This is a genomic window from Planctomycetota bacterium, from assembly GCA_016872555.1.
Lineage (GTDB): Bacteria > Planctomycetota > Planctomycetia > Pirellulales > UBA1268 > F1-20-MAGs016.
Window position 1 is genome coordinate 1 of record VGZO01000010.1, and the last position, 112,106, is coordinate 112,106.

The window sequence follows — 112,106 nt, forward strand, 5'->3', positions numbered from 1 at the left end:
TGCTCCCGGAGCCACCCGGCGACGCGGAGGCTGCGCATCCCGTGATGGCAGTGCACGATCAGCAGCCGATCGCGGTGCGATTCGAGCTCGCCAAGGCGCTGCGGAATCTCCTGCGTCGGGATCAGCACCGCCCCGTCGATCCGAGCCAGGGCGAATTCCTCGGCTGTCCGGCAATCGAGCAGGAGGGGACGCGGCGAACTGCCAGTCGCGGCAATCGCCGCCGCGGCCGTGTGGACGTCGATCTCGAGCGGCACGGGAGCATCGTCAGCCATCGAGTCGATCCCCTGCGAATCACCCGATCACATCAAACAAAAAGCGGCGGCCGGGAAGCTTCGCTCCCCGGCCGCCGTTGAACTGGCATCGAATCGAAACCGCCTCCCGACACGGAAAGCGAGGATCGATCACGGCTCGGTGACGTTCTCGCCCGAGTCGCGGCTGATCAGGGCATAGTAGATCGTCGGATCGATGTCCGACGACAGCGTTTTGACAGAACCGTCGCAGTACGTGTGCATCACCAAGCCACCCGAGTGCTCGCTCGACGGGCCCCATGCGGAGTTACCAAGCGGGAACCGGGCGTACGCAGTGTTTGCCTGACCGACACGGGTCGTCGCCGCGGCGGACGGACCATACTGCAAGGCACAGTTGGCACCCGCTACGTTGGTCCAGACGCCGTTGACGAGCGTGGGCATGGCGGTCGAGTCGCCGGACAGACCCGTCACATACGCACACGCCCCATCCATCCACGACGAGTTGCCACCTTCCTTCGACTCGGCGATGCAGATCGTCTTCGAGGTGCCGTCCCGCATTGCGGCAAGGTTCAGGCCGAAGTAGGGGAGATTGTCGTTGGCTTCGTTGATCACCTTCGGGCTGCGGAACGGGATCGCTCCATTGTCGCCGATGGTGCCATTCTCTTCCCGCTCACAAACACCGGCCATCCCCTTGTAGTTGGTGATGGCGACATTGGTGAGCCCACCGAGATTGGCCAGAAGCGACCGGTAGTTGCTCGACGTCGAGATCTGCGCGGTCGGCTGACCGGCAAAGCTGGGGCAGATCAAACCGGGGAGCTGGGTTTGATAGGCCGGGGTGGTCCCGACCGGACCGACGACGGTGTACACGTTGTTCGCCACGCCAGCCGAATTCAGCCGGGCGAAGCGATTGGAGTTGCTGGACAGCACGTTATAGAGATTCGCTTCCTCCATGTAGGGGAGGATGTGGACCAGCCAGCTGAATCCGGTGACGCCGGTGTTCGACATCGCAATTGCCGTCGAGGGCAACCGGTCGATCGCCGCCGGAAACGCCTTGCGGGCATCGTGGTGATTTTGCAGCGCCAAGCCGAGCTGCTTGTTCTTGTTGCTGCAATTGCTGCGGTTGGCAGCTTCACGAGCCGCCTGAACGGCCGGAAGGAGCAGACCGACGAGCGTGCCGATGATCGCGATCACGACGAGCAGCTCGACGAGCGTGAACCCACGCTTCGTACGGGCGGCCACCATTCCATGAGCCATTCAACACCTCCGTTGGAGACGGGCGAAAAAACGAAACGTGATGAAAGGACGCCCGACGAGGTCAAGGGTTGTGGCGATGGCACCGATCGATCGATCGGCCACCATCAAAACCCGGCGAACCTCGGCAGAAGAGTTCACAATAGGCCTGTCCTACGAAGGTGTCAACCAAATGGGTCGTTCTGACGCGAGGAATCTCGACCCGGAGGCCTCGCGGCGGTTCGCCGTCGCCGTCGTCCTCCGGCTCCGCGAAGCCGGGCATGAAGCCTTTTGGGCCGGGGGGTGTGTCCGCGACGAATTGCTCGGCCGGACCCCGGCTGACTACGACGTCGCCACCGCGGCTCTTCCCGATGTCGTGCGGGGTGTTTTCGGAACCGGGAAGACCCTCGCCGTGGGGGCGTCGTTCGGTGTCATCACGGTTCTCGGCCCTCGTGGCACTGCCCCCGTCGAAGTGGCGACGTACCGGGCTGACGCCCCCTCCAGCGATGGCAGGCATCCCGACGGAGTGAGGTTCACCGTTGCGCGCGAAGACGCGCTGCGGCGCGACTTCACCATCAACGGCATGTTCCTCGATCCGCTCACGGGCGCGGTTCACGATCACGTCGGCGGCCGGGCCGACCTCGCGGCCGGTGTGATCCGGGCGATCGGCACGCCGGCGCTGCGCTTCGCGGAGGACCACTTGAGGATCCTCCGCGCGGTGCGGTTCGCCGCCGCGTTCGGCTTCGTGATCGAACGCGAGACATGGCAGGCGATCGAGCGGATGGCACGGACGGTCACCACCGTCAGCCCGGAACGCGTGGCCGACGAATTGACGAGGATGGCGACGCGCCCCGGTCGACGGCAGGCGTTGGGACTGCTTGCCGAGACCGGCCTGGCGGCGCATGTCCTCGGCGAATTCGCCGCGCACGCCCTGCCGCGCGCCGGGGAGGTGATCGGGGCGCTCGACGAGCCGCTGTTGGCCTCGGCGTTGGCGGTGCTCGCCTGGGAGACGCACGGCGCACACGCGGCCGCGAAGGCCGCGATCGCCACAGCCGCGCGCCGCCTCCGGCTCGCCAACGCGACCGGGAAGTTGGCGGCGTGGCTCGTCGACGGGCTGGCGGTGCTCGGCGCGCTCGCGGTGCCGCCGACCGGGCCCTGGTCGAGACTGCAGCCGTGGGTGGCCGCGGCCGACGCGCCGCGGCTCGCCGACCTGCTCCGGGCACGGGCCGCGACCGGCTGCGGCAGCACCGACGAAGCGCGGTGGTTCACCGCGCAGCTCGAGCGACCACGCGACGAAATCGATCCGGCGCCGCTGCTGTCCGGGGCCGACCTCCTCGCCGCGGGGATCGTGGCCGGCCCCGCTCTCGGCCGGATCCTCACCGAAGCCCGCCGGTTGCAACTCGACGGCGCCCTGACGAGCCGCGCCGCGGCGCTCGCGTGGCTGGTGGGCCAGGGCTGAGCGGCCGGTCACCGCCGCCCGGTCAGGCCGGCGGCTCGAGGGCCCGCGGCAGGTCGGCGAGGCTTTCGAGCCGGAACACCTCGAGGAACTTGGCGGTCGTCCGGTAGCTGGGTTCGCCCCCTGGCTGCGGCTCGATCGCGAGCAGCCCGCGACGCACGAGCGTGCGGAGCGTCGCCGGGGGGGCATCACAGCCCAGTGCCACCAGACGGTCGCGGGGGACCGGCTGGTTCCAGGCCACCACCGCGAGGACGTCGAGGGCCTCGGCATCGAGGCGCACGAGCCGGGCGCGGGCCTCGCTCACCCGGCCGACGCCGGCAAACTCGCCACGCAGGCGCATCACCCAGCCGTCGTCCCGGGGCACGACCTCGTAGGGGCAACCGTTGGCCCGGTAGCGACGCTCGAGCTCGGCGGCGAGCTCGTCGACCTCCTGGGCGCGGACGCCGCGCATCAGCGCCGCGACGCGCCTCCCCGACAAAGCCGCGCCGTCGGGCTGGCCGACGAACAGCAACGCCTCGAGGATCGTCGCCGGATCGACACGGCAGCCCTCCTCGGCGCCGGGAGCGAGGCCGTCGTCGTCGAGCGACGGTGAGGCATCCTCCTGGGCCACCGCCGGCTCGGCGCGCGGCGTCCACGGATCGGCCGAACCCATCATCGCCGCGAAGGCCTGGGCGAGTCGATCGATCGACAGCCCGCCATCGGCCGGGGGACCGACGAACCCCGTGCCGCCGCCGGGGGCCGCCGGCGGTCGACCGGCCGTCTGCTGGTCGGGTTTCGGCCGGGAGGGGGGGATGGGCATGGCAGGGGCGACCGGGGCGCGGTGGGTGCCAATACCCGGATTCAATCAGACCCGCCGCTTTGGAAACAAGAGACGTTGGCGCTCCTCTCGCGACGGTTTCCCCCTCGTCGCGCCCCCGCTGCCGCCGAGCCGACGGCCGGCGGCCGTGGTCGGCACGCTCTTGAGCGGCTCGGGAGCGCCGTCGAGGGGGGTTCCGGGGGCGCTCGCCGCGAGGCGCTTGCGGATCCGCGCCGCATACGCGGCCGACAGTTCGCAGCCGAGGAACGCCCGGCGCAGCTTCTTCGCCACCGCCAGCGTCGTGCCGCTCCCGGCGAACGGATCGAGTACGAGATCGCCGGGGTTGCTCGAGGCGCGGATGATCCGGCCGAGGAGCTGCTCGGGCATCTGGCAGCCGTGCCAGCCGCTGCGCTCCTTGAAGGTACCGCAGACCCGCGGGAAGTACCAGGTGTCGCCATCGGCCCCGAACCCGTCGGGGAGGTCCTGGGGCCGCAGGATCCAGGTGTCGTCGGGGAGGCGGCCGGTGGGGTCGGCACGGCGGTCGCCGTACACCAGCTCGCGCGCCGACGGCACGCGGATCGCGTCGGTGTTGAAGGTGAAGGCGCGCGGGTCGCGGACGAGATGAAACAGGTGCGCGTGCGAGCGGCTGAATTTCTGCCGGCAGTTGACGCCGAACGTGTAGTACCAGACCACCCAACTGCGGCAGGCCAGGCCGAGCTCACGGGTCGCCAGGACCTTCAATTCGGCGGCGTACTCGTCGCCGATCGCCAGCCAGAACGTGCCGTCGGAGCGGAGCACGCGGACGACCTCGGCCAGCCAGCGGCGCGACCAGGTGAGGTAGTCGTCGGTTGAGCGACGGTCGTCGTAGGTGTCGTAGTCGTAGCCAATGTTGAACGGCGGATCGGCGAACGCGAGATGGACGGTGCCGTCGGGCACGCGGGCGAGCAGCTCGAGGCAGTCGCCCCGGTGGACGCGGTCGACCGCCAAACCCCGCCGCGCCTTCCCTGGCATCTGTTCAACCTCCGGTGGCCAGCCGCAACGCCACCCGACAGGCGGTCTCGAAGGCTTCGAGGTCGAGCCGCTCCTTGGTGGTGTGGATCTCCATCTGCCCGCAGCCGAGCGTCACGGTCGGGACGCCGTTGACCGCCATCCAGTTGGCGTCGAGACCGCCGTTGGAAACCTCCGGCCGCGGGGTGAGGCCGACGCCGCGGACCGCCGCCGTCGCCTCGACGACGCACGGCTCGTCGGCCTCCAGCCGGAAGGCCTCGTAGTCGAGCCGGCCGTCGAAGGCGACGCGGCCGGTGGTGCCGTCGGCCGCCTTGATGCGTTTCGCCGCCGTCTGGAAGGCCGTCTCGATCGCCTTGACGATCTTCGCGCGAAACACCGGATCGTGGCTCCGCGCCTCGGCGCGGAGCGCGGCCGAATCGGCGACCACGTTGGTGGCGCTCCCGGCGTGGATCGTGCCGACGTTGCTCGTGCCGCGCTTTCCTTCCTTCTCGACCAGGCCGTGCCAGCCACCGGCGACGAGATCGGCGATCGCCAGGGCCGCGATCGCGATCGCCGACACCCCCTTTTCCGGAGCCACGCCGGCATGGCTCGGCAGGCCGGTGACGGCGATGTCCATCCGGTAGCCACCGGTCGCCCCGACGGTGATCTTCTCCACCGCGCCGCCGTCGAAGTTGAACGCCAGCCGCGGCCGGCCGAGGTCGGCCGCTTTGACATACCGCGCCCCGTACAGGCCGACTTCCTCCTGGATCGCGAACAGCAGCGTCAGCGGCGGATGATCGAGCCCCTGGCGGAGGATCGCCAGCGCCGTCGACAGCACCACGGCGCAGCCGGCGCGGTCGTCGGCCCCGAGGCCGGTGGCGGGGTCGGCGCTGGCGACGAACCGGCCACTGACCTTGGGCTTCGCCCCGAGGCACACCGGCACGGTGTCCATGTGGGCCATCAGCAGGCGGCGCGGTCCCGGCCGGGTGCCGGGGAGCTTGACGATCAGGTTGCCGACGTTGCCGGCCGTCGGGGTCTTGGTGTGGGCGTTGTCGAAGGAGATCGCCGCCCGCGGGCAGCCCGCCTCGACCAGCCAGTGGACGATCCGCTCCGCGACCCGCTTCTCGTCCCCCGACACACCTGGGATCGCCAGCAGGTCGAGGACCACGCGCCGCGCCGCGGCGAGGTCGGGCTGCGGTCCGGCCGTCGGCTTCGCGGGTGCGGCGCTCGGCCGTAGACTCCCGCCCGACGCCCGCGGACGGGGCGCCGGTTTTGCCGCCGCCCCCGAGGGTGCCTTCCGTTTCGAAGCCGTCGCCCTCGAAGGGGTCGTCATGCGCGTGTTCCTCGCCGGCATCATGCAGGGCTCCCACGTGGGGAACCTCGTCCACGACCAGGGCTACCGCGAAGCGCTGCGGAGTCTCCTCGTCGATCGCTGGCCGGAGGCCGAAGTCTACGACCCCTTCGCCCGGCACGCCATGTCCGTCGACTACGGGCTGGAGCAGGCGCGCGACGTGTTCGAGGCCCACGTCGGGATGTGCCGCCGGGCCGATCTCGTCGTGGCCTTCGTGCCCGAGGCCTCGATGGGGACGGCGATCGAGATCTGGGAGGCCTCGCGACACGGCGCCGTCGTGGTGGCGATCACGCCGCTGGTCCACAACTGGGTCGTGCTCCTCACCGCCCGGGCGATCTACCCCGATCGTGAGGCGTTCGCCGCAGCGCTCGCCGGCGGCGCGATCGATCGGCTGCTCGAGCGCCCCTGAGCCCCGCCCCGGCACGCGGCGGCAACTCGACACGCTGCCCTCGCGGCAGGAAGATGATCCCCGAGCGGTTTCGCCCAGCACCCGGTCGCAACCGCCCCCCCCGGAGTCTGCCATGGTCCCCGCCGACGCCCGCGCCGCCACCGCCACCCGCGCGACCGCACCCGAGGCCGTGGCCGGCGAGGCGGAGGGGGTGGCCGCCGCCCATCGCCGGATGGTGGCGGCACTGTCGCGGGTGATCGTCGGCCAGGAAGAGGTCCTCGACCTGCTGCTGATGGCCCTGTTCTGCAAAGGACACTGCATCCTCGAAGGGGTGCCGGGGCTGGCGAAGACGCTGATGATCTCGAGCCTCGCCCGGCTGTTGTCGATGCGCTTCAGCCGGATCCAATTCACCCCCGACCTGATGCCCTCCGACATCACCGGGACCGAGATCCTCCAGGAGGACAAGACCACCGGCGGCCGCGAGCTGCGGTTCGTGAAGGGACCGGTGTTCGCCAACCTCGTCCTCGCCGACGAGATCAACCGGACGCCGCCGAAGACGCAGGCGGCGCTCCTCCAGGCGATGCAGGAATACCACGTCACCGTCGCCGGGCGGTCGTTCGACCTCCCGCAGCCGTTCTTCGTGCTCGGTACGCAGAACCCGATCGAGAGCGAGGGCACCTACCCGCTCCCCGAAGCGCAGCTCGACCGGTTCATGTTCAAGGTGACGGTCGACTACCCGTCGCTGGAGGACGAGATCCGCGTCGCCACGGCGACGACCTCGGGCCACGCCGTGGAACTCGAGCCGGTGCTCACCGAGGCCGACATCCTCCGCATCCAGGCGGTCGTCTGCGAGGTGATCGTCGCCGAGCCGGTCGCGGCCTACGCCGTCCGCCTCGCGCGGGCCACGCGCCCCGGGGATCCGGCGGCCCGCCCCGACATCCGCCGCTGGCTGTCGTGGGGCGCGGGCCCGCGCGCCTGCCAGGCGCTGCTCCTCGGTGCCAAGGCCCGCGCGCTGCTCGACGGCCGGCCGAGCGCGGCGTTCGACGACGTCCGCGCCGTCGCCAAACCAGTGCTCCGCCACCGCCTCGTCGCCAGCTTCACCGCCGAGAGCGAGGGGATCACCACCGACGCGATCATCGACACGCTCCTCGACGCCGTTCCCGAGACGACCTGACCGCGGCCCGCCGCCTCGCAGGACCCTGCCATGGCCTCCCGTACCCCGCCGAGCGAGCCGCCGCGCCCCGCGCCGGCCCTCGGCGGCGTCGTCGACCCCCGGGCGCTGGCGCTGGTGGCGCGCCTGGAGATGGTGGCGAGGAGCGCCGTCGAGGGGTTGCTCTCCGGCATCCACCCCAGCCCGTTCTTCGGGTCGAGCGTCGAGTATGCCGACCACCGCCCCTACACCCCCAGCGACGAACTGCGCTCGCTCGACTGGAAGCTGCTGGCCAAGACCGACCGCTACTTCGTCAAGCTGTTCGAGGACCGGACCAACACGCGCCTCACCGTCGTCCTCGACACGAGCCGGTCGATGGGATTCGCCTCCGGGGGGACGACCAAGCTCGACTTCGGCCGGGGGCTGGCCGCTTCCCTGCTCCACCTCGCTCTCCGGCAGAACGACGCCGCCGGGCTGGTGACGTTCGCCGAGGGCATCGGCCAGTTCATCCCCCCGCGGAGCGTGGCCCATCACTTCCGCCACCTGCTCACGGCGCTGGCCAGCGCCACCCCCGGGGGCGACACGGGCATCCGGGGCGTGCTGGCGGAGGTCGCCGGGCGGCTGCCGCGGCGCGGGATCGTGATCCTCGTCAGCGACCTGCTCGACGACCCGGCCGCGATCGACGCCGGCCTGTCGCTGCTCCGCCACCGGCGCCACGATCTGGTGGTGTTCCACGTCGTCGATCCCGCCGAGCGCGACTTCCCCTGGGAGCGCTCGGCACGGTTCCGCGACATGGAGGGGGAGGGGCGCCTCGTCGCCAACCCGCGCCTCGTCCGGGCCGCCTACCGCGAACGCTTCGAGGCCTTCCTCGCCGCCGTCCGTTCCGCCTGTCTCGAACGCTCGATCGGCTACGAGATGGTGCTCACCGACCAGCCGTTCGAGGATCTGCTCGCCGCCTACCTCGCCCGTCGGGCCCGCGTCTCGGGCTGACGAGCCCGCTCCCCGCCATGCTCAATCCCGCCCTCCTCTGGTTCCTGCCGCTGGCGGCCGTACCGCTGATCCTCCATCTGCTCGAGCGCTTCCGGATCCGCGAGATCGAGCTGCCGACGTTCCGCTTCCTGCTCGACGGCTACGTCCAGCAGCGCCGGCGCCTGCGGCTCCTGGAGTGGCTGCTCCTCGCGCTGCGGACGGCGCTGGTCGTGCTCGTCGTCGCCGCCCTCGCCCGGCCGGTGATCCAGCGCCTCGCCGGGTTGTTCGGCGAGCGCGGTGGGCGCGAGGTGGTGTTCGTCGCCGACGTCGGCCTCTCCACCGGGCTGGTGAGCGAGGGGACCTCGGCCCTGCACCGGATCCGCGAGGCGATCCGGGCCGCCGCCGCCCGGCTCGGGCCGGGGGATTTCGTGACGCTCGTCCGCGCCGGCGTGCAGCCCACGGTGCTCCACCGGGCGGCGCTCGGCGACGGCCGCCGCCTCGGCGCCGCGCTCGATACGCTGGCCGCCGATCCCGGCCCGGCGGCCCTCGGCGCGGCGCTGGTGGAGGGGCTGTCGGGGCCGCCGCGCGGGGCACGGACGGCGTGGATCGTGACCGATGGCGAGGCCCGTGCCTGGCGGCGGCTCGGCGCCGACGGCACGGCGCGGACGCTGCCTCCGGATGCTCGCCTGGTCGTGCTCGACGTCGGCCACGTCGGCCGCGTCGCCAATGCGGCACTGCTCGGCGACCCACCGCGCGCGCAGCGGCCGGTGGTCGGCCTGCCGGTCGAGATCACCGCCCGGGTCGCCGTGGCCGGCACCGAGCCGGTCGAGAAGACCGTGTCGGTTCTCCTCGACGACGAGCTGGCGGCGCAGGAGACGGTGGTCGTCCAGCCGGGAACGACCGTGACCCGGACACTGGCGGTGGTGCCGCGCCGCGCCGGGGTGATCCGCGGCCGCCTCCAGATCCCGGCCGATGCCTTTCCCGAGGACGACGCGCTGGTGTTCGCGCTGGCCGTCGAACCGCGGGTCGACGTCCTCGTCGTCGCCCCGGCCGACGCGCGCGGGATCGACGACCCCGGTCTGTTCGTCGCCGCGGCGCTCGAGGCGCCGCTGGAGACGCTCGCCGGCGACGGTCCTCTCCCCGGCCCCGACGGCGCCGGCGACGGGCTCAACCGCGAGATCGCGCGCAGCCTCGACGTGACGCTCGTCCGCGGCGACAAGCTCGATGAGTCCCGCGTCAACGCCGCCGACGTGATCGTGCTTGCCGACGTCCGTCTCGACGGCGCCCGCTCGCTGTGGGTGCGGCGGCAGGTGCAGGGAGGGGCCGGGCTGGTGGTGGCGGCTGGACCACGGTGCGACGGCCGTGGCGACCTGCCGGTCCTCGGCGATGCCCGGGGCAAGAACGCCGCGGCGCTGACGCTGCGGCCGGCGGCCGGCGATCCCGACGAAACCGACGCCGGGACGACGCTCGGCGAGGTCGACACCTCGCACCCGGTGTTCGGGCCGTTCCGCGCGGGGCGCGACGGCGGCGCGGCGACGGGGACCGTCGGCCTGGAAACGCTCCGCGTCTTCCGGCGCGTAACGCTAGCCGCCGCCGAGGGGGAGGGCGCCTCCTCGCGGCCGCCGGTGATCGTGCTCGCCCGGCTCGCCGACGGCACGCCGGTGGTCGCCGAGACGCGGATCGGCCGCGGCCGCGTGCTCGTCTCCGGGCTCGCCTTCACCCCCGACTGGTCATCGCTCCCGGTCCACCCGGCGTTCGTGCCGATCCTCCTCCGCGCCGTCCAGCATGTCCGCCGGCCCGCGGCGGCCGTGGTCGCCGAGTCGGTCCGGCCCGGGGAGCCGGCGCCGGTCCGCGTCGACGAAGCCTGGCGCCGGGCGACGGTCGAGGTCACCGACCCGGCCGGGGGGCGCCGCGCCATCGAACTGGTGGCCGGCGACGGCCATGCCACCGGCGCCCTGACCGAGACGCTCGCCGTCGGCCACTACGACTTCACGATCGAACCGCCCGCAGGGAGCCGCGACGAACCGCTGCGCCTCGGGATGGCGGTCAACCGCGACGTCGACGGGGCGCTGCTCGAGCACCTCGGCGAAGCCGAATTGAGCCGGATCCTCGCTCCCCGCGCGGTGACCTACCTGGCCGGTAGCGGCGACGATCCGGTGCTCGCCGGCACGCTCGGCGGCCGGCGCGAGATCTGGCGCTGGCTGATCGGAACGGCGCTGGCGGTGTTCGCCGTCGAGTTCGTGTTGAGCACCCTGGCGCCGCCGGTCGCGGGGGAGGGGGTGGCGGGGCTGCGCGGCTGGCTCGGGCGGCTCGCGGGGCGGCTCGGGCAGGTGGTCGACGGCGTCGAACCGGGGAGCGTCTGACCGGGGCACAGGGTGCACGGCAGCGAGGAGGAGCGGATGGCCAGCGGATCGTCACCTCACGGCGCGGCGGAAACGGTCGAGGCGTTCGGCGCGTTGGTCGCCTCGGTGCGCCGGCGCGTGATCGCCGTGTCGATCGCCACCGGGCTGGTGCTCGTCGCCGCGGTCGCACTTGCCTGGGTCGTCGGCGGCGTGGTCGTCGATCTGGTGGTACCCCTCGGCGTGCCGGCGCGGGTGGCCGCATGGTGCGGTTGGTGGCTGGCGGTGTCCGCCGCGGCCGCGGCCTTCCTCGCCGTGCCCGCCTGGCGCCGGCCGGTGCTCGACGCGGTGGCACTGCGCATCGAACGGGCGGTGGGGGGGATGCAGAACCGGCTGCTCACGGTGCTCGACCTCGGCCGGCGCCCCGGACACCTCCACCGCACGCGCCCCGACCTGCTGGCGCGGCTCCTCGACCAGACCCGCGCCCGCCTCGAGCACTTCCGCCCCGGGAGCGTGATCCGCTGGGACACGCTGCGCCGCGGCACGGGCCTGGCGGCGGTGGCGCTGGCGACGGGGCTCGCGCTGTTCGGGGGGTTCGGCGAGCGGTTCACGACGACGCTGTCCCGGCTCCTGTCGCCGACCGCCGACATCCCGCCGGCGACACTGCTGCAGTTCGCCGTTCCCGGCGACCTCGAGGTGCTCGTCGACGAGCCGCTGGAGATCGCGGCGACGGTCGCGCGCGGCAGCGCCCCGGCGGCCGACCTGGTCCTCGACGACGGTTCCGGCCGCCAGCTGCGCTACCCGATGCGGCGCGACGGCGAGCGGTTCGTCGTCGCCCTCGAGGGGCTCTCCGCGGCGGCCCGCTACCGGGTCGAGGGGGGCGGCACCTGGACGCGGACGCACGCGATCACCGTTCTCGACCGCCCCGCCATCGAGGCCCTCGTCCCGGCGATCCGCCTGCCGGCCTACATGCGGATCGACGCCCCGCTCCCGGTGATCGGCTCGCCGGCGCGGATCGAGGCGCCGGAGGGGGCGACGGTCGAGTTCACCGCGCGGGTCAGGCCCGACGCCGCCGCGGGGGAGGCGAAGCTCGCCGAGCGGACCGTGGTCACCGACGAGGTCGAGGCGTTCGACGAGCGCGTCTGGTTCGAGGACGATCTGCCGCGCGACGCCGTCGTGCCGCAGCCGTGGCGCTGGACCACGGCCCATGCCTCGGGGGGCCTGAAGGCGTTCGTCTGCGAGGCGGGACGGGCGGCGACGCTGCGGACGCGGCTCGAGCCGCTGCTGCTGCCGCGCGACACACCGGCCGACAAGGCGTTCATGGTGATGGCGCGCACCGATCCCGCCGCCCCGCCGCGGCGGATCGCCGTGCGCCTCGAATCCGAGACGGTCCGCTTCGAGGTCGTGTGGGGCGACGGCAGCGGCGCTCCGGTCGAAGGGGTGCGGCGGTTTGTCGCCGGGCCGCTGCCCGAACCGGGCGCGTGGACAAGGCTGTGGGCGCCGCTGGCGTCGCTGCCGGCGCTCGCCGGCCGCAGCGTCGGCACGGCGACGTTCGAGGTCGACGGTGGCCGCGCGGTGCTCGACCGGCCGGGCTGGATGACGCGCGGCACGCGGGCTGTCGAGCGCCCGGTGGACCGCGAGACCGGCCGCGTCGCGGCGCGGCGCGAGGCCACGGAAGGGACCGACGGCGGCCGCTGGCTGGCGGCGGTGCCGGTGGCAGCACGGACTTGGGCGACGGTGTCGTTCGTCGACGCGCACGGGCACCGCAGCGTGCCGGTGCCGCCGGTCGAGATCGTTCCCACCGTCGACCGGCCCCCGGCGCTGGTGATCGCGAGCCCCGCCGAGATGCTCCCCCTCGAGGTGCCCGACGACGTCGTCATCGAGGCCGAGGCGTTCGACGACTGGGGGATCGACTCGATCGCGATCCGCATCGGACCCGATGGCGACCATCTCTCGGCGCCCGAGCCGCTCGCCGGCGTCTCGCCGGCCGACCGCCCCCCCGATGCGCGGATCGCCTTCACCACGAGCGTCACGGCGGAGCGGCTCGGCCTCGAGCCGGGGCGCGGGGTGGCGTGGAAGCTCGTCGTCCGCGACACCAAGGGGCAGGAGGTCGAGTCGTCCCTGCACCGGGTCACGGTCGTCCTGCCGCCGGACAACGCCCTCGCCGAATCGCAGGTCCCGGCGCTCGAGCAGGCGCGGCGGTTCGCCGAGGAGATGGCGGCCAACGCGGCCCGCGAGGGAGACGGTCTCGACAGCCAGCGCGAGCAGCTTCTCGAGGCGGTCGGAAGCGACACCCTGGCGGCGCTCGAACAAGCCGCCCGGGCGGCGAAGGCGGCCGCCGACGGCCAGCCGGACAGCGAACGCGACCGGGCGGCCGCCGAAGCGGTCGCCAGCGCACAGCAGAAAGGGGACGAAGCCGCCGCCGCCCTCGGCCCGCAGGACCGCGCGGCGCTCGAGCGGCTCGATCGGTTCCTCGCGGCCCGGCGCGCCGAAGCCCGGCGCGTCGAAGAGGCGCTGCGGAAGGCCGTGGCACAGGCGGCAGGCAGCCCCCTCGTGCCGCCGTCGATCGCGGCCGAGATCGGCGCGCTTGCCGACGAGGCTGGCAAGCTCGGCGAGTCGCTCGATCGCGAGGAAGCGCTCGAAGCGGCCGCCGCCCAGCTCGAGCGGATCGCCCGGGCCCCGGAGCCCTCGGCGATCGCCGAGGCCGCCGCGCGGCTCGCCCGCGCGGCGAAACAGACCGGCACCAAGCTCGATGCCGCCGGCGCGGCCCGGCGGATCGAAACCCTCGCCGACGACCTTGCCCGGCGTGCCACTGATCTCGCCGCGAGTGCCCAGCGCCGTGACGAGGCGGCGGCGGCTGCGGCCGCCGCCGCCGCGGATACCGCCCTGCCCGATACGGACCGGGCCGCGGCGCTGGCGCGGCAGCGCCAGGAAGAGCGCGTCGCCACCACGCAGGTCGGCGAGGTCGAGCAGATCCTCGGCCGGCCGGTCGCCCCAGCTTCCGCATCGGCCGCACCGAATCCCGATGGCCAGGCGGCGGCTCCCGCCGCGCCAGCCGACGCACCCGCCGCTGCCGTCCCAGCGCCTCCCGATGGAGCCGCGCCCCCGCAACCCGCCGCCGATCCACTCGCCGCGCGGATCGCCGCGGGGCGCGACCAAGCGGCGGAGGCGGGAGCGATGGCCGAGCGCCTCACAGGCCAACTCACGGGGCGGCTGCCGCTGTCGGGACCCCCCGCCGCCGACGATCGCTACGACGGGGACGCCGCGCCCGGGGAGACACCCGCGCCCGCGGCCGACGCCCCGGCTGCCCGGCCGCGCCCTGCCGCCGACAGCGCCGACGGGGCCGCGGTCGACGAACCGCTCCCGACGACGATCGACGAGCTGCTCGCCAGCCGCGAGGTCCGCGAGGCGCTGCGGATGGCCGACCGGGCGCGGCGGATCGCGGCGCGGAAGGCCCGGAACCAGAACGCCGACGGCAGCTCCGAGCAGGGAGAAGGGGCGAGCCAGCCCGGTGACGGCGACGAACCGGGGGATGGCCAGGGAGCGAAAGGGGACGGCGCGGGGGACAGCGAGGACCCTGGCGACTCGCCCACCGACGGCGGCGGGCGCAACGCGCGCCGCGACCTCGAATCGCCTCTCCGCGGCCTCGACGCCCGCCAGCGCGCGGCGCTCGAGCGCCTCCCGCCACGGGTCCGCGATCCGCTCCTCGAGGGGATGCGCGAGCAGGGCCCCGCGGCCTACCGCGAGGTGATCGACACCTACTTCCGCCGTCTCGGCAAAGACGTCGCGCCGGCGGGCGAGACTCCATGAGCCACCTCGCGGCGACGGTGATGCGCTGGTGCGGCATCGGTCACGGGATGACCGCCGCTGTCGAGCGCGTCGAGTGGCAGTGGGAGCGGCCCCAGGTGTTGTGGGTCGGCCTGCCGGCGCTCGTGCTGGCGGCATGGTGGATCTCGCGGCGGCACCGGCAGCGCTTCCCGTGGTTGCCGCGCGGCCTGCGCCGGGCGCTCGACGTCTGCCGGACCGCCGTGCTGGCACTGTTTCTGCTGATCCTTGCCGGCCCCGCGCTGCGGATCTTGTCGCGCGTCGAGGAGAAGCCGGTCGTCGCCCTGCTCGTCGACACCTCGGACAGCATGCACCTGCCGGTCGGGCGCCTCGCCGAGGACTCGATCGGCGACCTGACTCGCGTCGCCGGTCTCGACCGGCCGACCGGGGACGACGGCGGGCCGGCCGCGGCCGTGGCCCGGGTGGCGACGGTGACGAGGGCCGAGCTCGTCGCCGCCATCGAACGGACGCAGGAACGCGACGGCGGCGCCCTCGAGGAACTCGCCCGGCGCTTCGAGCTGCGCCGCTACGAGTTCGACCGCCGCCCGCGCCGCCAGGCGCGCGACCCGGACGCCGCCGCGCGCCCCTCTGCGGCCGGCGAGCAGAGCGGCGCCGACACCGCCCTCGGCGCGGCGCTGCAGCTGGCCCTCGACGATGCCTCCGACCGGGCCCTGGCCGGGGTGGTGATCGTCTCCGACGGCCGCTCGACGGTCGGCATCGACCCGCTCGAAGCGGCGCGGCGGGCGATCGACGCGCGCGGCGGCCAGGCGCCGGGGCCCGTCTTCGCGGTGCCGATCGGCTCGGCCGAGCCCCCCGTCGATCTCGCCGTGGCCGACGTCCTCGCGCCGCCGGTCGTGGCCCTCGACGACGTCGTGACGGTCGTCGCCACGATCGAGTCGGCCGGCCTGGCGGGGCGGAAGGTCGCCGTCGAGGCGCGCGACGGCACGGGCGCGGTCATCGAGTCGTTTCCCCTCGCGCTCCGCGACGGCCGGCAGCAGGCGGTGTTTTCCTGGCACGCGACGGTCGCCGGCACGGCGCGGCTGGAGGTCGCCGTCGCGGTCGAGCCGGAAGAGATCGTCCGCGAGAACAACGCCGTCGGCGTGGCCATCGAGGTCAGCGAGCGGAAGACGAAGGTCCTGCTGGTCGATTCGCTGCCGCGCTGGGACCTCCGCTTCATCGACCACTGCATCCGCCGCGACACCGGGTTCGACGCCACGGTGACGCTGGTCGCCGACGGGACGGCAGCCGCGCTCCCCGCGACGATCGACGACTGGGCGGCCTACGACCTGGTGGTCCTCGGCGACGTGCCCGCCGCCGCACTGCCCGGCGCGGCCCAGACGGCGCTGGCCGAGGCGGTGGCGCGGCGCGGCGTCGGGGTGGTGTTCCAGCCGGGGAGTGCCCACCTGCCGCGCGACTACCCCGACGGGCCGCTCGCCGAACTGTTTCCCGTCGAAGTCGACCGGGCCGCCGGCGGCGGCAGCGGGGCGCTCGAGGCGCCGGCCTTCAAGCCGTTCCGGATGCGGGTCACGGCGCGGGGGGCGATGCATCCGGCGTTCGCCCTCTCGGGCGACGCGGTGCGCAACCGGGCGGCGTGGGGGGCGATGCCGTCGTTCTTCCGCGTCGCCGCGGCGCGCCGGCCGCGGCCGGCGGCGACGGCGCTGGCGGAGGTCGACGGTCCCGACGGGCGCGGGGCGGTGGTGCTCGTCGCCGAGGCGCCGGCCGGGCGCGGCCGCGTTGCCTGGATCGGGATCGAGGAGACGTTCCGCTGGCGGCGCAACATCGGCGACCCGTTGTTCTGGCGGTTCTGGGGACAGCTCCTCCGCGACGTCGCGCGCCGCGACGATCGCCCCACCGACGCCTCGTGGCTGGTCGTCGCGCCGGCGCAGTGCGAGCCCGACGCCCCGGTGACGATCGAGATGAATCTCGTCGACGAGGGCAAGCAGCCGGTCACTGCCGGACCGCGCACGGTGACCGTCGACGGGCCCGGCGGGGAACGGACGGTGGCGCTCCAGCCCGGCGCCCGGCCGGGGCTGTGGCAGGGGGGATTCGTTCCCGCCGCCGCGGGCCGCTACGTGGTGGAGTACGGCGTGGCGGCGGCGCCGTTGGCGGGCGAGTGCATCGTCGCCGAGCCGACGCGCGAGCGGGCGCGCCCCGACGTCGATCGCGACACGCTGGCGGCGCTGGCGGACCTCAGCGGCGGCGCGATCGTCGAGCCGGCCGCGCTGGCGACGCTGCCGGGGCGGCTCCCCGACGCCACCGTGGCCTCGCGCCGCGTCGAGGAGGACGACGTCTGGGACACCTGGCCGGTGCTGGCATTGCTGGTGACGCTGTACTGCATCGACGTCGGCATCCGCCGGCTGTCGGGATTGAGTTGACCCCTGGGACGACGGCGGAGGCGGGCATGAGCACGGTGCGGATCGTCGGACGTGCGGTGATGGTCGTGGCCGCTTGCCTCGGCGCCAGCGTGCTCGAGGCGGCCGACGGCGACACGGCGGAGCTGGTTCGCGTCGAGGCCGCGGTCGACCGCGCGCTGGAGTACCTCGCCAGCCGTCAGGATGCGTCGGGGTCGTGGCCGCACGGCCTGTCGCAGCAGTCCAACACCGGTATCGATTCGCTCTGCCTGCTCGCCTTCCTCGGCCGCGGCCACGTGCCCGGACGGGGGCCGTACCGCGAGACGGTCGGCCGCGCCGTCGACGGCCTGCTCGCCGCCCGGCGCCCCGACGATCTCCTCGTCCGCGCCGGCGGCCACTCGCACGGCCCGATGTACGAGCACGGTCTGGCGACGCTCGCCCTGATCGAGGCGTCGGGCTGGGTGGCCGATGCGGAGATGCGCGAGGCCTGTCAGGCGGCCGTCGACGTGATCGTCAAGTCACAGAACCGGGAGGGGGGCTGGCGCTACCAGCCGAAACCCCAGGATGCCGACCTGAGCGTGACGGTGATGCAGGTGGTGGCGCTACGGGCGGCGCAGAACGCCCGCTTCGCGGTACCGGAGGAGACGATCGAGGGTGCGATCCGCTACGTGAAGAGCTGCGCGCGGCCCGAGGGGGGCTTCGCCTACCAGCCCGGCCAGGGGGTGAAGAACGCCCAGTCGGCGGCCGGCGCGCTGTCGCTGACGCTGCTGGGGCGCTACGACGACCCGGCCGTCGAGGCGGCGCTGGCGTCGCTCCAGAAGCGCGAGTACCGTCCACAGATGGACGACTACTTCCACTACATGAACTACTACGCGATGCAGGCCCACTTCCAGGCAGGGGAACGGCAGTGGGCGGCCTGGAACGGGCGCGTCCGGTCGTTCCTCCTCGATGCCCAGGCGACCGACGGCTCGTGGCCAGGCTGGGGGGAGGAGCGGCTCAACGGCCAAGCGAAGTGCTATTCGACGGCGTTGGCGACGATGGCGCTGGAGGTCTACATGCACTACCTCCCCGCCTACCAGCGCTAGCTTTCCGTGGACAAAGCCCTCCGTGGCCCCGACCGGCCGCGGGACGGCCGGCGCGTGCGGTGCGCTCAGGCGACGCGCTCGAGGATCTCGGCGAGGAGCCGCGCCATGTCGCGGGTGTGGAACGGCGTGGCGATCACCTTCCGCCGCGCGTCGACGGTCGCCCGCTCGGCCAACGCCTCCTGGCGCTGGCCCACGAGGAGCACGGCGGGGACCTGCGAGAAGAATGGATCGCTCGTCAGCTTGTTGAATGCCTCGACCGCCGGTTCGCCGAGCGACTGTGCCGACAGCACGAGGCCGTCGGCCGGGATCGGCGTCGTCGAGAACCGCGATAGCGCCCGCTGCGGGTTTTCCGTGATCAACACCTTGTAGCCGAGTTTGGTGAAGAAGTCGCGGAGCGTCTGCTGGGCACGCCCCGCGCGCTCGACGAGCATCAGCGAGCCGCGGCTGACGGCCTTGGGATGGTCGCCGTCGTCGGGCAGCGCCGCCGGTGCGGTGGCAGCAGCGCTCACCGGGGTTGCCGCCGCCACGGCCGCTTCGCCGGAGTACTTCTCGAACACCTGCTCGAGGGCCCGCTTGGCGTCGGTCACCGTCTGCCAGCGCTCGAGCGGGTCGAGGTGCATCATCCGCGACACGACCTCGATCACGTCGCGCGGGAGCGCAGGGTTGCGCGTCCCCAGCGGCACGATCGTGGTGAAGCGGCGCGGATCGGCGCGGACCGCACGATCGCGCGATTCGACCAGTGCCGGTGCCCCGCCGAGGGCCGAGTAGCCGAGAGTCCCGAGGAAGAAGACGTCGCTGCGGATCCCGTCGTCCTTCATCCCCGAGAGCTTCTCGAGCGTCGCGTAGTCGATCGTGCGCGGATGCTCGACCTTGCCGAGGGCCTTGTCGCCGGTGTCGGCGTCGATCCCGGCGAGACCGAAGTCGACGAGCTTCGTCTTGCCGAGCGACGAGATCAGGACGTTGGAGGCCTTGAGGTCGCGGTGGGTGACGCCGCGCCGGTGGGCGTATTCGAGGCCCGCCGCCATCTGGATCACGAGGTCGAGCCCGCGCACGAGGTCGACGGCACCGCGGATCTTGACCAGCTCGCGGAGCGTCTGTCCCTCGACGAACTCCATCGTGATGTAGCTCGAGGTGTGCTCCTGGCCGACGTCCTCGATGGCGACGATGTTGGGATGGCGGAGGAGCCGGCCCATCTCCCCTTCGCGGCGGAACGCCTTGCACTTCTCGGCGTCGGCGTTGTAGCGGGCCCGGAGGACCTTGACGGCGAGGATCCCGCCGTCGACGGTGCTGACGGCGCGGTACACGCGGGCGAATGCCCCGGCGCCGACCTGGTACAGGACCTTCGCCGTGCCGTAGTAGAAGCCGCGGCGGTCGCCACGGAGGAGCCGCTCGAGCTGGTAGGACGAGAGCAGTTCCCGGCGCAGCAGGAGAGCGCCGAGCTGATCGATCGGGACGTTGTGCCCACCGAGCTCGGACCATGCCTCGCTGAGCTTCGTCCCGGGAACCAGCTCGAGTTCCTGGGCGAGGTGAGCGAGCTCCTCGGCGGTGGTTGGCTGCATGGCGAAAACCCCCCACTACTTTACCCCATGCGCCGCGGGCCGCCGGGCCCGCCGGGACGATCGGGGGGGGAGGGCAAACCGCCTCGCTGCAGCCCGCGGACGAAGCGATCGGCCGCAGGATGCGGCCGACGGCAACGGTTGCGCCGCTGGCGGCGGTTGGGTGGTCTCCTCGGTGGGCCCGCGACCCGCCACTTGGGCTGGAGCCGGGACCGCAGCGGCTGGTACGACTCCCACCCCGCGTGGTCCGGAATCCCGCCGGCCGTCCGCCCGGGACCGGAGTCCGCCGTGCATCTCGACCGCCCGCCGCTGCCGCGCTCCCGCTCCGGCTCCTCGGCCCGGGCCGCGGCGTGGCCTCGCCGGGGCGGGGGCCGCCGGGCCGTGTTCGTGGCGCTGGTGCTGGTGGGGAGCAGCGTCGGGCCCGTGCCCCGTGGAGCGGCGACGACGTTCGAGGACGGCTGCGAGGATGCCGCCCCGGCCACCTGGCAGCTGGCGGAGAACGACTCGGGCGCCCGGCTCGTCGAACAGGCGCGCGGCGGTCCGCCGGCGCACCGCGGTCAGGGATCCGAACGGATCGTCGTCGAGGCGGGGAGCGGCACGACCCTGCGCGTTGCCCTGCCGCTCCAGGCGGCGGCGGTGATCGACGAATGGCGTGCCAACCTTTGGGTGCGCTCCAACCGCCCCGACGTGCGGCTCTGTGCACGTGTCGAGCTGCCGAACTTTCCGCGGACCGCCGCCGGCAAGGTGGTCGCGGTGCTCGTGCCGGGGAGCCAATCGACCGACGTCGAGCGGTGGGAATCGTTGGCGGTCGGCGGACTGCCGGCCGGCCTCCGCCGCCAATTGCTCGCCCTGCGGGCCGAGCATGGGCCGACCGGCGACCTGAGCGGAGCCGTGGTCACCCACCTCGTGCTCGACCTCGCCGCCGAACCGGGCCGCCACGAATTGGCGATCGACGACGTGCTCGTCGATGGGATCGTCGCCGCCGGCGCGCCTCCGGCACCCGCCCCCCTCGCCGCCGCGCCGGCACGGTCCGCGCTGCCGGCTGCGTCGGCACCGGCCACGGTCGTCGCCGCGGCCGCCGAGGTGCCTCCCGCCGCCGGGCCGCGCGATCCCGCCGCGGGGATCGTCCGCGGCGTCCTCGAGATCGCCGGGCAACCGTTCTTCCCGCGCGTCATCGACCATAGCGGCGAGCCGCTGGCCTGGCTGGCAGCGTTGGGATTCAACGCCGTCCGTGTGCCGGTGCCGGCCTCCGCGGACCTCCTCACCGAGGCCCGGGCCGCTGGGCTGTGGGTCGTCTGCCCCCCACCCGACCTCCCCGACGTCGACGTCCGCGATCCCGAGTCGCTGCCGACCTTCTCGGCGGCCTGGGACCGCGTCCTCCTCTGGGACCTGGGGGGCGGCCTCGCCGAGGAGGACGTCGCCGGCCTCGCCGAACGGGCGCGGCGCGTGCGGACGTGCGACACGCGCCCCGGCCGGCCGCTCGTCGCCGGTGCCGAGTCCGGGCTGCGGAGCGTGTCGCGGCACGTCGACATGCTCGTCGCGCGGCGCTCCGTCCTCGGGACGACGCTCGAGCTCGATGCCTTCCAGACCTGGCTCCGCGACCGCGGCCGGCTGACGCGCCCGGGCACTCCGCTGATGGCGACGCTGGCCACCGAGGTCGATCCGCAGGCCAGCCGCCAGGCGGCGGCGCTGGCGGGTGTCGGCGGCCGCGGCCTGGCGGTCGACCCCGAGAGCCTGTCGCTGGCGACGTTCGCCGCCGTCGCCGCCGGCGCGCGGGGTATCCTGTTCACCTCCTCGCGGCGCCTCGACGGCGACGACCCCCAGTCGCGCGCGCGGGCCAACGCCTGCCGGATGGCCAACCAACGGCTCGAACCGCTCGACGCCTGGGCTGCGGCCGGGCGGTTCGCGGCGGCGGCGCAATCGTCCGATCCGGAGGTCAAGGCGGCGATCGTCGAAGCGGCCCGCGCCCGGATGGTGCTCGTGTGGCGGGCCGTGCAGGGCGCCCAGATCGTCGCCCGTCGCTACGCCGGCGACATCCCCACGGCGGCTCCGCTGACACTCCTGCTGCCCGGTGTGCCGGAAGCGCACCGCGCCTGGGAGGTGGCGCCCGGCGGGCTCCGACCGCTGCGCCAGCGCCGCGTGGCGGGGGGCGTGTCGGTGGTCCTCGACTCGTTCCTGACTTCGACGGTGATTCTCGTCAGCGGTGATCCTGCCGTCGCGGCGCAGACCCAGGAACGCCTCCGGGCGCGGCAGCCCGCGATCCTCGATGCCACCCGGGCCGAGGCCGCGCTGGCGCTGGCCGGTGCCGGCGACCTGCTGGCCCGCCTGCCCCCCGCGGCGCTGGGCCGGCTGCCGGCCGGCGAGATGCTGCGCCAGGCGACCGGCCTGGCGGGCGACGGCGAGATCCGCGCGTCGTCCGACCCGGCGACGGCGATCGGCGCCTTCCAGACGGCGGCGGCGATCGCCGGGCAGGTCGAACGGCTCGCCTGGGAGCGGGGCATCGTCGCCGCCGGTTCGATGGTCGCCGATCCCCTCGCGGCCTCCGACGCGACAGTCGCCGAGCACTGGCGGTTCGTCGAGGCGCTGGCGACGGCCACGCCCGGCCCGGAACTGCTCGCCGGAGGCAAGCTGGAACGCGTCGACGAATTGGCCGCTGCCGGCTGGCGGCACTTCGTGCTCTCCCAGAAGACGCTCCGCAGCGGGGTCGAGATCGTGCGCACGCAACCGGCGGCCGGGACCGGGTGCCTCGTGCTCCGCGCCGAGGCGGTCGAGGCGGCGCTGGTGCCGGCCGTGATCGAAACGCCACCGGTGTGGATCACGACGCCGCCGCTGGCGGTTCCCAGCGGCAAGCTGGTGCAGATCGAGGCCCGGGTCTGGGTGCCCAAGCCGATCCGTGGCAGCGTCGACGGCCTGCTGGTGTTCGACTCGTTCGGCGGTCCGGCGCTCGCCGAACGGGTCGCCCCGGCTCCCGCCTGGCGGCGGCTGGTACTCCAGCGCATCGCCCCCGACGACGGGCTCGGCGAGCCGTTGGTGGTGACGTTCGCCCTGACCGGGCTGGGGGAGGCGCGGATCGACGAGGTCTCGGTCCGCGTTCTCGAACGTGGTCTGGCGGGGATGACGGCCGCGAGCACCGTTCCCGCACCCCCGACGACTTCGTTTCCCTCACCGTCGGCGCTCCTCGGTGGCGACCCGCCGGCCACGCTGCCGAAAGCCGCCGCCACGGCGCCCGCCGCCGCTGCCTGGCCCGGCATGGACGTCGCCTGGCCGCGGATCCTCCCCTTCGGCGCCAACGCCAACGAGCCCCCGGCCGGCTACGGAGGCGGCCGTGTCGATCCGTTCAAGCGGGCGGAGGCAGAGGGCGCTCCGTCGGCTGTGCCGTAGCCTGCCGCGCCGCCGAGTGGCGCAGCTGCCGGGCATCGCGCGCGAGGGCGCGGCGCGGGGAGAGCGCCCGCGGAGCCAGCGCCTCGCGCCCGCGGCGGTCGAGCTCGTCGAGGCGCGCCGCGCACAGCGCCAACAGGGCCCCGTCGTCGAGCGGGGCGATCTCGGCCGGCTCGATCAGCCGTCCGAACTCGAGCCGGACACGCCCCGGGACGGGAAACCATCGGGTCCGTGGCCAGCACTCCCAGGCGCCGACGATCGCGACCGGGAGGATCGGCACCCCGGAACGCCGGGCGAGGACGAGGAAGCCGTTCTTGAGCGGCTGCGGCCGGCCGTTCGGCGTCCGTGTGCCCTCGGGGAAGATCACCACCGCCGCCCCGGAGCGGAGCCGGTCGATGATCGCCCGCAGCGCCGCCACGCCCGGGGCATCGCGGTCGATCGGCACCGCATCCAGCGCGGTGATCAGCATCCCCAGTGGCCGGAACGTGTACAGCGAGTGCCGCGCCAGGCTCGACAGCCGGCGGTTCATCGAGACGCCGAGCAGCACCGGGTCGAGGTGGCTCTGGTGGGTGGAGAGGACGAGCAAGCCCCCCTCGGCCGGCACCGGGCCGGCGAACCGCGCCCGGATCCCGAACAGCACGAGCGTCAGCGCACGCGACAGCGTCCACAGGCTGTCGTAGACGATCCGGGCCGGGAGGCTGCGCGAGCCTTTGCGCGCGCTCATCGCCCCCCCCCGGCTGCCGCCCGGGCGGCTTCCACCAGGGCCACGAGCCGGTCGGTCACTTCTTCGGGGTTGAGATCGTCGGTGTAAAGCTGGACCGCATCGGCGGCGATCCGCAGGGCGCCGATCGCCCGCCCCTGATCGTCGGCGTCGCGCCTTGCCAGATCGTCCATCACCTCGTCGAGCGTCGCCCCGGGGCGGTCCCGGAGGACGTCGCCGAGGCGGCGTCGGGCCCGCGTCGCCAGGCTGGCGGTGAGGTAGATCTTGAGGGCGGCGGCGGGAAACACGATCGTCCCCTGGTCGCGCCCTTCGGTCACCAGATCCTCCCCGGCCATTGCCTGCTGCCGGGCCACGAGTACCCCGCGGACCGCCGGGCAATCGGCGACCAGCTTGATCGACTCGTCGACCGCCCGGGAGCGGAGGGCGGGCCCCGGGTCGCGGCCGAACACCCGGACCGAACCGGGAGTGAACTCGAGCTCCGGCGCTGCCGCCAGCGCCGCCAGCGCGACACCGTCGGTCAGGTCGACGCCACGCTCGAGCGCCGCCAGGGTCACCGCCCGGTACATCGCGCCGGTGTTGAGGTGCGGCCAGCCGAGCCGGTCGGCCAGCCGCCGGGCGGCGAGGCTCTTGCCGGAACTGGCCGGTCCGTCGAGGGTGACGATCATCGGGCCTCCGGTGCCGGGGCGGGGTCGGGGAACCGCAGTTCGAGGAGCGACCACCCGTAGCGCCGGAGGTGGAACGTGGTCCGCGTTCCGGCCACCTCGACCCGGTCGTCCACGGGGCGGCCGAGGGCGTCGCAGAGCCGCGCCGCCGCCGGCGGGTTCGCCCACTCGAGCGTGACGTCTCCGCCCCGCCCGGCCGTTTCCACGATTCCGACGACGATCCCCTCGCGCCGCCCCCCGTCGGCGACCGGCTCGATGACGGCCAGACGGACGTTGGCCGGGACGTTCCCCGCCGGTGCCCCCAATGCCGCCGCCGGATCGGCAGCGAAGGCCACGCCGAGGTCGCTGCCGTGGTCGAGCCCGAGGCCGACGGCGAGCGAAGCCTCGATCTGGCCGCCGGCGAGAAGGATGCAATCGAGCATGTGGGGGCTCGATCGCAGGTGCCAGGGCAACCCCCCGGTGAGGATCGTGGCGCCCGATCCTGCCGGTGCCGCCGCCTCGGTGATCTCGAGGAAGTGGGGCGCCGAGAGAAGCGTCCGCTCGGTGATCACCGACTGCGTTGCCTGACTGCGGCGGAGGTCGACGTCGTCGTTCTCGTTCCAGGCGAACCGGCAGCAGGCGTACGACGCGAACCGCTCCGTCTCGGCGCCGCTCGGCTCCGCCGCAAGCCCCTCGACGGTCACCGCAAGGCGGACCAGCGGCAGCTGCGGATCGAGTTCGAGACGCTGGACGAAGCGCCCCACCGTCCGCCGGTCGCGATCGAGACGGCCGCGGCTCTCGATCGCCCCCGGCGACAGCCGGGTGATCGACTCGGCGACCATCGTCGTGTAGCGGGCGCGCTCCAGCGGATCCTCCCACGCGGCGCCTGTCGGCGGGGGCGGCTTCGTCGTCCGCAGGGCCAGTTGCTGCGTGAGGCGGTTGCCGCGTACGCCGCTGCGGCGCAGGGAGAGCATCCCGCCGGTCTGCGGATGGACACGGACCCGGATGCCGTTGCCCTCGAGGATCGTCCGGTCCGACGACGACCGCCGCCGGAACCAGCCCGCCAAGCCTCCCGGCCCACGCGCCGTCCCGATCCGCTCTGCCGGCCTCCGTGGCGCGCTGGCCGGGGCCAGCAGCTCCCCGAGGGCGCGCCGCTCCGCGGCGAGCCGGCCGGCCTCGTCACGAGCGTTGGCGAGCCGGGCCGCCAGCGCCGCCGGGATCGACGCTGCCGGCGGCAGGACCGGCGGGTAGGAGTCGGGTTCGAGGCTCACCGCGCCCCCGGCGCCGGCGGTGCGGCGGAAGAACTCCTCGGGAAGCACGAACGTCCCCAGGGCGGTGGTCCAAGACCCGATCCGGCGGAGCAGCGAGAACCATTCACTCGCGGTGCCGGCGTGGTGGGCGAAGGTCAGCACGGCAGTGTGGTCGTGATCCATCGCGTCGCCGAGCCGTTCGGGTAGGCGGAGGATGGTGGCGGCGGCGCGGGCATCGAGCGGCGGCTTGGCGACCGCCTCGACGGTTCCTCCGCCCCCTTGCCAGCGGATCCGGCTGGCGCCCGGATCGGGCAGCGTCGTGCCGTCGAATTGCTGCCACACGGCCCCCGCGTAGCCGAGCTGCGCCAGCACCTGCGGGAGCAACGGATGCGTTCCTCCCCCGACGCGCGCGAAACACTGCGGCGCCGCGCCCACCACCTCCTGCCACGCCCGGCGGCCGCGGAGGAACGACGCCAGGATCGTCTCCGGCGCCCAACCGTCGAGCGGCTCGTCGTCGTCACGCCCGCCGGCAGGCGCGATGCGTCCGGCGGCGACGGCCGCGCGGAGCCGCGCCGCGAGCGGCGGGTCGCTGGCGGCGAGGTGACGGAGCAGGTCGCCGGTGGCGACCGCCGTCCAGGGCGTCGGGCTGTCGAGCTCGGCGGCCAGCCGCGGTCCGAGCGTGGTCTCGGCCAGCAGCACGAGGTCGAGCAGCCAGACGTCGACCGGGTAGTAGTGGCCGCGTGCCGCGGCCAGCGTGGCGAAACCCTCGCCGAGGCGCGCCCGCGCCTCCGTTTCGTCGCCCGCCACCGCCGCCCGGGCCGCCGCGAGGACCGCATCGTCGAGCCCGCTCCCCCCCAGCGCCGACCCGGAGCGCATCCGCCGCGAGAGCAACTCCATCAGCAGCCACGCCAGGCCGAGGGCGTGAAAGTCTTCCACGAGCGGCGCGGGGGGGGCGGAGTCGATCCCGAGCGCCGCCCGGGCGGCTGCGACGATCGCTTCGCGGCCGCGCGTGTGCCGCACCCAGACCGAGCCAGGGGTGACGTTCGCCGCGAGGCTGGCGGCGATCCGCTCGTCGCAGGCCGGCGGCACGATCCCGAGCAGCGCCGTCCCGTCGTGGGGCGGCACCTCGGCGCTGGCCCAGGTCGGACTCCTGCCGACCGCGGCGATCAGCCGGGGATCCCAGGCCGCTGTCCAGGCGGCGAGCAGGTCGGAGGCATCGGGCTCGTCGAGCCACGTCGGGAAGTCCTCGAGCGAGTGGCAGGGGAGGAAAACGGCGATGCGTTCGATGGCCATGGCCGCTTGAGTGTAATGACGATGGTGACGGTTTTCAGACGCCCCTGGGGGTGGAGCGGGGTGGCTCCAGGCACGCGGCCGGGCCGGTTTGACATCGCGCGAGGGGCGTTCGTAAAGTGATTTCGGTGGGGAGTCGATGACCTTCACGGGCCCGCGCCCCCCCCGCTCCTCTCGTGCTCTTCATCTCTCCGGTCATCTCTCGGCAGGCCCGTTCCGGACGCCCGCACGGATTTCGCACGGAACTCGCACGGAAATTGAGTCCCCATGGCTGCCAGTCCTTATGTCTGGGGCATCGACATCGGCAAGTGTGGCCTGAAGGCGCTGCGCTGCCGGGCCGGCGATGACCCGCGGACCCTCGTCGCCGACGCGTTCGACTACATCGAATATCCGATGATCCTCACCCAGCCGGAGGCCGATCCGGTCGAGCTGGTGCGGGCGGCACTCCAGGACTTCATCGGGCGCAACAAACTCCGCGGCGACAAGGTGGCGGTCTCGGTTCCTGGGCAGTCGGGGTTGGCCAAGTTCATCAAGTTGCCGCCGATCGAAGCCAAGAAGATCCCTGACATCGTCCGCTACGAAGCCCGTCAGCAGATCCCGTTCCCACTCGATCAGGTGATTTGGGATTGGCAGCGCCTCGCCGGCGGGATCGAGGAAAGTGGCTTCGTCATCGATGCCGAGGTCGCCGTCTTCGCCATGAAGAAGGAGCAGGTGGCCAAGGCGCTGGCACCGCTCCAGGCGGCCGACGTCGACGTCGACATCCTCCAGTTGTCGCCGATCGCCCTGGCCAACATGGTGATCTTCGACCAGCTGCCCGACCCGGCGACCATCGATCCCGACAGCCCACCGGAGTCGGTCGTGCTGGTGTCGATGGGAGTCGATTCGACCGATCTGGTGATCACCAATGGGCTGCGGATCTGGCAGCGCAGCATGCCGATCGGGGGCAGCAATTTCACCAAGGCGCTGGTCACGGGGATGAAACTGACCTTCGCCAAGGCCGAGCAGCTGAAGCGCAACGCCGTCCGTGCCGAGGACCCGAAGGCGGTGTTCAACGCGATGCGGCCGGTGTTCAACGAATTCGCGTCGGAATTGCAGCGCTCGCTCAATTACTTCACCGGCTCCGATCGCACCGCCAAGATCGGCAAGGTGCTCCTGCTGGGGAATGCCGCCCGCCTCCGCGGCCTCTCCGACTTCGTCGGCAAGCAACTCAACCTCGACGTCCAGCGTCTCGACACCTTTCGCGGCCTCGACGGCGCGGCGGTGACGTCGGCGGCCGCCTTCAAGGAGCACCGCCTGGCGTTCGGCACCGCCTACGGACTCGCCCTCCAGGGGGTCGGTCGCGGCACGCTGGGCACCAACCTGCTCCCCGGGGAAATCCTCCGGGAACGGCTCATCGAGTCGAAGAAGCCCTGGGCGGTGGCGGCGATGGTCGGCGTGATCGCCGCGTCGGCGCTGAGCTTCATCGGCAACTACTCGGCGTGGACGACCTGGTCGCCGTCGCTCTACGACTCCGCCTTCAAGGCTGCCGACGGGGTCAAATCGGAGTCGCAGGCGGCGCAGTCCTTTTACGCCGACATGCAGAAGAAGCAGGAGGACGCGGTCGTCCGGCAGCAGGATTTCGTCAAGTTGCAGGACCGGCGTTTCCAGGTGCTCGACATGCTGCGCAGCGTCGAGTCGATCCTCCCGCACGACGAACCGGGGGCGACCCCGGAAAGCCTCGCCGACCGGCGCGAGCTGCACATCGATTCGATGGACTGCCAGTACTACGCCGACCTCGATACCTGGTTTTCCACGGTCAAGGAAAAGTGGTCGGAGACGCACCCGTCGGAGGACGCCGAAGAGCTCGACGAAGGGCGCAGCGCGGCGCCCGCGGCCGAAGGCAGCGCGGCCCCCGGCGAGATCCAGGGGCCGAAGGGACCGGGCTGGGTGATCCAGCTTGTCGGCTACCACTACCACAACGAGGACCATCACAAGCCCGACCAAGGGGCGCAGTTCCTCCGCTCCACGATCATCAAGGGGCTGCTCGGCAAGGGGGACGAGGTCGCCGTCTCCGCCGGGCCGCTGGCCGGCCAGACCGTGTCGATCGGCGATCTCGGCGTCGGGTTCCCGGTGATCGTCTCCTCGTCGCCTCTCAAGCCGGTTCCCAATCCACTCGCACCAGCCGGAATGCCGGGTGTGCCGGGGATGGGGGGCATGACCGGGATGATGCCCCCCGGCATGAACGCGCCCCCGGGAATGATGGCTGGTGGTCGGCCGTTCGGCGCTGGCGGTCGCCAGGGGGGGCGCGGTGCGGGGGCGCCGAAGGCGGGGGGCGAGAATGGCGGTGGACCGGCCGATGCAGGTGATCCCGCGCCCGGCAAGGATGCCGCACCCGGCGACGGCGGGGAAACTCCCGGCGCCGTCGCCCAGGCCGGTGCCGACGGGCAGGGGCAACCGCCTGCCGTGTCGCCGATGGTGCGACGGTACGATTTCATCGTCCAGTTCGCATGGCAGCCGAAGGTGCCGGGGACCGAGAAACCGGCCGACGAGGCGGAGGGGGCTCCAGGCCAGTAACGGCCGCACGACCGGCCCGTTGAAAGTCGGGGGCCTGCGGTTCGACGACACGAACGACCGGGTGATGCCAGGCGACGGCGCGCGGCGAGCGATTCGCTGCCGCCAGTGGCCGGCGAGTGGATTGCAAACGGCAACGGGGCGTCGCCACACACGGCACCGTCGATGCGTCGCGGAGATGGGAGAGTCGAGACATGGTCCAGGTTCCGGAAGCCGTTCGCCCGTTCGTGGACTTTCTCGCGAAGTACCACTTCTGGCTCCTGGTGCCGCTTGTCCCCCTCATCGTGCTGCCGCTCCTGCTGCTGACCAACGGCCGTCTCGCAGCCGAGATGACCGCCGCCAAGGGGCAGATCGACAGCCGCTTGTCGGCTCTCAAGAGCGTCGAGGCGGTGCAGCCGCATCCCAACGAGCGGTGGAAAGGGGACATGACCCGCCGCGTGACGCGCGTCCAGCGCGAGACGCTCGCCGAATGGGAGAGCTTCTGGGCGAGCCAGGCGTTTCTCCGCCAGTGGCCCGCAGAGCTCGGCCCCGACTTCCTCCAGCGCGCCCAGGCCCTGAAGCCGGAAGGCAAGCTCCCCCGCCCGCTCCTCGAGCGCTACCAAAACGGCATCCGCGCGATCGTCCGCAAGCTACCGGCGCGGATGGGGGCCGACGAGATGATGCCCGACCCCGCCAGCGCGGGCGGTGGGTTCGGCCCAGGGATGGCGGGCGCGCCCGGCTTCGCCGGTGGTGGTGAATACAGCCCTTACTCCCCCGATGCCTCGCAGGGCATGGGATTGGGCATGGGGATGATGGCCGGCATGCCCGGCGCCGGCCCGGCGGCCGCCCGCGGTCGCAAGGCCGCGACTGTCCAGTGGAGCCCGGCCGACCAGCAGCGGTTGTTCACGTCGTTCTTCTGGGAAGAGCCGCCGAGCACCAAGAAGGTGGTCCTCGCCCAGGAGGAGATCAACGTCTACGGCCTCCTGTGCGACGTCATCGCCCGGATCAACAAGGGCGCGGGGGGATCATACGACGCGCCGATCTCGACCGTCGAGCGGCTTGCCGTGGGGTATCCGGCGGTCGATGGTTCGCCCGAGAAGACCACGGCGGGACGGATGCAATCGCCCCGCGGTCGCGGTGGTGCCGGCGGCGCCGGCGGCGACATGTATGGCGGCATGGGAGGCATGGGCAGCATGGGGGGCCCGATGGGATCGTCGGGCTCACCGATGGGGGGCGGCGAGGGAGCTGACGCGGGCGGGGGCGGCGAAGTGAAGCCGAGTCACCCGCGCTTCCAGGGGCAGGCCGGCGGATTCGGTCCCGGTGCCTACGGCATGGGTTCGATGGTCGGCATCTCCGACGACTCCGGAGGCGGCGCACCGGCGGCGCCGGCCAACACCGACGACTCGCTGCAGGAATGGATCTACGTCGACGGCGATGGCAAGCCGCTGACGGCCGAGCAGGTGAAATCGGCGTCCGGGCAGGTGGCCAGCCTGATGCCATTCCTGCTGCGCGGGATCGCCGATCAGCGGAAGCTCGACGCGATCCTCATCGAACTGGCACGGGCCGATGTCCCGATCACCGTGCGCGAAATCCGCATCAACCCTTCGGCTTCGCTGGCCGGGGCCGGCGGGATGTATGGCGGCGGGCCGGCGGGGGCGAGTTCCCCGTATTCACCGGATGCCGGTGGTGGGGCTGGATATGGCATGGCAGGGCCGATGATGGGGATGGGCGGTCCTGGCGCGGGTGGGATGGGGCGTCCCAACGACGTGACGTTCGAGATCGCCGGGACCGTCGCGATCGCGCGGCGCCCGGATCCGAAGGCGCTCGGTATCGAGGAGGAAGCTGCCGAGCCAGGTGCCGCCGAGCCGGCTGCCGCGGAGCCCGAGCCGGCGCCGCCGCCAGCTGATCCGGTCGCTCCCTCCGATCCGGCTGCCGTTCCAGCCGCCGCGCCGGCTGCGGCGGATCCCAATGCCGCGCCTGCTGATCCGAATGCCGCACCGGCACCCGCGGCCGCCGAACCGCCGCCACCGCCGCCGAACGCTGCGGCCGCTCCACGCCGTTCGATTCGCGATCCCGGTCCCAACTCAGTGGTCAAGCAGCAGATTCATGTGACGACCGGTGCATGGTCCGATTGCAGGAGGATGGCGACATGAAAAAGCCGAAGGTCAGCCTCAGCAAGCGGGGAATCAGTGATTTTTTCCTCAACCACGGCGAGAAACTCGTCGTCGGCCTGTTCGCGATGCTCTCGCTGGGCCTGGTGTGGGGCGGCGTCGACGCCCTGCGGACCAAGCCGGTGACGCGTGAGCTGCTCCCGCAGGTGATGACCGAACAGGCGAACCGTTCCCGTGAGCACATTTCCCGGGAAAAAACTCCGCCCCCCGACACCACCAAGCGTCCGACCCTGGCGACCGTCATGGAGCCATGGCGTCAGCCGAGCATCGCTGATCGGCCACCGGCGACGGTCTTCAACCGGCCGATCATCGAGCAGCGCAACAAGCGGTCCAAGCCGGAGGTCTACCCCATCGAGCGTCTCATCGCCGTGCCCGGTCAGGTGGTGGTCGCCCTCAAGCCCGACGAAGCGGCGGCGCTCGCGGCGGCGGCGGCCGAGCCTCGCGATGACGACGGCAAGGGAAAGCGCGGTACCGGCCGTGGACGTGACAACGCTCCCGGTCGTGGCACGGGCGGCCAAGCCGACGGGGGTGCCGCCGACGGCCTCGGTGGCGGCGCCGTGGCAGGTCGCGGCGGTGGCGGTGCAGCGGCCGGCGTCCCCGGCGCCGGATCGGGCTATCCCGGGATGCCGGGCGGCTATCCGGGGGGCGAAATGGGCGGCGGCATGATGGGGGCCGGGGCGCCGGCGAATCCCGTCGGCCGCGTCGTCCCGTACTGCGTCGTTCTCGGGCTCGTGCCGTGGCTCAAGCAGACGGAGGACTTCCAGGAACGGTTCATGGCCAGCTCCCTCCCCAATCCTCAGGGGGACCAGCCGGTCTGGGCCGACTACCTCGTGGAACGTGCGGAGGTCGGGCCCGACGGCTTGGGTCCGTGGAAAAAGATCGACCTCCGTGCCGCCTGGCGGCAGGCGGACAAGCTCTATGCCGGCATCGAACGCGATCAATTGCCCGCCGACTTCATCCTCACGCAGGAGATGGCGCCCGATCCCGACCCGTCGCGGACGACGTTCGGCTACCTGACGCCGCTCCCACAACTCGCCGGCGATGTCTGGGGCCTGACCGCTGTCCATCCATGGTGCATCGAGACGATCCTCGAGCGCCAGGCGCGTCAGCGCCAGTGGGAGAAGGAGATGGCGGAGGCCGCCAAGGCGTCGAGCACGGCGCTGCGCGGGCAGACGTCGGGAGGGATGCCCGGGATGCCCGGAGGGTATCCCGGCGGCGCGGCTGGAATGCCGGGCGGCTATCCGGGGGGAGCTGCCGGCGGTATTCCGGGAGGGATTCCCGGCGGCGTCGGCGGCAGCATGGTGTCGGCCGATGGGGGCGGCTATCCCGGAGGGGGATCGGGCTATCCCGCCGGCGGTGCCGGGTACCCCGGGGGAGGCTCGGGTTACCCAGGGGGAGGCTCGGGCTACCCGGGTGCAGCCTACCCGGGTCCTACCGCGTCCGCGGGTGGCGGTGGTGGCATGGGGGGCGGATCGCCCCCGCGTGGCCCGCGCAGCACGAGCGTCGGGACGATGTCGGCGGGTGGCGGGGGCTCGCGTGGCGGCGGCGGAGCGCTCGGCGGCGGAGAGGCTGCCGGAGGAGTGCCGCCGTCGATGGGTGGCATGATGGGCGGAATGATGGGGGCTGGCATGGGCATGCCAGGGGCGATGGGCCCCGGGGGAGACGGTCGCCCAGCCGAGCCCACCGAGTACCGGTTGTTCCGGTTCATCGACTACACCGTCGAGCCAGGCAAGTCGTACACCTACCGGGTGCGGGTTTCGGTCTTCAACCCCAACTACGACATGCCGGCGGCGCACCTCGCCGACGTCGGGCTGGCGAAGGATCTGAAAATCGCCTCCGAGACCAGCAACGAGTCGGCCCCGGTGGCGGTGCCGCGCGGGGGCGAACTCCTCGCCCGCACGCTTCCCTCCAAGGATGCCAAGCGGCTCAAGGGAGGCGTCGAGGTGATCCTCCTCGGCCTCGACCCCGCCGATGACGAGACGACGATCGGCAGCAGCGCGCTGCGGAGCGTCATCACCGACGTCGGTGGCTTCGCCAACGTCGACAAACGGCTCAACAAGGGGGGCGACCAGCGCGCCCGGGGCGAGGACCTCGCCACCGACGCACTGCTCGTCGACGTCCGTGGTCGCCAGGAGGAACGGAGCGACTCGAAGGTCAAGGAGCCGGCCGAGCCGTTCGATCTCCTGTTCCTCCGTTCCGATGGATCGCTGGAGTTGGTGGTCCCCGACGAGACGGTCATCCCGGTCAACCAGTTCATCGCCACGTTGTCGGGGGAAACCGGTGCCCAGTCCCCGGCGACACAGCCCGGACCGTTCGGCGGGGGATTCGGGAATCCCTACGGAGGCTCGCCGGGAAGCGGTCCGCCGGGGTCGTCACCGGGCGGTCCGCCGGGCGGGCCGTCACGCGGGCGCGGGGGGAAGTGACGCACCGTCGTCGGCGGGTGGTGAAGGGGTCGAGCGTTCGGTCAGCGGGTTCCGGAGGACCGCGTGATGTCGTGCTGCGAGTGGCAAACCGGTCGTTGGAATGGACGGTCGGCGCGGTGCCCGGCGCCGTGGATGCTCGCCGCCGTGACGCTCCTCGCCGGCGCGGTGGGTGCCGGCCCGGCGCCCGGCCAGGAACACGGCGCCGGCGCGGCGGCGGCGGGGATCACGCTCCCCGATCCGGCGAAGGCCCCGTGGCTGAAGCTCGAAGCGGCGATCGAGAAGTCGTACCGCGAGCCGCTCAAGCAGGGTGGGGCGTTCGAGCCGGCGGTGAAGGAATACCTCCAGAGCACCGTCGTACCGCAGCTGGCCCTCGAGGACAACCGGGCGATCATCGACCGGGTGCGCAAGCGGATGCGCGATCTGCTCCTCGGCGGGATCACCGACGACAAGGCGTTTGAAGCGGCTTCGGCGGCGGCCCTCGAGGCGATGGACGCCCTGGCCCGCGACGGCCAGGAGCCGCTCGCCGTGCGCGTCAACGCGATGCTGTTCATCGGGGAGATGCGCCAGAAAGACAATCGCGAGGGGAAGGTCTGGCCGAAGGCGGCCGATGCGCTGGCGAAGGCGGCCGCCGACCGCACGCTCCCCCCGGCCGTCCGCGTGGCCGCGATGGCGGGGCTGGCCCGGCAGGCCGACACGGCCAAGGCCGCCGGTGACGCCCGGGTGACCGAGTTCACCCGCGCGGCACGCGGCGCGCTGCAGGGGATCCTCGGCGAGAAGCCGGAGGGGTCCGACGCGGTCGCCGTCGACTGGCTGGCAGCCCGGGCGCTGGCGATGCTCCCTGGCCTGACGAAGAACACGAGCAAGGAATTGGCGGGCGCCGTGGCGGCGATCCTCGCTGACCAGTCGCGTCCGATCGACGTCCGGGTCCGGGCCGCGGCGGCCCTGGCCGCGATCGCCGGCCCGAAGTCGGAGGTCGACCCGATCGCGCAGGTGAAGACGATCCGGGCCCTGGCCGTCGAGTCGCTCGGGTACGAACTGGCGATCGCCGACCGGCAGCGGTTCGAGGATGACTACCGTGCGATGGCGGGCGGGCGGCGCCGGTTCGCCCCCAAGCCGGTCGCTCCCGCTGCCGGGGGCGCGGCCTTCGGAGGCTACGACCCATCGGGGGTCGGGCTCAGTGCTCCGACGCCGGGCTTTCCCAGTGGCGGCAGTTCCGGCGAGTCGGGAGCCACACTCGGAGGCGGTGGCTATCCCGGTCTGCCGGGGATGTCGGCCGGTCCCAACGACCCGGTGGCCGACTACGTCACCGAGCCCGCCTGCCGCCGGATCGCCTGGCGGCTGCACGCCTTGGGCGATGCGATCGTTTCCGAGAAGGGTGCCGGCCTCGGCAGCCTGCCCGGCGCCGAGGCGGACGCCGACAAGGAACTGGCAGAACTGCTCCGCGAGCACGCGGCGACGATCGCCGACGAGCTGACCGAGAAGTCGGTGCGCGACGCCCTGGCCGCCCTCGACGGGAAGGAGCCGGACGCCGCCGACAGTGACACACCCGATGCCAAGCCGGGTGCGAAGCCGGCCACGAAGCCGGGCGACAACGAGCCGGACGACTCGTCCCCCTTCGGCAAGTGACGCCGACCTTCCGCGACACGGTCCTCGGGCCGGGTCGCGGAGCCACAGCCTCGGTGGCGATCAGCGCTTGATCAGGTCGCGGACCGTCATCCCCGACGGGATCATCGGCAGAACGTGCTCCTGGTAGGGCACCTGGACGTCGAGGAGCGCCGGTCCCGGGGCGTCGATCAATCGCCGCAAGGCACCGTCGAGATCGGCCTTCGCGGCGATCGACTCCGACTGCCAGCCGAAACCGCGGGCGATGGCCACGAAGTCGGGATAGCGCGACTCCGGCGAGATACCGTCCCCCTGGCCGGCCGCCTCCGGATGGTCGACCGGGCCGAGGTAGGTATGGGCCCGGTTGCCCTTGAAAAACCGATCCTCCCACTGGACCACCATCCCGAGGTGCTGGTTGTTGAGCAGCAGCACCTTGACGGGGATGTTCTCGCACACGCAGGTCGCCAGTTCCTGGATGTTCATCAGGATGCTGCCGTCGCCGTCGATGTCGACGACCAGCGCCCCGGGGCGGGCCACCTTGGCCCCCATCGCCGCGGGCAGACCGAATCCCATCGTCCCCAGGCCGCTCGACGAGAGCCAGGTCCGGGGCTCGCGGAACGTGAAAAACTGGGCCGCCCACATCTGGTGCTGGCCGACGCCGACGGCGACGACCGTCTCCCGGTCGGCCGTCAGCCGCGACAGCGCGGCGATCGCCTCCTGGCCGAGGATTCCGGGATAGGAGGTGTCGAAGGCGAACGGATCAACGCGCTTCCACTCGGCGATCCGTTCGTACCACGGCTCGAGGCCCGCTGCCGGCGGCTCGACGATCTTGTTGAGGGCGTGGAGGGCGTCCTCGACGTCGGCCACGATCGGCACGTGGACGAGCTTGTTCTTGTTGATCTCCGACGGGTCGATGTCGATGTGGACGATGAACCCGTGCTGGGCGAACTCGGCGACCTTGCCGGTGACGCGGTCGTCGAAGCGGACGCCGATGGCGATCAGCAGGTCGGCCTCGTCGACGGCGTAGTTGGCATACACGCTGCCGTGCATCCCCAGCATGTCGAGCGACAGCGGATGGTCGCCGGGAAACGCCCCCAGGCCCATCAGCGTCATCGTCACCGGAATCCCCGTCTTGCGCACCAGTTCGCGCAGCTCGTCGGAGGCGTTCCCCGTGATCACGCCGCCACCGGCGTAGATCACCGGCCGCTTCGCGCGCTTGACCGCGGCGGCGACCTGGGCGATCTGTTCCGGGTGGGGAGGGCGCGGTGACGGCCGGTAGCCCGGCAGGTTCAGCGGCGCGTCGTAATCGGGCACGATCTGCGCGACCTGGATGTTCTTCGGCAGGTCGACCAGCACCGGGCCCGGACGACCCGTCGTGGCGACGTGGAACGCCTCGCGCATCACCCGGGCAATGTCGGCCGGATCGGTGACGAGGTAGTGGTGCTTGGTGATCCCGCGGCAGACCTCGACGATCGGCGTTTCCTGGAAGGCATCGGTGCCGATGACGCTGGTGCCGACCTGGCCGGTGAGGGCGACCAGCGGCACGCTGTCCATCCGGGCATCGGCGATCGCGGTGACGAGGTTGAGGGCGCCGGGGCCGCTGGTGGCCATGCACACCCCCGGCTTGCCCGTGGTCCGCGCGTAGCCCTGGGCGGCGAACGCCCCCCCCTGCTCGTGGCGAGGGAGAATCGTGCGCAGCCGGTCGGCCGCCCGCGTCAGCGCCTGGTGCAACGGCATGCTCGCGCCGCCGGGGTAGGCGAACACGACCTCGACGCCGTGGCGGATCAACGACTCGACCACCACATCGGCGCCGGTGACGAAGGCCTCGGACGATCGGGGGCGGGAAGCCGTGGACATGGCAGCAGATTCCGGTGGGAAACGGGGCGGGTGCGACCGACCCTTCAAAAATACACGATAACCACCCCCTCGCATCCGCTTTGCGGCCGCTGGCGGTTCCGCACCGGGCGTGTGGCGACCGCGGGGCGCCGACACCGCTGCCCGGCACCGGACCGGCGGCGCAACCGGTGCCGCTGCTACACTTTCGGCGTGCCCGCGCGGAAAGCCCCATCGTCAGCCGGTCGATTGCCCGGTCTGGCTGCCACGCTCGCTTCGCACAGCGGGTTCGCCGACGTGATCGCCAGCCTCCGCGAGGGGCACGGAGGAACCGTCGGCGGAACCTGGGGGTCGGCCTCCGCGCTGACCGCGGCAGCCCTGGCGGAGGCCCTCGCCGCCACGCCGGGGGCCGAGCCGGGTGTGCTCGTCGTCGTCACCCCCCATGCCGCCGACGCCGAAGCGCTCGTCGACGACTTGGCGCTGTTCACCGCCGCGGGCACCGCCTCGCTTCCGGCACTCGACGATCCGACCGGTGATGCTGGTGCCGATCCGGCGGCGGCGGCCCGGGTGGCGGTGGTCAGGCGGCTGGCCGGCCCGGCGGCGTCCAGGCCCCGGATCCTCGTCGTGCCCGTCCAGGCGCTGCTGACCCCGCTCCCCGATCCGCGCGCGATCGCGGCGAGCACCCGGAGCCTGGAGCCGGGGGGGCGGCTCGACCCGGCCGAGCTCGCCGACTGGCTCGTCGCCCGTGGCTGGGAAGCCGCCGATGCCGTCGATTCGCCGGGCTCGTTCGCACGCCGCGGTGGAATCGTGGACCTGTTCGCCCCCGACTGGGAGCGACCGGTGCGCGTCGAGTTGTTCGGCGACGAGATCGAGTCGCTGCGGACGTTCGACACCGTCTCGCAGCGGAGCGTCGCGGCGCTCGAGCGGATCGATCTGACGGCGCTCGCCGCCGGGGACGGCGGCGAGGCGGTGCGCCGCGCCGAATTAGCCGACATCGTCCCGGCGGCATCGTGGTGGGTGATCGTCGAGCCGGCCGACGTGACCGCCGAGGCGCGGCGGGCGGCGGAGCGATCGCCCGGCGTGCTGGCGGGCCCCGAGGAGGTGTTCCGGCGGATCTACCGGTTTCCCTCGGTGACGTTCGCCGCGATCGCACCGGCGAGCATGGAGGCGACCGCGACGCTCGCCGTCGAGAGCGTCGAGCGGTTCACCGGCGTCCTCGACCGGGTGCGCGACGAGTTGGAGACGGTCGGCCGCGACCAGGAGGTGTGGATCGTGGTCCCGGCGGCCGCGGAGGAGGAGCGGCTGCGCGAGCTGTTCGCGGCCACCGCCCCGGCCAGGGAAGGGCGTCTGCACTTCGCCCGCGGCCGGCTCCAGGCCGGCTTCCGCCTCGTGCCCGAGAAGCTGGTGCTGATCTCGGCGGCGGAGCTGTTTCGCCGCGAGGACGTCGCCGCGCGCCCGGTGCGCCAGCGATTGTCACGCGCGATCGACACCTTCCTCGACCTCCACGACGGCGATTTCATCGTCCACGTCGCCCACGGGATCGGCCGCTACCGCGGCCTCAAGCTGCTCGAGCAGCACGGCCGCACCGAGGAATTCCTCGACCTCGAGTTCGCCGAGGGCACGCGGATCTACGTGCCGGCGTCGTGCATCGAGCTGGTGCAGAAGTACGTCGGCGGCACGCGCCTGGCGCCGAAGCTGTCGCGCGTCGGCACGGCGGCCTGGGAGCGGCAGAAGCAGGCCGTGCGCGACGCCGTCGCCGACATGGCCGCCGACATGATCCAGCTCCAGGCGCGGCGGGCCAGCCGGCCGGGGATCGCCTTCCCCCCCGAGACCCCCTGGCAGCGCGCGTTCGTGGAGTCGTTTCCCTTCGACCCGACCCCCGACCAGACCACCGCGGCCGCGGCGATCGCCGCCGACATGGAGGCGACGCGGCCGATGGACCGCCTCCTCTGCGGCGACGTCGGCTTCGGCAAGACCGAGCTGGCGATGCGCGCCGCCTTCAAGGCGGTCGAGGCCGGCTACCAGGTCGCCGTGCTGGTTCCGACCACCGTCCTCGCCGAGCAGCACCGGCGCAGTTTCGTCGCCCGGTTCTCCGAATACCCGTTCACGATCCGCAGCCTGTCGCGATTCGCCACGCCGGCGGAGGAGCGCGAGATCCTCGAGGGGCTCGCCCGGGGTGGCGTCGACATCGTCGTCGGCACCCATCGTCTCGCCCAGGCCGACATCGCGTTCCACAACCTCGGGCTGCTGGTGGTCGACGAGGAGCAGCGTTTCGGGGTCGACGTCAAGGAGCGGCTCAAGGCGCTGCGTGCGAGCATCGACGTGCTGACGATGACCGCCACACCGATCCCGCGGACGCTCCATATGTCGATGCTGGGGATCCGCGACATCTCCAGCCTGGCGACGCCCCCGGCCAACCGGATCGCGGTCGAGACCCGCGTCAGCCGCTGGGACGAGGCCCTGATCCGCCACGCGATCCAGCGCGAACTGACGCGCGGGGGCCAGGTGTATTTCGTCCACAACCGGATCCACGACATTGACTCGGTCGCCCACCGGCTGGCGCGGATCGTGCCCGACGTCCGGATCGGAATCGGCCATGGGAGGCTTTCGGAAACCGAGCTCGAGGAGGTGATGGTCGAGTTCGTCGCCGGGCGCACCGAGATCCTCCTGGCGACGACGATCATCGAAAGCGGGCTCGACATCCCGGCCGCCAACACGATGTTCATCGACGAGGCCGATGGCTACGGGCTCGCCGATCTCCACCAGCTCCGCGGCCGGGTCGGCCGGTCGCACCACCGCGCCTACTGCTACCTGCTCGTCGACGAGACGGCCCGGCTGACCTCGGCCGCGACGCGGCGCCTGCGGGCGATCCAGGAGTTTTCCAGCATGGGCGCCGGCTTCTCGCTGGCAATGCGCGACCTCGAGATCCGCGGTGCCGGAAACCTCCTCGGCACCCAGCAGAGCGGCCACATCGCCACGGTCGGCTACGAGCTCTACTGCCGGCTCCTCGAGCAGGCCGTGCGCCGCCTCAAGGGGATGCCGACGGCGGAGCCCCCGGCGGTGGCCGTCGACCTGCCGGGGAGCGCGTGGCTGGCGCGCGAGTACATCCCCGACTATCGCTCCAAGCTCGACGTCTACCGCAGGCTGTCGCGGGCCACCGGCGCGGGAGAGGTCGACGACCTGGGCGCCGAGCTGGCCGACCGGTTCGGCCCCCTCCCGGAGCCGGCGCTGCGCCTGCTCGACTTCGCCCGGCTGCGGATCGCGGCCGCTGCCCAGGGGATCGACGGGGTCGGCATCGAGGCGGGAATGGTGGTTCTCCGGCACCACGACCGCCGCGCCTTGGAGCGGCTCCGCGCGACCGGCCGGGGGGCTGCCAAGCGCCTCCGTCTGGTGGACGAGCGAACTGCCTATCTTCCCCTCGATCCGGAGCTGATGCAGTCGCCCGATCTGCTCCTGGCGGCGATCCGTGCGGCCTTGCGGACCGATCCTCCCGCTTCCTATAGTCCGCCCCCTTCCGGTGAACCGGCTCCGCGCCAGCCCCGCGCGGCGCCGTTGTCAGGGCGGATGCGTCCACGCAAGGATCCGGCTCCATGAACCTCCCCGGCCAGCCAGCCCGGCGCACGCTCTCGCTCGCCCTGATGGCACTGGCCTCGACCGCGTCCCCCGTCGCGATCGTTTCCGGGGCGCTGGGGCAACCGGTGGCCGTGCCGGGGCGGATCGAACCGGGTGCCACGCCAGCCGACCGTCCCGTGCCTCTCGTGCCGACTGTCCCTGCCGCAGTCTCGCGCCCCGAAAGCTGGCCGGGAGCGCCGGCCGGCGACCGGCACGTCCTGTCGAGCATCCGCGAGCGCCCCGGCAGCCCGTTGGTCGCCGCTGCCTCCACCGCCACGGGGCAGGCCGATCCCAGCGCCGACGAGGGGGTCATCCCGGCCGGATACCGCTCGAGCGCCGCGATGGTCGAGGAATCGATCGACGTCGCCCAGGTCGTCGCCCGCGTCGGGACGGAGGTCGTGCTCGAAGCCGATCTGCTGACCCCCAGCGCGATGGCGTGGCTGGAGAAAGTCTCGCCCGGCCTCAAGCCGGAGCAGATCCGCCAACTCAAGCTCCAGATCTGCCGCCAGGTGCTCCCCCAGCACGTCGAGTCGTTGCTGATCTACGTCGATGCCCTCCGCACGATCCCCGAGGACCGCCTCCCGGAGATCGAGGCGAAGGTCAATGAAGCGTTCGACGAGCAGCAGCTGCCGAAGCTGGTCCGCGACGCCGGCGTGGCGACCGTTCAGGAATACGAGCAGCAGCTGCGCCGCCGCAGCCTGTCGCTCGACCGGATCCGCAAGACGTTCTTCGAACGCGCCTTGGCACAGCAGTGGATGCAGCAGCGCGTCCAGGCCGACGAGGACGTGCCCCATGCCGAGATGATCGCCTGGTACCACGATCATCTCGCCGAGTACGACTTTCCCGCCCGCGCCCGCTACGAGCAGTGCACTGTCCGCGTCGGCCGCGGGCGCTCGCGCGAGGAGGCCTGGAACCGGCTGGCAAAGATGGGCAACGACATCCTCGAGGGGCGTTCGTTCGCCGAGGTCGCCCGGGCCGGCTCGGAGGGGCCGCTGGCCCGCGACGGGGGGCGGAGCGACTGGACGACGCGCGGCAGCCTCGTGTCGAAGGCTCTCGACGAGGCGATCTTCACCCTCCCCGTCGGGCAACTGAGCACGATCATCGAGGATGACTCGGGCCTGCACATCGTGCGCGTCGTCGAGCGCGCCGAGGCGGGCCGGACGCCGTTCATCGACGCCCAGGTCGAGATCCGGGATCGCCTGATCTCCGAGCGCCGCGGCCGGGAAGTGGCCGACTACCTGGCGAAGGTCCGCGAGCGGACGCCGGTGTGGACGATCTTCGATACGGACGAGGGGGGCGAAGGCTCCGCCGCCCGGTCGCCGACGGCGTTGCAACGCTGACCGACAGAGCGCCGCGGGCACCGGCAGCGCAGACCGGGCTGCCGGCCGTCGTCGATTGCCCATGCCCCGGGCGCGGGCTAGACTCCGCCAGGCTGCTGCGGGGCCGTCGGCCGTCACCGTGGGGCCCCTCGGGAGTTTCCCCACGATGACCGTGTCCACGCCCAAATCCGCGCCCGGGCCCTCGACTCCCTGGCCGGGCACCCGGTCCGCGGGGGTGGCCCGTCTCGAGATGGGCGGCCGGGCGCTCGACCTTCCCGTCGTCGTCGGAACCGAGGGGGAGCAGGCGCTCGACATCGCCAAGCTCCGCGCCCAGACCGGGGCGATCACCCTCGACGAGGGCTACGTCAACACCGGCTCGACGGTCAGTGCGATCACGTTCCTCGACGGCGAGCGGGGGATCCTCCGCTACCGCGGGTACCCGATCGAGGCCCTCGCCGAGAAGTGCGACTTCGTCGAGGTCAGCTACCTGCTGATCTACGGCAAGCTGCCCACGGCGGACGAGCTCGAGCAGTTCCGCCGGTCGCTGTCGCACCACACGATGATCCACGAGGACATGCGGAGCTTCTACGGGGGCTTTCCCCGGGATGCCCACCCGATGGCCACGCTCGGCAGCGTCGTCGGAGCGCTGTCGACCTTCTACCAGGACTCGCTCGACGTCCATGACCCGCGGCAGGTCGAGATCAGCGTCCACCGGCTGCTCGCCAAGCTGCCGACGATCGCGGCCTACGCCCACAAGAAATCGATCGGCCAGCCCCTCATCTACCCGCGCAACGATCTCAGCTACTGCGAGAACTTCCTCCAGATGATGTTCGCGGTGCCGTGCGAGGAGTACCACGTCGACCCCGACTTCGCCGACGCCCTCGACACGCTCCTGATCGTGCACGCCGACCACGAGCAAAACTGCTCGACGTCGACGGTCCGGATGGTCGGGTCGAGCGACGCCAACCTGTTCGCGAGCATCTCGGCGGGGATCTGTGCGCTGTGGGGGCCGCTCCACGGCGGTGCCAACCAGGCGTGCGTCGAGATGCTCGAACGGATCGTGGCCGAGGGAGGCGACGTGAAGAAATGCGTCGATCTCGCCAAGAAGAAGGACTCCGGCTTCCGCCTCATGGGGTTCGGCCACCGCGTCTACAAGAACTACGATCCGCGTGCCCGCCTCATCAAGTCGATCTGCGACCGGTTGCTCGCCAAGATCGCCCGCCACGACCCGATCTTCGACATCGCCCAGCAGCTCGAGGAAGTGGCTCTCGCCGACGACTATTTCATCGAGCGGAAGCTCTATCCCAACGTCGACTTCTACTCCGGCGTGATCTACCGGGCGATGGGCATCCCCGTGCAGATGTTCACGGTGCTGTTCGCGATGGGGCGGCTGCCGGGGTGGATCGCCCACTGGATGGAGATGCATCGCTCGCCGACGAAGAAGATCTGCCGGCCGCGACAGGTGTACACCGGCGAGACGCTCCGCGATTTCGTGCCGATCGGCCAGCGGACCTGACCGGCTCCGCTCAGCCGCGTGGGCCACGCTTGCCGCGGAAGAACGCCGACAGGATCGCGCTGCAGGCGTCGGCCATCACCAGGCCGGTGTGGGTGACCCGGTGGTTGAGCCGGGGATCCTCGAACAGCCGGTACAGCGAGGCGACGGCCCCGGCCTTGGGGTCGGCCGCGCCCCAGACGACCTCGGGCACCCGCGCCTGGAGGATGGCGCCAGCGCACATCGGGCACGGTTCGAGTGTCACGTACAGCGTGCAGCCCTCGAGCCGCCACGTGCCCAGCGCCGCGGCGGCCTGCGTCAGCGCGATCATCTCCGCGTGGGCCGTCGGGTCGGCGAGCTGCTCGCGCTGGTTGTGCGCGCTTGCGATCACGCGCCCGCCGGCCACGACCACGGCGCCGACCGGAACTTCGTCCTCGTCGGCGGCACGGCGGGCCTCGTCGAGCGCCAGCGCCATGAAGCGGTCGTGGGGGGACTGCCCGGGCAGGATCATCTCGGGATCGGCATCCACGGTCGGGCATCCCCAGGGGAGCGGACGGACCGGCACGCGACGAAGGCCCAGGCATCGCGCGGCAGCGCCCGTCCGCCGGCCGCAGGGGGATGGTACACCCCGGGCCGGCGATCGGATATCCTCCGCGGAGTGTCCGGGAGTGCGGGTGTCCGCCGTGCCCGCGATGCCTTTCCACGGGGGCTTGCATGCGCTCGATCGACATGTCGCTGTTGGCGTTCCGCTGGCTGCACATCCTCGCGGCGATCGTCGCGATGGGGGGCTTGGCGTTCGCCCACGTTGCCCTCCTCCCGGCACTGGAAGCCGAGGACGACGGGACCCGGGCGCGGATCCACGAGGCGGTCCGGCGGCGCTGGCTGCCGTGGGTGATCGGTGCGATCGCGGCCCTCCTGGTGAGCGGCCTGGTCAACTACCTCGTGTTCACAGGGGACGCGATCGAATGGGAACAGGGCGCCTGGCTCAAGCGGACGCGCTACCACGCCCTGTTCGGCGTGAAGTTCCTGCTCGCGATGGGCGTGTTCTTCCTCGCCAGCGGCCTGGTGGGGCGCGGTGCGGGAACGCAGTGGATCCGCGACGCGCGGCGGAAATGGTCGACGGTCGCCCTGATCGTGGGCCTCGGCGTCGTTCTCCTCTCCGGGTGGATGCGCCAGCTCCACACCGGCCCGCCGCGGCAGGCGGTCTCGACGTCTGACGAGGGCGGCATGGAAGGGGGCGGTGGCGGCTTCAGCGACGGCGGGGGCGAGGGGGCCCGGTTCCGCGGCGGCCCGCCAGGGGGCATCGGTGAAGGGCCGGGCGGCTCGTTCCGCCGGTCCGAGGAGGGCCGTTCGCCGCCGGGCGATACCCCGGCGGAGGAAGCCGCCCCTGCCACGGCGCCGGACGCTTCGACCAGTGAGAGCCCGCCGGCAAGCGCACCCGCTCCCTGAGGAGCACCGCGGCGGCGGCCCGACGAGACTCCGAGGTGCCACATGGACAAGAAAGACAAGAAGCGCCAGGAAGTGCTCCAGCACAAGGTGGCCAAGCTGCAGCAGCTGCTGGCGGCCGCGAAGAAGCAGCCTGACGACCCGGCCGAGGTGCCGAAGCTCGAGGCCGAATTGGCCGCCGCCCATGCAGAGCTCGCCCGCCTCAAGCAGGGCTGACGGCCCGCGGCGGTGGGATGCCGTCGCGGTGGCCGACCGGTGCCGTCCTTCCCCCGATCCCCTTGCTCGCGAGCATCATGGACCTTCGTCGCCTGTTCGCGTGGTTCGGTGGACGCGGCTCGGCGGCGCCGGCCAAACCGGCCGCATCCGGCGGGGCGGCAGCCGATCGCCGACGACGCGGCAAGGTCGACGTCTGGCGGCGCTACGAGGCGCTGCACCACAGCATCTCGGGAACGATGTCCAGTTTCTACAAGGTGCGCGACCGGGAGACCCGCGAGATCCTCGGCCTCAAGATCCTCGATCCGAAGAAGGTGGGGCCGATCGAGGGGCGCTACAAGGGCCTGGGAAAACCTTCCGAGGGGGAGATCGGCTCCCGGATCACCGGCCACCACATCGTCCGCACGATCGACTGGGGAACGACCAAGGACGGCAGCGCCTTCGTGGTCGAGGAGTTCCTCGACGGGCAACTGCTCCACGGCCTGCTCTCGACCAAGCGTCTGCTGCCCCCGGCACGCCGCGTGGACCTCGTCCGCCAGGCGGCGACCGCGGTGGCCACCGTGCACAAGGCCGGCTTCGTGCACCGCGACATCTGCCCGCGCAACTTCATCCTCGGCACCGACGGCCGCCTCGTGCTGTTCGACTTCGGCCTGACGGTGCCCGACAAGCCGGTGTTCCTTCAGCCCGGGAATCGGATCGGGACGCCCAACTACATGGCTCCGGAGGTGGTCCGCCGGCGTCAGGCCGATCGCCGGTTGGACGTGTTTTCGTTCGGCGTCACCGCCTACGAGATCTGCACGCTCGAGTTGCCTTGGCCACGGGGCACCTCCGGTCGGGCGGCCCTCCAGCACGACACCACGCCGCAGGACATCCGCGAGCACTGGCCCGACATCCCACCGGCGCTCGGCAAGGCGATCATGGCGTGCGTCGAACCGGATCTGGCGAAGCGCACCGCCACGATCGACGATTTCCTGGCGCGCATCGCCACCATCGATGCCTCGGCCCTGGACGCAGGCGAGGGGTGAGCATCCGCCCGCCGTCGCGGGCCCCGGGGAAGGGGCCGCGACGGCAGCGGTGACGGACGCCCCTTGCGACCGGGGGAGGTCGTTTCTACGCTGTGGAGTTGCGGTTGGCAGCCTCCGTCGCGGACCGCACCCGAGACAACCGAAGGAACCAGTCATGACGATGGACAAGAGCCTGCGCGTCCGCAAAGGATCGACGTCGGCCCGTGGCGTGCTGTCGCGCGCCGAGCGGATCACCAAGCTCAAGGAACTCGACCGCTTCGAGGCGGGGCGGAGCCCCCTCGGCCTGCCCAAGGTGCGGGTCTACAAGATGGTGATGAAGAAGAAGAAGGCGAAGAAGGAGGAGGGGGCGGAGGGAGCCGCAGCCCCGAAGGCCGGCGCCGCCAAGGCAGCGGCCAAGCCGGCAGCCGCGGCCGCCGCGAAGAAGAAGTGACCGTTTCCGGCGTGATGCCGGGACCACGGTCGACCACTGGCTGACGGTCGGTCACCCGCAGACCCCGGCAACGGCGTCGGCGGCGGCGATGCCGCTCGCGATGACCTGTGGGATCCCCACCCCCTCGTAGGCGTTGCCGGCCAGTGCCACTCCCGGCAACGCGGCGGCCAGTTCGCCGATCCGCCGGACGCGGTCGACGTGGCCGAGATGGTACTGCGGCATCGCGCCATGCCAGCGGGCAATCTCGACGAGCCGTGGGGGGCGTCGCGCACCGAGGATCGCCTCGGCTTCGGCCGCCGCCCGGGCGATGAGGAGCTCGTCGGGCAGGAGGGCGACACCCGGATCGAGGGCTCCCCCGAGGAACACGCGCACGAGCGCTCCGTCTCCAGGCGCTCGACCAGGGAACTTCGCGCTGGCGAAGCTGATCGCCAGGCAACCCCTGCCCGCGACGGCCGGCACGACCACGCCGGCGGCCGTGAGGGGGTGTTCGAGCGCGGCGCGATCGTACCCCAGGCAGACGACAGCCGATCCCGCATGCTCGATGGCCGCGAGCTCGCCGGCCAGAGCCGGCGCGACGTCGCCGAGGATCGGCGCGGCGATCGGCGCGGGGCAGGCGACGACGACACCGGCCGCCGGTTGGACGTGGCTGCCTCCGGCGGTCCGCAGGACGTACCCGGCGGCGGACCATGCCAGCCCGTCCACCGCGGCGCGACGCCATTCCACGCCGGCGTCACCGAGGCGCCGCCACAGCGCCTTCGGGAGCGACTCCATCCCCTCGGCCAGGGTCACGAACTGCGAGTAACGGGCGCCGGCGACCGGCCCGTCAGGGGCGGGCTGGCCTTCGCCGGGCCGCGTGGCCTCCAGCCGGGCCCGCTCGCCCGCCGTGAGGCTGCCATGCTCGCGCTCCATCCGCACGAACTCCGGACACGCCGCCGCCATGCTCAGCCGGGCCGGGTCGGCCGTCCAGATTCCCGCGACGAGCGGCTGGACGAGGCGTTCGAAGGCCTCGCGGCCGAGCCGACGCACCGCGAACGACTCGAGCGATTCATCGCCGGCAGCCGGATCCCGGGAGGGCACTGTCGGCTCTGCGAGAAGCCGGTCGCGCCCCGCGGCCGACAGCAGGGGAGTCGTCCGGATCGCCTCCCGGTCGCCTGGGGCGAGAAGGCGAAAGCCGGCCGGGACGGGAACCGTCCGACCGCCCCACCAGATCATGGCGCGCCGTGCCGATGGGGACACCGGCAGGAGACGGTCGGTGAGCCCGAGCCGCTCGACGAGCGCGAGCCCCTCGGGCCGCGCGGCGAGGAAGCAGTCGGCGGCCCGTTCCACCAGCCACTCGCCCCGCCGGACGGTCTGCAGCACGCCGCCTGGGCGGTCGGCGGGGTCGATGATCACGACCCGTCGGCGCGACTTCGCGACGAGTGTCTCGGCGGCCACCAACCCGGCCAGCCCCCCTCCGACGACGACGATCGGCGCGGCGGACTGGGGTGTCGTGGTCATCGGGGCAAAGCTACCGGAAACGATTCTACCGGCGCGGAGGCCGCGGCCGACGGCGGCCCGGGACGGCGCCACGCGCCACCGCAGGATGATCTGGACCCGGCGAGCGGGGAAGCCTACGTTCCCCGGCGCTGCGGCATTCCCGCCCGCGGGACGCCGCGATCGCCCCAGGCTGTCTTCGGAGGATCTCGACGTGGCCATGCTGCGGTGCCCCCGTCTTTCCGGCGTCGTCCTCTCCGCGTTGCTCCTCGGAGTGGCCCCGTGCGGTCCGTCGTGCCCTGCCGCGGGGCCCGACGCCGCTGCTTCTCCGCGCGGCCTGCTGCGGCTCCCGAAGTGGATGGATCGGCTCACCGGCCGCGACTCCGCCACGCCGGCACCTGCCGAGGCGGCGAAGAATGCCGCCCCGGCGCCACAGGACCGGCCGACCGCGGCCGACCAGGCGCCCGCCGGCACCGCCCCCGGCATCGCCGCCACACCCCGTTCGACCGCCGAGGGCAAGCCGGGGCGGTCGCTGCTCCGCTCCCGGTTCGCCGCCCCGGTCGACACGCGCGGATCGCTCCTCGGCGCGTGGGGTGAGTTGGCGAGCGATCTGGCCGCCCGCGCCCAGCCCGGCGCCGCACAGCGATCCGCGCCCGCCGGCGCCGAGACGTTCGTGCTCGGACCCGACCGGAGCGTGCTGGCCGCGAGCGGCGAAGACACCGGCTCGACGGCCACGGTCGCCGTCGGCGCCGCACCGCTGCCCCCCGAAGAGGGCGCCGAAGGGGTGACCAGCGCGGTCGTCGAGCCCCCTGCCCCCGCCCCCCTCGGCGACCTGCCGCCGACCCCACCGACTTCGCTCGATACGCCGGTCGCGGCCACCCCCGACGAGGTCCCGACGCTGACGATCGATCCGGCGAGCTTCCAGGGCATCACGCCGGGCACGTCGACCCGTGGAGAGGTCGAGGCGGTGTTCGGCCTCGGTACCGCGTTCACCCGGGAGGACGGCAGCAACGGATTGTTCTGGGCGATGGAGCCGTTCGAGCGCGTGGAGATGACGTTCGATGGCGACGTCTGCAGCGCGATCCGCGTCAAGCTCGTCGAGCCGCTGGCCGTCGACGAGCTGGCCGAGAAGCTCGAGATCGGCGACCTCCGCACCGTGTCGATCCTCGACGAACAGGGGATCTCGATCGGCGAGGTGTTTCCCGAACGGGGCATCGTCTTCAGCCTCAAGCCGGGCACCCGATCGGCCCTGGCGATGATGCTCGAGCCGCTCGACCCCGAGGCCTTCGTCCTCCGCGCCGAAGGGGAGATGGAAACCCACTCCGCCCACGCCCTCGCCGACCTCACCTACGCGATCGAACTCGACCCACGCCACCTCCGGGCGCACCGGCTGCTGTTGGTGCTCCTGGCCGAGCAGGGGCGCTGGCAGCAGGCCCTGAAAACCGCCGCCGCCACCGAAGCGGTCGATCCGGTCGACGTCTGGACTCGGCTCAAGCACGCCAGCATCCTCGTGGCGCTGGAGCGGTTCGTCGACGCCCGCACCAAGGTCGAGGAGGTCCGCGACGAGGCGACGGCGACGCCGCTGGTGAAGGCCCAGGCCGAGCGGATGCTCGGCCGCATCGCCCTCGAGGAGCCGACCGCCGATTACGCCCGGGCCGTGGGGCACTTCGACCAGGCGATCCGGGCCGGGTTGCCGCTGCTCACCAACCGCTCGCCGTCGGTGCAGACCGCCGCCCGCGAGGTCCTGCTCGACGCCCACCTGGGGATGGCGATCGCGATCTCCCGGGGCAAATACCGGCAGAAGCCGCGCGTGATCCCGAAATGGATCCAGCGGGCCGACGCGATGGTGGCCGAAGTCCCCGCCGATGATCCGCAGCGGGCGATGCTCGAGTTGCAGCTGTGCCGCGGAGCGCTGGCGGCCGCCGCCGGCTCGGCGGAGGCGATCGAGCCACTTCCCTGGGTGAAGCGCCTCCTCGCCGCCCGCGACCGCCTCGGGGCCGGGCTCGAGGATTCCTGGCGGCGTCGCCAGATCGACTGGGAGGCGGGCCACGGGCTCGCCGACGCCATCGCCGCCGCCCAGAAGCGTGGCGAGGCGGCCGACATGCTCGCCAATGCGACGCTCACCGCGGCCTACCTGGAGCGCGGCGCCGAGCAGCGCGAGCTCACCGACCGCGACCGGCGGAGCCTCGGCGACATCTACTTCCGGATCGGTGTCCTCCACGGCATCCAGCAGGGGGATCACGCCACGGCGGTCGTGTGGTTCGACAAGGTCGTGCCGCTGTGGGAATCCAATGCCGCCTTCGGACGCGACGGCACGTCCGGTCGTCTCGGTGAGTCGCTGGTGAGCATGGCGATCTCCTACTGGAACGCCGACCGCCGCGAGGAAGCGGTCCGCCTCAGCCGCCAGGGCGTGAAGCTCATGGAGGGGGCGGTCGAGCAGCGGCAGATCGAGGAGAAGTCGCTGGCGGTGGCCTACGGCAACCTGTCGACGATGTACGCCGAGCAGGGAGACGACTTCCAGGCCAAGGCGTTCGCCGAAATGGCCAGCCGGGTCGAATCCACCGCGGCGAAGCTCCAGTGAACGACCCCGCCGGCCCGGAGCTCGGTGAGTTGCTCCAGCTGCAGCGCTGGAACACGCCGACGGTCTACAACGGCTGGGAGCAGATCACCCGTCGCGATCCCGCCGCCGCCGGATTCAATCCGGAGGAGACGCGCGATTTCATGCCGGCGCTGGGCCCGATGGTGGGCCGCGCGGTGACGCTGGTCATCGAACCGGGAAACCCGGCGCACAAGTCCGCCGCGCCCGGTGCCTGGGATGCCTACCGCCGCGCCGTCGCCGCGGTGCCGGGCCCGAAGATCGTCTGCGTCCAGGACCTGGAAAAGCCCCGGGTCACGGGCTCGTTCTGGGGAGAAGTCAACGCCTCGGTCCACCGCGCGCTCGGGTGCGTGGGTACGATCTGCGACGGCGCGATCCGCGACGTCGACGAGATGACCGCCGTCGGCTTCAAGGCGCTCGCCCGGCGGCTGTGCGTCGGCCACGCCCACGTCCATCCGGTCCGCTGGGGCTGCCCGGTCGAGGTCTTCGGGCGCACCGTCAACCCCGGCGACCTGATCCACGCCGACAAGCACGGGTTCCTCGTCATCACCCCCGAGGAAGCGGCGCTCGTGCTCGAGGCGGCGACGTTCATGGACGCCAACGAGTGCCGGACGGTGATCGCGGCGGCCCGCGGCGCGGCCGGCAGCGACACCGCCGCCCTCCTCGATGCGTTGGCCGCGGCCTCGGGCCGGTTCGCGGCGGCGGCCCGCGAGCGCTTCGGCCGCCGCGGCGAGTGGGGCGCGGGCTGACGGCGCGCCGCCTACAGCAGGCTCTCGAGGAGGAGCCGCATCTTCCGCAGCTCGGCTCCCTGGTCGACGCCGGGGAGAGGGAGCATGTGGGCGCACAGGGCCCGCCCGTAGCCGACCCGCTCGAGCTGGCGGACGAGGCGCAGGTATTCGACGCCCCCCTGGCCGATCCGGACCTGGGGCACGTCGGGCTTGGTGTCACGGAGGTGGACGTGGCGGACGTATTTGAGGATCGGCTCCCAGCTCGCCGCCTTCTTGTGCCCGAAGATGAAATGGCTCGGGTCGAGGGTGACACCGAGCCCCGGCACGTTGCGGCACAGCGACGCGGTCGTCTCGGCATCCTGGGTCATGCGGCCCGCCGAGGTCTTCACTGCCACGACGGCGTCGAGCGTGGCGGCGATCGCCACCATCCGCCGCAGCCGCTCGATCTCGCCATTGAACGGCGTTCCCAGCTCGGATGACTCGACGACCATCGTCACGACGCCGAGCGACTTGGCGAGCTTGCAGGCGGCGGCAAACAGCCCGTCGGTCGCCGGGGTTTCGGCGGCGGCGAACGAAACCGCCACCGGCCGGAGCCGCTGCAGGTCGCTGCAGGCCTTGACCGCGGCGTCGGGCTGGGCGGCGACCTCGACGGGATGGAGGTGCCCCCCCGATTCGTGGACGTCGATCTCCACCGCGCTGTACTCGAGCTCCGCAAGGCGCTCCATCGCAGCCGCCAGGGGGAGGTCGGGGAAGCACTCGGTGCTGACGCAGACGATCACGGCGGACTCCGGGGCGGGTATGGGGGCGGGCGCCGGGGTGCGACGGCCCCGCACCGCTTCGGGCGCGCCCGCGACGGCAGGCAGGGGCAAGGTAGCGGGCGCCGGCGAATCGTGGCAACATGAGCCCGGGTCGGCCGCGGTCGTGAGCGCCCCGACCCTGGCAACGCGCCACCTGGCCGGTGATGGTTCGAAGGAGGGATCGGGCCATGGATCGGGCGACAGAGGGGGGCGGCGCTTCCGAGCGGATGGTGCCGCCGACGCGGGTGATCCTCGAACAAGCGCGCCCCCGGGGCCTGCGGAGCGCGCGCGTGGCCTGGGTGGTGGCCGCCGTGGCCGTGGCCGTCGCCCTCGCCAGTGCCGCGGCAAACGCCCGCTACTTCCAGCGCGACGCGGCGCTCGGCGAAACCTGGCACTCGCTGTCGCGGACGGCCCCTTCCAAGATCGCGATCGTCGACGTCGCCGGGGCAATCCTCGGCGAGGGGTTCGCCACCGCCCAACTCGAGCAGGTGCGCCGCGATCCGGCGGTCAAGGCGCTCGTGCTGCGGATCGACAGCCCCGGGGGCACCGTGAGCGGCAGCGACGAGATCTACGAGCGGATCCGGCGCCTGCTCGCGGACCGCGACCTCCCGGTCGTCGTCAGCATGGGGGGGATCGCCGCCAGCGGCGGCTACTACGTGGCGATGGCCAACGCCGGACGTGACGACGTGATCTTTGCCGAGCCGGCCACGCTCACCGGGTCGATCGGCGTCATCATCCCGCATTTCGACGTGTCGCGGCTCCTCGAGCGCTTCGACGTCGCCGACGACTCGGTCACCAGCGGCCCGCTCAAGGAGATGCTCAGCCCGACGAAGGCCCGGGACCCGGGCCTGGCGGCGCGCGAGCGCGAGGTGCTCCAGTCGCTCGTCGACGACATGTTTGCCCGGTTCAAGGAGATCGTGCGGGCGGGCCGGCCGAAGCTCGACGGCGCCGCGCTCGAGCAGGTCGCCACCGGGCAGGTGTTCACCGCGCGGCAGGCGCTCGAGGCAGGACTCGTCGACCGGATCGGTTTCCTCGACGACGCCATCGCCCGGTCGGTCGAACTGGCGGGCCTCACGGAACGGACCGCGCGCGTCGTGCGCTACCAGCGCCCGAGGTCACTGGCCGAGGGGCTGCTCGGCATCGACGCGCCGACGGCACGCGGGCCGTGGCAGTCGTTCGCCGAGTTGACGACGCCGCGGGCGTGGTACCTGTGCAGTTGGTGGCCGGCGCTGGTCGCCAGCGGCGGTTGAGGCGTTGACCGGCCGCGTGGCGACCTTCAGGAGCCGGCCTGCTCGAAGAGCACGGCGAGTCCCTGGCCGAGCCCGATCGACGTCGCCGCGAGACCCCATCGGCCTCCTGACCGGACCAGCGCGTGGACCAGCGTGGTCGCCATCCGCGCCCCGGCTGCTCCGGGTGGGTTGCCGAGGGCGAGGCTCCCGCCGCACGGATTGACCCGGGCGGGGTCGATGCCGAGCTCGGCGACGTCGTTGATCACCTCGGCGGCGAACGTCTCGTCGAGCTCGAAGTGGTCGATGTCCTCCGGGCGCACCCCCGACTTGCCGAGGAGCTTGCGGGTGGCGTGCACGGCGCCCCGCGCCGTTGCCGCCGGGGGGATGCCGACCGTCGCCGTCGCCACGACGGTCGCCAGCGGTGTCAGCCGCCGACGAAGCGCCTCGCCACGGGACATGATCACCAGCGCCGCCGCTCCGGCGCCCGGGGGTGCCGCCGTGGCGGCCGTGATCGTGCCGGCGCCGGGTAGGAACAGCGGCTCGAGCCGGTCGAGGTCGGCGACGCGCTCGGCGGCCAGAATCGCCTCGTCACGGACGACGGTCGCGGGCCGACCGCCTTCGTCGTGCCCGCCGACGGCGACGATCTCGTCTTTCCAGTCGGCGGCGGCGGCGCGGCGGTGGCTCTCGAGCGCCCAGGCCTCCTGCCGACGGCGGTCGATCCCCGCGTGGATCGCGAGGTGCTCCGCGCACAGGCCCGGCGAGAGGACCCCCCGGCTGCTCGCGGCCAGCGCCCGGGGATGGATGTCGGCGCTGTGGGCCGCCGCTCCACGGCCGGGATGGTCGACCCCGCCGGCGACGACGACGCGTTCGGCTCCGACGCGGATCGCCTGGGCGCTGCGGACGAGGGCCTCGAGTCCCGAGCCGCCGCCGCGGTCGACGGTCGCCCCCGCGGCGCCGAACGGCAGCCCGGCGAGGAGCGCGGCGTTCCGGGCGACGTTGCCCCCCAGCTCGCCCCTCGGCTGCGTGCAGCCGAGGATCACGTCCTCGATCGTCGCCGGATCGACGGCCGCAGCCGCCACCGCCGCCGCGATCGCCGCCGCGGCCAACTCGTCGCCGCGCACCCGTCGGAACACCCCGCGGCCCGGATCACCCAGGCCGATCGCCGTGCGCCGGCACCCGACGATGACGGGCGTTTCGTCGTCTCGCGCCGTGGCGGGAGGGGTCATGCGACGAAGCGACCTCCATCGGCCGCCACGGCCCGCAGACGTTGCGTGGCCACCATCCGCGGGCCGAGATCCGCAAGCCTGCCGAGCCGGTGGACGATCTCCGTGGGGCCGACGTCGTCGGCCCAGGCGAGCAGTCCACCTCGGAACGGGGGAAAGCCGAGGGCGTGGATCATCGCCAGGTCGATCTCGTCGGCGTCGCGGACGATCCCCTCGTCGAGCACCCGGGTCGCCTCGAGCACGACGGGAAGGAGGAGCCGGTCGGTGATCGTGTCGTCGTCGTCGCCGCGGGGGGGGAGCCGGTAGGGGGCGATCACCGGGGCGATCAATGCCGTGGCGTCGCCGATCGGCGGCCTGGGCCGGCCGACCGGGGCCTGCTCCGGCGCGTATTCGTAGAACCCGCCGCCGCTCTTCCGCCCCAAACGCCCCGCACGCACCAGCACGGGCACGACCGGCGATGCCGCGATCCGATCGCCGAACGCGTCGGCGAGGACGAGGCCGGCGTACAGCGCCGTGTCGAGGCCGATCAGGTCGTAGAGCTCGAGCGGCCCCAGCGGCATCCCGAAGCGGCGCGCGACGCCGTCGATCCGCGCCGCAGCGACTCCCTCGCGGAGGATCTCCACCGCCTCGTGGAGGTAAGGCATGAGGAGCCGGTTGACGAGGAACCCGGGGCTGTCGCGAACCACGATCGGGCACTTGCCCAGCCGTTTCGCGTGCGCCACGGCGGTGGCGACGGTGGCGTCGGTGGTCGCCGGCCCGCGGACCACTTCGACGAGCGTCATCCGCCTGACGGGATTGAAGAAGTGGAGGCCGCAGAACCGGCCCGGGGCGGCGAGCGCGGAAGCGAGACGGCCGATCGGATTGGTCGACGTGTTGGTGGCGATCACCGCGTCGGGGCCGACCGTCGCCTCGATCGTCCGCAGCAGCCCGAGCTTGACGTCGGTGCGCTCGACGGCCGACTCGATCACGAGGTCGGCGGTGACCAGAGCCGCCGGATGCGTCGCCGGGTGGAGCCGACCCGCGTCCACGGCCGTCCGATCCGCGGTCGCATGGTGGCTCGCCGGATCCCGGGCCGCCTCGTCGAGGATCGCGGGCACCGCCCGCGCCAATGCCTCCTCGTCGATGTCGACCAGCGTCACCGTGAACCCGGCACGGAGGTGGGCCGCGGTGATGCCTGATCCCATGATGCCGGCGCCGACGACGGCGGGCGCGGCGATGGCGGTCGCGGATGGCGACGGGGTGGCGGAGGAGCGGCAGTCGATCCCCGGATCACGCCGGTTGCGCTCGGCGAGGCGCTGGACCCGGACCAGATGGCCGGTCACCGGCGAGGCGAGGAGCCGGGCGAACGCCCGGGCCTCGAGCCGGGCAGCGTGCTCCGCCGACACGTCGAGTCCGTCGAGGATCGTCTCGAGGATCGCGGGAGGCGCCGGGTAATGGCCGCCGGTGCGGCCGTTGATCACCGCTGCCGAAGAGGCCGCGAGGAAATCGCGCTCCTCCGGTGCGAGCACGACCCGCCCTGCCATCCGCCGCCGCCGGGCTGTCAGCGCGGCGTCGTCACGAAGCCGCTCGACGAGGCGACGGGCGGTGGCGAGGGCGAGCTCCGGAGCCACGCAGGCGTCGACCAGACCGAGCCGGGCGGCGGCGGCGCCGTCGATCGGTTCCCCGGCGGCGATCAGCTCCAGTGCAGCACCCGGTCCGACGAGGCGCGGCAGCAATGCGGTGCCACCCCAGCCGGGCATGAGGCCGAGCTTGACCTCGGGAAACCCGAGCACCGTGTGAGAGGCGTCGGTCGCCACCCTGGTGTCACAGGCCAGGGCGAGTTCCAGCCCCCCGCCGAGGCAGGCGCCATCGATCGCCGCAACGCTCGGCCATGGGCGGCTGGCGAGGCGGGCGAACAGGGTGCGCGCCGACTCGCAGAGCCACTCGATGTCGGCGCTGGCGGCCTGGACGAGCACCTCGAGCCGGCCGATGTCGGCTCCGCTGACGAACGAACCCGGCCGCGCCGAGGCGATGATCAGCCCCGTCGGTGGCGGTCCGGCGTCGAGTTGATCGAGGATCGCCTCGAGGTCGAAGAGGACCGACTGCGTGATGACGTTGTGGGCCCGGCCCGGGACGAGCACCGTGACGGTCACGATGCCGTCGGCACCGCGGTCGGCCCGCAGCGTCTCGAACACCCACGCCTCCGGGTCGTCGGCCGCACCCTGGGCGCCGTCCGCGTCGCGCTGCTGGGGGGACGGCCGGTCGGTCATGAGGAAGGCCCGTGAAAACCGCGAACCGTCGGCCACGCTGCTTGCCTGCCAGTCAAAAACCTGTAGTGTATCGGGTTTCCGTTCGCTCGCCGGCCCGCGGGACGGGGCTCCAATTCCGGACCCTGGCGTGCGGTGGGCGAGCGCGGCAGACCTGGACGCGACGCGGACACGACGGCCGGAACGGGACGACACGGTGGTGACGGAGCGACACATGGCTGGCGAGCGGTCGGAGGCTGCGATCGGCTCCGGGCGGGGCCCGTGGGGTGCTGCCCGACCGGAACGCAACGCGGTCTTCGGGCCGAACCGGTGGGGCCGTGGCCTGGCGGCATTTTCCGAGCGGTCACTCCCCGCGCAGGTGCGCTGGGCGCGGCTGGCGATGGTGTGGTTGGGCCTGGTCGGTCTGATCGTCGTCGGACGCTTGCTCCAGCCCGCCTACAACGTCACACCGCTGACGGCAGTGGCGCTGGTCGCCGGTGCGGTGTTTCCCAGCGCGATCCTCGCGGCGACCATCCCAGTCGCCGGTCTCGCGCTTGGCAACCTCATCCAGCCGGGGTATGGCAGCCTCGCGATGGCGACGATCGTGTTCGCGGCCTGTGCCGCCCCGGTGTCGCTGCGGTCGTGGGTCCGATCCGGCCGAGCACTGCGAATCGTGGCGGGAGGCCTCGCCGGTGCGGTGACGTTCTTCGTCGTCACCAACGTGGCATACTGGTGGCTTTCGAACGATTACCCGCATACGATCCAGGGGCTTGGCGCGTGCTTCGTGAACGCCTTGCCGTTCTTTCGCTGGCAGCCGGTCGGGGACGTTGTCTGGAGCCTCGGGCTGGTTTCGTTGACGGCAGCGATCGGTCACCGGATCGGTGCGCCAGTGACTGCCGGTGGCGAGAGCGCGGCGTTGTCGATCGAGCGCGTTGAATGATCTGCGGTCGATCGGTGGAGTCAAGCGGCATCTGAATTCGCGGGAATGGCGGAATTGGCAGACGCGCCAGGTTGAGGGCCTGGTGGTAGTAATACCGTGCAGGTTCAAGTCCTGTTTCCCGCACTGACAGCTTGTGACAGCGACGGCCCGCAGGCCGGCCCCCAGGCCAGGCCATCCACCCAGCGGCCTTTCTGGGTGGTTTCCCCGGCAGCGACCCCGATCCCCGTGGTGGTGTGACGCCGGTGACGCGCGGCCGAGACGTTTTTTCCCCTGCCCCGCGCGGTGCCTCTCCAGCAGGGGCGTCGAAAGGTCCGGCGTGGCGGAGGTTCTCCGAAGGTTGAGCCGATGACCGGCGATTCTCCAGAACGATCCAGCGACGACGCCGCGGACGTGGGCCGTGGACCGATCGACGAGCCAACGCCCCCCACCGCCGGCGACGCCCCGGCGGGAGGCGACGATTCGGCCGACGCTGCGGCAACGCGACGGCGGATCGCGATCGGGACGCAGCGTCGCGGCGTGCCGCCCCCGCGGCTGCCGCCACGGCATCAATTCGTGACCTCGCCGGCGCAACCGCGGGCCACCGATGCGGCCCCTGGCGCTGCGCCGGTGGAGGCCGCGGCTGGCCCCGCGACGCCCCTTGCCGAAGGCGGCCCGGCGGTTCCTGATGCGCCGGCGTCCGGTGCGGGTGAGGTCGGGGCCGGCGGCGCTGGAGAACCGGCCGTCCGCGGACCGGCTCCCGGCGGCCGCGGCGAGCCCCGCCCCGGAGGCGGGCGCCCGCGCCGCCCGCAGCGCGAGCCATCGGCGTTCGACATCCAGCGCCCCATGAAGCGTGTCGCACCGCCGAGCCTCCGCGGGCCACTCGAAGACGACCTCGAAGCCGACTTCGCCGCCGCGATGGAGGGGATCGCGGTCGACGACGTCCTCGCCAAGGCTCCGGCCGACAAGGTCGAGGCGCCGCTCGAGCCGGGCACACGGGTCTCTGGAACGGTCGTCAGCTTCGGTCCCGACACGGCGTTTCTCGACCTCGGCGGACGGCGGCAGGGGGCGCTCAAGCTCGCCGGCATCGAACCGGTGCCCGAGGTGGGGGCCGTGCTCGAGCTCTCGGTCGGCGGCCGCAACGAGGAAGACGGGCTCTACGACGTCGCCCCCGCCAACCGTGCCGTCGCCGTCGAGGATTGGTCGCAACTCGAGGCGGGGATGGTCGTGGCCGCGCGCGTCACCGGCGCCAACAAGGGAGGCCTGGAGTGCGACGTCGCCGGGCTCCGGGGGTTCATGCCGGCGAGCCTGGTGAGCACTTGGCGGATCGAAAACCTCGAGGAGCTCGTCGGCCAGACACTCGAGTCGCTCGTCACCGAGATCGTCCCCGCCGCCCGGCGCCTCGTCCTTTCCCGCCGGGCGGTGATCGAGCGGCAGGCCGCCGACGCGCGGACGAAACTCCTCGAGAGCCTCGCGGTCGGTGACGTCCGCGAGGGAGTCGTGCGCAGCGTCCGCGATTTCGGCGCCTTCGTCGACATCGGCGACGGCGTCGACGGGCTGGTCCACGTCAGCCAGATGTCGTGGGACCGGGTCGCGAAGCCGGAGGATTTCCTCCAGCCCGGCCAGAAGGTCCGCGTCGTCGTCAAGAAGATCGACGCCCAGACGGGCAAGATCGGCCTCTCGATCCGCGAGACGGCCGAGAGCCCTTGGAAGACGGCGGCGGAGCGGTTTCCGATCGGGTCCACGGTGCGCGGCGCCGTGACGCGGATCGCCCAGTTCGGGGCGTTCGTGCGGCTCGCGCCGGGGATCGAGGGCTTGGTGCACGTCTCCGAGTTGGCCCACCGGCATGTCCGCAGTGTCGGCGACGTGGTCAAGGAGGGGGAGACGGTCGAATGCCGGGTGATGGCAGTCGATCCCGACGAGCAGCGCCTGTCGCTGTCGATCAAGGCGCTCGCGGCCCTGGCCCAGCCGGCTACGGCAGCGGCCGCCGACGAGCCGGAGGTCGAGGAAGAACCGCCCCCACCGCCGGTGAAGCAGTCGAACAAACCGCTCAAGGGGGGACTCGGCGGCGGCTCGGCCGGGGATCGCTTCGGTCTGCAGTAGTGAGCGGCGGTGAGTCGTAACGCGACCGTTGCGCGTGGCTGAGCGGCTACGGCTTGCTTCGCTTGCTCGACGAGCGACGATCGAAATCCGTTCCTGCGAGTCAGCGGTCCGAATGACGGAGTCCGGCAAGCTCCGGGACCCCGGCCGCGAACGACTCGGCCGTGACGAACACCGCCTCCCCCGCGGTCGGATGGGCGGCCTGAAACTCGTCCACCGCGCGACGCGCCCGCTCGCCGACCGTGTCCCAGGTCACCTGCACTGGCGTCGGCATCCCCCGGTGCTCGACGACGAAGTCGATCTCGCCGTCACCGCGCCAGTACCACACTTCGCCGAAGCGGCGGCGCAACAGCAGGAACACCGCGCACTCGAGCTGCTTGCCACGGTCGTGGCCGGCCGTCGTGATCGACGCGCGCCGCAGACCCGTGTCGACAGGGTAGTACTTCCTGTTCCGCACGAGCCGCTTCCTCTCCGACCAGGCGAAGTACGGGCATCCCAGCGCGAGGTACGCGTTCTCCGTGGCGTCCGCGTACAGCGCGGTCGTATCGACGGACATGCCGAGGGCGGCGGCCAGGCGGCGCAGGCTCGTCTCCGCGCCGGCCGATTCGAAGAGCATCTGCACCAGCCGCCTGAGCGGCATGCTCGACCGTGCCCCGACGCGCTCGCGGATGTCGCGCTCGACGATGTCGTGGAAATAGCCATGGAGCAGCCGGTCGTGGTCGGGTGACGAGACCGTGGCGGGAAACCCCCCGGCAGCGAGATAATCTTCCACCGTCGCGCCGGGCTTCACCGCGCGATACTCGCCGAGGTCGAAGGGAAACAGTTCGACCGTGTGGTGGCGGCCGGTCAGCGACGAACCGATCTCGCCAGCCAGCAGTCCGGCATTGGAGCCGGTGACGACGAACCGGCGGTGCCGCGCTCGGTCGAGCTGGGCGCGGAGCCAGCGCTGCCACCCCTCGACCCACTGCACCTCGTCGAGGAGGTAGGTGCAGCCGTGGCCACGGTCGTCCTCGAACGCCCCGACGAGCCCGTCGAGCAGCGTGTGGTCGAGGGTCTGCGTGAGTCGGGGATCCTCGAAGTTGATGAACAGGCACTTCGAGCGGTCGAGCCCGTAGCGCTCCATCAACTGCTCGAGCAGCGTCGACTTGCCGCAGCGGCGCACCCCCTGGATGACGAGTGCGACGCCCGGCACCAACTCGCGCGGCAATTCGATCGACCGCGGAACGGTCGGCTTCGGCGGTGAGTCCCAATGGCTCCAGTCGGCGGCGATCGAGAGGAGCGCCGCCTTGTCCATGGTGTCGAGTTTAGTCGACACTCTGTGGGGTGTCCAGTAAACTCGACACTTCGGGTTTGCGATCGCCGTGCTGTGACGAGGCCGGTGCCAGCCTTTACTTCGGCGGCTGTCGTGGTGAACACGACCGATGGGCTCGCCGCCGCAGCCCGGCTGACACCGTCGGCGATCCGGCGACTCGTTCGCTTGCGTGGTACCACGCCGATCGAGCAGTCCGTCGGCTGGCGCTGCCGCTACGGATCGCGGCGGGCGAAGATCACGCAGGCGAGCGCCAGGTAGGCGGCGGTGTGGAGGAGGGTGAGCCCGATCCCCGACCGCCAGGAGAAATCGCCGCTCTCGACGAGCATCCTCAGCCGGCCCCCGATCGCGAAGTCGCGCATCAGCTGGCGGTCGACCATCGTGTCGAGATCCTCGGTGTGCGGCAGCACGGCATAGACGGCGTCGGCGAACCGCCCGACCGTGCTTTTGTGGAATGCCGACCCGGGGCTCTGCGGCTTGTCGACGGACGGCTTCCGGCCGCGGAGGGTTTCGACCATGCTGGTCGGCCGCGGCCGGCCCACGTTCTCCTCGCGGAGGCGGCTGGCGACCGACTGCTGGTGCATCACGCCGACGATGAACAAGACCGCCCAGTAGCTGACCGTCACCAGCATCGCCGCCGGCGCCGACCGTGTGATCACGCCGGTGCAGACGCTCACGGCCAGGAGCAGCGCGAAGAACAACAGCAGGCTCGGCAGGGCGAGGACCACGCCCGGCGAGCGGACGTCGGCGAGGACCACCGTCACCACCCACGTGGCGAGGATCAGCGCTCCCAGGAGCACGGCGACGAACGCCAGCGCCGCGGCGTATTTGAACACGATCAGCTGCCACCGCGGCACGGGGCGCACGAGGAGCAATTCGAGCGTCCCCTTGCGGAGCATCGTCGGTACGAACGGCGCGGTGACGACCACGCACACCAAGAGCAGGATCGTGCTGCCGATCCCGGTGCAGAGCAGCTTCTGGAGGATGAACACCTCGAGGCCCAGGGGCGCCCCCTGCTCGGGCGTCATGTCCATGCCGCCGAAGAACAGCGTGAACCGGTGGGGCCAGAGGATCCGCAGGTCGGGTCCGGGGGTGACCGTCAACTCCCAGGTCTGACCGCCGAGCGCGGAGGTGATGCGGTTGGTCGTCTCGCGGATCTCGGCGACCTGCCACAGCCGGCCGTCGGGGATCGTGCCGAAACGCTCGCGGACCGCTTCGCTGGTCTCCGGCTTTCCGACCAGCGGCACCGTGTTCCGCGCCAGTGTCACCTTCCACGACGATTCGGGCACGTCGTCACCGATCGGCTCGGCGGCGGTGACCCACGCCAGCGAGCCGTCGAGCCGGGCGACGACGTCCCCGACGGTCTCCGTGGCGAGGTCGAATCCGTCAAGGTCGGCGCCGAGGGTCTTGGCGGCCAGGTCCAAGAAGGTGCGCCCCGCCGGCCGCGGCTCGACCCGGCCCGAAAGCGCGGTCACGAACAGGATCGCGATCGCCGCCGCCAGCAGCCACAGCACGCGTGCGTCCCGGAACTCGAGCCACGAGTCGCGGAGGATCGCCAGGGCGCTGCGCACGATCCCCGGGGCCGGAGCGCCGTCGTCCGTGAGCTCCCCGCTCATGCGTCACCCCGTGTGGCGGCCGGCGCCGGGGCGTCGGCCTGGGCCGCCCCGAGGTAGACGTCTTCGAGGCTGCCGCGCTCCTGCTCGAGGTGGCGGAGGGCGAGGCCGCTGGCCGCGGCCGCGGCGAGGAAGGCATCGAGCCGCGCCTCGGCGACAACCGCGGCCCCCGCGGCATCCTCCCCGACCGACAGCCGGAACCGACCCGGTTGGTCGGCCGCTTCGAGCCGCGCCCCGGGGACCACCAGACCGTCCGGGGGCGGCCGGTCGAACTCCACCAGCCAACTTGGCTTGCGGCCGACCAGTTGCGGAACGGTTCCGGCGAGCACGATCCTCCCCTTGCGCATGATCGCGACGCGGTCGCAGAGCTGCTCGACCTCGCCGAGGAGATGGCTGTTGATGAAGATCGTCACGCCGCGGTCCCGTTCGGCGAGCAGCAGTTCGCGGATCTGCCGCCGCCCGACCGGATCGACGCCGTCGGTCGGCTCGTCGAGGAACAGCACGGCGGGGCGGTGGAGCAGGGCCTGGGCGAGGCCGAGCCGCTGCTTCATCCCCTTGGAATAGCCGCGGATCCGCAGGCGCTGGCGGCCGCCGAGGCCGAGGCTGGCGAGCAGTTCGGCGCCGCGCTGGCGCCGAACCGGAGCCGACAGTCCCTGGAGCCCGCCGTAGACGTCGAGCAGGGAGGGCCCGGTGTGGTACTCGGGAAGGCGGTGGTCCTCGGGGAGGTAGCCGACGGTGCGCCGCGCCGCCACGCTCCCGACCGGCCGGCCGAGGAGCCGCGCCGACCCGGCGGTGGGGAGGACCATCCCGAGGAGGATCTTGACCAGCGTCGTCTTTCCGGCGCCGTTCTGGCCGAGGAGCCCGAAGATCTCCCCCCGGGCGACGGTGAGGCTCACGCCCGCCAACGCACGGACCGGGCCATAGTGCTTCTCGAGGCCGTCGACGGCGACGACGCCACCGCTCCCGAACGAATCGGCCTCGGTCCCCCGGGCGTGCTGTCCGGTCACCATCGGGCGCCTCACGTCGCGCGGGGCAGGAGCCGGTCGGTGCCGACCCACGGCGCGAGCGGGGCGGGCACGGTCACCGACCCGTCGGCCTGCTGGTGATTCTCGAGGATCGCGATGATCGCCCGGCTGATCGCCACGGCGGTGCCGTTGAGGGTGTGGACGAAGGCGGTCCCCTTGCCCCCCGTCGGCCGGTAGCGGATCGCCAGCCGGCGCGACTGGTAGTCGGCGCAGTTGGAGGTGCTCGTCACTTCCCCCCACTCGCCGGCCGTGCCACGGCCGGGCATCCAGGCCTCAAGGTCGAATTTCCGGTACGCCGGCCCGCCGAGGTCGCCGCTGGCGGTGTCGATGACGCGATACGGGATCCCGAGACCGTCGAACAGCCGGCACTCCAGGTCGAGGAGCTTCGCGTGGATCTCCTCACTCTGCTCCGGGAGCGTGAACGCGAACATCTCCACCTTGGTGAACTGGTGCACGCGGTACAGCCCGCGCGTCGCGCGGCCGTGAGCGCCGGCCTCGGTGCGGAAGCAGTGGCTCGTGCCGGCGAGGAGCAGGGGGAGCTCGGCCGGATCGAAGATCCGTTCGTGCATCGCCCCGCCGAGCGTGATCTCCGCGGTCGCCACCAGCGACAGGTCGGAATCGGTGATCGAATAGATCTGCGTCTCGGGGCCGCGCGGCATGAAGCCGGTGCCCTCGAGGATCGTGTCGCGCGCCAGGTCGGGGGTGGTCATCGGCGTGAATCCGGCCGCGACCAGCAGGTCGAGGGCGTACTTTTGCAGCGCGAGTTCGAGGAACACGCCGGCGCCGGTGAGGAAGTAGAAGCCGTGGCCGGCGACGCGGGCACCGGCCTCGAAGTCGAACAGCCCGAGATTCGCCCCCAGGGCGACGTGGTCGCGCGGCGCGAAGCCGAATTCACGGAGCGGTGTCGAGCCGCGCCGGATCTCGACGGCGTCGCTTTCGCCGCCGCGCGGCGCGGCGGGATGGGTGAGGTTGGGGATCGCGCGGAGGATCTCGTCTCCCTCGGCGACGATCGCCGTCAGCCGCGTATCGATCGCCGCCGCCTCCTCGCGGAGCCGGCGCCCCTCGGCCTTGAGGGCGTCACGTGCCGCCGCGTCCGCCGCCTTGCCGATCGAGCGGCTCACCTGGCCGGCCTCCTGGTTGAGCCGGTCGACGTCGGCCTGGAGCTGGCGACGGAGGCGGTCGAGCTCGGCGAAGCGGGAGACGTCGGCGGCCGAGCCGCGGTCGCGGCAGTTCGCGGCCACGAGATCGACGTTGTCGGCGACGAAACGGCGGTCGAGCACGGGGGACGTCTCCGGGGCGAGGCGGTGCGATCGCGGGGGAACGGAACTGCGTATACTATCGGCTCGGGCGGTGTTTTCCCGCCGTTCCCGTGGTGGAGCCCTTCCTGCCGATGCCCGCCGCCGCCAGCGCCGAGACCGCGATCGAGGAGACGCCGGCCCCGGCCCCTCCGGAAGCCGAGCGGCGCGACAAGCCGAAGCGCCAGCCCCGCTACCATGTCGTGCTCTGGAACGACGACGACCACACCTACGACTACGTGGTCACGATGCTCCAGTCGCTGTTCGGCCACCCCCCGGAGCGCGGTTTCCGGCTCGCCAAGGAGGTCGACACCCAGGGCCGGGTGATCGTCCTCACCACGACCCGCGAGCATGCCGAACTGAAGCGCGACCAGATCCACGCCTTCGGCGCCGACCGTCTCCTCGCCCGCTCGAAGGGCTCGATGAAGGCTTCGATCGAGGCCGAATCCTGACCGGCCGGCCCGGTGCCTTGCAGGCTGCCGGTTCGAATCCAGCCTGTCGTCGCGGAAGGACGAGGGAGCGTCAGATCCGCCCCACCGGCGGTTGACACCGCCGAGGGCCTCAGGAGCGGCGTTGGACCCGCGCCTCGAGCGCCGCGCGGCACGCGGTGAGGAGGTCGACGTCAACCGCGGGGATGCCCGCCGGGGCGTCGGCATCCCGGTCGGCGTTGACCCACTCGGCGCTGGCCAGCGCCGCCCGCACCAGTTCGTCGACGCGCGTGCCGTGGGCCGCCGCCGCGAGGTCGCCGGCGACGACCTGCAGCGCCACCGGCACGCCGGTCTCGATCGCCAGGTCGGCGAGGATCCCGGCGTGGAGGATGAAGATCACGTCGGGGTGCAGGCCGTCGACCGCCTCGGCCAGCGCCTGCCGCGCCGTCTCGCGCACCAGGCCGAGGAGGCGCGGCGGAAGCGTGGCGGTGGCGGCCAGCAGGGCCGCGGCGCTGCCGTCGCGGACCGCGGCGAGAAAGCTGCGGTTGGCGGCGGCGATGTCGTGGAGGTGGATGCCGTACAGGCCGGGCGTGGAGGCGGCGAGGGCCGGGACCGACGTCGGGCCGCAGGCGGCGGTGACCGCCCCGCCGGCTTCCAGCACACGGCGAAGCGCGTGCACTCGGGTCGCCGGTGGGTCGCAGCACCCGTGGTCGACGAGCAGCACGCGGATCATCCCACCCGTCTCCCCGATCACGCCCCCAGCCAGGGCCGTGCGACGAACAGGACGATGGCCATCATCGCCGTGGCGGCCCAGTCGTCGGCCATGATCCCCAGCCCCCCCGGGAGCCGCTCGAGCTGCCGACAGGGAAAGGGCTTGAGGATGTCGAACAGGCGGTGCAGCGCGAATGCCAGGGCGATGACCGGCAGCGTCCGGTCCGCCGCCGGCACCACCAGCAGGCCGAGCGGCAGGCTGGCGCATTCGTCGAGCACGATCGCCCCCGGATCGGGGCTGCCGCCGAGCCGTCGCGCCGCCCGCGTGCAGATCGGAACGGCCGCGGCGTTGAGCGCCGCCAGCAGGGCGACCTCGACCGGAAACGGAAGCCGGGCCCAGGCGAGGGTGCCTGCCAGCACGACGCCGACGAGCGCGCCCCACGTGCCGGCGGCGACCCGCGCCAGCCCGACGCCGCCGCAGGTCGCCACGCACACCGCCGGGTCGCGCAGCGCCGCGCTTTCGGAATCAGGGCCAGGAAGCGGTGGGGTCATCGCCAGGGCCGCACGCCGTGCCGGACAGGTAGAATGTCGAATGATACCCTGACCCCGGACCACCGACCCCATGCCGAGCGACTCGCCTCCGCCAGCTGCCGATGCCGCGCCGCCGATCGGGCGGCTGGAGCTCGTCGAATACCCCCACCCCGCGCTGGCGCGGCCGGCCCGGGCACTGGCGCAGATCGACGACGAACTGTGCGACGCCGTCGAACAGATGTTCGAGATCATGTACGCCGCCAACGGGATCGGCCTGGCGGCCACGCAGGTCGCCCTCCCCTATCGGCTGTTCGTCGTCAACGTCGAGGGGCGCCGTGACGCCGGCGAGGAGCTGGTGTTCGTCAACCCGGTGCTCTCGCGCCCCCGCGGTATCGCCGTGCAGGAGGAGGGGTGCCTCAGCCTGCCTGGGCTGCGGATGGACGTCCGCCGGCCGGAGCGCGTCTGCGTCGAGGCCTGGTCGCTCGACGGCGCGCCGTTTCGGATGGATCTCGACGGCCTCGTCGCCCGCGTCGTCCAGCACGAGTACGACCACCTCGAGGGGCGGTTGTTCACCGATCGGCTCCCCGATGCGGCTGCCCTCGAGGCACGGCGGATGCTCGACTCGTTCCGCGAGGTGTTCCACGGCCGGCAGTCGCGAGGTGAGTTGCCCACGACGGCGGCGATGCTCGAGCGGTTGGCGCACCTCGAGGCGGCTCGCTGCGTCCCGGCCACCGGGTCGGCGTGATGGCGCGGGACGACGGCCGGCCGCTGCGGATCGTCGTCATGGGCACCGGCCCGTTTGCGGTGCCGTTGCTCGAAGCGCTGCTCGGTTCAACGCACGAGATCGTCGCGGTCGTCACCCGCCCCGGCCATGCGCCGGGAGGCCGCCGGCCCCCTCCCAACCCGATCCGCGAAGCCGCCCTCCGCGCCGGGCTGGCGATCCTCGCCCCCGAACGGATCGGCGACCCGGCCGCGGCCGCCGACCTGGCGGCGCTGCGCCCCGCTCTGCTCGTGGTCTGTGACTATGGCCAGATTCTCCCCGCGGCGATCCTCGGGCTGGCGCCACTGGGGGGTCTCAACCTCCACGGCTCGCTCCTCCCCCGCCACCGTGGCGCCGCTCCGGTGCAGTGGGCGATCCGCGCGGGGGACGCCGTCACCGGGGCGAGCGTGATCGCGATGACGCCGGCGCTCGATGCCGGCCACGTGCTCGCGGTCGCGACGACGCCGATCGGCGCCGCCGAGACCGCCGCGGAGCTCGAGGCGCGGCTGGCGCGGCTCGGCGCGCCGCTGGTGCTCGAGGCGATCGAACGGTTGCGGGCGGCGGTCGAGGCGGGCGCCGATCCCGCCACGGTCGGCACCCCGCAGGACGCCGCCCTGGCGACCCGGGCACCACGGCTGACGAAGGCCGACGGCCTCGTCGATTGGCGGCAGCCCGCGGCGGCGATCGAACGGCTGCGCCGGGCCCTCGAGCCCTGGCCACGGGCGGCGACGGTGTGGCGCCGCCCTGGCCAGCCGGCGCTGCGGCTGGTGCTCGACGACGTCGCCGTCGCCGCTGCCGCGCCCGCGACGGCGGCTCCCGGAACGGTCCTCGACGCCGGCCCCGGCAGGTTCGTCGTCGCCAGCGGGGACGGTACCGCAGTCGAGATCCTCAGGCTCGTGCCCGAGGGGCGGCGGCCAATGCCCGCCGCGGACTTCCTCCGCGGTCACCTCCTCGCGCCGGGGACCGTGCTCGGCTGACGGCCGCTGGCACCAAGCGCCCGCCGGGCGGCGCTGCCTGCCGCGGCGACGAACTGGCCGCGGCTTCCGCCGGCCGGGCTGGTAAAATCCCGCCATGCCCAAGCTGTGGATCGACACCGTCGGTTGCCAGATGAACGTGCTCGACAGCGAGCTGGTGGTGGCGGCGCTGCGCCGCCAGGGCTGGGACGTCGCCCCGGAGGTCGCCGACGCCGATGCGGTGTTTTTCAACACCTGCAGCGTCCGCCAGCATGCCGAGGACAAGGTCTGGTCGGCGCTCGGTCGCGTCCGCCTCGAGAAGGAACGGCGCCCTGGCCTCGTGGTCGGTGTCCTCGGCTGCATGGCCCAGAAGGAGCAGGCGCTGGTCCGGTCGCGGGCGCCGTGGGTGGACCTCGTCGTCGGGCCGGGGCAGCTCCACCGCGTGCCGCTCCTCGTCGAGGCGATCCGCAGTGGCGGCGGACCGCGTGTCGAGGTGGCGCTGGGGCGGACGGCGGGGAGCCGTGACGAGATCGCGCGCAGCTTCGAGAGCTACGATCCCGACCGCGACCCGTCGATGCGCCCCAATCCCTTCCAGGCCTTCGTGCGCACGCAGACCGGGTGCGACAAATTCTGCGCGTTCTGCGTCGTCCCCCACGTCCGCGGCCCGGAGCAGGCGCGGGCCCCCGACACGATCGTCGCCGAGGTTTGCCGGCTGGTCGACGAGGGGTGTCGCGAGGTGACCCTCATCGGGCAGACGGTCAACAGCTACCGCTGGACCGACGGCACGGGCACGACGCGGCTCGCCGACCTGCTGGCCCGCCTCGACGGCGTCGCCGGGCTCGACCGGATCCGCTTCGTCACCAACTACCCGCGCGACATGACGGCCGACCTCGTCGCCGCGGTTCGCGACCTGCCCAAGGTCTGCCCCTACCTCCACGTCCCCGCGCAGCACGGCTCCGACGCCGTGCTCGGGCGGATGAAGCGCGGCTACACGATCGGCGAATACCGCGAGATGTTCGCGATGGTCCGGGCCGAGCTGCCCCACGCGGCGGTGACGAGCGACTTCATCGTCGGCTTCTGCGGCGAGACCGACGCCGAGTTCGCCGCCACGCTCGCCCTCGTGGAGGAGTGCGGCTTCAAGAACAGCTTCATCTTCAAGTACAGCCCGCGGCCCGGGACGAAGGCCTTCCAGCGCCAGCCCGACGACGTCCCCGAGGAGGTCAAGAAGGAGCGTCACCGCCTCCTCCTCGATGCGCAGACGGAGGCCAGCCGCGCCGGCAACCAGCCGTTCGTCGGCACCCGCCAGCAGGTCCTCGTCGAGGGGCTCAGTGCCCGCGACGGGAAGCGCGGCGGGGCCGGCGACACGCCCGATTCAATCGCACAGCTCACCGGGCGGACGCGCTGCGACCGGATCGTCGTCTTCGACGCACCGCTGCGCCTCGTGGGCCGCTTGGTGGACGTCGACATCATCGCCGCCGGCCCATGGTCGCTCGCCGGGCTGATCGCCGACGACGCGGGGGCGGCCGCTGGCAGCACCGCCTCCGCGGGCGCAGCCTGTCCACCGGCCCCCGTTCTCCACCAGATCCGTCCGCCGGCGGTGGTCGGGGAGCGGAGGACGTGACCGCGTGGTCCGCTCGGCCGCATCCTCGGGTGTCTCCACCCCCCTCGTCGTGACCGGGGCCGATCTGCGGCGGTTGCTCGGCGAATCGGAGCGGGCGACGGCATGGGGAACCGCCGCCGGGCTTCCCGATCCGACGGCGGCGAGGCGGCACCTCGGCGAGCTGGCCGCCGTGGGGTTGCCCGACGACCTCCTCGCCGCGCTGCTCACGGCGCTGGCCGGGGAATTACCGCGGACGAGCGACCCGGAGCGGGTGCTCGTCGCGCTCGAGCGGTTCCTCGCCGCCGTCCGCAGCCCGCTGGCGGCGGCGGCCCTCTTCCAGCGCGATCCGCGGGCGCTGGCGATCCTGCTGGCGATCTTCTCCGCCAGCGCCCACCTCGCCGAAATCGTGATCGGCGACCCGGAGTCGTGGGAGGAGGTCCGGGTGGCGGGGGGCCGGCCCGTCGGCCGGGATGTGCTCGCCGCCGCGCTCGAGGGGGAGCTGGCGGCGGTCGACGATCCCGACCTGGCGATCCGTGCGCTGCGTCGATTCCGCCGCCGTGAACTGCTGCGGGTCGCCTACGGCGACATCGTCGTCGGGCAGCGACTGGAGACGGTCACGGGGCAGCTGTCGCTGGTCGCCGAGACGATCCTCGACGCCGCGCTGGCGCTCGCCCTGCGCCGGCAGGAGGCGATCCGCGGCGTTCCGCGCGGGCCCGGCGGCGAACGGGCGACGCTGGCCGTGATCGCGCTGGGCAAGCTCGGCGGCGCCGAGCTCAACTATTCCAGCGACATCGACCTGGTCCTCGTGCACTCGGCCGATGGCCGCGTCGAAGGGGCGCGGCCCGGCACCAACCAGGAGTTCTTCACGCGCGTCGCGCAAGACTTGGTGCGGCTCCTCGCCGAGTCGAGCGATGCCGGGATCGGGTACCGCGTCGATCTCGGGATGCGGCCCCATGGCAACTCCGGGCCGTTGTCACTGTCGCGCGAGACGCTGCTGCACTACGCCGACCGCCAGGGGCGGACCTGGGAGCGGCAGGCGTGGGTCCGTGCGCGGTGCGTGGCCGGCGACCGGGCGCTGGGCACGCGGCTGCTGGGGCAGCTCCAGCCGTGGATCTACAGCCGCTGGCTGACACGCGCCGAGATCGGCGAGATCCAATCGCTCAAACGCCGCATCGAGGCCCGTGCCGCCCACGAGTCGGCTGCCATCGACGACGTCAAGCACGGCCGCGGCGGGATCCGCGACATCGAGTTCACGATCCAGTTCCTCCAGCTGCTCGCCGGCGGCGACATTCCCCGTGTCCGGACCGGGAACACGCTCGAGGCGATCCGCCGGCTGGCGGAATGCGCGGTCCTCACCGACCAGGAGCGGGAGGTCCTCGAGCGCACCTACACGCTGCTGCGGACCGTCGAACACCGCCTCCAGATCCTCTACGACCGGCAGACGCACGGCCTTCCGGCCGCGCCCCGCGAGCGTGAGCGGCTCGCGATCCGGCTCGGTGAAGGGGCCGGGCCCGACGGCGCGCGGAGGCTCACCGAGAGCATCGCCGGGGCGATGACGCTCACCCGGCGGATCGTCGATCACCTCCTCGACGACGCCTTTCCCGACGACCGCGCGCCGGCCCCCGAGGTCGATCTGCTCCTCGATCCCGACCCTGCCGCCGAGACGGTGGAGCGCCTCCTCGCCGGCCACGGCTTCGCCGACGTCGCCGGCGCTTGGGCGGCGCTGAAGTCGCTCGCCGAGGAGCGCGTGCCGTTCCTCTCCAGCCCGCGCTGCCGCCATTTCCTCGCGGCCAGCGCTCCGCGCCTCCTCACGACGATCGCCGCGACGCCCGATCCCGACGCCACGCTCGCCACGCTGGTGGCGGTCGCCGATTCGCTCGGCGGCAAGGGGGTGTTGTGGGAACTGTTCAGCGTCCATCCACCGTCGCTCGACCTGACGGTGCGGCTGTGCGCCTCGAGCCCGTACCTCGCCGGTCTCCTCGTCGCCCATCCGGGGATGATCGACGAATTGCTCGACGGGCTGATGATCGACGAGCCCTCCGGGCCGGCGCCTCTCGAGGCCGAGCTCCGCGCGCTGTGCCGCGGTGCCGTCGATGCCGAGCCGATCCTCCATGCCTTCAAGGTCTCGCGCCAGTTGCAGATCGGCGTCCGCGACATCCTCGGCCGGGGCGACGTGGGGACGGTGACCACCGCGCTGGCGGCGATCCCGGAGGCGATCCTCCGCGTCGTCGTGCCGCGCGAGGAGGAGCGGCTCGGGGAGCGGCTCGGGGAGCCGCTTGTCACCGGCGGCGTACGCGAGGGACAGCGGGCCGAAGTCGTGCTGATCGGTCTGGGAAAGTTCGGCGGCGCCGAGATGAACTACGCCAGTCCGGTCGACGTCATGTTTCTCTACGACCACGATGGCCATTCGTTTCCCCAGCGCCGTGGCCGGCGCTCGACGGAGACCACGACCAACGCCCACTTCTTCGGCGAGTTGGCGCAGCGCGTGACGCGATCGTTCAACCGCTCGACCGCCCACGGCCGGCTCTACGAACTGCGCCCCGCGGGGCGCGGTGCCCCCGCGGCGCTGTCGCTCGGCGAGCTGGAACGGGCGCTCGCCCCCGACGGGCCGGCGACGCCGGCCGAGCGGCAGGCTCTGCTCAAGGCCCGGGTGGTGATCGGCGGGGAGGCGGCCGCCGTGCGGGTCCGCTCGATCATCGACACCGCCTGCTACGGTCATCCCTGGAGCGCCGCCGACGTCGCGGCGCTGCGGGGGGTGCGGCACCGTGCCGAGGAGGGGGCGGCGCCGGCCAATCTCGAGCGCGGTCCCGGAGGGCTCGTCGACATCGAGGCGGTCGTCCATCTGTTGCAGCTCGTGCACGGCGGCGCCGATCCGTCGCTGCGCACGCCGCGGACGGCCGAGGCGCTCCCGGCGCTGCACCGTGCCGGCCATCTCGACGCCGGGGAATGTTCCGTGCTGGCCGCCGCGGAACGGCGCCTCCGGCTGGTCACGGGGCGGCTGTGGTTGGTCGGTTCCACGACGCGCCACGAAATCCCGGCCGCTCCCGCCGAGCAGCGCCGGCTCGCCCACCTCCTCGGGGCCGCCGATGCGACGTCGCTGCGCGTTGAGGTGGATATCCTCACCGCGGCCGTGCGGCGCGTGTTCGAGGCGGTGTTCGCGCGGACGGAGGCGAAACTGGCCTCACGTTGACCGCACGGGCGCGCGGCGGTGCCATGCCCACCAGGTCGCGGCGGCCGGCAGCAGCAGCGCCGCGATCGCCGCCGTCTCGACCCCTCCCCAGCGACGCCCCACGGCCCCCGCCACCGACCAGGCGAGGGCCACGGCGAGATTGCCGGCGGCCGCTGCCGGGAGAAACTCCGCGAACCGCATCCCGGTGGCACCGCCGAGCAGGGCCGTCGCCTCCGCCAGCAGGGGCAGCGGTCGCGTCAGCAGCACGAGCCCGGGGCCGAGGCGCGACTGCCGGTCGACGAGGGCCGCCCGCTCGTCGTCGGGGAGCCGGGCGAGGGCGCGGGTTCCGACGAGGCGCCCGAGGGCCCAGCCGGCGACGCTCCCGAGCGTCATCCCCGCCCAGCCGCAGGCGGTCGCCAGTGGCACGCCGAGTACGGCACCGGCGAGGGTGGCGACGACGCTCGAAGGCACCGGCAGGAGGATGTCGGCGGCGAGGACCGCGACTTCGGTGGCTGCCAGTGCGAGTGCCGGCGGATCGGTGGCGAGCCACTCCTCGACGGCGCGGTCGAGGCGAACACCGAGCAGCAGCAGCGGCAGCGCGGGCACGGCGACGGCCGCGACCACGGCGATCACCAGCAGCCGTGTCGTGCGGGGCATGTCCGGTTCCTGGCGATCGACGGTCATACCCGCCGCACGTCGACCGCGACCTGCAGGCGGTGCTGCCCGCCGCCGACGTACACCCCCTTGATCGGGCAGACGTCGCCGTAATCACGGCCCCACGCGACCGTCACGTGGCGACCGCCGACGAGGCAGTCGTTGGTGGGATCGACGTCCACCCAGCCCGCCCGGCCGCCCCAGCACGACAGCCAGGCATGCGACGCGTCGGCGCCGACGAGTGCCGCGCCGTCACCGCCGGCGGTGGTGCCGCTGGCGATGTAGCCGCTGACGTACCGGGTCGGCAGGCCCAGCGCGCGGAGGCAGGCGATCTGCAGGTGGGCGAAATCCTGGCAGACCCCGCGACGCAGGGCGAACACCTGCTCGACCGGGGTGCTCACGGTCGTCGCGCCCGGATCGTAGGCGAAGTCGCGGTGGATCCGCCGGGTGAGATCCTCGAGGCCGGCACGCCACGAACGCCCCGGGGGAAACGACTCCGCCGCCCACGCGGTCACCGCGTCGTGTCGCCGGACGAGCGGCGAATCGAGCCGCATGCCGCGCAGCGACGGTCCCTCGGGGCCGGTGCGGCCGACCGCCAGCGCCGCCACGTCCTCCCAGCGGCTGCCGTCGTCGTCGGGAGCGGCAGTGGCGCAGACGTCGACCTCGGTCGTCGCTGTCACCGCCAGCCGACCATGGGGTTGCTCGACGACGAACGACCCGACGCGGTTCCCGAACACGTCGACATGCTCGGCGATCCGTACCGGTGCCGGATCGACCTCGACGCGGTGGGCGACGATCGCCTGCCGGGGCGTGTCGCGCGGCGCCAGATGGATCTGGTTGTGGCAGACCAAGACCGGCGCGGCGTAGTCGTAGATCGTCGTATGGACGACGCGCCAGCGGACGGGCGCGACGACCTCGTCGCCGGTGAATGAGTCGTCGGGCATGGTCGGCAGGGGCGGCGGTTCGCAGGGATCAGCGCTCGGCCCGGGCGGCAGCGTGCTCCGCCTGGGAGATGATGTCGACGCCTGTGTCGTCGGTCCAGGCGGCGATCAGCCGCGTGAACACCGGCCCGGGGACACCCGCGCCGATCGCGATGCCGTCAAAGCGTGTCGCCGGCAGCAGGCACGACGGCGTGCTCGTGAGCAGGATTTCGTCGGCACCACGCACGTCGGCCAGCGCGAGGCTGTGCTCGATCCAGGGGATGCCGAGGCGCCTGGCCAGTCGGCGCGTGTGGGCGAGACTGATCCCGGGGAGGGCGTCGCCCGGTGGCGGCGTCGTGACGGTGCCGTCACGGACGATCGCGACGTTGGCCGTGCTCGTCTCGCTGACCCTTCCGTCGCCATGGCAGATCAGCGCCCGGGCGCCCGCTTCGGCATCGGCTGCTTCACGGTCGGCGAGGTGGTAGTGCATCCGGCTGCGGCACTTCAGCTCCAACGGCCAGCAGGTCGCCGGCACCTGGGTGACGGTGACGGCGCGGAGGGCGACGCCACCGCGGTAGGCCCGGGCCCAGAGGGGGAACACCAGCGGGAACGAATGCACCGCCAGCCGCGGCCGACCGGGGCGGCCACCGTGCTGGGCGGGGAGATCACCGGGAGTCGCGAGGATGACGACGCCGAGATCATCGCCGGCGGGGAGCAGCCGATGATTGTGACGGGCGAGCACCGTGGCGGCTTCGAAGACCATGGCGACCGGAAGCGGTGGGGCGATCCGCGCCGCGACCAGGGAGGCGGCGAAGCGTTCCCGGTGGGCAACGGGGAGGAACAGGTGTCCGCCGAAGGTCCGGCACTGCTCTGTCACCGTGGCGCCGAGCACGAACCCTGCGTCCCCGGCCGGGATCGCGAACTCGGACCGCGGCAGCCAACGGCCGTCGACCCACGCCAGTTCACCTTCGGGAAGGCGGACCACCGCTCCGTCCGCAACGACGTCGCTGGTCACGGCGACTCACGCTGGTGAGACACGGCCGGACGGAAGGACCAGCGGGTGGGCTGGTCGCCGCCGTCACCAACGCTGACCGGCCGAAATGCGAGACGCCGAGGTTGAGAAGTGGAGGATAGGGGATTCGAACCCCTGACCTTCTGGCTGCCAGCCAGACGCTCTCCCAATTGAGCTAATCCCCCGACATGTTCGGGTGCCGCGGGTGGCGGCCGGGATTCCCGCGCCTGCCCAGTGCCCCGACACCCTCTGGCCAGACAGGGTCGGCCGACCGGGAACACCTGGCGCTGCGGCATCGGCTCGGCGACCCCTCACGGACCAACCGAAACTATCGGCTCCTTGCACGACTGTCAACGCGGAAGCATTGTGGGGCACGGCGGTCGGAAGGTCGGTCCCCCGTCGGGGCCCGGCCCGCACCCCGGGCGGAGGTCGTGAGAGCGATGGGGCGACGTTGGCCGGACGCGTGTCGGGGCCGGGGGGCGCCACCGCACGCCGTGCCGTCATCTGCCGAGCACCGCGCCGCGCTTGCGAGTGATGCGGTCCGGGGGGCGGTGACGCTGGCGCTCGCGGCCTACTTCCTCGGACTGCTCCTGTCGATCGCTGCCAACTCGGCAAGTGGCGCCTCGGCTCTGGTGAGCGCTCTCCACGGCCGACTCTTCTCCCCATGGATGGTTCCGCCGTGGCTCGACCTCGGGTTCGACTACGGTCTCACCCGCGGGCTCCCCGACGACGCCGACCATCGGCTCCTGGTCAGTGGCCGCGGAGCCGCCGCGCCTGCCCTCGAGTTTCCGGCCAGCGGCATGACTGGCCAGCGCGCCGCGCGCTGGCGCCGGCTCGCCCGGGCCGTGGCGATCGACGACGCCGATCCCTCGGGCACCTCGGTGCTGGCGACCGGCATGGCGGAGGGATTGTTCTCCCGCGTCGGCGCCGACGATCTCGAGGTCGTGGTGTCCCGCGATCCGTTCCCGGAGCGCGGGACGGCCGCCCGATCGGCGCCGGAGAAGGTCAGTACGGTGCGCCTCCGGCGTGGTTCGGCCGGACTCCAGCTGATCCGTACGTCGGATCCCGAGGAACTCGCGCCTCTCCTCCGCCCCGCACCACCGCTCGAAGGGAAGGTTCGCTGACATGGCCTTCCCGTCCGCGGGCAGCGCGATCGCGGCGGCCTGGGAACGCTGCTGGTTCGCTCCCGCCTTGCCCCGGCCGCTGGCCATCGTGAGGATCCTCGCCGGTACGGTGGCGCTCGCGCTGTGGTGGAGTTGGTCAGCCGACCTGAACACCTGGTTCGGACCCGACGGACTGCTCCCCGTCGAGGCCGTCCGAGAGTGGCGCTCGCCGTGGGGCGTGTCGATCCTCGACCTGGCCCGGTCGACCGTGGTTGTCCGCGGGCTCTACCTGGCGATCGGCGCGGCGCTCGTCTGCCTGACGGTCGGTCTGGCGACACCGCTCGCGGCGCCGCTGGCAGCCGCCGGGTTCGCCAGCCTCCTGCACCGCGCGCCGATGCTCGCCGGCCCGGCCGACGACTGCACGGCCGTGTTGCTGTGGTGCCTCGTGGTCGGTCGCTCGGGGGACGATCTTTCGGTGGATAGGCAGTTGGCCGTCGCGCGGGGTTCAGGACCTGCCCAACCGGGAATCCGCAACCGGATCGCGCTGTCTTTGCTGCTTGTCCATGCTGCCGTGATCGCCGGCGCCGCGCTGCTTGCCCAGTTGAAGGCCGATGTCTGGTGGGGTGGGTCGGCGGCGTGGTTGCTTTCGATCAACGCGGCTGTGCCGGTGCAGTTCCAGACAGCCTTCGGCCGATCGGAGTACCTGACCGATGCCGTCACCCACGGGATCACGCTGTTCGAGGCCGTGTTCGCGGCGGGTGTCTGTGTGCCGGCGCTGCGCCGGCTGACCGGGTGGATCGGAATCGTGGGCTGGCCGGTGGTCGGGCTCGTCGTCGGCGAGCCGTGGTGGGGCGCGGCGATGGCGGTGTTCGCCGTGACTGTGCTGCTCACGGCGCCTGTCGACGGCGACCGGGCCGGTTGACGGACATCCCTCATGCATGTGCCGGAGGCCGGGACGGCCCGAGCAAGGCGAGGAACTCGGCTTCCGACAGCACGGCGACGCCGAGCTTCCGCGCCTTGTCGAGCTTGCTGCCCGGATCGGCGCCGGCGACGAGGTAGTCGGTCTTCTTCGAGACGCTCGCCGTCGCCCGGCCACCGGCCCGCTCGATCGCCGCCTCGGCTTCGTCGCGTGACAGCCCCACGAGCTTGCCGGTGACGACCAGCACCTTGCCCGCCAGTGGGCCCGACGCGGCCGGCCGTCCCGCGGCCGGTTCGTCGAGTTTCACGCCATGGGCCGCCAGCGCCGCGATCGTCTCTCGCCCGTGGTCACCGGTCATCCACTCGTGGACCGTGGCGGCGATCACCGGGCCGATCTCCTCGACCGCCGCCAGCTCCTCGGCGCCCGCCGCCTGGAGCCGTGCGATCGTGCCGAACCGGGCGGCCAGCAGGCTGGCGACGCGCGGGCCGACGTGGCGGATACCGACGGCGTTGAGGAGCCGTGCCAGGCCGCGCTCCTTGCTGGCGGCAATCTGCCCGACCAGATTCTCGGCCGACTTCCGCCCCATCCGCTCGAGCGGCTCGAGTTGTGCAACGGTGAGGTCGTAGAGGTCGGCACAGTCGCGGACCAGGCCGGTGGCGACGAGCTGCTCGACGAGCTTGTCCCCCAGCCCCTCGATGTCCATCGCGCCGCGCGAGGCGAAGAACCGCAGCCGCTCGCGGACCCGTGCCGGGCAGGCGAGGTCGGGGCAGCGGATGAACACGCCGTCGGGGTCGCGGACGAGCGCCGTGCCGCATTCGGGGCACTCGCTCGGCGGCACCCACGGGGGCGGATCGCCGCGGCGGAGGTGCTTCTCGACACGGACCACGTGGGGAATCACCTTGCCCGCCTTCTCGACGACCAGCACGTCGCCGACGCGGACGTCCTTGCGGGCCACCTCGTCGGCGTTGTGGAGGCTGGCACGGCGCACGATCGTGCCCGCCAGCTCGACCGGCTCGAGGTCGGCGACGGGCGTGACGGCGCCGCCGCGGCCGACCTGGACGCGGATCGCGGCCAGGGTCGTCGTCGCCTCGAACTTCTCGAACTTCCAGGCGATCGCCCAGCGCGGGCTCTTGGCGGTGGCGCCGAGGCGGCGCTGCTGCGCGAAGTCGTCGACCTTGACGACGAACCCGTCGACCTCGAAGTCGAGCGTGTGCAGCTCCTCGATCAGCGCCGTGCCATGCTCGACGAGCGCCTCGAGCGAACGGAACGAGCGCGTCTGCGGCGCCACCGGCAGTCCGCCGGCAACGGCCCAGGCCAAGAGGCCGGTCTGGCAGTCGACGCCGAGGCCGGTGGCGTCGCCGACGCCGTGGCACAGGAAGCGGAGCGGCCGCCGGGCGCACTCGCGTGGGTCGAGGAGGCGGATGCTCCCGGCGGCGACGTTCCGCGTGTTGGCGTAGGGCTGCTCGCCACGTGCGGCCTGGGCCTGGTTGAGCGTCACCAGGTCGGAGTTGGCCATGTAGACCTCGCCGCGGATCTCGACCGACTCCGGAGGATCGGCCCTGGCGAGGCGCAGCGGCACCCCGTGGATCGTGCGGACGTTGTGGGTGATGTCGTCGCCGACGGAGCCGTTGCCGCGGGTGGCCGCCCGGGTGAGCAGGCCCGCGTCGTAGCGGAGGGCGACGGCGACCCCGTCGATCTTCAGCTCCAGGACCCAGGTCACGTCGGTGGGTCCGGCGTTGTCGGTGGCGAGCAGCTTCTCGACGCGCTTTCCCCAGGCGAGCAGGTCGGCGGCATCGTATGTGTTGTCGATCGACAGCATCGGCGCCCGGTGCCGGACGGCGACGAGCCCGGGCACCGGCTCGCCACCGACTCGCTGGGTCGGGCTGTCGGCGGTGACGAGCTGCGGATGCTCGGCCTCGAGGCGCTGGAGGCGGGCGACGAGGATGTCGTAGTCGCGGTCGGAGATCTCCGGCCGGGCGGCGACGTGGTAGCAGCGGTCGTGGTGGCGGATCTGCTCGCGGAGCCGGGCGATCTCGGCTGCCGCGCCGCTCACGATCCGCCCGCTCCGGCTGATTCGGTGCCGGCCGCTGCCGGCGCACCGGAGTCGTCTCCCCGCCGCTGCCGCTCCTCACGGAGCAGCCGGCGGGTCTTCCGGTGGCCCAACTCGTCGACGGCGATCGAACCCGCGGTGCTGATCGCCAGGAGGAGCAACTCGCCGGCGAGGATCGCCGTGCCGTGGCCGCTCATCAGGGCGTCGAACGAATGGGCCGAGGCGAGGGCTGTCGGACGCACGCCCCGGAGCACAGACACGCAGTAGCTCGCCGCGGTCAGCGTGAACGCGATCCCCACGATGCCGAGCAGGACCGTGAACGGATTGGTGCGCGGGCGGGGCATGGGTTTCCTCCGGCGATGCCGCCAGTATAGCCCTGCTTCCGGCGGTCAGGCCGCCGCCGCACGCGTTACGAGCGCCCCGGCGGCGGCGAGCACCGCCTCGGCGTCGATTCCCGCCATCGAGCGGCTGTCGGTCTTGCGGTCGGGCCACGCCGGCCGCAATGCGGCGGGGGGTTCGACGACCGCGTGCCCGGCGCCGTAGGGGCCGTTGCGGGCCGCCGGGACCGGTCCGAACAGGCCCACGCACGGCGTGCCGACGGCGGCCGCCAGGTGCAGCGGGCCGGTGTCGCTCGAGATCATCAACCGGGCCCGGCGGCACAGCTCGCCGAGATCCTGGAGCGTCGTCGGCGGCGCGAGGCGGGCCGCGCCGCCAGCGGCGGCGACGATCCGTTCGGCGGCTGCCCGCTCCCCCGGGCCCGCCCACGTGACGACCACCGGCACGCCATGGCCCGCCGCGAGGCCGCGGGCGACCGCCGCGAACCGCTCCTCGGGCCAGAGCTTCGATGGCCAGCCGGCGCCGGGATTGACGAGCACCGGCGCGGCGGCCAGCCCTTCGTCGGTGAACCAGCGTTCGATCCGTTGCTGGCTCACCGGCCAGCGCGGCATGTCGAACGTCTGGCCCGCGGCGCGGATGCCGAGCGGGGCGAGCAGGTCGCACGCGCGCTCGATGACATGCGTGGCGGACGATGATACGCGGTGGGTGGCCAGGAGCCAGGAGCGCTCCCGTCCCTCGGGGGGCGCCGGCGCGATCCGCATCGGCGCTCCCGACAGCCACGCGGCCAGCGCGCTTTTGAGCAGCCCCTGGAGGTCGATCGTCACGTCGGGGCGGAAGGCACGCAGGTCGCGGCGCAGCCGCCACACGGCGCCAGGCGACCGCGACCAGCCCCGCGGCAGGCGGAACAGGTGGTCGACCGCCGGGTGCCCGGCGAGGACGTCGGCCGCCCGTCCCTCGACGGCCCAGCCGATCGTCGCCTGGGGAAACGCCCGCTTCAGCGCCACCGCGACCGGGATCCCGTGGATCACGTCGCCGATGGCCGACAGCTTGACGATGACGATCGAGCGGGGCGCGGGCATGGCATCCTGCCGGGGCCGCTGGGTCGGGTGGAATGGCGGGGAATCTTCACGGGAACCGCCGGCTGCGGGCAAGGGCAGTTGCCGGCCGGTCGGGCCCGGGGGTCAGGCGGGTCCGGAAATACCCGCGAGCGTGCACAGCACGCTTCCGGCGACCGCCGGAGGGCAACTCCACACGAGGAAGAAACAGGCCTCACGGACGAGGCGTTCGGCGGGATGACCGACGACGAATCCGGCTCCCTTGGCGGCCGTCAGCGCCGCCTGCGTCGCCCGCAGCGCCAGGCCGGTGGCCCTGGTTCGCAGGGCATCGCGGGCCTCCGGGCCGATCCCCGTCTCGGCGGCGCGGGCGAGCTCGGCACCGATTGCCGTGGCCTCCGCGCCGAGCGCCGCGGCGATCGGGGAAAGTTCGGCGCGGTCGGCCGCCTCCCGCGCCACCATCGCCACCGCCGCCCGTGCCGTCCCCAGCGCCAGCGCGATCGTCGCCAAGCCGCCGGCGCGCGGGCCGCCGGGCGGGGCCTCGAGCACGGCCGACGGGCTGACCGCCGCCAGGCCGACGGTCGTCGTCCGGCTCCCTGACAGCGCCAGTAGTTCCATTGGCGGGTCGATCCGCACCCCGGGGGCCGCGGTGTCGACGAGAAAGAACCGGGGCACGCCGTCGGCGTCGAGGGCGCCGGTGACGAGCGTGTCAGCGCGGTCGGCGCCACTGACCCATGGGCACTCGCCGTCGAGGCGCCAGCCGCCGACGCCGCTGCTGGCCCGGACCGCGGCCCGGCCGAGATGCCGACGGCTGGTCGTGAGCTGGGAGATCCCGATCGTCGTGAACCGCTCTCCGCGGGCGAGCGCCGGCAACTCGCGGGTGCGCACCGCGTCGTCGGCGCCCTCGACGAGACGGACGGCGGCGGCCCACTGCGACAGCACCAGCGCCGTCGTCAGGCACTGCTCGGCGACGGTGGCGAGGAGGTCGAGCCGGCGGCCTTCACCCGCGCCGGCACCCCCGTGCGCGACCGGGACGAACTCCCCGAGTGTTCCCGCCGTCGCCAGGGCGGCGAGGCTGCCGCTGTCCCATGGCCCGACCGCGGCGGTCCGTCCGGCGCGTGCGGCGAGGGCTTCGACGAGACGGTGGTCGGCGCCGGCAGTGGTCAATTGGTGTCGTGCCGCGGGCGTGCTGTCGGGCCCGGTCCGCGGGGGTCGAAGCGGACCTCTCCCGCAACTATACTGCGGCCCTTCTGGCACGGTTACCCGCCGTCTCCACACCCCGCCCGGAGCCGAACCATGAGCCAGGACGAATCGCCGCGCCCCCTTCCTCCGTCGGCGTACCCGGCCGATCCCGACGACGAGGATCGCGGCACGCGACCCGCTGCGGGCACGCTCGCCCCGCCGCGTCTCGACGAGATGTCTCCCGAGCGGCTGTACGACAAATGCCTCGCCCTGGCCCGCAACCTGTGGTGGAGCTGGCATCCCGAGGTCGGCAACATGTTTCGGGAGATCGACCCGGTCCGCTGGCGCCAGCTCGACCACAACCCGATCGCGTTGCTGGCCGAATTCACGCCGGAGCGGCTCGAATCGCGGGCGGCAGAGCTGGTCCTCTACAGCCGCATCAACCAAGCGTACCGGCGACTCAAGGAATACCTCGCGGCCGGCAACACCTGGAGCACGATCCACGCCGGCGTGCTCGGTTCGAAGCCGGTGGTCTATTTTTCGGCCGAATTCGGCGTCCACGAGTCGATCCCGATCTACTCCGGCGGCCTCGGAGTGCTGTCGGGTGACCACATCAAAAGTGCCAGCGGCCTGGGCATCCCGCTGCTGGCCGTCGGGCTGTTCTACGACCAGGGCTATTTCAAGCAGTACCTCGACATCGACGGTTACCAGCACGAGGAGTACCTGCAGAACCGCGTCGACAATCTGCCGATCGAGCCGGCGCTCGGCGCCGACGGGCAGCCGATCCAGGTGACGATCGACACCCGCTCCGGGCCGATCCACGCCAAGGTCTGGAAGCTCGCGGTCGGCCGTGTCGACCTGTACCTCCTCGATTCGAACGTCGAAGGCAACAAACCAGAGGACCGGCAACTCACCGCCCGCCTGTACGGTGGCGATAACCGCGTCCGCATCCGCCAGGAGCTCGTCCTCGGCATCGGTGGCGTCCGCGCTGTACGGGCCTTGGGGATCGTGCCCGGCGTCTACCACCTTAACGAGGGTCATTCCTGCTTCGCGATGCTCGAGGCAGTCCGCGGCCGCGTCGAGCGCGACGGCTATTCGTTCGACGAGGCGATCCGCCAGGTGGCCCGGCAGACGGTGTTCACCACCCACACACCCGTGCCGGCGGGCCACGACCGGTTCGACGGCAATCTCGTCGAAGAGCACCTCGGGCCGATGCGCGACGCCTTGGGGATCTCCCACGAGCAGTTGATGGGGATGGGACGGGTCGACCCGCACAACCACGGCGAGCCGTTCTGCATGACGGTCCTCGGGCTGAAGCTCTCGCGCCGTGCCAACGCCGTCAGCGCCCTCCACGGCCATGTCAGCCGCAAGATGTGGGCCCCGCTGTGGCCGCTGCGGGTCGAGGAAGAGGTGCCGATCGGCCACATCACCAACGGCGTCCACGTGCCGAGCTGGCTGAGCTGGCAGATGCTCCAGCTCTACGACCGGCTGTTTCCCGCCAACTGGTTCCGGCGGATGGGTGAGCCGGATGTCTGGCAGCGGATCCACGACTGCGACCCGGGTGAGTTGTGGGAGACCCACTACGCGCTCAAGAACCTCCTCCTCCAATTCGTCCGCCGCCGGGTCGCCCGGCAGTGCCGGCGGCGCGGCGAGTGCGACGAGGCGGTGGAGAAGGCGCGGACGGCGCTCGACCCCAACGTGCTCACGATCGGCTTCGCACGCCGGTTCGCGACCTACAAGCGGGCCGACCTCGTGCTCTCCGACCTCGACCGGCTGATCGAGCTGATCAACGACCCCGACCGGCCGCTGCAGATCATCTTCGCCGGCAAGGCCCATCCGGCCGACGAGCCGGGGAAGAACCTGATCCGCCGGATCGCCAACCTCCGCCACGATTCGCGAACCCATGGGCGGATCGTGTTCGTCGAGGATTACGACATCAACGTCTGCCGCCACCTCATCCAGGGTGTCGACGTTTGGCTCAACAACCCGCGGCGGCCGCTCGAGGCCTCGGGCACCAGCGGCCAGAAGGTGGTCCTCAACAGCGGCCTCAACTGCTCGATCCTCGACGGCTGGTGGGCCGAGGCCTACGACGGCCGCAACGGGTTCGCGATCGGGCGCGGTGAGACCCACGCCCACGACGAGATCACCGACCGGCGCGACGCCGACGCGCTGTTCGAGGTGCTGCGGACCGAGGTGATCCCGACGTTCTACGACCGCGACGTCGACGGCCTGCCGCGGGCCTGGATCAAGATGATGATGAACTCGATCGCCTCGCTGGCCTGGCGCTTCAGTTCCCACCGGATGGTGATGGATTACGCCCGGTCATGCTACGTGCCGGCCGCCGGCGGCGTGTCGTGTGACATGGCCAGCCGCTGACCTATCACGACGGGGCGTCAGGGAGCCGGTGGGGAAGCTGCGGCCGGTTCGGCGGCGGGCGGCACGAGCGGCGAGTCCGTCCCGCGGCGAGCGGCAAACTCGATCTCCTCCTGCCAGCGGGCCTCCTCGGACCGCGCGGCGGTGGCGGCGGCGGCGGCACCATCGAGCGCCTCGCGTGCCGCGGTGGCCGTCCGCTCCGCATCGCGCAGTGCCGCCGTGGCTGCCTCGAGCGCCGCGGTCGCGGCATCGGCGGCCGCGCGGGCGGCAGCCTCGGTGGCCGCCGCGCTGCCGACGGCCTCCCGCGCCACCGCGAGCCGCTCCGCCAGCGCGGGCGGATTGGCGTCGAGCTCCCCGAGCGCCGCGCCGCTGGTGGCGTCGAACGACACGATCCGGCCGTTGAAGTCGGCGGCGACGACGGCGCGGGAGTCGTCGGTCACCGCGACGCGCAGGCCGATGTCGGACAGCCCCTCGTAGGTTTTTTCAGCCCGCCCGTCGACGGTCCACGACTTCACGCGCCGGTCGTGACCGGTGCTCACCACGCGCCCGTCGCCCGTCCACGCCACCCCTTCGACGCCCCCCGGGTGCGCGTCCCATCCCTTGAGGAGGTTTCCCGATCGGGCATCCCACAGCTTGAGCGTGCCATCGGCCGAAGCGCTGGCCAGCGCCGCCCCGTCGGGGCGCCAGGCGACCGCGGTGACCGCCCCGCGATGACCGCGGAGCACGGCATGCTCGCGGGCCCCGGCGGTCTCCCAGACGAACAGATTGCCGGCACGGTCGCCGGTGGCGAGCAGCGTGCCGTCGGGGGAGAACTCCAGCGCCATCACCCAGTCGGTGTGACGGTCGATCGTCGCCTCGACATCGCCGTCGGCGGTGCGGATCAGCCGCACGACTTTCGCCGGACCTCCCAGCGCGATCACGCGTTGGTCGGCGGAGATGTCGGCGGCGAGGACCTCGTCGAATTCGTTGCCCCCCTCGAACAGGCGTGCCGCGGTGGCGACATCCCAGACCACGACCCTGCCGCTCTGGGCGGCGATGCCTCCGCCGACGACGAGCAGTCGGCCCGACCGGGAAAAGCGCAGTGTCCGCGCCATTCCCTCCGGAAACGGCAGGACACCCGCCAGCGCGCGGCTGTCGGTGTCGAACAGCAGCACCTGCCCGCGCCCGCCGACCGCGGCGACGGCTCCATGGGGGGAGACTGCCAGAGCGGTCACCGAACCGGGGCGGCTGCTCGTGGAAAGCGGCTCTTTGGGGAGCCGCGGTGGCAGCACCTTCGGGCCCTCGGGGCGCAGGCCGACGGTCGCCAACGCCGTCATCCCCGCCGGGCGCGGCCGTGCCGGTGCCGAGCCGTCGCGTTCCGGCGCCCCGGCGGCGATCCAGCGCCGGACGATGTCGAGCGCGTCGGCCGGGATCCGGTCCGACTCCGGCGGCATCTTCGGTTCCGACGCGTGACTGACCAGTTGCCACAGGTACGAGGCGTCGGCATCACCCGGGGCGACGACCTCGCCGGAACTGCCACCGGCGAGTGTCGCCGCGTAGCCCGACAGGTCGAGACCGCCGCGCTTGCGATCGGGGTTGTGGCAGCTGCAGCACTTCTCCCGGAAGATCGGCGCCACGTCGCGCTCGAACGTCGGGGCCGGCGGGTCGGCGGCCATCCCCGCTCCGGCCGTGCCGGCGAGGAGCAGTGCGGCCGCCGCATGGACGACAGGGCGGGATGGCATCAGTGGTTGAAGACGAATTCGGGGGAATTGAGCAGCGCCCAGAAGACGTCGTCGAGCGCCTGGCGGGGGTCGGGTGACTGCAGCACCAGTGCGATCGTCTCCTGACGCTCCCGTTCGGTGGGGAGCCGGCAGTAGCAGCGCAGGAACAGGTCGTCGAGCACGGCCGTCGGCGTCATCCCCTCGGCGAGCAGCCGGGGCACGACCTTGCCCTGGGCGATCCGATCGTGGGCGGCGTCGCCGTTGAGGAGATGGAGCGCCTGCGACAGGCTCGGATCCATCCGCACCGCGCAGGTGCAGACATCCTCGCGCGTCGCCCGACCGAACGTCGTGAGGAAGTAATTGGTCGTGCGCCCGTCGGCGACCTGCACGGCACGCCCCTCGGGGGCCTGGCCAGGGAACTTGGTGCGCGTCTCCGTGACCTGCGCGAGCACGTCGAGGAGCACCTCGGCGCGGATCCGGCGGACGCCGGCATGGGAGAAATCGGTGGTGTCGCCGGCATTCGACGCCGTCGGTTCGCAGGCGCGCTGGTAGGCGTCCGAGGCCATGATGTCGCGGATCAGCCCGCGGAAGTCCCAGCCCGAGGCGGCGAACCGGCGGCCCAGCTCGTCGAGGAGCGGTCCGTTGGCGGGGGGATTGCTGACCCGGGCGTCGTCGGGCTCGTGGACGATCCCACGGCCAAAGCAGTGGCTCCAGGCGAGGTTGGCGACGTGGCGGGCGAAGTAGGGGTTGTCGGCCGAAGTGATCCATGCCGCCAGCGCCTCGCGCCGGTCGCGGTCGGCGACGCGCGGCGCCTCGCCGCCGAGGAACTTCGGCTCGACGTTCTTGCCGGTCACCGGATGCTTGACGTCTCCCGAGCCCGCGTCGAAGACGATCGTCTCGCGCGGGTCGGCGCCGCGCTTGCGGCCGATCTGCGCGAAGAACGCCGCAAAGCCGTAGTAGTCGTCCATCGTCCAGCGGTCGAACGGATGGTTGTGGCACTGGGCGCACTGGATCCGCATCCCGAGGAACGCCTGGGCGACGTTCTCCGACAGCTTGAGCGTGTTGCGCTCGAGCTGGAAGTAGTTGGTCGGCGGATTTTCGAACGTCCCTCCCGACGCGGTGACGAGGTCGCGGACCATCGCGTCGATCGGCTGGCCGGCGGCGATCCGCCGCCGCAGCCACTCGTGGTAGCGGAGGGCCCCCTTGGGACTGACGACGTTGTTCTGCGAGCGGATCTGGAGGATGTCGGCCCACTTCATCGCCCACAGATCGATGAACTCGGGGCGGTCGAGGAGCCGCTCCACCAGGCGGGCCCGCTTGTCGGCCGAGGTGTCGGCGAGAAACGCCTCGCGCTCCGTCGTCGACGGGAGGAGGCCGACGGTGTCGAGCATCGCCCGGCGGAGGAACGTGGCGTCGTCGCACAGCGGCGAGGCGTCGATCCGCAGGGCGGCGAGCTTGGTATCGACCAGTTCGTCGATCCAGCCGCGCGGCCCCGCGCCGGGGTCTGACGGCACGATCGGTCCGAGCCCGGTCGGGATCACCACCATCGGCACACCGACCGTGATCGAGTCGTAGCGCGCCATCACGAACGCCTCGCCACGGTCGCCGCTGGCGACGCGGCCGTCGACGGTGACCTTCGCGGTCCGGTCGTTGTTCGACCCGTACCACACCAGATCGGTGACGTCGCGGTCGGTGCCGTCGGCGAACCGGGCGACGGCGACGAGCTGCTGCCCGGCTCCGGCGCCCTCGAGGAGCGCCGCCGGCGGGTAGAGGTCGAGCCCCACCAGCGCCGGCACCGCGGCCGGATCGTCCGGGGCCCCGGCGGCGATCCAGCGCACGAGCGTCGCGGCCAGGGCGCTGTCCGGGGCGAAGCGTTTGCCGCCGGTGTGCGGCGCCGTGCCGACCGCCTTGCGGACCAGCAGGCTTTCCTCCGGCTCGGCAAGGTCGATCCGCCGGCCGGGCAGCTCCCGTGTGATCCGGTGGTAGTCGCCGGCCGGATCGAAGCCGAACAGGCTGAGCCGGAACCCGTCTTTGCCCCGGGCGGCACCGTGGCAGCTCCCCATGTTGCAGCCGCCACGCGCGAACACCGGCATCACGTCGAGGCGGAACGACAGCGGCGGATCAGACGACGCGGAGATCACCTCCAGCGCCACGTCGACACTCCGCTCGCCATGGGTGATCCGCACCGTCCCCGTGCCGTCGGCGCGGGGGGTGACGACGATCCCACCGGCGGTCGGCGCGAGGAGGGCGAGGCGCCCGTCGGCGATCGTCGCCGCGGCCCGGTCGGTGACGTCGCGCGTGCGGCCGTCGGCCAGGGTCTCGACGACGACGAGGCGTTGCGAATCGCGGGCCGAGTCGAGTCGCACCGTCGGCGGGTAGGCGGTGAGGCCGACGACGGCGTCGCCGTCGGTCGCGATTGCCGGTCCGGCGAGAACCGCCGCTGCGAGCGCGGCGCCGACCAATCGGGTGCGGCGGTGAACGGGCGTGGGGCGGTTCATGGGGCGTCTTTCGCGGTCCGCACGGCGGCGGTCTGCAAGGGGCGATCGATGCGGAGTTGCGTCGGCGGCATGCGGTGGAGGATCGTGCGCTCGCCGAATGGAACAGCGATCTCGAAGAGGATCGTGTCGTGTTTGCCGGGCGTGGCCGTGGCGTCGATCCGGATCGGGACGACGACTTCGGTGGCCTCGGCGGTCACTTCGACGTCGTCGGCGGTGACCCCCGTCGGCAGGCCGCGGACCGTGAGCTGGGCCTTCCCCGCAAACCGCGGCGGCCGGGTGAGCGTGCCGACGAGCCGCGCCGTCGTGCCGATTTCGGCGCTCGTCTTGGCGACGGTCATCTCGACGAGCGGCTCGATGACCTGGAGCCGGACCGGGCGGCTGCAGACCAGCGCGCCGCCGTCGTCGCGGGCATCACGGCCGCGGAGCAACCCCGTCACCACGACGTCCCACTCACGGAGCGGGGCGTCGGCCTTGGCGCTGACGGTGAACGAGCCGGTGTCGGCACCGTCGGCGACGTCGACGTCGGTCTGGGCGGCGATCCCCGTCGGCTTGAAGGGGAAGCCGAGGCGGACCTTCCCCTTGACGTCGGCGCCGCGGGCGACGTGGACGACGAGGTCGAGCGTGCCGCCGCGCACCAGGGGTACCGCCGGTGGTTCGACGTCGATACCGATCGGCGCCGGACCGACCACCGCCACCGGGAGCCGGTCGGACAAGCTGGTGCGGTAGACGGTGTTGTTGGGGAGGCCGAAGACCATCGCGGTGGTCTGCCGCAGGCCGCCGAGCGCGGCGCCGGGAGCGATGCCGGCGGCTGCGTCGGTGGCGACGACGTCGAGCCGCGACAGCCCCGTCGATTCGCTGGCGTCGGCGTTGGCCTCGAGCACGACGAACGTCCCCGCCGCGTTGCCCGCCAGCGGCGGCACCGTCGCCTGCACGCCCGCAGGCAGATCGCGGCAGAACACCTCGGCGGCTCCGGAGTATTCGGTCCGCGCCGCGTTGAGGACCAGCGCCGTGCGGTTGCCCCGCGGGACGCTGCCGGCGAGACGGTCCTGGGTGTTGTTTCGCCCTGGCGGCACCGAGAGATCGACCGCCGGCGTGATCGGCTCGACGTCGAGCCACCACACGAAGTCGGGCCCGCCACGCCGCTGGTGGTCGGAGATGCGGAGCAGGAACGATCCCTCCGCGGGGGTCGTCACGCGGAGCTGGCTGTCGGGACCGTCGCCGTCGTCGTTGGAGGTGATCCGGGTGCGCTTCGCGTCGTTCTGGTGGGCGGCGACGACCAGGTCGATCGGGGCGCCGAGCCGGTGGCCGAAGGCACGGACGTTCCACACGCTGCCCGCCGGCGCGTCGAGCCGCAGCCAATCGACGTCACCCGGCGACCCCAGCCGTCCGGCGCAACTGGCGGGGGCGCTGGCGCGCGTCGCCTGCTGCGGCTCGTCGTTGGCCTCCTCCTCGGTGACCAGAGGCAGCGACGAGACGCGGAGTGGCACCCCGACCGGCCCGGGGATCCCGTCACGGACCGGCCTGACCTCCGCCAGCCCGGCGGCATCGCCGCGCGTGGGCACCTCGACCCGCGCCGTGAACGGCCCGGTGGGATCGCCGAGCCACTCGACATCGATGGTCGAACCGGCCGTGCCCCCGGGCGGCCAGGCCACGGCAGGCACCGGGAACGCGCCGACGTGGAGCAGGTAGACGCAGCCGTCGTTGCCCCCGTAGGCACTCTCCCGGAGACGGATGAAATACTCGCCGTCGGCCGGGGCGATCGCCGCGAGCATCGCGTCCTGGGCGAGGAGCGGGTGGTCGTCCCGCTCGGCGAGCACCGTGCCGTCGGCGGCGACGATCTCGAGCGCGGGGTCGAACATCTCCTGCTCGAGGCGCACCGCGTCGACTGCGGCGGCGATCCGTTCGCCGGCGCGGGCGCTGACGCGCACGAGATCGACATCCTCGGTGGTGATCACGCCGGTCACCGTCGTGCCGGCGGCCGGGGGGGCGAGAGCCAGCGCCGTCGCCGGATCACCGTTGGGTTCGCGTTCGGCGACATGCTCCAGGGCGCCGACGCGGAACAGCCGCAGGTCCGACAGCCCCGTGGCCGTCCGCAGCCGGAACCGGTGGTTGCCAAGCGGGCAGTCGGACGGGATCACGATCCGTGCCCGGACGCGGTTGCCGTCGAGGTTGGCGACCTCGGTCACCCGGATCGCGCTGCTCTCGAAAAACAGCTCGCGGACGTCGGCGAGCGACCGCCCGGAGAGCACGATCTCGGTCGCGCTCCCCTGCCGGCCGCCGCCGGGGGCGACCCGATCGATCGTCGGCACCGCCACAGCGGCGCCCGTTCCGGTGACGATCGCGGTCAGCACCATCAACCCGATCGCGACGATCCGGGCGACCCGGGGCGCCGGCCGGGCGGTCGGGGGGGCGATCGGTAGCGTCACCTGCATCCTCCGGCGCCGGGGGCTCGGCATGGCGGAAACGGTCGGCACCCGGTCAGGCGAGGAGATCCTTGCGCACGCTGCCGCCGTCGACGATCTCGATCGGACGGTTGCCGGGGGCCATCAGTTCCTTCTCGGCGACGATTCCCAGGCAGTGGTAGACGGTCGTCGCCAGATCCTCGATCGACAGGGCGCGGTCGGCCGGCTCGGCGGCGATCGCGTCGGAACTGCCATACACCTGCCCGGCGCGGATCCCGCCGCCGGCCAGCACGACGCTGAACACCTTGGGCCAGTGGTCGCGGCCGGCGTCGTTGTTGATCTTCGGGGTCCGGCCGAATTCGCTCGACACCATCACCAGCGTCGATGCCAGGAGGCCGCGCTGCTCGAGGTCGGTGATCAGGGCGGCGAACGCCTGATCGAACGGGGGCAGCGTGCGCGTCATGTTGTCGCGGATCTTCTGGTGCATGTCCCAGCCGCCGTACGACAGCGTCACGAAGCGGACACCGGCCTCGACCAGCCGGCGGGCGAGCAGCATCCGCTGTCCCGCCTGGTTGCGGCCGTACCGGTCGCGCATCGCGGCCGGCTCGGCGGCGATGTCGAACGCCGCCCGGGCGTCCGCCGAACTGACAAGGTCGTAGGCCCGTTGGTAGAAGGCATCCATCGCCGCGAGGTTCTCGGCCGACTCCTCGAGCCGCTGGAAGTGCCGGCCGACGACGTCGCGGAGCCGCTGCCGGGTGGCGAACCGGGGGGCATCGACGCCGGAGGGGAGCGCCAGATCGCGGACCTTGAACGAATCGTCTGCCGGGTCGGAGCCGATCGAGAACGGACCGTAGCCGCTGCCGAGGTAGCCGGCGCCGGCGTCGGGCGCGGGGACCCGCGGGATGCAGACGTAGGGGGGCAGGGCGGCACGCGGCCCGAGCTCGTGCGACACCACGCTGCCGAGGCTCGGGAACGTGAGCGCCGGGCTCGGGCGGTAGCCCGTGAACATGTTGTGGGTGCCGCGCTCGTGGGCCGCCTCGCCGTGGGTCATCGAGCGGACGACCGTGAGCCGGTCGGCGATCGCACCGGTCTTGGAGAGCAGTTCGTTGAACTGCACGCCGGCCAGCGCCGTGTCGATCGCCTTCATGTCACCCCGGTATTCGACCGGGGCGAGGGGCTTGGGGTCGAACGTCTCCTGCTGGGCCCAGCCTCCCGGTAGCCAGATCTGGATCACGCTCCGCGCGGTGCCCTCGAAGTGGCTGAACGCCTTGGCGTCGGCCCGCGCGGCCTGGAGCCGGAAGAAGTTGCCCAGCGACAGACCCAATCCTCCGAGGCAGCCGACCTGGAGAATCGACCGACGATCGATGACCGGATGCTGGCCCATCAGGGCCGCCCGCTGCGCTTCCATCGATTGTCCCCCCAGGGAAAACCCCCGGCTGTTCACCGGTCTGTCCCCGCGGCCGTACCGCCGCGCGACGAGGCCGATTCGGTGATTTATAGATCGGCCGTCACAGCCGCTCCACTCCTGGAAGGGGGTACAGCGTTGCCTCGCATCCTCCCAACCACCGTGGCACCCGTGCCGCAACCCGTTTCCCGGCGTCGGGATGGGGCTTGGGCGCGGGGGGCGTGACGGTCAGTCGTCGTCGCCGAGGGTCCGCCGGCGGCGCAGGAAATGATGATAGTGCTGGGCGAAGCGGTGGGCCTCGTCGCGGACGTACTCGAGCAACCGCAGGGAGTAGGCGTCGCGGGAGAGGCGCAGCGGCTCCCCCTTCCCCGGCAGGAAGATCTCCTCCTCGCGCTTGGCCAGCGAGATCACGCACGGGGCTTCGATCCCCAGCGACTCCAGGGCGTCGAGGGCCGCACTCAACTGCCCCTTCCCGCCGTCGACGAGGAACAGGTCGGGCAGCGACGCCCCCTCGCGGACGAGGCGCGAGAAGCGCCTCGCGACCACCTCGTGGATGCTCTTGAAATCGTCGATGCCGTCGACGGTCCGGATCCGGTAGCGCTTGTAGCCCGGTTTGAACGGCAAGCCGTCGATGAATTGCACCAGGCTCGCCACGGTCTCGTTGCCCGCGAGGTGGGCGATGTCGACCCCCTCGATGATCCGTGGCGGGGCGGCGAGGCCGAGGACTTTGGCGAGGCCGGCGAGCCCCTTCTTCGGGTCGACGAGGAACACCTCCGGTTGGACGTGGTCCTCGAGATCGCCGCGCTCGTCGAGCGTCTCGAGGAGCCGGATCTCGTCGCGGAGCCGTGCGGCGCGCTCGAACTCGAGCCTGCCCGACGCCTCGAGCATCTCGCGTTGCATCTCCTCGAGCAGTTTGCCGCGGCCCCCCTCGAGGAACGTCCGCAGCCGCTGGATGTCGCGCCGGTACTCCTCCTTCGAGATCCGCAGGTTGCACGGTGCGGTGCACTGGCCGATCGACGCCAGCAGGCAGGGGCGGAACCAGCGCCACTGCGGATCGTCGGCGTCGATGTCGAGCGTGCAGGTGCGGAACTTGAAGATCCGCTGGAGGACGACGATCGCTCCACGCAGGCTCCCGGCGCTGGTGAACGGACCGTACAGCTTGGCCCCCTTGCGCCGCGGGGTGCGCGTGAACTCGACGCGTGGATAGTCCTCGTGGGTGGTGATCTGCAGGTAGGGAAAGGTCTTGTCGTCCTTGAGGTCGGAGTTGAAGCGCGGCTGGACGTCCTTGATGAGCCGGCTCTCGAGCAGCAGGGCGTCGACCTCGCTGTCGGCCTCGAGGTAGTCGGCATCACGGATCTCGGCGACGAGGTCGGCGGTGCGCCGGTCGAGCTCGGCGGCGCGGAGGAAGTAGCTGCCGGCGCGAGCGCGGAGGTTCTTCGCCTTGCCGACGTAGATCACGCGCCCGGCGGCATCCTTGAACAGGTACACGCCGGGGCGCTGCGGGAACTGGCGGACCTTCAGCGCGGCCACGCCGAATCCGCCCGTCGCGGCGTCGGCGTCGGTGTCTGCCGGGGTGGTCTCGCGCGCGTCGGGCGGGGAATCATCCATGCCCGATTGTAGGGGGCGCAGCGGCTCATGCCTTCCACCGCAACGGCCGCTGGAACGCGATGCTACATTGCCCGGGGGAACGACCGGGTGAGGAGCACGGTGAACCGCCGAGAACCCGGGCGATGCGGCGAGGGGCGATAGCCATGGATGACCCGACACAGCAACACACCTCGCGGTCACCGCACCGTTCGGGCCTTGCTCCCGGGAGCCCGTCCGCGGCGGCCGGCGGACCGACGGTTCCCGTCGAGTCCACCGCCGTCGGCGCCGCGGACGGTGCCGACGTGACCACGCCGCTGTCTCCCCCGACGCAGCAGCTGGCCGGAGGAGCGCCGTCGGCGTCGGTCGCATGGACCGCCGCCGACGAAGCGACGGTCGCCGGGGCCGCCAGGACCGTGGCGCAACCTGTCTCGGCGGCGATCGCAACGGGGCAATCCCCCGACGCAGCCACCGCCGCCGACGTGACGACGCCCGTCATGCCGTCGGGAGCCGCGTCGCCGCCAGGAAATACCGCTGCGGGCATGACGCAGCGCGAAGATCCGTTCGTGACCGTGAAGGACCGGCCCGTTCCCGCGCGGCCCGCGAGCCTGCCCCCTGGCCGGCCGAACCCGACCCATCCCTACGAGGCCAACGACGAGATCCTGCCGGGCTACCGGTTGCTCGTGCTGCTCGGCCGCGGCGGCTTCGGCGAGGTCTGGAAGGCGCGGGGACCGGGAGGCACCGAGGTGGCGATCAAGGTCCTCGCCAACCTCGACTCGAGCACCGGCCTCAAGGAATACCGCTCGCTGCAGCGGATCAAGCTCATCCGCCACGCCCACATCGTCTTGCTCCAGGGGGTGTGGCTCAAGGACCGCCAGGCGCGGATCCTCTCCGAGGAGGCGATGGAGGCGTTCGAGCACTCCCTCACCAAGGCACCGACGGTGTCGCTGGCGGCGACGCACGGGTCGCTCGAGCTGATCACCGTCATGGGGCTCGGCGACGAGACGCTCGACGCGCGGCTGAAGCGGGCCGGCGCCGCTGGCCTGCCGCGCGAGCAAGTGCTGGCATGGATGCTCGAGGCGGCCCGTGGCCTCGACTTTCTCAACGATCCGCGCAAGCGCCCCGGAGCGGGCAGCCAGGCGATCCAGCACTGCGACATCAAGCCGCAAAACATCCTCCTCGTCGGCGACATCGCCCAGATCTGCGACCTCGGCCTGGCCCGGTTCCAGGATTCCCACACCCAGGAGATCTTCGCCAGCCTCCCCTGGGCCGCCCCCGAACTGCTCGACGGCAATGCCGTCGCGACCACCGACCAATACTCGCTGGCCGTGACGACGATGCAGATGATCACCGGCCGCCTCCCCTATCCCCACGGGCCCAACGGCCAACCGATCGCCGCCGAGATCCGCAAGGCGAAGACGACCGGCGAGCTCGACTTTTCGGGCTGGTCGGCCGCCGAGGCCAAGATCCTGCGGATGGCGACGGCGATCGACCCCGAGAAGCGGTTTCAAAGCTGCGAGGAGTTCGTCAAGTCGCTCCGCCTCGCCGGCCGCGGCGACAAGACGGAGCGCCTCGTCGCGGGCATGAAGACGGCGCCGATCGCCGCGCCGGCCGCCGCCACGGTCGCCCATCCGGCGGCGCCGCGCCCGGCCGCGATCCCTGCGGGCAAATGGCTCGCCGCCGGTCTCGGCGCGGCCGGGGTGACGGCGGCGCTGGCCGCGGCCGTCGCCCTGTGGAGGCCGTCGTCGGAGCCGACGCCGTCGCTCTCCGAGTCTTCTTCGGGTGCGGGATCGTCGGGCTCGGGATCGTCAGACGTGTCCGTGCCGAAGTCCGACAAGGGTGGTAGTGGTATCCCCGCTTCCGAGTCGTTATCGGCCGAGGCGAAGAAGTACCACGGTGCGTATGTGGCCGCTGAGAACGAAATGACCACGCCGGGATCGGCGAAGAGGGGAATCGAGGCGCTTCGACCACTTGTCAAACTGTTTGAGCAGGATCCGAGTTTGGAGGTCCCGAATTTCCAGTTGGATCAACAGGGGCGCGAGATCCCTACCGCGACAATGTTCACAAGCCACGACGCGATCGTGACGCTGGCCTACCTGCTCGGCATGAAAGGCGATGCCACCCGGGGCGACCTCGAATATGGATTGACGCTCGCTCAAAAGGCGGTGGATACCGCGGCCAGCGCTGGCGAAAAGGCCAACGCGTACGACACCCTGGGGGTCGTGAGGGCCCATGCCGGCGATTGGGACCGCGCGGTCGAGGCGATGCGGGAAGCGGTCAAGCTGGTCGAGCGGAGCGGGGAAGACCCGGAGCCGTTCCATGCGAAGCTCCGTGCGTTCGAAAAACAGTCGTTCGACTGGCCGGGAAAGCAAGTCGACTGGCGCTGAGCCGGTCGGTGGCGGAAGAAAAGGCCCGTCAACGGCTGTTCCGCAGAGGTTTCCGAGATGGTGAGCGGCACGTGAGCCCAGGGCTCAGTCTTCCGTGGCCCAAGCAGGCGTTCCCGGAGCGGCTGGCGTACCCCTCGGAGCGGCACTTTTCCGGGGTCGGAGCGGAGTCTCTCCGTGGCCGGGTACCCGGCGGCTCCGTTGCCGCCTCGCGTTCGGCATGGCTCACAGCCTGTGGATGTCGTGCGCGGGCAGCGCATCCATGCAATAATACTCAGCATAATGAGTAATTCGCAGAAACCCGGTTTTCACCGACCGCAAGCCGCGGTTTTGACCGCCAGGCTGCGGGAGCCCCGCCGCTTTCTCCAGATCGTCACCGGCCCCCGGCAGGTGGGGAAGACAACGCTGGTGGAGCAGGCGGTCGCTGACGTGGATCGGCCGAGCCTGACCGTCTCCGCAGACGAACCGACGCTCCGCGACACCGCGTGGCTCTCGGCCCAGTGGGAGCGGGCGCGGCTGCTTGCTCGGGAGCATGCGAACACCGCCACCCTCGTGATCGACGAGGTGCAGAAGGTCTCCGGATGGTCGGAGACCGTCAAGTGGCATTGGGACGAGGATACCCGCCGTGGCATCGACCTGAGGGTCGTGCTGCTGGGCTCGGCGCCCCTGTTGATCCGACGAGGCCTCTCCGAAAGTCTCGCCGGACGGTTCGAGACGGTGCCACTGCCGCATTGGTCGTTCGCCGAGATGCGGGCCGCTTTTGCCTTCACGCTCGAAGACTATCTGTTCTTTGGCGGCTATCCCGGGGCAGCCGCGCTGGTCGGCGATCTGGGGCGGTGGCGACGCTACGTGCTCGACGCGCTCGTCGAAACGACCGTGGGGCGTGACATCCTGCTCATGTCGCGGGTCGACAAGCCGGCGCTCCTGCGCAGGCTCTTCGAACTCGGCTGCCGGTCGTCGGGACAGATTCTCTCGTACACGAAGATGCTCGGTCAGCTGCACGATGCCGGCAACACGGTCACGCTCGCCCACTACCTCGATCTGTTGTCGGGGGCGGGCATGCTGACGGGGTTGCAGAAGTACGCGACTCATCCCGCCCGTCGCCGCGGATCGAGCCCGAAGCTACAGGTCTTCAACACGGCTCTCCTGTCCGCCGTGAGCGACGCTCGTCCGGCGGACATGCATGGCGATGCCGATTTCCGCGGCCGGCTCGTGGAGTCGGCGGTCGGCAGCCACCTCGTCAACGCCCAGGCAGCGGGACTCTGCCAAGTTCATTATTGGCGGGACCGCGGCAGGGAGGTCGACTACGTCGTGACGGATGGCCGGACACTCCTGACCATCGAAGTGAGGAGCGGACGGCGGCGTGATGCCCTGCCAGGCCTCTCGGCATTCCACGACGCCTTCGGGCCGGGGCGTCGGCTACTGGTCGGCGGCGACGGCATGCCGGTCGACTCGTTCCTCGAAACCCCCGTCGCGGAGCTGTTGCGGGCTGACTGAACGAACGAGCACATCCGTCTCCCGCGTCGCGTGGGCGTCGTTCACGGTCGGCATTGCCGCCGGGGCCGCGCAGGGCCTCGGCTGCCGCGACGACCACCCTGTCCGGGGCGCGGTCCCTGCCCTGGCCCACGACCGCCGCGCTGGTCTCCCTGGGGGCCGCCGCGGGCCCGCTGGGCCGACGGGTCGTAGGCCGGGTTGGCCTCGGCAGGGATGAAGGCCCCGGTGCGGCGCTGCCAGTCGTGGAGCGCCTCGGTCAGCGCGGCGGCGTCGTCCGGGCGCTGGTCCGACAGATCGCGGCTCTCCGCCGGGTCGGCGGCGAGGTCGTAGAGCTCGCGGCGGCCACCGTCCTCGAAAAACTCCACGAGCTTGAGATCCCCGTCGCGGATGGCGCTGGCCGGCGGTGAACCGCCGACGTAACAGGGAAAGTGCCAGAACAGCCGGCGCGGTACGAGCGTGCCGCCGGCGAGCAGCGGCCGGAGGCTCTGGCCGTCGAGGCCGTGGCCGGCCGGTGGGCTTTTGCCGGCCAGGTCGAGGAGGGTCGGGTAGATGTCGATGCTCGACACGGGGTCAGCGACGCGTCGGCCGCCGCGGATCCCCGGGTTGGCGATCACCAGCGGCACGCGGATGCCGCCTTCGTAGAGTTGCCCCTTGCCACCGCGCAAGGGCGCGACGTATTCACGCGTGCCGCCGTTGTCGGAGGTGAAGATCACCACCGTGTCGTCGGCGAGATTCAACCGTTCGACCGCGGCGAGGACACGGCCGATGGCGGCATCGACGTCGGCGACCGTCGCGGCGAGCGCCGGATCAGGGCGCGGCTCGCCGGCCGGAGCGGCGCGGTCGCGCCACGCCGCCAGGGTGTCGGGGCGCGGGTTCAGCGGCGCGTGGACGGCATGGTCGGCGAAAGAGACGAAAAACGGACGCGCGCGGTTGGTCTCGATGAAGGCGATCGCCTCGTCGGCGAGCCGATCGGAGAGAAACCGTCCCTGGTCGTCGAGGTATTCGTCCTTGCCGAAGCCGATCGTCTCCGGAAACACCACCCGCCCGAAGCCCTGGCCCTCGGGCGTCGTCGGGCCGCGGCGGCCGCGGCCGAGGTTCCACATCCCGAGAAACTGGCTGGTGTATCCGGCCCCTGCCAGCGCCTCGGGGATCGTCACCACCTCCGTCGGCATGTCCGACTTGCTGTCGGCAGCGAGCAGTTTGTGCCAGGCCGAACCGCGCGGCTGCCGTGGGTCGACGACGGTGTACACGCCGTGGCGCGGCGTCCACTGCCCCGACAGGAGGCAGGCGCGCGTCGGCGCGCAACTGGGAGCGCTGGCGTACGCCTGCGTGAACACCACGCCGCGGGCGGCGAGGCGGTCGAGATGGGGGGAAGCGACGAACCGATTCCCCATGAAGCCGACGTCGCGCCAGCCCATGTCGTCCATCAGGAACAGGATCACGTTCGGCGGGCGCCCGTCGGGGGCTTCGTGCCAGAGCGTGACGGCGTAGGATCGGGTGCCAGTCGGACCCTCGGACCACTGGACGGGGGGCGAAACCTTGGCCCCGTCGCAGGTGAACTCGACCGGTAACCGGCCGTCGGCGCCGACCGCCGGCGAGCTGACGACGAGCGTCGCGGCGTCAGTCGCGCGGCCCGCGGTGGCGGGGGCGGTTGTCGGGCGTCGCGCGGAGGAGGCCGGTCGCCACGCCCCGGGGGCGGTCCTCCCGGTCCCTCGCCGCCGCCACGGCGCGGATCCTGGCCGCGCGGTGGCGGGCGGTCGCCGTCGCGCGGTGGCCCCTGGCCGGGGCCCCGGCCGCGCGGACGGGCGTCCTCGGTCTTCACCCGTCCGTTCGGGTCGGTGTAGCGAAAGCTCACCGCACCATCGGCGCCGAGCACGTACTCGACCGTCCCCTGCCGACCACCGACCTGGTACGTCAGCTTCCGCGCCGTCGACGACGTGAATTCGAAACCGACGATCTCGGCCCCCTTGAGCGGCGGCAGCGCCTCGCGCACGCCGCGCGCCCGGGGCTGCGGATCGACCTGGCCGTCACGCTCGGTCACCTCGCCGTGGAACGCGCCGATGAGGTACGGGTAGGTGTCGGCGGCATGGTAGTGGTAGCCGATGACCGGGTCGTCGTGGCCGTGGCAGGCGTCGAGCGGCTTGACCGGGGAACCGTCGGGCTCGACCAGGCCGTACACCGGATAGCCGTCGAGCGCCCAGGCGACCGGCTTGCCCTTGCCGACGACCTTCTCCAGGTGCACCGGCGCCACGTGGTAGTGGTAGTCGTCGGCACGGCCGCAATGGCCGCCGAAGTCGTCGAGCTCGCCGATCGCCTTGGAATCCTCGCCGCGGTTGTTGAGTGGATTGAAGATCGGGATCCCGTTGACCGCGACGGCGATCGCCCCGCGGAGGAAGCGGTTGCGGGTCGACGCCGGGGTCTTCGCCGGACGGGGATGGAGCGGGATCGGCCAGGCGTTGTCGCCGGTGTAGGGCTGAGGGAGCGGCACTTGCTGCTGCCAGGCACGGATCCCGACCATCAACGGATGGTCCGGCACGCCGTCGCTTTCGACGTAGAAGAAGCGGTCGTCGCGGCGCGTGGCGACGGCACCGGTGGCGACGAACGGCGCGAATGCGGCGGCGATGTCGGGGTCGACCGCCCGCCGCGCGGCGACGAGCCGGATCGGGGTGGCGGTCGCACGGGCGGCGCGCCGTGCGGCGAACGGGTTCGCGACGGGATCGTCGCCGTGACCCTCCGGATGGGCGCCGGCCCTCCCGGCGACGAGCGTCGCCCCGACGAGGACCAGGGTACCGACTGCCGACGCGATCGATTTCATTCCGGTCCCTTTCGCTGGCTCTTTCCCGGTGCGTTTCCTTTTCCCGGTCCGCCACCGGGAGCCGCCTGGCCGCCGCGGCCTCCTCGCCCCCCCTGCTTGCGCGGCGGGGGAGGGGCTGCCGGATCGAAGTCGGGGTTGGTTTTTGGCATCCGGGCATCGACCGCGGCCAGGTAGCCCTCGAGCCGTCCGACGAGCTCTTTGACGGTGTCGCCGCGCGTTCCGGTGAGACCGAGGCGGTCGATCGCGTCGAGCACGCGGCCGACGCCGGTGTCGAGATCCTCGGTGATCGCCGCACGCTCCACCTGGCGCCCGGCACCGTCGGCAGCGGCGTATTTCCGCTTCGTCGCCTCGAGAGCGTTTTCCGGCGCGTGGAGCGCGTTCCAGGAGAGCTGCACGTAGAACGGCTTCCGCGCGTCGCGGGCCTTCTTGATGAACTCCTCGGCCCGCGCCGCCATCCCGAAGATGTCGACGGGGTTGGGATCGGTGAACTTGTACGCCTGCTCGTTGCCGATGTCGCCGTCGTGCTCGTCGTAGCCGTGGGCCCCCGGACCGCCGCCGCCGATGTGCCACTTGCCGGAGTGGGCGGTGGTGTAGCCCGCCTCGTGGAGCAGCTCGGCAAACGTCACGCGGCCGGCGGGGATGTCGCGGATGTCGCGCGGTTCGACGAGCCTGTGGCCCGTCTCCGGCGGCGCGGCCTTGGTCCAATGGAGCGCCGCCGGCGTGCGCCCGCATTGGATGCTGATCCGCGACGGCGAGCAGACCGGCGCCGGTGCGTAGGCGTCGGTGAAGCGCATCCCCTGCCGGGCGAAGGCCTCGAGCCGCGGTGTCTGGAACAGCTCGCTCTTCGACCCGGCGATGTCGGGCGCCATCGCCACCGACAGGCCGTCCCAGCCCTGGTCGTCGGCGAGCATGAGGACGATGTTCGGCTGACGCGGCGGCGCCGCTGACAGCGCCGTGGCACACCCGGCGAGGAGGATGGCGACGGCGAGGTCGGGGATTCGGCTCATCGGTCGGCACCTCCCTGGCCGTTCGGCGGCCGCGTGCCGCCGCGCTACTGCCACTGCGGCGAGGAGCGGAAGCGAGGGACGGCAAACGGGCATCGGAAACGGTCTCCTGGCTGCCAGTGGAGCGCTGGTGAGCGATCCGGAGATTCCTTATCCGCGGGGGACGAATCGTGACGCCGCCCCGGCCGGCCGCCCGTCAGACGCCGGCCACCGAGCGCAACTCCCGTTCGAGGGCGTCGAGACGGGCCTGGAGGCGCTGGCGCGTGGCCGTCAATTCACCGGCCGGCCCCGGCGGGGCGACGGCGAACAGGTAGAGTTTGATCTTCGGCTCGGTCCCCGAGGGGCGGGCGGCGACGGCGTTGCCGAGTGGCGGGAATCGGCCATCGCGCTGCGATCCGGCGTCTTGCAGCCCGGCGAGGTCGAAGATCACGAGGTCCCCCGGATGACCGACGAACGGTCGCGGCGGCTCTCCTGGCCGAACGGTCGTGAGCGTGCCGTGATCGCGGATCCGGACCACGTCGAGGCCCCCGAGCGAGCGCGGCGGGGTGGCCCGCAGCGTCGCCATGATCTGCCGCATCCGCTCCATCCCCGCCGCACCGGGCAGCGTGATCGACACCTGGCGCTCGAGGTGGCAGCCGTGGGTGACGAACAGGTCGGCGAGGCGCCGGTGGATCGACCGGCCCGCGGCCTTCTCGACCGCGGCCAGTTCCGCCATGAACAGCGCCGCGGCGGCGGCGTCCTTGTCGCGGACGTGCGTGCCCCCCTGGTAGCCGTGCGACTCCTCGCAGCCGAACACGAATCGCTCCGGGCCGATCCTGTCGATCTCCCGGCCGATCCACTTGAAGCCCACCTGGAGGTCGTCGATCACCGCCGCGCCGTGGCTCTCGGCGACGCGGCGCACCAGCCCGGTGGTGACCAGCGTGGTGATCACCGTGTCGGTCGGGCGCTGCAGGCCCCGCGCGGTGCGCGTGGCGAGGACATGGTCGGCAAGCAAGGCGCCGAGCTGATTGCCGGTGAACGCCTCCCACTCGCCGCCGGGGGCGTGCGGCGCCGCGGCGCCGAGCCGGTCGCAGTCGGGATCGCTGGCGAGGACCAGATCGTCTCCCTCCCGCACCGCCTCGGCGATCGGCCCCGACAGGACGTGGGGATTTTCCGGATTGGCGACGTGGCCGGGCACGTTGGGGAAATCGCCGTCCGGACGCTCGTGGGGGGCGAACACGCGCAGCCGGGTGAAGCCGGCACCGTGGAGCACGGGCACGACGGCGGTCGCACCGACGCCGTGGAGCGGGGTGTAGAGGATCGACACGTCGCGCGGGCCCGGAGACGCCTGGCGGAGCTCCGCGGCGAGGAACGCCGCATCGATCTCCTCCTCGACGAACCGCACCCGACCCGCCGCCACACCGGCGTCGAACGGCTCGCGGCGGACGGTGTCGACGCCCATCACGCGCTCGATGATCCCCTTGTCGTGCGGCGGCAGCACCTGCACGCCACCGGCCCAGTAGACCTTGACGGCGTTGTCTGACGGCGGGTTGTGGCTGGCGGTCACCATGATCCCGCAGGTGGCACCGGTGTGGCGGACGGCGAACGACAGTTCGGGCGTGCTGCGGTGGCCGCGGAGGAACGAGATGCGGAATCCGGCGGCCAGCAGGACCTCGGTGCACAGCCGCGCGAAGTGCTCGGAGCGGTGGCGGGTGTCGTAGGCGATCGCGCAACTCGGCTCGACACCCGGCTCCACGACCGAGCGCACGTAGTCGGCCAGGCCCTGGGCGCTCTCGCCGATCGTGCGGTCGTTGATGGCATTGGACCCGACGGGAAACATCACCCCGCGCCGCCCGCCGGTGCCGAACGGGATCACCGTCCAAAACACGTCGTCGAGCTTCTTCCAGCCGGCCGGATCGACGCCTGCCGCCTCGACGAGGCGTGCCAGTTCGGCGGCGAACTCGCCGTAGCGCGGCGCGGTCAGCCAGGTGCGGATCGTGGCGGCGGAATGGTCGGTGATCTGCCCGGCGGCGTGGGCGACGGCGACGGCTTCGAGATGGCGCGCGAATGGCTCGGCGACGGGCATCGGGCATGGCCTCGGATGGGGGGCGGCGGGCGGAAGGCAGGCTTTTATACTGCCCGCGGTCGTATCCTGACCGCTCGTCCACGATCCCACCAGCATCGTCATCCGGGAGCCGCCGCTTGTGGCCGAGCCGCTGATCGTCAGCGTGTCGGGATTGCGCGGCGTGGTCGGCGAGTCGCTCACGCCGGCGGTCGCGGCGCGCTACGCCCAGGCGTTCGCCGCGACCCTGCCCCCTGGGCCGGTCGTCGTCGGCCGTGACGGCCGCGAGCATGGCCCGGCGCTCGTCGCCGCCATCGTCGAGGCGCTGTGCGCGGTCGGACGCGACGTGCTCGACTGCGGGATCGCGCCGACCCCGACGGTGGGAATCGTGGTCCGTGAGCACCACGCCGCCGGTGGGATCCAGGTCACCGCGAGCCACAATCCGCCGCGCTACAACGGCATGAAGCTGTTCGCGGCGGCGGGCCGCGTCCTCACCCGGGAGGCGGGGGGTGCGGTGCGGAACCTGTTCGAGGCCGACCCGGTCGGCGGTGCCACGCCCGCCGCGCGCGGCACGGTCCGCGCGGTCGACGGCACCGCGGCCCACGTCGCCGCCGTGCTCGCGACCGTCGACGTCGCCGCGATCCGGCGCCGCGCGCCGCGCGTCTGGATCGACTGCTGCCACGGCGCCGGCAGCCGCGTCGCGCTGCCGCTGCTGGCGGCGCTCGGATGCCACGTCGAGGTCGAGGGTGGCGTTCCCGACGGCCACTTCAGCCATCCCCCCGAGCCGATCCGCGTCAACCTCGAGCCGCTGCTGGCCCGGGTCGCGGCCGCCGGCGTCGACGTCGGCTTCTTCCTCGATCCCGACGCCGATCGGCTCGTGATCGTCGACGGTGCCGGTGGCTGGCTCGGCGAGGAGGCGACGTTGGCACTGGCGGTCGACACGGTGCTGCGCCGGTCGCCGGGGCCGGTGGTCGTCAACTGTGCGACAAGCTCGATGACCGCGGTGATCGCGGCGCGCCACGGCGTGGCCTGCCACCTGACCGCCGTCGGCGAGGCGAACGTCGTCGACGGGATGCGCGCCGTCGAAGCGATCATCGGTGGCGAGGGGAACGGCGGCGTCATCGACCCGCGCGTGGTCCTCGTCCGCGACGCCGCCGTGGCGATGGCCCTGATCCTCGGGCGGCTCGCCGAGGGCGCGACCGTCGCCGAGCTGGCCGCGACGCTGCCGAAGCTGGCGATGCTCAAGGAGACCGTCGACCTGCCGGCCGGGGCCGCCGCCCTGGCGGAGGCGGAAGCGCGGCTCGTCGACGCCTTTCCCGAAGCGACCGGCTCGCGTCGTGACGGCTTGCGGCTCGACTGGGACGGTGGCTGGTTGCTCGTCCGCGCGAGCAACACCGAGCCGATCGTGCGCCTCGCTGCCGAGGCGCCGACGCCGGCAGCGGCGGAGGCGGCGATCGCCCGGGCGCGGCGCGCGATCGCGGGCGTGCGCGGCTGACGGTCGGCCGAAAATCAGCGCCGTACCAGGACGTGCGAGCCGGGGCCGAGGATTTCCACCAGCTCGGCGAAGTCGCGCGATGCCACCAGCACCGTCGAGCCGACGGCGCCCGACGCATGGGCGGCCGGATCGTCGACCGCCTCGATCGCCATCCCGTCGGCGAGCACCAGCGTGCGCCGCGCGGCCGGATCGCCGGCGGCGCCGGTCGAGCGGACGTCGACGACCGCCACCGACGCGCCCACCCTGTCGGTGACGGCGCGGCCGATCACCGCCGGGAAGCTGCCGGCGTAGTGGCCCGCCACCTGGAGGCTGAGACGGCCGCGCGAGACGCTGACGACCGCGTCGATCGGCCCTTGGACGAGCTTGACGTGCTCCCCCGGGATGAGCTGGTCGGGGTCGGGGATCCCGTTGATCTTCGCCAGCAGTTGCCAGGGCACCTGGAGCGGGGCGGCGATCGAGTGGAGCGTCTGGCCGGCGCTGACGACGTGGGCCGGGAGAAGGAAATCCTGCTGCGAGTAGATGACCGTCCCGGCGAGCTGGCCGAGGAGCGCGTCGAGGCGCCGAGTCTCCTCGGGACCGAGCGAGGGATCGTCGTACCACACGCTCAGCAGCGACAACGCTTCGGCGTACTGACCGGCGGCGAGCTTGTCGTGGGCGTCGGCCCAGGCGGCGGCGAAGGCCGTCGAGCCGGCGGCGACGGCCGCGGCCTGGCGTGCCGTCGGCAACACGCCGCCGTCCGTCGTCGGCGCCGGGATCGCCGCCGATGGCGGAACCGGAGCCGGTGCGGTCGGTGGGGCGGCAGCCACCGGCGCGGTCATGGGAGGAGGTGGCGCGGGGACGGGAGGAGGCACGGGGGCGGGGGCTGCGGCGCTCGGCGGTGGTGCGGCCTGGGCCTGGAGATAGGTCGGCGACGGCTCCGGCACCGTGGTCCCGGGGGCGGTCGGCTCCGGCGGGGAGGGGGCCGAGGCGGCGAAAATCGGCGCTGCGATGGGCGTCGCGGGCAGATCGACGGCGGCCGGAGCGAGAGGCGCCGAAGCGTCGAGACCGGCCACCGCCGGCGGCGTCGCCGGGCCGCTGCGGACCATCGTCATCGCACCGTAGACGATCATTCCCAGGAGCCCGAGCACCACCAGCGGCTTGACCGTGTCGAGGGGATCGCTGGCGCGGCCGTGCCGGCGGCCTCTGGAACGGTGTGACATGTCTCGGTTCCCGGAAGGCTGGATGGGGCGGGATCGTAGGCTGCGACCGCCGGCCGAACCAGAGCGGTTCGCAGCGAATCCCGGCCGGTCAGGCAAGCTCGGGGAGCCGGGGAGGAAAACGGACCGCTTCCCGGTCGCGGGCCGCTGTATCCCCGGGGGCGACGGTCCCCGACCCGCTCGTGCCGCACGGGCCGTTCTGGTTCCCTCCGGTATCATTGGTCCCGACGTGGCGCGGCCACGCCGTCGGGTGGTCGGGCGGTGGCGACGGGATCGGCACGATGCCCAAGCGGAACCTCGTGACCCTGTTCGTCGTTCCGCTGGTGTGTTTCGTCGCCTGGGCCGCGCGCGACCGGGGCGTCCATGGCCGGCGCTTCGGCGAGGTGCTGGCGAAGATCGAGCGCGGCTACCTCGGGCCGGTCGACGACGCGGCACTGTTCCACCGGGCGATGGATGGCGTGTTCGCCGGTCTCGACGAGCATTCCGCCTACCTCTCCGGCACCGAGATCGACGACCTCGACGCCGATCTCGGCCAGCAGTTCGGCGGAGTCGGATTGCAGTTGGCCGCCGACCCGCGCGACCGGACGATCGTCATCGACGACGTGTTGGCCGGCAGCCCCGCCTGGCGCGAGGGGATCCGCCCCGGTGAGCGGATCGTCTCGGTCGACGGCGAGGCGGCGGCGGGGCGCCCGCTCCGCGAAGTCGTCGCCCGGCTCCGGGGCCGACCACAGACCCGGGTGAACGTCGACCTCGCCCCGCCGCGCGGCGACCCGGCCGCGATGACCGCCGACGACGGCCAGCCCGTGCCGGTGCGCACCGCCACGCTGGCGCGAGAGTTGCTGCGGTCCGAGACGGTCCGTGGCGACCGGCGCCGGGACGACGGCGGCTGGGAGTGGCGCCTCGAGGGGGACGAGCGGGTGGCGCTGGTGCGGATCGCGTCGTTCGGCGAGGGCACAGTCGCCGAGCTCGACGCCGCGCTCGACGCGATCGCTGCGGGAAGCCCACCGCTGACCGGCCTGATCGTCGACCTGCGCGGCAACGGCGGGGGACTGCTGTCGACCGCGATCGAAATCTGCGACCGGTTCCTCGACCGCGGGGTGATCGTCTCGACCCGGTCACGCCCCGCCGGACCGCGGCAGGCGGCGTCGCCGGACAACGTCGACGTCAGGCGAGCCACCGCCGGGGAGCGCCTCGGGGGGGTGCCCGTCGCGGTGCTCGTGGACGGGATGACCGCCAGCGCCGGTGAGATCGTCGCCGCCTGCCTGCAGGACAACGCCCGGTCGATCACGGTGGGGAGCCGCACCTTCGGCAAGGGTACGGTGCAGTCGCTCCTGCCGCTGGGCGACGGGAGCAGCATGATCAAGCTGACCACGGCGGAGTACCTCCGCCCCAACGGAACGACGATCCACCGGCGTCCTCACCACCGCGACGACGACGTCTGGGGCGTATCGCCTGATCCAGCCGGGGCGATCACGCCGACCGGCGAGGTCCAGCACGAACTCCAGTCCTGGCGCCGCGGCCGCGACCGCGTGCCGGCGGGGGCGGCATCGTCCCCGGCGGCCGCCGACCCGGCACTGTCGATGCCGCGCCACGCCGATCCGGTCCTCGGCCGTGCCCTCGCCCTTCTCGACGGCGACGCCCGCCTCGGCACCGCCTCGGCAGGCACCGCGGACCGGTCCGGTCAGCTGCCGAGCAATTCCGCCCGCACCTCGGCGGCGAGGTAGAAGCTCCCGGCGACGCAGATGCTGCCGCGCTTTCCGGCGAGCGCCCGCGCGGCGGCGAGCGCGGCCGACGGCGACTCCGCTTCCGTGGCGTGCCTGAGGCCGACACGGGCGCAGGCGGCGCGGAGACGGGCCCATGATGCCGCCCGCGGGCTCGAGCGGAAGCGCGTGAGGATCACCCGGTCGAAGCAGCCGGCAGCTCCGGCGAGCATCGGCTCGATCTGCTTGTCGTCGCTGACCGCGAACACGAGCACACGCGGCCGCGCCCCCTCGATCACCGGCGCGAGCGTCTCGACGAGGGCCGTGATCGACGCGACGTTGTGGGCGGCATCGACGACGATCAGCGGCCGGCTGCCGAGGACTTCGACCCGGGCCGGAAGCCTTGCCGTGGCCAGTCCCCGGGCGATCGCCTCCTCGGGCACGGCGACACCGAGGGTGTCGAGCCGACGGGCCGCCACCACCGCCAGCGCGGCATTGTCGGCCTGGTGCCGCCCGGGCATCGCCACGGGGTAGTCGCGACGGCCGGGCGCCGCGCCATCGTCCGGTGGCAGCAGCGACAGCCGCCCGGCGCCGAGCCCACGGCCGGGGAGGGAGACGGCTTTGAAATCACGGTCGATCTCGGTGAGCGGCGCCCGGCGGCGCCGGGCCGTTGTGGCGATGACGCGCCGGGCCGCCGGAGCGCGGACGCCGCTGATCACCGGCACGCCACGGCGGATGATTCCCGCCTTCTCGGCAGCGATCTTGCCGACCGTCCGGCCGAGGAGGTGCATGTGGTCGAGGCTGATGCTCGTGATGATCGACAGCACCGGATGGCAGGTGTTGGTGGCGTCGAGTCGCCCGCCGAGTCCCGTCTCCAGAACCGCCACCCGGAGCCGCTCGCGCGCGAAGTGAAGCAGCGCCGCCGCGGTCACGATCTCGAACCAGGTCGGCCCGCGGCCGCCGCGCCGCGCGGCGGAGCGGTCGAGGGCCTCGACCGCCGGCATCACCGTGGCGAACACCCGCGCGAGGTCGCGTTCCGTGATCGGCGTGCCGTCGACGCAGATCCGTTCCTCGAGGCGGTGGACGTGCGGTGAGAGGTAGAGCCCGACACGGTGCCCGGCGGCGCCGAGGATCGCGGCGAGCATCGTGGCGGTCGATCCTTTCCCCTTGGTGCCCGCCAGATGGACCGCGGGAACGCGGTCCTGCGGCTTGCCCAGGGCGGCCAGCAGACGCCGCATGCGTGCCAGGGCGAAGGTGCCTCCGCCGGCCGAAGCGGGCACGACGCGCTCGTGGTTCACCCGCCGATCGAGCCAGGCGACGAGTTCGCCGCGGCTCGGTAGGCGCCCCGATTCGCGCGGTGCGGGCATCTTGCGCAGGCTCCCAGGATGATCCCGTCGGCGAGTGTAGCGGGGCGCGGCGGCGGGGAAGCGGTCTTGATTCCACCCCCCGCCGGCACCGACTCTCCCGCCATGCTCCTCACCCGTTCGCAACCGTGTCGTCCCGCTTCGCCCGTGCCGGCCTTCCGGGCGCTGCGCTGGATCGGTCTCGTGGCCGCGTTCTCGCTCGCCGGCGGAGCGACCGTTCCGGCGACCGAGTTGCTGCCTGCTGCCGGGGAACCACCGCCGGTCATGTACCTTCCCGACCCCGGGGCGACGGGGAGCGTCGCCGGCCTCCCGGCATGGGTCGATCCTGACCGGCCGCCTCACTGGCCACGATGGGAGATTGCCGTCAATGGTCTGGTGATGACCAGAACGATCGGCGCCGGGACCGCGACGATGCAACCGCTGGCCGACGGCCGCCAACTCACCACCGGTGATGCTGCGGCCACCTGGCCCGGCGGCGTCGAGCTGCGCGTCGGGCGCTGGTTCGGCGAACGCCAGCGCCAGGCGCTCGAGGTCGTCTACTGGGGGGTGTACGGGATCGGGTCGTCGGCGGGACTGTCGGCCGCTCCGCCGACGATCATGGCGATCCCCCAGCCCCAGTTCCCGGGGGTCACCGTCGGCGGAGTGCCGGCCACGCTCTGGCTCGACGACGCCTCGGCGCAGGAGCTGGGTCGTACCGACCTGGTCAACAACGTCGAGATCAACTGGATCCTCGCCGGCGGGGAACGCCCCGAATTCCCACCGCGTTCGCAAAGCCTCCACTTCGCCTGGCTGGCCGGCTTCCGCTTCTTCCAAGTCGGTGACACGCTCTCCCTGGTGACGACCGCCGCCGACCCCGCCGCCGGCGCGCTGCTCTTCCAGGTGGCCACCAACAACAACCTGCTCGGTGGCCAACTCGGCGCCCGTCTCGACTGGCGATTCGCGGAGCGCTGGCGGATCGACGTCGTGCCCAAGTTCATGATCGCCGGCAACGCGTTGACCAACACCACCACGCTGTCCGGCCCAGGCGGCACTCCGGCGCTGTTCGCCGGCGGGATCCCCGTCGACGTCCACGCCACGGGAAGCGTGTTCTCCTGGCTGGGGTCGCTCGACGCCGCAGTCGCCTGGGACATCACGGACCGCTGGACGCTGTCGATCGGATACCGCCTGGTCGGCGTCGGCGTCATCGCCCAGGCCGACGGGCAATGGCCCCCGGTGCTCGTCTCACCCGGGGCGCTGGAGACGATTTCCGCCGGCTCCAGCACGCTCGTCCACGGCGGCTTCGCCGGGTTCGTGAGCCGTTTCTGACTGTCCGTGGACAAAGCCCTCCGTGGCCCCGATCGGCCGCGGGTCGGCCGGCTCATTCAGTCCACTCGGGCGACCGCGGAAAACGCCGAGGGTTTCCCGGGTCGCCCTCGGCCGCATCCGGCGGCCGATCACTTTGTCGGCAGCCTGCTCAAGGTCGGGTGGCCGTCAGCCGCCGCAGTAGTCGATCGCCCGGGCGATCTCGCTTTTGAGCTGCGGCCGGGCGACGATCCGGTCGATGAAGCCGTGCTCGAGGAGGAATTCGCTCGTCTGGAACCCCTTCGGCAGTTCGACTCGGATCGTCGCCTTGATCGTCCGCGGGCCGGCGAACCCG

75 protein-coding genes and 2 tRNA genes are annotated in these 112,106 nt (G+C 72.5%); 36 read left to right on the forward strand and 41 right to left on the reverse strand.

All coding sequences use genetic code 11. The features are described 5' to 3' along the window. Together FJ309_05055 and FJ309_05060 are read right to left on the reverse strand one after the other, a co-directional pair. Positions 1 to 272 (reverse strand): rhodanese-like domain-containing protein (locus tag FJ309_05055; protein MBM3953968.1); only part of this gene is annotated, 272 nt, incomplete at its 3' end. A 129-nt stretch (positions 273 to 401) separates the two neighbouring features. Further along, positions 402 to 1,502 (reverse strand): DUF1559 domain-containing protein, encoded by a 1,101-nt coding sequence (locus FJ309_05060; GenBank protein ID MBM3953969.1) that lies wholly within the window; start codon positions 1,500 to 1,502, stop codon positions 402 to 404. A gap of 40 nt (positions 1,503 to 1,542) precedes the next feature. Between FJ309_05060 and FJ309_05065 the strand changes: the two genes are divergently transcribed. Beyond that, entirely contained in the window at positions 1,543 to 2,937 is a 1,395-nt protein-coding gene (locus FJ309_05065; GenBank protein ID MBM3953970.1) for a CCA tRNA nucleotidyltransferase, read from the forward strand. Positions 2,938 to 2,959: 22 nt separating this feature from the next. Here FJ309_05065 and FJ309_05070 read toward each other — a convergent pair whose 3' ends face one another. Genes FJ309_05070 through FJ309_05080 form a run of 3 tightly spaced genes read right to left on the reverse strand, consistent with a single transcriptional unit; the run spans position 2,960 to position 6,050 of the window. Beyond that, entirely contained in the window at positions 2,960 to 3,733 is a 774-nt protein-coding gene (locus tag FJ309_05070; GenBank protein ID MBM3953971.1) for an SMC-Scp complex subunit ScpB, read from the reverse strand. Between the two features lie 45 nt (positions 3,734 to 3,778). Next, positions 3,779 to 4,741, reverse strand: a complete 963-nt coding sequence (locus FJ309_05075) for a site-specific DNA-methyltransferase (protein ID MBM3953972.1) — start codon at positions 4,739 to 4,741, stop codon at positions 3,779 to 3,781. Positions 4,742 to 4,745: 4 nt separating this feature from the next. Then, positions 4,746 to 6,050, reverse strand: a complete 1,305-nt coding sequence (locus FJ309_05080) for a M20/M25/M40 family metallo-hydrolase (protein ID MBM3953973.1) — start codon at positions 6,048 to 6,050, stop codon at positions 4,746 to 4,748. Between FJ309_05080 and FJ309_05085 the strand changes: the two genes are divergently transcribed. The 7 genes from FJ309_05085 to FJ309_05115 all read left to right on the forward strand — a co-directional run bounded on the left by FJ309_05085 (position 6,049) and on the right by FJ309_05115 (position 18,175). Continuing rightward, on the forward strand, positions 6,049 to 6,477 hold the full coding sequence (locus FJ309_05085; protein ID MBM3953974.1) for a hypothetical protein: 429 nt from the start codon (positions 6,049 to 6,051) through the stop codon (positions 6,475 to 6,477). The two genes, FJ309_05080 and FJ309_05085, sit on opposite strands and share 2 nt — an antisense overlap. A gap of 112 nt (positions 6,478 to 6,589) precedes the next feature. Then, complete coding sequence (locus FJ309_05090) at positions 6,590 to 7,630, forward strand: MoxR family ATPase (protein ID MBM3953975.1); 1,041 nt, start codon at positions 6,590 to 6,592, stop codon at positions 7,628 to 7,630. 30 nt (positions 7,631 to 7,660) lie between these two features. Further along, a complete protein-coding gene (locus tag FJ309_05095; GenBank protein ID MBM3953976.1) occupies positions 7,661 to 8,596 on the forward strand; it encodes a DUF58 domain-containing protein in 936 nt (311 codons plus the stop codon). Positions 8,597 to 8,613: 17 nt separating this feature from the next. Further along, the gene (locus FJ309_05100; protein ID MBM3953977.1) at positions 8,614 to 10,938 is read left to right on the forward strand and encodes a hypothetical protein; all 2,325 of its coding nucleotides are present in this window, start codon (positions 8,614 to 8,616) and stop codon (positions 10,936 to 10,938) included. A gap of 36 nt (positions 10,939 to 10,974) precedes the next feature. Then, positions 10,975 to 14,724 (forward strand): hypothetical protein, encoded by a 3,750-nt coding sequence (locus FJ309_05105; GenBank protein ID MBM3953978.1) that lies wholly within the window; start codon positions 10,975 to 10,977, stop codon positions 14,722 to 14,724. Beyond that, positions 14,721 to 17,114 carry a hypothetical protein gene (locus FJ309_05110; GenBank protein MBM3953979.1) on the forward strand — a complete coding sequence of 798 codons (2,394 nt, stop codon included), beginning with the start codon at positions 14,721 to 14,723 and terminating at the stop codon, positions 17,112 to 17,114. Before FJ309_05105 ends, FJ309_05110 begins: the two co-directional genes overlap by 4 nt. A 26-nt stretch (positions 17,115 to 17,140) precedes the next feature. Continuing rightward, on the forward strand, positions 17,141 to 18,175 hold the full coding sequence (locus FJ309_05115) for a terpene cyclase/mutase family protein (protein MBM3953980.1): 1,035 nt from the start codon (positions 17,141 to 17,143) through the stop codon (positions 18,173 to 18,175). Positions 18,176 to 18,240: 65 nt separating this feature from the next. On the opposite strand, the gene FJ309_05120 is transcribed toward FJ309_05115, so the two are convergent. Continuing rightward, on the reverse strand, positions 18,241 to 19,734 hold the full coding sequence (locus tag FJ309_05120) for a serine/threonine protein kinase (protein ID MBM3953981.1): 1,494 nt from the start codon (positions 19,732 to 19,734) through the stop codon (positions 18,241 to 18,243). A gap of 285 nt (positions 19,735 to 20,019) precedes the next feature. On the opposite strand from FJ309_05120, the gene FJ309_05125 reads away from it, so the two are divergent. Continuing rightward, a complete protein-coding gene (locus FJ309_05125) occupies positions 20,020 to 23,112 on the forward strand; it encodes a hypothetical protein (GenBank protein MBM3953982.1) in 3,093 nt (1,030 codons plus the stop codon). Here the strand turns inward: FJ309_05125 and FJ309_05130 are convergent. Genes FJ309_05130 through FJ309_05140 form a run of 3 tightly spaced genes read right to left on the reverse strand, consistent with a single transcriptional unit; the run spans position 23,069 to position 27,014 of the window. Further along, positions 23,069 to 23,833, reverse strand: a complete 765-nt coding sequence (locus FJ309_05130; GenBank protein ID MBM3953983.1) for a 1-acyl-sn-glycerol-3-phosphate acyltransferase — start codon at positions 23,831 to 23,833, stop codon at positions 23,069 to 23,071. The genes FJ309_05125 and FJ309_05130 overlap by 44 nt on opposite strands. Then, positions 23,830 to 24,495: a (d)CMP kinase gene (gene cmk, locus FJ309_05135; protein MBM3953984.1), complete on the reverse strand. Its 666-nt coding sequence runs from the start codon at positions 24,493 to 24,495 to the stop codon at positions 23,830 to 23,832. Before cmk ends, FJ309_05130 begins: the two co-directional genes overlap by 4 nt. Beyond that, a complete protein-coding gene (locus tag FJ309_05140; GenBank protein MBM3953985.1) occupies positions 24,492 to 27,014 on the reverse strand; it encodes a hypothetical protein in 2,523 nt (840 codons plus the stop codon). Before FJ309_05140 ends, cmk begins: the two co-directional genes overlap by 4 nt. Before the next feature lie 264 nt (positions 27,015 to 27,278). Here FJ309_05140 and pilM point away from each other — a divergent pair, with 264 nt between their 5' ends. From pilM to FJ309_05155, 3 genes are all read left to right on the forward strand, one after another. Continuing rightward, positions 27,279 to 29,564, forward strand: a complete 2,286-nt coding sequence (pilM, locus tag FJ309_05145) for a type IV pilus assembly protein PilM (protein MBM3953986.1) — start codon at positions 27,279 to 27,281, stop codon at positions 29,562 to 29,564. A gap of 191 nt (positions 29,565 to 29,755) precedes the next feature. After that, positions 29,756 to 31,693 (forward strand): hypothetical protein, encoded by a 1,938-nt coding sequence (locus FJ309_05150; GenBank protein ID MBM3953987.1) that lies wholly within the window; start codon positions 29,756 to 29,758, stop codon positions 31,691 to 31,693. Positions 31,694 to 34,266: 2,573 nt separating this feature from the next. After that, complete coding sequence (locus FJ309_05155; protein ID MBM3953988.1) at positions 34,267 to 35,760, forward strand: hypothetical protein; 1,494 nt, start codon at positions 34,267 to 34,269, stop codon at positions 35,758 to 35,760. Between the two features lie 60 nt (positions 35,761 to 35,820). Here FJ309_05155 and ilvB read toward each other — a convergent pair whose 3' ends face one another. Further along, positions 35,821 to 37,593, reverse strand: coding sequence for a biosynthetic-type acetolactate synthase large subunit (ilvB, locus tag FJ309_05160; GenBank protein ID MBM3953989.1), 1,773 nt, complete (start codon positions 37,591 to 37,593; stop codon positions 35,821 to 35,823). 273 nt (positions 37,594 to 37,866) lie between these two features. Between ilvB and mfd the strand changes: the two genes are divergently transcribed. From mfd to FJ309_05175, 3 genes are all read left to right on the forward strand, one after another. After that, entirely contained in the window at positions 37,867 to 41,163 is a 3,297-nt protein-coding gene (mfd, locus tag FJ309_05165; GenBank protein ID MBM3953990.1) for a transcription-repair coupling factor, read from the forward strand. Then, positions 41,160 to 42,521, forward strand: a complete 1,362-nt coding sequence (locus FJ309_05170; protein MBM3953991.1) for a hypothetical protein — start codon at positions 41,160 to 41,162, stop codon at positions 42,519 to 42,521. Before mfd ends, FJ309_05170 begins: the two co-directional genes overlap by 4 nt. Positions 42,522 to 42,666: 145 nt before the next feature. Continuing rightward, positions 42,667 to 44,016 (forward strand): citrate synthase, encoded by a 1,350-nt coding sequence (locus tag FJ309_05175; protein MBM3953992.1) that lies wholly within the window; start codon positions 42,667 to 42,669, stop codon positions 44,014 to 44,016. 10 nt (positions 44,017 to 44,026) lie between these two features. On the opposite strand, the gene FJ309_05180 is transcribed toward FJ309_05175, so the two are convergent. Further along, positions 44,027 to 44,503, reverse strand: coding sequence for a nucleoside deaminase (locus FJ309_05180; GenBank protein MBM3953993.1), 477 nt, complete (start codon positions 44,501 to 44,503; stop codon positions 44,027 to 44,029). A 203-nt stretch (positions 44,504 to 44,706) separates the two neighbouring features. On the opposite strand from FJ309_05180, the gene FJ309_05185 reads away from it, so the two are divergent. From FJ309_05185 to FJ309_05195, 3 genes are all read left to right on the forward strand, one after another. Next, entirely contained in the window at positions 44,707 to 45,441 is a 735-nt protein-coding gene (locus FJ309_05185) for a hypothetical protein (protein ID MBM3953994.1), read from the forward strand. 230 nt (positions 45,442 to 45,671) lie between these two features. Then, positions 45,672 to 46,676, forward strand: coding sequence for a serine/threonine protein kinase (locus FJ309_05190; protein ID MBM3953995.1), 1,005 nt, complete (start codon positions 45,672 to 45,674; stop codon positions 46,674 to 46,676). A gap of 154 nt (positions 46,677 to 46,830) precedes the next feature. Next, positions 46,831 to 47,106, forward strand: a complete 276-nt coding sequence (locus FJ309_05195) for a small basic protein (protein ID MBM3953996.1) — start codon at positions 46,831 to 46,833, stop codon at positions 47,104 to 47,106. 51 nt (positions 47,107 to 47,157) lie between these two features. Here the strand turns inward: FJ309_05195 and hemG are convergent, their stop codons facing one another. Continuing rightward, a complete protein-coding gene (hemG, locus tag FJ309_05200; GenBank protein MBM3953997.1) occupies positions 47,158 to 49,794 on the reverse strand; it encodes a protoporphyrinogen oxidase in 2,637 nt (878 codons plus the stop codon). 1,362 nt (positions 49,795 to 51,156) lie between these two features. On the opposite strand from hemG, the gene FJ309_05205 reads away from it, so the two are divergent. Next, positions 51,157 to 51,924 carry an RraA family protein gene (locus FJ309_05205; protein MBM3953998.1) on the forward strand — a complete coding sequence of 256 codons (768 nt, stop codon included), beginning with the start codon at positions 51,157 to 51,159 and terminating at the stop codon, positions 51,922 to 51,924. Positions 51,925 to 51,935: 11 nt separating this feature from the next. On the opposite strand, the gene FJ309_05210 is transcribed toward FJ309_05205, so the two are convergent. Then, positions 51,936 to 52,628, reverse strand: a complete 693-nt coding sequence (locus FJ309_05210; GenBank protein ID MBM3953999.1) for a sugar phosphate isomerase/epimerase — start codon at positions 52,626 to 52,628, stop codon at positions 51,936 to 51,938. 236 nt (positions 52,629 to 52,864) lie between these two features. On the opposite strand from FJ309_05210, the gene sppA reads away from it, so the two are divergent. Beyond that, positions 52,865 to 53,950 carry a signal peptide peptidase SppA gene (sppA, locus tag FJ309_05215; protein ID MBM3954000.1) on the forward strand — a complete coding sequence of 362 codons (1,086 nt, stop codon included), beginning with the start codon at positions 52,865 to 52,867 and terminating at the stop codon, positions 53,948 to 53,950. Positions 53,951 to 53,976: 26 nt separating this feature from the next. On the opposite strand, the gene FJ309_05220 is transcribed toward sppA, so the two are convergent. Both FJ309_05220 and FJ309_05225 read right to left on the reverse strand, forming a co-directional pair. Continuing rightward, positions 53,977 to 55,155, reverse strand: coding sequence for a thiolase family protein (locus FJ309_05220; GenBank protein MBM3954001.1), 1,179 nt, complete (start codon positions 55,153 to 55,155; stop codon positions 53,977 to 53,979). After that, positions 55,152 to 57,614 (reverse strand): multifunctional fatty acid oxidation complex subunit alpha, encoded by a 2,463-nt coding sequence (locus tag FJ309_05225; GenBank protein ID MBM3954002.1) that lies wholly within the window; start codon positions 57,612 to 57,614, stop codon positions 55,152 to 55,154. Before FJ309_05225 ends, FJ309_05220 begins: the two co-directional genes overlap by 4 nt. Here FJ309_05225 and FJ309_05230 point away from each other — a divergent pair. The 3 genes from FJ309_05230 (at position 57,613) to FJ309_05240 (ending at position 60,396) form a co-directional block, all read left to right on the forward strand. Further along, the gene (locus tag FJ309_05230) at positions 57,613 to 58,317 is read left to right on the forward strand and encodes a hypothetical protein (protein MBM3954003.1); all 705 of its coding nucleotides are present in this window, start codon (positions 57,613 to 57,615) and stop codon (positions 58,315 to 58,317) included. The genes FJ309_05225 and FJ309_05230 overlap by 2 nt on opposite strands. 39 nt (positions 58,318 to 58,356) lie before the next feature. Further along, positions 58,357 to 58,440: transfer RNA gene (locus FJ309_05235), tRNA-Leu, on the forward strand. A gap of 699 nt (positions 58,441 to 59,139) precedes the next feature. Beyond that, positions 59,140 to 60,396 carry a S1 RNA-binding domain-containing protein gene (locus tag FJ309_05240; GenBank protein ID MBM3954004.1) on the forward strand — a complete coding sequence of 419 codons (1,257 nt, stop codon included), beginning with the start codon at positions 59,140 to 59,142 and terminating at the stop codon, positions 60,394 to 60,396. A 100-nt stretch (positions 60,397 to 60,496) separates the two neighbouring features. Here FJ309_05240 and FJ309_05245 read toward each other — a convergent pair whose 3' ends face one another. From FJ309_05245 to serS, 4 genes are all read right to left on the reverse strand, one after another. Further along, entirely contained in the window at positions 60,497 to 61,708 is a 1,212-nt protein-coding gene (locus tag FJ309_05245) for an ATP-binding protein (protein MBM3954005.1), read from the reverse strand. A 209-nt stretch (positions 61,709 to 61,917) separates the two neighbouring features. Then, entirely contained in the window at positions 61,918 to 63,318 is a 1,401-nt protein-coding gene (locus tag FJ309_05250; protein MBM3954006.1) for a hypothetical protein, read from the reverse strand. Beyond that, positions 63,315 to 64,325, reverse strand: coding sequence for an ABC transporter ATP-binding protein (locus FJ309_05255; GenBank protein MBM3954007.1), 1,011 nt, complete (start codon positions 64,323 to 64,325; stop codon positions 63,315 to 63,317). Before FJ309_05255 ends, FJ309_05250 begins: the two co-directional genes overlap by 4 nt. Positions 64,326 to 64,333: 8 nt before the next feature. Then, positions 64,334 to 65,620: a serine--tRNA ligase gene (gene serS, locus FJ309_05260; protein ID MBM3954008.1), complete on the reverse strand. Its 1,287-nt coding sequence runs from the start codon at positions 65,618 to 65,620 to the stop codon at positions 64,334 to 64,336. A gap of 110 nt (positions 65,621 to 65,730) precedes the next feature. Here serS and FJ309_05265 point away from each other — a divergent pair, with 110 nt between their 5' ends. Beyond that, positions 65,731 to 66,087: an ATP-dependent Clp protease adaptor ClpS gene (locus FJ309_05265; protein ID MBM3954009.1), complete on the forward strand. Its 357-nt coding sequence runs from the start codon at positions 65,731 to 65,733 to the stop codon at positions 66,085 to 66,087. 109 nt (positions 66,088 to 66,196) lie between these two features. On the opposite strand, the gene FJ309_05270 is transcribed toward FJ309_05265, so the two are convergent. Then, positions 66,197 to 66,796, reverse strand: coding sequence for a hypothetical protein (locus FJ309_05270; protein ID MBM3954010.1), 600 nt, complete (start codon positions 66,794 to 66,796; stop codon positions 66,197 to 66,199). Between the two features lie 17 nt (positions 66,797 to 66,813). Then, on the reverse strand, positions 66,814 to 67,557 hold the full coding sequence (locus tag FJ309_05275; GenBank protein ID MBM3954011.1) for a phosphatidylglycerophosphatase A: 744 nt from the start codon (positions 67,555 to 67,557) through the stop codon (positions 66,814 to 66,816). On the opposite strand from FJ309_05275, the gene def reads away from it, so the two are divergent. The 4 genes from def to FJ309_05295 all read left to right on the forward strand — a co-directional run bounded on the left by def (position 67,397) and on the right by FJ309_05295 (position 73,808). Beyond that, positions 67,397 to 68,050, forward strand: a complete 654-nt coding sequence (gene def, locus FJ309_05280; GenBank protein ID MBM3954012.1) for a peptide deformylase — start codon at positions 67,397 to 67,399, stop codon at positions 68,048 to 68,050. The two genes, FJ309_05275 and def, sit on opposite strands and share 161 nt — an antisense overlap. A gap of 23 nt (positions 68,051 to 68,073) precedes the next feature. After that, on the forward strand, positions 68,074 to 69,042 hold the full coding sequence (locus FJ309_05285) for a methionyl-tRNA formyltransferase (GenBank protein MBM3954013.1): 969 nt from the start codon (positions 68,074 to 68,076) through the stop codon (positions 69,040 to 69,042). A gap of 94 nt (positions 69,043 to 69,136) precedes the next feature. Then, on the forward strand, positions 69,137 to 70,639 hold the full coding sequence (gene miaB, locus FJ309_05290) for a tRNA (N6-isopentenyl adenosine(37)-C2)-methylthiotransferase MiaB (protein MBM3954014.1): 1,503 nt from the start codon (positions 69,137 to 69,139) through the stop codon (positions 70,637 to 70,639). A 4-nt stretch (positions 70,640 to 70,643) separates the two neighbouring features. Further along, entirely contained in the window at positions 70,644 to 73,808 is a 3,165-nt protein-coding gene (locus FJ309_05295; protein MBM3954015.1) for a bifunctional [glutamate--ammonia ligase]-adenylyl-L-tyrosine phosphorylase/[glutamate--ammonia-ligase] adenylyltransferase, read from the forward strand. On the opposite strand, the gene FJ309_05300 is transcribed toward FJ309_05295, so the two are convergent. From FJ309_05300 to FJ309_05315, 4 genes are all read right to left on the reverse strand, one after another. Continuing rightward, entirely contained in the window at positions 73,800 to 74,471 is a 672-nt protein-coding gene (locus FJ309_05300) for a VTT domain-containing protein (GenBank protein ID MBM3954016.1), read from the reverse strand. The two genes, FJ309_05295 and FJ309_05300, sit on opposite strands and share 9 nt — an antisense overlap. Continuing rightward, on the reverse strand, positions 74,468 to 75,385 hold the full coding sequence (locus FJ309_05305; protein MBM3954017.1) for a transglutaminase family protein: 918 nt from the start codon (positions 75,383 to 75,385) through the stop codon (positions 74,468 to 74,470). The genes FJ309_05300 and FJ309_05305 overlap by 4 nt, the downstream gene beginning before the upstream one ends. A gap of 28 nt (positions 75,386 to 75,413) precedes the next feature. Continuing rightward, a complete protein-coding gene (locus FJ309_05310) occupies positions 75,414 to 76,376 on the reverse strand; it encodes a hypothetical protein (GenBank protein ID MBM3954018.1) in 963 nt (320 codons plus the stop codon). Positions 76,377 to 76,485: 109 nt separating this feature from the next. Then, a tRNA-Ala gene (locus FJ309_05315) sits at positions 76,486 to 76,558 on the reverse strand. A 366-nt stretch (positions 76,559 to 76,924) separates the two neighbouring features. Here FJ309_05315 and FJ309_05320 point away from each other — a divergent pair. Next, positions 76,925 to 77,497 (forward strand): hypothetical protein, encoded by a 573-nt coding sequence (locus tag FJ309_05320; GenBank protein ID MBM3954019.1) that lies wholly within the window; start codon positions 76,925 to 76,927, stop codon positions 77,495 to 77,497. Between the two features lies 1 nt (position 77,498). Next, positions 77,499 to 78,398: a hypothetical protein gene (locus tag FJ309_05325; protein ID MBM3954020.1), complete on the forward strand. Its 900-nt coding sequence runs from the start codon at positions 77,499 to 77,501 to the stop codon at positions 78,396 to 78,398. Positions 78,399 to 78,408: 10 nt separating this feature from the next. Here the strand turns inward: FJ309_05325 and ligA are convergent, their stop codons facing one another. From ligA to FJ309_05345, 4 genes are all read right to left on the reverse strand, one after another. Further along, positions 78,409 to 80,451 (reverse strand): NAD-dependent DNA ligase LigA, encoded by a 2,043-nt coding sequence (gene ligA / locus FJ309_05330; protein ID MBM3954021.1) that lies wholly within the window; start codon positions 80,449 to 80,451, stop codon positions 78,409 to 78,411. Then, complete coding sequence (locus FJ309_05335; GenBank protein ID MBM3954022.1) at positions 80,445 to 80,789, reverse strand: hypothetical protein; 345 nt, start codon at positions 80,787 to 80,789, stop codon at positions 80,445 to 80,447. Before FJ309_05335 ends, ligA begins: the two co-directional genes overlap by 7 nt. Positions 80,790 to 80,834: 45 nt before the next feature. Then, positions 80,835 to 81,860, reverse strand: coding sequence for a glycosyltransferase family 9 protein (locus FJ309_05340; protein ID MBM3954023.1), 1,026 nt, complete (start codon positions 81,858 to 81,860; stop codon positions 80,835 to 80,837). Between the two features lie 102 nt (positions 81,861 to 81,962). Next, positions 81,963 to 83,000, reverse strand: a complete 1,038-nt coding sequence (locus FJ309_05345) for an acyl-CoA dehydrogenase (protein ID MBM3954024.1) — start codon at positions 82,998 to 83,000, stop codon at positions 81,963 to 81,965. A gap of 249 nt (positions 83,001 to 83,249) precedes the next feature. On the opposite strand from FJ309_05345, the gene FJ309_05350 reads away from it, so the two are divergent. Continuing rightward, a complete protein-coding gene (locus FJ309_05350; GenBank protein ID MBM3954025.1) occupies positions 83,250 to 85,391 on the forward strand; it encodes a glycosyltransferase family 1 protein in 2,142 nt (713 codons plus the stop codon). Between the two features lie 17 nt (positions 85,392 to 85,408). Here the strand turns inward: FJ309_05350 and FJ309_05355 are convergent, their stop codons facing one another. From FJ309_05355 to FJ309_05375, 5 genes are all read right to left on the reverse strand, one after another. Beyond that, complete coding sequence (locus FJ309_05355; GenBank protein MBM3954026.1) at positions 85,409 to 87,109, reverse strand: hypothetical protein; 1,701 nt, start codon at positions 87,107 to 87,109, stop codon at positions 85,409 to 85,411. After that, positions 87,109 to 89,586 (reverse strand): DUF1549 domain-containing protein, encoded by a 2,478-nt coding sequence (locus tag FJ309_05360; protein MBM3954027.1) that lies wholly within the window; start codon positions 89,584 to 89,586, stop codon positions 87,109 to 87,111. The genes FJ309_05355 and FJ309_05360 overlap by 1 nt, the downstream gene beginning before the upstream one ends. Beyond that, positions 89,583 to 92,012, reverse strand: a complete 2,430-nt coding sequence (locus tag FJ309_05365; protein ID MBM3954028.1) for a hypothetical protein — start codon at positions 92,010 to 92,012, stop codon at positions 89,583 to 89,585. Before FJ309_05365 ends, FJ309_05360 begins: the two co-directional genes overlap by 4 nt. Before the next feature lie 52 nt (positions 92,013 to 92,064). Continuing rightward, positions 92,065 to 93,372 carry a DUF1501 domain-containing protein gene (locus FJ309_05370; protein ID MBM3954029.1) on the reverse strand — a complete coding sequence of 436 codons (1,308 nt, stop codon included), beginning with the start codon at positions 93,370 to 93,372 and terminating at the stop codon, positions 92,065 to 92,067. 249 nt (positions 93,373 to 93,621) lie between these two features. Next, a complete protein-coding gene (locus FJ309_05375; protein ID MBM3954030.1) occupies positions 93,622 to 95,001 on the reverse strand; it encodes an excinuclease ABC subunit UvrC in 1,380 nt (459 codons plus the stop codon). Positions 95,002 to 95,060: 59 nt separating this feature from the next. Here FJ309_05375 and FJ309_05380 point away from each other — a divergent pair, with 59 nt between their 5' ends. Next, positions 95,061 to 97,364, forward strand: a complete 2,304-nt coding sequence (locus tag FJ309_05380; protein ID MBM3954031.1) for a hypothetical protein — start codon at positions 95,061 to 95,063, stop codon at positions 97,362 to 97,364. A gap of 279 nt (positions 97,365 to 97,643) precedes the next feature. Then, positions 97,644 to 98,858 carry an ATP-binding protein gene (locus FJ309_05385; protein ID MBM3954032.1) on the forward strand — a complete coding sequence of 405 codons (1,215 nt, stop codon included), beginning with the start codon at positions 97,644 to 97,646 and terminating at the stop codon, positions 98,856 to 98,858. A gap of 41 nt (positions 98,859 to 98,899) precedes the next feature. On the opposite strand, the gene FJ309_05390 is transcribed toward FJ309_05385, so the two are convergent. From FJ309_05390 to FJ309_05405, 4 genes are all read right to left on the reverse strand, one after another. Beyond that, the gene (locus FJ309_05390) at positions 98,900 to 100,297 is read right to left on the reverse strand and encodes a sulfatase (GenBank protein MBM3954033.1); all 1,398 of its coding nucleotides are present in this window, start codon (positions 100,295 to 100,297) and stop codon (positions 98,900 to 98,902) included. Beyond that, positions 100,294 to 101,670 (reverse strand): YHYH protein, encoded by a 1,377-nt coding sequence (locus tag FJ309_05395; protein ID MBM3954034.1) that lies wholly within the window; start codon positions 101,668 to 101,670, stop codon positions 100,294 to 100,296. The genes FJ309_05390 and FJ309_05395 overlap by 4 nt, the downstream gene beginning before the upstream one ends. Then, entirely contained in the window at positions 101,667 to 102,770 is a 1,104-nt protein-coding gene (locus FJ309_05400) for a hypothetical protein (GenBank protein ID MBM3954035.1), read from the reverse strand. Before FJ309_05400 ends, FJ309_05395 begins: the two co-directional genes overlap by 4 nt. Positions 102,771 to 102,870: 100 nt before the next feature. After that, on the reverse strand, positions 102,871 to 104,739 hold the full coding sequence (locus tag FJ309_05405) for a phospho-sugar mutase (GenBank protein ID MBM3954036.1): 1,869 nt from the start codon (positions 104,737 to 104,739) through the stop codon (positions 102,871 to 102,873). 130 nt (positions 104,740 to 104,869) lie between these two features. Here FJ309_05405 and FJ309_05410 point away from each other — a divergent pair, with 130 nt between their 5' ends. Then, on the forward strand, positions 104,870 to 106,210 hold the full coding sequence (locus tag FJ309_05410; protein MBM3954037.1) for a phosphoglucosamine mutase: 1,341 nt from the start codon (positions 104,870 to 104,872) through the stop codon (positions 106,208 to 106,210). 14 nt (positions 106,211 to 106,224) lie between these two features. Here FJ309_05410 and FJ309_05415 read toward each other — a convergent pair whose 3' ends face one another. Then, entirely contained in the window at positions 106,225 to 107,409 is a 1,185-nt protein-coding gene (locus FJ309_05415) for a LysM peptidoglycan-binding domain-containing protein (GenBank protein ID MBM3954038.1), read from the reverse strand. Positions 107,410 to 107,687: 278 nt separating this feature from the next. Between FJ309_05415 and FJ309_05420 the strand changes: the two genes are divergently transcribed. Continuing rightward, entirely contained in the window at positions 107,688 to 109,130 is a 1,443-nt protein-coding gene (locus FJ309_05420; GenBank protein ID MBM3954039.1) for a S41 family peptidase, read from the forward strand. Here the strand turns inward: FJ309_05420 and FJ309_05425 are convergent. Continuing rightward, on the reverse strand, positions 109,088 to 110,473 hold the full coding sequence (locus tag FJ309_05425; GenBank protein MBM3954040.1) for a bifunctional folylpolyglutamate synthase/dihydrofolate synthase: 1,386 nt from the start codon (positions 110,471 to 110,473) through the stop codon (positions 109,088 to 109,090). The genes FJ309_05420 and FJ309_05425 overlap by 43 nt on opposite strands. A gap of 18 nt (positions 110,474 to 110,491) precedes the next feature. Between FJ309_05425 and FJ309_05430 the strand changes: the two genes are divergently transcribed. After that, a complete protein-coding gene (locus FJ309_05430) occupies positions 110,492 to 111,775 on the forward strand; it encodes a hypothetical protein (GenBank protein MBM3954041.1) in 1,284 nt (427 codons plus the stop codon). A 165-nt stretch (positions 111,776 to 111,940) separates the two neighbouring features. On the opposite strand, the gene FJ309_05435 is transcribed toward FJ309_05430, so the two are convergent. Continuing rightward, positions 111,941 to 112,106, reverse strand: a 166-nt coding sequence (locus FJ309_05435) for an acetyl-CoA carboxylase carboxyl transferase subunit beta (protein ID MBM3954042.1), incomplete at its 5' end; no start/stop codon positions are given.

Excerpts from the sequence above, each read along its gene's own strand:
- FJ309_05060 (MBM3953969.1), bottom strand. The coding sequence starts at position 1,502 with ATGGCTCATGGAATGGTGGCCGCCCGTACGAAGCGTGGGTTCACGCTC.
- FJ309_05065 (MBM3953970.1), top strand. The coding sequence starts at position 1,543 with ATGAAAGGACGCCCGACGAGGTCAAGGGTTGTGGCGATGGCACCGATC.
- FJ309_05070 (MBM3953971.1), bottom strand. The coding sequence starts at position 3,733 with ATGCCCATCCCCCCCTCCCGGCCGAAACCCGACCAGCAGACGGCCGGT.
- FJ309_05075 (MBM3953972.1), bottom strand. The coding sequence starts at position 4,741 with ATGCCAGGGAAGGCGCGGCGGGGTTTGGCGGTCGACCGCGTCCACCGG.
- FJ309_05085 (MBM3953974.1), top strand. The coding sequence starts at position 6,049 with ATGCGCGTGTTCCTCGCCGGCATCATGCAGGGCTCCCACGTGGGGAAC.
- FJ309_05080 (MBM3953973.1), bottom strand. The coding sequence starts at position 6,050 with ATGACGACCCCTTCGAGGGCGACGGCTTCGAAACGGAAGGCACCCTCG.
- FJ309_05090 (MBM3953975.1), top strand. The coding sequence starts at position 6,590 with ATGGTCCCCGCCGACGCCCGCGCCGCCACCGCCACCCGCGCGACCGCA.
- FJ309_05095 (MBM3953976.1), top strand. The coding sequence starts at position 7,661 with ATGGCCTCCCGTACCCCGCCGAGCGAGCCGCCGCGCCCCGCGCCGGCC.
- FJ309_05100 (MBM3953977.1), top strand. The coding sequence starts at position 8,614 with ATGCTCAATCCCGCCCTCCTCTGGTTCCTGCCGCTGGCGGCCGTACCG.
- FJ309_05105 (MBM3953978.1), top strand. The coding sequence starts at position 10,975 with ATGGCCAGCGGATCGTCACCTCACGGCGCGGCGGAAACGGTCGAGGCG.
- FJ309_05110 (MBM3953979.1), top strand. The coding sequence starts at position 14,721 with ATGAGCCACCTCGCGGCGACGGTGATGCGCTGGTGCGGCATCGGTCAC.
- FJ309_05115 (MBM3953980.1), top strand. The coding sequence starts at position 17,141 with ATGAGCACGGTGCGGATCGTCGGACGTGCGGTGATGGTCGTGGCCGCT.
- FJ309_05120 (MBM3953981.1), bottom strand. The coding sequence starts at position 19,734 with ATGCAGCCAACCACCGCCGAGGAGCTCGCTCACCTCGCCCAGGAACTC.
- FJ309_05130 (MBM3953983.1), bottom strand. The coding sequence starts at position 23,833 with ATGAGCGCGCGCAAAGGCTCGCGCAGCCTCCCGGCCCGGATCGTCTAC.
- cmk (MBM3953984.1), bottom strand. The coding sequence starts at position 24,495 with ATGATCGTCACCCTCGACGGACCGGCCAGTTCCGGCAAGAGCCTCGCC.
- FJ309_05140 (MBM3953985.1), bottom strand. The coding sequence starts at position 27,014 with ATGGCCATCGAACGCATCGCCGTTTTCCTCCCCTGCCACTCGCTCGAG.
- pilM (MBM3953986.1), top strand. The coding sequence starts at position 27,279 with ATGGCTGCCAGTCCTTATGTCTGGGGCATCGACATCGGCAAGTGTGGC.
- FJ309_05150 (MBM3953987.1), top strand. The coding sequence starts at position 29,756 with ATGGTCCAGGTTCCGGAAGCCGTTCGCCCGTTCGTGGACTTTCTCGCG.
- FJ309_05155 (MBM3953988.1), top strand. The coding sequence starts at position 34,267 with ATGCTCGCCGCCGTGACGCTCCTCGCCGGCGCGGTGGGTGCCGGCCCG.
- ilvB (MBM3953989.1), bottom strand. The coding sequence starts at position 37,593 with ATGTCCACGGCTTCCCGCCCCCGATCGTCCGAGGCCTTCGTCACCGGC.
- FJ309_05170 (MBM3953991.1), top strand. The coding sequence starts at position 41,160 with ATGAACCTCCCCGGCCAGCCAGCCCGGCGCACGCTCTCGCTCGCCCTG.
- FJ309_05175 (MBM3953992.1), top strand. The coding sequence starts at position 42,667 with ATGACCGTGTCCACGCCCAAATCCGCGCCCGGGCCCTCGACTCCCTGG.
- FJ309_05180 (MBM3953993.1), bottom strand. The coding sequence starts at position 44,503 with ATGATCCTGCCCGGGCAGTCCCCCCACGACCGCTTCATGGCGCTGGCG.
- FJ309_05185 (MBM3953994.1), top strand. The coding sequence starts at position 44,707 with ATGCGCTCGATCGACATGTCGCTGTTGGCGTTCCGCTGGCTGCACATC.
- FJ309_05190 (MBM3953995.1), top strand. The coding sequence starts at position 45,672 with ATGCCGTCGCGGTGGCCGACCGGTGCCGTCCTTCCCCCGATCCCCTTG.
- FJ309_05195 (MBM3953996.1), top strand. The coding sequence starts at position 46,831 with ATGACGATGGACAAGAGCCTGCGCGTCCGCAAAGGATCGACGTCGGCC.
- hemG (MBM3953997.1), bottom strand. The coding sequence starts at position 49,794 with ATGCCCCGTTCGGGAAACACCTCGCCGATCGAGATCCCCTGTTCGTCG.
- FJ309_05210 (MBM3953999.1), bottom strand. The coding sequence starts at position 52,628 with ATGGAGCGCCTTGCGGAGCTCGAGTACAGCGCGGTGGAGATCGACGTC.
- sppA (MBM3954000.1), top strand. The coding sequence starts at position 52,865 with ATGGTTCGAAGGAGGGATCGGGCCATGGATCGGGCGACAGAGGGGGGC.
- FJ309_05220 (MBM3954001.1), bottom strand. The coding sequence starts at position 55,155 with ATGACCCCTCCCGCCACGGCGCGAGACGACGAAACGCCCGTCATCGTC.
- FJ309_05230 (MBM3954003.1), top strand. The coding sequence starts at position 57,613 with ATGGCTGGCGAGCGGTCGGAGGCTGCGATCGGCTCCGGGCGGGGCCCG.
- FJ309_05225 (MBM3954002.1), bottom strand. The coding sequence starts at position 57,614 with ATGTGTCGCTCCGTCACCACCGTGTCGTCCCGTTCCGGCCGTCGTGTC.
- FJ309_05240 (MBM3954004.1), top strand. The coding sequence starts at position 59,140 with ATGAAGCGTGTCGCACCGCCGAGCCTCCGCGGGCCACTCGAAGACGAC.
- FJ309_05250 (MBM3954006.1), bottom strand. The coding sequence starts at position 63,318 with ATGAGCGGGGAGCTCACGGACGACGGCGCTCCGGCCCCGGGGATCGTG.
- FJ309_05255 (MBM3954007.1), bottom strand. The coding sequence starts at position 64,325 with ATGGTGACCGGACAGCACGCCCGGGGGACCGAGGCCGATTCGTTCGGG.
- FJ309_05265 (MBM3954009.1), top strand. The coding sequence starts at position 65,731 with ATGCCCGCCGCCGCCAGCGCCGAGACCGCGATCGAGGAGACGCCGGCC.
- FJ309_05270 (MBM3954010.1), bottom strand. The coding sequence starts at position 66,796 with ATGATCCGCGTGCTGCTCGTCGACCACGGGTGCTGCGACCCACCGGCG.
- def (MBM3954012.1), top strand. The coding sequence starts at position 67,397 with ATGCCGAGCGACTCGCCTCCGCCAGCTGCCGATGCCGCGCCGCCGATC.
- FJ309_05275 (MBM3954011.1), bottom strand. The coding sequence starts at position 67,557 with ATGATCTCGAACATCTGTTCGACGGCGTCGCACAGTTCGTCGTCGATC.
- miaB (MBM3954014.1), top strand. The coding sequence starts at position 69,137 with ATGCCCAAGCTGTGGATCGACACCGTCGGTTGCCAGATGAACGTGCTC.
- FJ309_05300 (MBM3954016.1), bottom strand. The coding sequence starts at position 74,471 with ATGACCGTCGATCGCCAGGAACCGGACATGCCCCGCACGACACGGCTG.
- FJ309_05305 (MBM3954017.1), bottom strand. The coding sequence starts at position 75,385 with ATGCCCGACGACTCATTCACCGGCGACGAGGTCGTCGCGCCCGTCCGC.
- FJ309_05325 (MBM3954020.1), top strand. The coding sequence starts at position 77,499 with ATGGCCTTCCCGTCCGCGGGCAGCGCGATCGCGGCGGCCTGGGAACGC.
- FJ309_05335 (MBM3954022.1), bottom strand. The coding sequence starts at position 80,789 with ATGCCCCGCCCGCGCACCAATCCGTTCACGGTCCTGCTCGGCATCGTG.
- FJ309_05340 (MBM3954023.1), bottom strand. The coding sequence starts at position 81,860 with ATGCCCGCGCCCCGCTCGATCGTCATCGTCAAGCTGTCGGCCATCGGC.
- FJ309_05350 (MBM3954025.1), top strand. The coding sequence starts at position 83,250 with ATGTCTCCCGAGCGGCTGTACGACAAATGCCTCGCCCTGGCCCGCAAC.
- FJ309_05355 (MBM3954026.1), bottom strand. The coding sequence starts at position 87,109 with ATGCCATCCCGCCCTGTCGTCCATGCGGCGGCCGCACTGCTCCTCGCC.
- FJ309_05360 (MBM3954027.1), bottom strand. The coding sequence starts at position 89,586 with ATGAACCGCCCCACGCCCGTTCACCGCCGCACCCGATTGGTCGGCGCC.
- FJ309_05370 (MBM3954029.1), bottom strand. The coding sequence starts at position 93,372 with ATGGGCCAGCATCCGGTCATCGATCGTCGGTCGATTCTCCAGGTCGGC.
- FJ309_05375 (MBM3954030.1), bottom strand. The coding sequence starts at position 95,001 with ATGGATGATTCCCCGCCCGACGCGCGCGAGACCACCCCGGCAGACACC.
- FJ309_05380 (MBM3954031.1), top strand. The coding sequence starts at position 95,061 with ATGCTACATTGCCCGGGGGAACGACCGGGTGAGGAGCACGGTGAACCG.
- FJ309_05385 (MBM3954032.1), top strand. The coding sequence starts at position 97,644 with ATGAGTAATTCGCAGAAACCCGGTTTTCACCGACCGCAAGCCGCGGTT.
- FJ309_05395 (MBM3954034.1), bottom strand. The coding sequence starts at position 101,670 with ATGAAATCGATCGCGTCGGCAGTCGGTACCCTGGTCCTCGTCGGGGCG.
- FJ309_05400 (MBM3954035.1), bottom strand. The coding sequence starts at position 102,770 with ATGCCCGTTTGCCGTCCCTCGCTTCCGCTCCTCGCCGCAGTGGCAGTA.
- FJ309_05405 (MBM3954036.1), bottom strand. The coding sequence starts at position 104,739 with ATGCCCGTCGCCGAGCCATTCGCGCGCCATCTCGAAGCCGTCGCCGTC.
- FJ309_05415 (MBM3954038.1), bottom strand. The coding sequence starts at position 107,409 with ATGTCACACCGTTCCAGAGGCCGCCGGCACGGCCGCGCCAGCGATCCC.
- FJ309_05420 (MBM3954039.1), top strand. The coding sequence starts at position 107,688 with ATGCCCAAGCGGAACCTCGTGACCCTGTTCGTCGTTCCGCTGGTGTGT.
- FJ309_05425 (MBM3954040.1), bottom strand. The coding sequence starts at position 110,473 with ATGCCCGCACCGCGCGAATCGGGGCGCCTACCGAGCCGCGGCGAACTC.
- FJ309_05430 (MBM3954041.1), top strand. The coding sequence starts at position 110,492 with ATGATCCCGTCGGCGAGTGTAGCGGGGCGCGGCGGCGGGGAAGCGGTC.